General features: G+C 64.7%; 107 protein-coding genes and 1 pseudogene (2 of these 108 running past the window's edge). 61 read left to right on the forward strand and 47 right to left on the reverse strand.

All coding sequences use genetic code 11. From position 1 onward, the window contains the following. The 12 genes from AB3X98_RS23300 to AB3X98_RS23355 all read left to right on the forward strand — a co-directional run. A protein-coding gene (locus AB3X98_RS23300) for a response regulator transcription factor (protein WP_342946286.1) crosses the window boundary here: on the forward strand, positions 1-417 show its 3' portion. It extends 252 nt beyond the left edge of the window; only the last 417 of its 669 coding nucleotides appear in the window; the start codon falls outside the window, past its left edge; its stop codon occupies positions 415-417. A 188-nt stretch (positions 418-605) separates the two neighbouring features. Continuing rightward, complete coding sequence (gspG, locus tag AB3X98_RS23305; RefSeq protein ID WP_069267147.1) at positions 606-1,067, forward strand: type II secretion system major pseudopilin GspG; 462 nt, start codon at positions 606-608, stop codon at positions 1,065-1,067. A gap of 55 nt (positions 1,068-1,122) precedes the next feature. Beyond that, on the forward strand, positions 1,123-2,322 hold the full coding sequence (locus tag AB3X98_RS23310; RefSeq protein ID WP_069267146.1) for a type II secretion system F family protein: 1,200 nt from the start codon (positions 1,123-1,125) through the stop codon (positions 2,320-2,322). 138 nt (positions 2,323-2,460) lie between these two features. Then, complete coding sequence (locus AB3X98_RS23315; protein WP_368603696.1) at positions 2,461-4,065, forward strand: GspE/PulE family protein; 1,605 nt, start codon at positions 2,461-2,463, stop codon at positions 4,063-4,065. Continuing rightward, positions 4,046-4,936 carry a hypothetical protein gene (locus AB3X98_RS23320; protein ID WP_368603585.1) on the forward strand — a complete coding sequence of 297 codons (891 nt, stop codon included), beginning with the start codon at positions 4,046-4,048 and terminating at the stop codon, positions 4,934-4,936. Before AB3X98_RS23315 ends, AB3X98_RS23320 begins: the two co-directional genes overlap by 20 nt. Beyond that, a complete protein-coding gene (locus AB3X98_RS23325; RefSeq protein WP_368603584.1) occupies positions 4,933-5,463 on the forward strand; it encodes a hypothetical protein in 531 nt (176 codons plus the stop codon). Before AB3X98_RS23320 ends, AB3X98_RS23325 begins: the two co-directional genes overlap by 4 nt. Next, on the forward strand, positions 5,460-6,026 hold the full coding sequence (locus AB3X98_RS23330; RefSeq protein ID WP_069267142.1) for a hypothetical protein: 567 nt from the start codon (positions 5,460-5,462) through the stop codon (positions 6,024-6,026). The genes AB3X98_RS23325 and AB3X98_RS23330 overlap by 4 nt, the downstream gene beginning before the upstream one ends. Continuing rightward, complete coding sequence (locus tag AB3X98_RS23335) at positions 6,023-6,628, forward strand: hypothetical protein (protein ID WP_368603583.1); 606 nt, start codon at positions 6,023-6,025, stop codon at positions 6,626-6,628. Before AB3X98_RS23330 ends, AB3X98_RS23335 begins: the two co-directional genes overlap by 4 nt. Beyond that, entirely contained in the window at positions 6,629-8,872 is a 2,244-nt protein-coding gene (locus AB3X98_RS23340) for a secretin N-terminal domain-containing protein (protein WP_368603582.1), read from the forward strand. Between the two features lie 24 nt (positions 8,873-8,896). After that, positions 8,897-9,424: a type II secretion system protein gene (locus AB3X98_RS23345; protein WP_069267139.1), complete on the forward strand. Its 528-nt coding sequence runs from the start codon at positions 8,897-8,899 to the stop codon at positions 9,422-9,424. A 9-nt stretch (positions 9,425-9,433) separates the two neighbouring features. Beyond that, complete coding sequence (locus AB3X98_RS23350; protein WP_368603581.1) at positions 9,434-9,823, forward strand: type IV pilin protein; 390 nt, start codon at positions 9,434-9,436, stop codon at positions 9,821-9,823. A 119-nt stretch (positions 9,824-9,942) separates the two neighbouring features. Then, positions 9,943-10,458 carry a type II secretion system protein gene (locus AB3X98_RS23355; protein ID WP_368603695.1) on the forward strand — a complete coding sequence of 172 codons (516 nt, stop codon included), beginning with the start codon at positions 9,943-9,945 and terminating at the stop codon, positions 10,456-10,458. A 97-nt stretch (positions 10,459-10,555) separates the two neighbouring features. On the opposite strand, the gene AB3X98_RS23360 is transcribed toward AB3X98_RS23355, so the two are convergent. Next, positions 10,556-11,398: an alpha/beta fold hydrolase gene (locus AB3X98_RS23360; protein WP_368603580.1), complete on the reverse strand. Its 843-nt coding sequence runs from the start codon at positions 11,396-11,398 to the stop codon at positions 10,556-10,558. A gap of 79 nt (positions 11,399-11,477) precedes the next feature. On the opposite strand from AB3X98_RS23360, the gene AB3X98_RS23365 reads away from it, so the two are divergent. Next, positions 11,478-11,909, forward strand: a complete 432-nt coding sequence (locus tag AB3X98_RS23365) for a winged helix-turn-helix transcriptional regulator (RefSeq protein WP_368603579.1) — start codon at positions 11,478-11,480, stop codon at positions 11,907-11,909. Between the two features lie 19 nt (positions 11,910-11,928). Here the strand turns inward: AB3X98_RS23365 and AB3X98_RS23370 are convergent, their stop codons facing one another. Next, complete coding sequence (locus AB3X98_RS23370) at positions 11,929-12,795, reverse strand: LysR family transcriptional regulator (protein WP_368603578.1); 867 nt, start codon at positions 12,793-12,795, stop codon at positions 11,929-11,931. A gap of 116 nt (positions 12,796-12,911) precedes the next feature. Here AB3X98_RS23370 and AB3X98_RS23375 point away from each other — a divergent pair, with 116 nt between their 5' ends. Next, positions 12,912-13,523 carry an NIPSNAP family protein gene (locus tag AB3X98_RS23375; RefSeq protein WP_342946277.1) on the forward strand — a complete coding sequence of 204 codons (612 nt, stop codon included), beginning with the start codon at positions 12,912-12,914 and terminating at the stop codon, positions 13,521-13,523. 51 nt (positions 13,524-13,574) lie between these two features. Here AB3X98_RS23375 and AB3X98_RS23380 read toward each other — a convergent pair whose 3' ends face one another. The 3 genes from AB3X98_RS23380 to AB3X98_RS23390 form a co-directional block, all read right to left on the reverse strand. Next, a complete protein-coding gene (locus AB3X98_RS23380; RefSeq protein ID WP_368603577.1) occupies positions 13,575-14,852 on the reverse strand; it encodes an SUMF1/EgtB/PvdO family nonheme iron enzyme in 1,278 nt (425 codons plus the stop codon). Between the two features lie 134 nt (positions 14,853-14,986). Then, positions 14,987-15,643 carry a helix-turn-helix domain-containing protein gene (locus AB3X98_RS23385; protein ID WP_069267183.1) on the reverse strand — a complete coding sequence of 219 codons (657 nt, stop codon included), beginning with the start codon at positions 15,641-15,643 and terminating at the stop codon, positions 14,987-14,989. Positions 15,644-15,924: 281 nt separating this feature from the next. Next, a complete protein-coding gene (locus AB3X98_RS23390) occupies positions 15,925-16,386 on the reverse strand; it encodes a universal stress protein (RefSeq protein WP_069267133.1) in 462 nt (153 codons plus the stop codon). Positions 16,387-16,721: 335 nt separating this feature from the next. Between AB3X98_RS23390 and AB3X98_RS23395 the strand changes: the two genes are divergently transcribed. After that, complete coding sequence (locus AB3X98_RS23395; protein WP_368603694.1) at positions 16,722-18,284, forward strand: MFS transporter; 1,563 nt, start codon at positions 16,722-16,724, stop codon at positions 18,282-18,284. A gap of 137 nt (positions 18,285-18,421) precedes the next feature. Here AB3X98_RS23395 and AB3X98_RS23400 read toward each other — a convergent pair whose 3' ends face one another. Continuing rightward, a complete protein-coding gene (locus AB3X98_RS23400) occupies positions 18,422-19,012 on the reverse strand; it encodes an acyl-homoserine-lactone synthase (protein ID WP_069267131.1) in 591 nt (196 codons plus the stop codon). A gap of 177 nt (positions 19,013-19,189) precedes the next feature. Between AB3X98_RS23400 and AB3X98_RS23405 the strand changes: the two genes are divergently transcribed. Beyond that, on the forward strand, positions 19,190-19,495 hold the full coding sequence (locus AB3X98_RS23405) for an XRE family transcriptional regulator (protein ID WP_368603693.1): 306 nt from the start codon (positions 19,190-19,192) through the stop codon (positions 19,493-19,495). Here the strand turns inward: AB3X98_RS23405 and AB3X98_RS23410 are convergent. Continuing rightward, positions 19,479-20,183, reverse strand: coding sequence for a LuxR family transcriptional regulator (locus tag AB3X98_RS23410; RefSeq protein ID WP_028206371.1), 705 nt, complete (start codon positions 20,181-20,183; stop codon positions 19,479-19,481). The two genes, AB3X98_RS23405 and AB3X98_RS23410, sit on opposite strands and share 17 nt — an antisense overlap. A gap of 459 nt (positions 20,184-20,642) precedes the next feature. Then, positions 20,643-21,083: a DUF3005 domain-containing protein gene (locus AB3X98_RS23415; RefSeq protein WP_069267182.1), complete on the reverse strand. Its 441-nt coding sequence runs from the start codon at positions 21,081-21,083 to the stop codon at positions 20,643-20,645. Positions 21,084-21,408: 325 nt separating this feature from the next. On the opposite strand from AB3X98_RS23415, the gene AB3X98_RS23420 reads away from it, so the two are divergent. Both AB3X98_RS23420 and epsC read left to right on the forward strand, forming a co-directional pair. Beyond that, positions 21,409-21,642 (forward strand): hypothetical protein, encoded by a 234-nt coding sequence (locus tag AB3X98_RS23420; RefSeq protein ID WP_069267130.1) that lies wholly within the window; start codon positions 21,409-21,411, stop codon positions 21,640-21,642. Positions 21,643-21,767: 125 nt separating this feature from the next. Further along, the gene (gene epsC / locus AB3X98_RS23425) at positions 21,768-22,697 is read left to right on the forward strand and encodes a serine O-acetyltransferase EpsC (protein ID WP_254355650.1); all 930 of its coding nucleotides are present in this window, start codon (positions 21,768-21,770) and stop codon (positions 22,695-22,697) included. A gap of 47 nt (positions 22,698-22,744) precedes the next feature. Here the strand turns inward: epsC and folE are convergent, their stop codons facing one another. Together folE and AB3X98_RS23435 are read right to left on the reverse strand one after the other, a co-directional pair. Continuing rightward, positions 22,745-23,425 (reverse strand): GTP cyclohydrolase I FolE, encoded by a 681-nt coding sequence (gene folE, locus AB3X98_RS23430; protein WP_368603576.1) that lies wholly within the window; start codon positions 23,423-23,425, stop codon positions 22,745-22,747. Between the two features lie 90 nt (positions 23,426-23,515). Beyond that, positions 23,516-24,439 carry a LysR family transcriptional regulator gene (locus AB3X98_RS23435; protein WP_368603575.1) on the reverse strand — a complete coding sequence of 308 codons (924 nt, stop codon included), beginning with the start codon at positions 24,437-24,439 and terminating at the stop codon, positions 23,516-23,518. 312 nt (positions 24,440-24,751) lie between these two features. Between AB3X98_RS23435 and AB3X98_RS23440 the strand changes: the two genes are divergently transcribed. From AB3X98_RS23440 to pcaC, 5 genes are all read left to right on the forward strand, one after another. Beyond that, positions 24,752-25,459 carry a 3-oxoacid CoA-transferase subunit A gene (locus tag AB3X98_RS23440; protein ID WP_368603574.1) on the forward strand — a complete coding sequence of 236 codons (708 nt, stop codon included), beginning with the start codon at positions 24,752-24,754 and terminating at the stop codon, positions 25,457-25,459. A 17-nt stretch (positions 25,460-25,476) separates the two neighbouring features. Then, positions 25,477-26,136 (forward strand): 3-oxoacid CoA-transferase subunit B, encoded by a 660-nt coding sequence (locus tag AB3X98_RS23445; RefSeq protein WP_042260188.1) that lies wholly within the window; start codon positions 25,477-25,479, stop codon positions 26,134-26,136. A 129-nt stretch (positions 26,137-26,265) separates the two neighbouring features. Next, positions 26,266-27,618: a 3-carboxy-cis,cis-muconate cycloisomerase gene (locus tag AB3X98_RS23450; RefSeq protein WP_368603573.1), complete on the forward strand. Its 1,353-nt coding sequence runs from the start codon at positions 26,266-26,268 to the stop codon at positions 27,616-27,618. A 44-nt stretch (positions 27,619-27,662) separates the two neighbouring features. Next, positions 27,663-28,451: a 3-oxoadipate enol-lactonase gene (pcaD, locus tag AB3X98_RS23455; protein ID WP_368603572.1), complete on the forward strand. Its 789-nt coding sequence runs from the start codon at positions 27,663-27,665 to the stop codon at positions 28,449-28,451. Next, entirely contained in the window at positions 28,451-28,840 is a 390-nt protein-coding gene (pcaC, locus tag AB3X98_RS23460) for a 4-carboxymuconolactone decarboxylase (RefSeq protein ID WP_069267124.1), read from the forward strand. The genes pcaD and pcaC overlap by 1 nt, the downstream gene beginning before the upstream one ends. Positions 28,841-28,877: 37 nt before the next feature. Here the strand turns inward: pcaC and AB3X98_RS23465 are convergent, their stop codons facing one another. From AB3X98_RS23465 to AB3X98_RS23475, 3 genes are all read right to left on the reverse strand, one after another. Then, positions 28,878-29,945 carry an NAD(P)/FAD-dependent oxidoreductase gene (locus AB3X98_RS23465; protein ID WP_254315518.1) on the reverse strand — a complete coding sequence of 356 codons (1,068 nt, stop codon included), beginning with the start codon at positions 29,943-29,945 and terminating at the stop codon, positions 28,878-28,880. A 44-nt stretch (positions 29,946-29,989) separates the two neighbouring features. Then, positions 29,990-30,238, reverse strand: a complete 249-nt coding sequence (locus AB3X98_RS23470) for a hypothetical protein (RefSeq protein WP_069267122.1) — start codon at positions 30,236-30,238, stop codon at positions 29,990-29,992. A 226-nt stretch (positions 30,239-30,464) separates the two neighbouring features. Beyond that, entirely contained in the window at positions 30,465-31,793 is a 1,329-nt protein-coding gene (locus tag AB3X98_RS23475; protein ID WP_342946271.1) for an aspartate aminotransferase family protein, read from the reverse strand. Positions 31,794-31,964: 171 nt separating this feature from the next. On the opposite strand from AB3X98_RS23475, the gene AB3X98_RS23480 reads away from it, so the two are divergent. Continuing rightward, positions 31,965-33,368 (forward strand): PLP-dependent aminotransferase family protein, encoded by a 1,404-nt coding sequence (locus AB3X98_RS23480; RefSeq protein ID WP_368603571.1) that lies wholly within the window; start codon positions 31,965-31,967, stop codon positions 33,366-33,368. Between the two features lie 21 nt (positions 33,369-33,389). Here the strand turns inward: AB3X98_RS23480 and AB3X98_RS23485 are convergent, their stop codons facing one another. The 5 genes from AB3X98_RS23485 to AB3X98_RS23505 form a co-directional block, all read right to left on the reverse strand. Continuing rightward, positions 33,390-35,765: a DNA polymerase II gene (locus tag AB3X98_RS23485; protein WP_368603570.1), complete on the reverse strand. Its 2,376-nt coding sequence runs from the start codon at positions 35,763-35,765 to the stop codon at positions 33,390-33,392. Positions 35,766-35,837: 72 nt separating this feature from the next. Next, positions 35,838-36,455, reverse strand: a complete 618-nt coding sequence (locus AB3X98_RS23490) for a LysE family translocator (RefSeq protein WP_368603569.1) — start codon at positions 36,453-36,455, stop codon at positions 35,838-35,840. A gap of 199 nt (positions 36,456-36,654) precedes the next feature. Then, positions 36,655-38,109, reverse strand: a complete 1,455-nt coding sequence (locus tag AB3X98_RS23495; protein ID WP_368603568.1) for a DUF2252 domain-containing protein — start codon at positions 38,107-38,109, stop codon at positions 36,655-36,657. 57 nt (positions 38,110-38,166) lie between these two features. After that, the gene (locus AB3X98_RS23500; protein ID WP_368603567.1) at positions 38,167-39,900 is read right to left on the reverse strand and encodes a SulP family inorganic anion transporter; all 1,734 of its coding nucleotides are present in this window, start codon (positions 39,898-39,900) and stop codon (positions 38,167-38,169) included. Next, complete coding sequence (locus tag AB3X98_RS23505) at positions 39,897-40,697, reverse strand: TrkA family potassium uptake protein (protein ID WP_368603566.1); 801 nt, start codon at positions 40,695-40,697, stop codon at positions 39,897-39,899. Before AB3X98_RS23505 ends, AB3X98_RS23500 begins: the two co-directional genes overlap by 4 nt. 681 nt (positions 40,698-41,378) lie before the next feature. Between AB3X98_RS23505 and AB3X98_RS23510 the strand changes: the two genes are divergently transcribed. The 14 genes from AB3X98_RS23510 (at position 41,379) to AB3X98_RS23575 (ending at position 56,288) form a co-directional block, all read left to right on the forward strand. Next, the gene (locus tag AB3X98_RS23510; RefSeq protein WP_069267116.1) at positions 41,379-41,840 is read left to right on the forward strand and encodes a hypothetical protein; all 462 of its coding nucleotides are present in this window, start codon (positions 41,379-41,381) and stop codon (positions 41,838-41,840) included. A gap of 58 nt (positions 41,841-41,898) precedes the next feature. After that, complete coding sequence (locus tag AB3X98_RS23515; RefSeq protein WP_368603565.1) at positions 41,899-42,141, forward strand: hypothetical protein; 243 nt, start codon at positions 41,899-41,901, stop codon at positions 42,139-42,141. A 163-nt stretch (positions 42,142-42,304) separates the two neighbouring features. Then, entirely contained in the window at positions 42,305-43,378 is a 1,074-nt protein-coding gene (locus AB3X98_RS23520) for an efflux RND transporter periplasmic adaptor subunit (RefSeq protein ID WP_368603692.1), read from the forward strand. Beyond that, positions 43,375-46,452 (forward strand): efflux RND transporter permease subunit, encoded by a 3,078-nt coding sequence (locus AB3X98_RS23525; RefSeq protein WP_368603564.1) that lies wholly within the window; start codon positions 43,375-43,377, stop codon positions 46,450-46,452. The genes AB3X98_RS23520 and AB3X98_RS23525 overlap by 4 nt, the downstream gene beginning before the upstream one ends. Positions 46,453-46,533: 81 nt before the next feature. Continuing rightward, positions 46,534-47,061: a Na+/H+ antiporter subunit E gene (locus AB3X98_RS23530; protein WP_069267112.1), complete on the forward strand. Its 528-nt coding sequence runs from the start codon at positions 46,534-46,536 to the stop codon at positions 47,059-47,061. Next, positions 47,054-47,338: a monovalent cation/H+ antiporter complex subunit F gene (locus AB3X98_RS23535; protein WP_069267111.1), complete on the forward strand. Its 285-nt coding sequence runs from the start codon at positions 47,054-47,056 to the stop codon at positions 47,336-47,338. Before AB3X98_RS23530 ends, AB3X98_RS23535 begins: the two co-directional genes overlap by 8 nt. After that, on the forward strand, positions 47,335-47,628 hold the full coding sequence (gene mnhG, locus AB3X98_RS23540) for a monovalent cation/H(+) antiporter subunit G (protein WP_069267110.1): 294 nt from the start codon (positions 47,335-47,337) through the stop codon (positions 47,626-47,628). Before AB3X98_RS23535 ends, mnhG begins: the two co-directional genes overlap by 4 nt. Continuing rightward, positions 47,625-48,569 (forward strand): hydrogenase subunit MbhD domain-containing protein, encoded by a 945-nt coding sequence (locus AB3X98_RS23545; RefSeq protein ID WP_368603563.1) that lies wholly within the window; start codon positions 47,625-47,627, stop codon positions 48,567-48,569. The genes mnhG and AB3X98_RS23545 overlap by 4 nt, the downstream gene beginning before the upstream one ends. Beyond that, positions 48,566-48,916, forward strand: coding sequence for an NADH-quinone oxidoreductase subunit K (locus AB3X98_RS23550; protein ID WP_133184712.1), 351 nt, complete (start codon positions 48,566-48,568; stop codon positions 48,914-48,916). Before AB3X98_RS23545 ends, AB3X98_RS23550 begins: the two co-directional genes overlap by 4 nt. Continuing rightward, positions 48,913-50,427 carry a complex I subunit 5 family protein gene (locus AB3X98_RS23555; RefSeq protein WP_368603562.1) on the forward strand — a complete coding sequence of 505 codons (1,515 nt, stop codon included), beginning with the start codon at positions 48,913-48,915 and terminating at the stop codon, positions 50,425-50,427. Before AB3X98_RS23550 ends, AB3X98_RS23555 begins: the two co-directional genes overlap by 4 nt. Next, complete coding sequence (locus tag AB3X98_RS23560) at positions 50,424-52,064, forward strand: proton-conducting transporter membrane subunit (RefSeq protein WP_368603561.1); 1,641 nt, start codon at positions 50,424-50,426, stop codon at positions 52,062-52,064. The genes AB3X98_RS23555 and AB3X98_RS23560 overlap by 4 nt, the downstream gene beginning before the upstream one ends. A gap of 70 nt (positions 52,065-52,134) precedes the next feature. Continuing rightward, entirely contained in the window at positions 52,135-53,601 is a 1,467-nt protein-coding gene (locus AB3X98_RS23565; protein ID WP_368603560.1) for an efflux transporter outer membrane subunit, read from the forward strand. A gap of 119 nt (positions 53,602-53,720) precedes the next feature. Then, entirely contained in the window at positions 53,721-55,292 is a 1,572-nt protein-coding gene (locus AB3X98_RS23570; RefSeq protein ID WP_368603559.1) for an alpha/beta hydrolase, read from the forward strand. A 213-nt stretch (positions 55,293-55,505) separates the two neighbouring features. After that, positions 55,506-56,288, forward strand: a complete 783-nt coding sequence (locus tag AB3X98_RS23575; protein WP_368603691.1) for a hypothetical protein — start codon at positions 55,506-55,508, stop codon at positions 56,286-56,288. A 98-nt stretch (positions 56,289-56,386) separates the two neighbouring features. Here AB3X98_RS23575 and AB3X98_RS23580 read toward each other — a convergent pair whose 3' ends face one another. After that, positions 56,387-57,343: a cation diffusion facilitator family transporter gene (locus AB3X98_RS23580; RefSeq protein ID WP_342946258.1), complete on the reverse strand. Its 957-nt coding sequence runs from the start codon at positions 57,341-57,343 to the stop codon at positions 56,387-56,389. Positions 57,344-57,441: 98 nt separating this feature from the next. Next, positions 57,442-58,857, reverse strand: coding sequence for a basic amino acid/polyamine antiporter (locus tag AB3X98_RS23585; protein ID WP_069267102.1), 1,416 nt, complete (start codon positions 58,855-58,857; stop codon positions 57,442-57,444). Positions 58,858-59,150: 293 nt separating this feature from the next. On the opposite strand from AB3X98_RS23585, the gene AB3X98_RS23590 reads away from it, so the two are divergent. The 4 genes from AB3X98_RS23590 (at position 59,151) to AB3X98_RS23605 (ending at position 63,521) form a co-directional block, all read left to right on the forward strand. Then, the gene (locus tag AB3X98_RS23590) at positions 59,151-59,612 is read left to right on the forward strand and encodes a hypothetical protein (RefSeq protein ID WP_368603558.1); all 462 of its coding nucleotides are present in this window, start codon (positions 59,151-59,153) and stop codon (positions 59,610-59,612) included. 89 nt (positions 59,613-59,701) lie between these two features. Further along, positions 59,702-61,126: a basic amino acid/polyamine antiporter gene (locus AB3X98_RS23595; protein WP_368603557.1), complete on the forward strand. Its 1,425-nt coding sequence runs from the start codon at positions 59,702-59,704 to the stop codon at positions 61,124-61,126. A 21-nt stretch (positions 61,127-61,147) separates the two neighbouring features. Further along, positions 61,148-62,482, forward strand: coding sequence for an arginine deiminase (gene arcA / locus AB3X98_RS23600; protein WP_368603556.1), 1,335 nt, complete (start codon positions 61,148-61,150; stop codon positions 62,480-62,482). Between the two features lie 187 nt (positions 62,483-62,669). Next, a complete protein-coding gene (locus AB3X98_RS23605; protein WP_368603555.1) occupies positions 62,670-63,521 on the forward strand; it encodes a mechanosensitive ion channel family protein in 852 nt (283 codons plus the stop codon). 20 nt (positions 63,522-63,541) lie between these two features. Here AB3X98_RS23605 and AB3X98_RS23610 read toward each other — a convergent pair whose 3' ends face one another. After that, on the reverse strand, positions 63,542-64,312 hold the full coding sequence (locus tag AB3X98_RS23610) for an IclR family transcriptional regulator C-terminal domain-containing protein (RefSeq protein ID WP_368603554.1): 771 nt from the start codon (positions 64,310-64,312) through the stop codon (positions 63,542-63,544). Between the two features lie 97 nt (positions 64,313-64,409). After that, positions 64,410-65,717, reverse strand: a complete 1,308-nt coding sequence (gene shiA / locus AB3X98_RS23615) for a shikimate transporter (protein ID WP_069267097.1) — start codon at positions 65,715-65,717, stop codon at positions 64,410-64,412. A gap of 327 nt (positions 65,718-66,044) precedes the next feature. Between shiA and AB3X98_RS23620 the strand changes: the two genes are divergently transcribed. Next, the gene (locus AB3X98_RS23620; RefSeq protein WP_368603553.1) at positions 66,045-67,172 is read left to right on the forward strand and encodes a 4-hydroxyphenylpyruvate dioxygenase family protein; all 1,128 of its coding nucleotides are present in this window, start codon (positions 66,045-66,047) and stop codon (positions 67,170-67,172) included. A gap of 18 nt (positions 67,173-67,190) precedes the next feature. On the opposite strand, the gene AB3X98_RS23625 is transcribed toward AB3X98_RS23620, so the two are convergent. The 7 genes from AB3X98_RS23625 to AB3X98_RS23655 form a co-directional block, all read right to left on the reverse strand. Further along, the gene (locus AB3X98_RS23625; protein ID WP_368603552.1) at positions 67,191-67,355 is read right to left on the reverse strand and encodes a hypothetical protein; all 165 of its coding nucleotides are present in this window, start codon (positions 67,353-67,355) and stop codon (positions 67,191-67,193) included. Beyond that, entirely contained in the window at positions 67,352-68,101 is a 750-nt protein-coding gene (gene hutC, locus AB3X98_RS23630) for a histidine utilization repressor (RefSeq protein WP_368603551.1), read from the reverse strand. The genes AB3X98_RS23625 and hutC overlap by 4 nt, the downstream gene beginning before the upstream one ends. A 13-nt stretch (positions 68,102-68,114) precedes the next feature. Next, positions 68,115-69,728: a histidine ammonia-lyase gene (gene hutH / locus AB3X98_RS23635; protein WP_368603550.1), complete on the reverse strand. Its 1,614-nt coding sequence runs from the start codon at positions 69,726-69,728 to the stop codon at positions 68,115-68,117. A gap of 19 nt (positions 69,729-69,747) precedes the next feature. Continuing rightward, positions 69,748-70,539 carry an ABC transporter ATP-binding protein gene (locus tag AB3X98_RS23640; protein WP_069267093.1) on the reverse strand — a complete coding sequence of 264 codons (792 nt, stop codon included), beginning with the start codon at positions 70,537-70,539 and terminating at the stop codon, positions 69,748-69,750. Positions 70,540-70,564: 25 nt separating this feature from the next. Then, positions 70,565-71,311, reverse strand: a complete 747-nt coding sequence (locus tag AB3X98_RS23645; protein WP_342946249.1) for an ABC transporter permease subunit — start codon at positions 71,309-71,311, stop codon at positions 70,565-70,567. Between the two features lie 17 nt (positions 71,312-71,328). Next, positions 71,329-72,060: an ABC transporter permease gene (locus tag AB3X98_RS23650; protein WP_368610323.1), complete on the reverse strand. Its 732-nt coding sequence runs from the start codon at positions 72,058-72,060 to the stop codon at positions 71,329-71,331. A gap of 71 nt (positions 72,061-72,131) precedes the next feature. Further along, positions 72,132-72,983, reverse strand: coding sequence for a transporter substrate-binding domain-containing protein (locus tag AB3X98_RS23655; RefSeq protein WP_342946248.1), 852 nt, complete (start codon positions 72,981-72,983; stop codon positions 72,132-72,134). 251 nt (positions 72,984-73,234) lie between these two features. Here AB3X98_RS23655 and AB3X98_RS23660 point away from each other — a divergent pair, with 251 nt between their 5' ends. Beyond that, positions 73,235-73,360, forward strand: a complete 126-nt coding sequence (locus AB3X98_RS23660; protein WP_368603700.1) for a hypothetical protein — start codon at positions 73,235-73,237, stop codon at positions 73,358-73,360. A 14-nt stretch (positions 73,361-73,374) separates the two neighbouring features. Here the strand turns inward: AB3X98_RS23660 and AB3X98_RS23665 are convergent, their stop codons facing one another. Then, entirely contained in the window at positions 73,375-74,109 is a 735-nt protein-coding gene (locus AB3X98_RS23665; RefSeq protein WP_069267089.1) for a helix-turn-helix transcriptional regulator, read from the reverse strand. A 142-nt stretch (positions 74,110-74,251) separates the two neighbouring features. Here AB3X98_RS23665 and AB3X98_RS23670 point away from each other — a divergent pair, with 142 nt between their 5' ends. The 3 genes from AB3X98_RS23670 (at position 74,252) to AB3X98_RS23680 (ending at position 77,704) form a co-directional block, all read left to right on the forward strand. Further along, positions 74,252-75,682, forward strand: coding sequence for an MFS transporter (locus AB3X98_RS23670; RefSeq protein ID WP_368603548.1), 1,431 nt, complete (start codon positions 74,252-74,254; stop codon positions 75,680-75,682). Positions 75,683-75,799: 117 nt separating this feature from the next. Beyond that, a complete protein-coding gene (locus AB3X98_RS23675) occupies positions 75,800-76,204 on the forward strand; it encodes a DUF302 domain-containing protein (RefSeq protein ID WP_069267088.1) in 405 nt (134 codons plus the stop codon). A 174-nt stretch (positions 76,205-76,378) separates the two neighbouring features. Further along, positions 76,379-77,704, forward strand: coding sequence for a multidrug efflux MFS transporter (locus AB3X98_RS23680; RefSeq protein WP_368603547.1), 1,326 nt, complete (start codon positions 76,379-76,381; stop codon positions 77,702-77,704). 106 nt (positions 77,705-77,810) lie between these two features. On the opposite strand, the gene AB3X98_RS23685 is transcribed toward AB3X98_RS23680, so the two are convergent. Continuing rightward, positions 77,811-78,068, reverse strand: coding sequence for a hypothetical protein (locus AB3X98_RS23685; protein ID WP_368603546.1), 258 nt, complete (start codon positions 78,066-78,068; stop codon positions 77,811-77,813). 659 nt (positions 78,069-78,727) lie between these two features. On the opposite strand from AB3X98_RS23685, the gene AB3X98_RS23690 reads away from it, so the two are divergent. Continuing rightward, positions 78,728-80,158 carry a cytochrome-c peroxidase gene (locus tag AB3X98_RS23690; RefSeq protein ID WP_368603545.1) on the forward strand — a complete coding sequence of 477 codons (1,431 nt, stop codon included), beginning with the start codon at positions 78,728-78,730 and terminating at the stop codon, positions 80,156-80,158. Between the two features lie 93 nt (positions 80,159-80,251). Here AB3X98_RS23690 and AB3X98_RS23695 read toward each other — a convergent pair whose 3' ends face one another. From AB3X98_RS23695 to AB3X98_RS23730, 8 genes are all read right to left on the reverse strand, one after another. Continuing rightward, positions 80,252-80,590, reverse strand: a complete 339-nt coding sequence (locus tag AB3X98_RS23695; RefSeq protein ID WP_069267084.1) for a cupin domain-containing protein — start codon at positions 80,588-80,590, stop codon at positions 80,252-80,254. A gap of 9 nt (positions 80,591-80,599) precedes the next feature. Further along, on the reverse strand, positions 80,600-81,028 hold the full coding sequence (locus AB3X98_RS23700) for an OsmC family protein (RefSeq protein WP_042260258.1): 429 nt from the start codon (positions 81,026-81,028) through the stop codon (positions 80,600-80,602). A gap of 79 nt (positions 81,029-81,107) precedes the next feature. Continuing rightward, positions 81,108-81,905 carry a cytochrome c gene (locus AB3X98_RS23705; protein ID WP_368603544.1) on the reverse strand — a complete coding sequence of 266 codons (798 nt, stop codon included), beginning with the start codon at positions 81,903-81,905 and terminating at the stop codon, positions 81,108-81,110. Beyond that, on the reverse strand, positions 81,902-83,527 hold the full coding sequence (locus AB3X98_RS23710; protein ID WP_342946242.1) for a b(o/a)3-type cytochrome-c oxidase subunit 1: 1,626 nt from the start codon (positions 83,525-83,527) through the stop codon (positions 81,902-81,904). Before AB3X98_RS23710 ends, AB3X98_RS23705 begins: the two co-directional genes overlap by 4 nt. After that, complete coding sequence (locus AB3X98_RS23715) at positions 83,517-84,092, reverse strand: cytochrome C oxidase subunit II (protein ID WP_342946241.1); 576 nt, start codon at positions 84,090-84,092, stop codon at positions 83,517-83,519. The genes AB3X98_RS23710 and AB3X98_RS23715 overlap by 11 nt, the downstream gene beginning before the upstream one ends. 28 nt (positions 84,093-84,120) lie before the next feature. Next, on the reverse strand, positions 84,121-84,303 hold the full coding sequence (locus tag AB3X98_RS23720) for a hypothetical protein (RefSeq protein ID WP_028206326.1): 183 nt from the start codon (positions 84,301-84,303) through the stop codon (positions 84,121-84,123). Between the two features lie 7 nt (positions 84,304-84,310). After that, a complete protein-coding gene (locus tag AB3X98_RS23725) occupies positions 84,311-85,594 on the reverse strand; it encodes a cytochrome c (RefSeq protein WP_342946634.1) in 1,284 nt (427 codons plus the stop codon). A gap of 94 nt (positions 85,595-85,688) precedes the next feature. Further along, on the reverse strand, positions 85,689-86,294 hold the full coding sequence (locus AB3X98_RS23730; protein WP_133184702.1) for a c-type cytochrome: 606 nt from the start codon (positions 86,292-86,294) through the stop codon (positions 85,689-85,691). Positions 86,295-86,826: 532 nt separating this feature from the next. Between AB3X98_RS23730 and AB3X98_RS23735 the strand changes: the two genes are divergently transcribed. Beyond that, positions 86,827-87,567 (forward strand): FadR/GntR family transcriptional regulator, encoded by a 741-nt coding sequence (locus AB3X98_RS23735; RefSeq protein WP_368603543.1) that lies wholly within the window; start codon positions 86,827-86,829, stop codon positions 87,565-87,567. 78 nt (positions 87,568-87,645) lie between these two features. Here AB3X98_RS23735 and AB3X98_RS23740 read toward each other — a convergent pair whose 3' ends face one another. Continuing rightward, entirely contained in the window at positions 87,646-89,229 is a 1,584-nt protein-coding gene (locus AB3X98_RS23740; protein WP_368603542.1) for an aldehyde dehydrogenase (NADP(+)), read from the reverse strand. 278 nt (positions 89,230-89,507) lie between these two features. Here AB3X98_RS23740 and AB3X98_RS23745 point away from each other — a divergent pair, with 278 nt between their 5' ends. The 4 genes from AB3X98_RS23745 to kdgD all read left to right on the forward strand — a co-directional run bounded on the left by AB3X98_RS23745 (position 89,508) and on the right by kdgD (position 94,351). Further along, the gene (locus AB3X98_RS23745) at positions 89,508-90,839 is read left to right on the forward strand and encodes an MFS transporter (RefSeq protein ID WP_368603541.1); all 1,332 of its coding nucleotides are present in this window, start codon (positions 89,508-89,510) and stop codon (positions 90,837-90,839) included. A gap of 39 nt (positions 90,840-90,878) precedes the next feature. After that, positions 90,879-91,967 carry a lactonase family protein gene (locus AB3X98_RS23750; RefSeq protein WP_368603540.1) on the forward strand — a complete coding sequence of 363 codons (1,089 nt, stop codon included), beginning with the start codon at positions 90,879-90,881 and terminating at the stop codon, positions 91,965-91,967. A 65-nt stretch (positions 91,968-92,032) separates the two neighbouring features. After that, a complete protein-coding gene (gene gudD / locus AB3X98_RS23755) occupies positions 92,033-93,382 on the forward strand; it encodes a glucarate dehydratase (RefSeq protein ID WP_069267076.1) in 1,350 nt (449 codons plus the stop codon). Between the two features lie 51 nt (positions 93,383-93,433). Beyond that, a complete protein-coding gene (kdgD, locus tag AB3X98_RS23760) occupies positions 93,434-94,351 on the forward strand; it encodes a 5-dehydro-4-deoxyglucarate dehydratase (RefSeq protein WP_028206318.1) in 918 nt (305 codons plus the stop codon). Positions 94,352-94,454: 103 nt separating this feature from the next. On the opposite strand, the gene AB3X98_RS23765 is transcribed toward kdgD, so the two are convergent. Together AB3X98_RS23765 and AB3X98_RS23770 are read right to left on the reverse strand one after the other, a co-directional pair. Further along, positions 94,455-94,706 (reverse strand): H-NS family nucleoid-associated regulatory protein, encoded by a 252-nt coding sequence (locus tag AB3X98_RS23765; RefSeq protein WP_368603539.1) that lies wholly within the window; start codon positions 94,704-94,706, stop codon positions 94,455-94,457. A gap of 85 nt (positions 94,707-94,791) precedes the next feature. Further along, positions 94,792-95,496, reverse strand: coding sequence for a cytochrome b/b6 domain-containing protein (locus AB3X98_RS23770; protein ID WP_368603538.1), 705 nt, complete (start codon positions 95,494-95,496; stop codon positions 94,792-94,794). 174 nt (positions 95,497-95,670) lie between these two features. Here AB3X98_RS23770 and AB3X98_RS23775 point away from each other — a divergent pair, with 174 nt between their 5' ends. Then, on the forward strand, positions 95,671-96,270 hold the full coding sequence (locus AB3X98_RS23775; RefSeq protein WP_368603537.1) for a TMEM175 family protein: 600 nt from the start codon (positions 95,671-95,673) through the stop codon (positions 96,268-96,270). A gap of 54 nt (positions 96,271-96,324) precedes the next feature. Here AB3X98_RS23775 and AB3X98_RS23780 read toward each other — a convergent pair whose 3' ends face one another. Further along, positions 96,325-96,894 carry a DUF4142 domain-containing protein gene (locus AB3X98_RS23780; protein ID WP_342946234.1) on the reverse strand — a complete coding sequence of 190 codons (570 nt, stop codon included), beginning with the start codon at positions 96,892-96,894 and terminating at the stop codon, positions 96,325-96,327. 325 nt (positions 96,895-97,219) lie between these two features. Between AB3X98_RS23780 and AB3X98_RS23785 the strand changes: the two genes are divergently transcribed. Next, a complete protein-coding gene (locus tag AB3X98_RS23785) occupies positions 97,220-98,548 on the forward strand; it encodes an MFS transporter (protein ID WP_368603536.1) in 1,329 nt (442 codons plus the stop codon). A gap of 86 nt (positions 98,549-98,634) precedes the next feature. Here AB3X98_RS23785 and metE read toward each other — a convergent pair whose 3' ends face one another. Further along, positions 98,635-100,929, reverse strand: a complete 2,295-nt coding sequence (gene metE / locus AB3X98_RS23790; RefSeq protein WP_368603535.1) for a 5-methyltetrahydropteroyltriglutamate--homocysteine S-methyltransferase — start codon at positions 100,927-100,929, stop codon at positions 98,635-98,637. A 127-nt stretch (positions 100,930-101,056) separates the two neighbouring features. Here metE and AB3X98_RS23795 point away from each other — a divergent pair, with 127 nt between their 5' ends. The 3 genes and pseudogenes from AB3X98_RS23795 to AB3X98_RS23805 all read left to right on the forward strand — a co-directional run. Continuing rightward, a complete protein-coding gene (locus tag AB3X98_RS23795; protein ID WP_368603534.1) occupies positions 101,057-101,965 on the forward strand; it encodes a LysR family transcriptional regulator in 909 nt (302 codons plus the stop codon). 218 nt (positions 101,966-102,183) lie between these two features. Beyond that, positions 102,184-103,134 carry a choline ABC transporter substrate-binding protein gene (locus tag AB3X98_RS23800; protein WP_368603533.1) on the forward strand — a complete coding sequence of 317 codons (951 nt, stop codon included), beginning with the start codon at positions 102,184-102,186 and terminating at the stop codon, positions 103,132-103,134. Between the two features lie 174 nt (positions 103,135-103,308). Then, positions 103,309-104,880: pseudogene (locus AB3X98_RS23805) on the forward strand (APC family permease); the annotation flags it as partial. Between the two features lie 184 nt (positions 104,881-105,064). Here AB3X98_RS23805 and betA read toward each other — a convergent pair. The 3 genes from betA to betI are packed head-to-tail and all read right to left on the reverse strand — an operon-like array spanning position 105,065 to position 108,913. Then, positions 105,065-106,798, reverse strand: a complete 1,734-nt coding sequence (gene betA, locus AB3X98_RS23810; protein ID WP_368603532.1) for a choline dehydrogenase — start codon at positions 106,796-106,798, stop codon at positions 105,065-105,067. A gap of 11 nt (positions 106,799-106,809) precedes the next feature. Continuing rightward, positions 106,810-108,279 carry a betaine-aldehyde dehydrogenase gene (gene betB, locus AB3X98_RS23815; RefSeq protein ID WP_368603531.1) on the reverse strand — a complete coding sequence of 490 codons (1,470 nt, stop codon included), beginning with the start codon at positions 108,277-108,279 and terminating at the stop codon, positions 106,810-106,812. A gap of 19 nt (positions 108,280-108,298) precedes the next feature. After that, a complete protein-coding gene (gene betI / locus AB3X98_RS23820; protein ID WP_342946227.1) occupies positions 108,299-108,913 on the reverse strand; it encodes a transcriptional regulator BetI in 615 nt (204 codons plus the stop codon). 346 nt (positions 108,914-109,259) lie between these two features. Here betI and AB3X98_RS23825 point away from each other — a divergent pair, with 346 nt between their 5' ends. The 3 genes from AB3X98_RS23825 to AB3X98_RS23835 all read left to right on the forward strand — a co-directional run. Beyond that, positions 109,260-110,402, forward strand: coding sequence for a porin (locus AB3X98_RS23825; protein ID WP_368603530.1), 1,143 nt, complete (start codon positions 109,260-109,262; stop codon positions 110,400-110,402). A gap of 203 nt (positions 110,403-110,605) precedes the next feature. After that, entirely contained in the window at positions 110,606-111,991 is a 1,386-nt protein-coding gene (locus tag AB3X98_RS23830; protein ID WP_368603529.1) for an L-serine ammonia-lyase, read from the forward strand. 38 nt (positions 111,992-112,029) lie between these two features. Next, a protein-coding gene (locus AB3X98_RS23835; protein ID WP_042260300.1) for a sarcosine oxidase subunit beta family protein crosses the window boundary here: on the forward strand, positions 112,030-112,613 show its start. 661 nt of this gene lie beyond the right edge of the window; 584 of the gene's 1,245 nt are visible here — the first part of the coding sequence; it begins with the start codon at positions 112,030-112,032; its stop codon lies beyond the right edge, outside the window.

Here is a 112,613-nt window from a genome sequence, read left to right on the forward strand (position 1 = left end):
ACCGTTCACTGGAGCGAAGACCACGTGCGCGAGGCGTTCGCCGCGGGCGCCGACGGCTACGTGGTCAAGGACGCGTCGTTCGATCAACTGGTGCGGGAAATGCGCTTCGTGTTGCAGGGCAAGCGGGTGGCCGGCGCCAACCGGATCAGCGGGGGGGCGCACGGATCGCAGGAGGACTTCGCCCACAAGGCGCAGCTCTGGAACGCGTTGACGGGCCGCGAACGCACGGTGCTGCGGCTCGTGGTAGAAGGGCACACCAACCGCCAGGTGGGCGAGTGCCTGAGCCTCAGCCCCAAGACCATCGAAAAGCATCGCGCGAACCTGATGCGCAAGCTCGGCATCCGGAACCTGAACGGTCTCGTGCGCATTGCGATCGACATGGGCGTGCTGTCGTTGCCCGACGACGAGCATGTGTGAAATCCCTCCAGACGCGATCGTGCAACTGGAGGGTCTTTACCCATGTCTTTGGACGGCACTCCCTACTACTTGCCCGTATCGACCTGAACAAGAATGCATTGAACGGCTTCAGCGGCGCTGAAGCGGTGAGTCGATACAGGGGGGGAGCCGTGCACAGCGAATCGACCTCTATCCAACACGGTGTGCCGATGCCCGAGTCAAAGGCGCCGCGGCGTTGCGCCGGTCGTGCGGCACCGGCGCGCACGTATGCGCGCCGCGGCTTCACGCTGCTCGAACTGCTCGTCGTGATGGTCATCATCGGCTTGCTCGCCGGTCTCGTTGCGCCCCGATATTTCGAACAGGTCGGCAAGTCGAACGTCAAGATCGCACGTGCGCAGATCGTGTCGCTCGGCCAGGCGCTGGATCAATACCGGCTCGACGTCGGCGCTTATCCGACGACCGAAGAAGGCCTGGAGGCGCTCGTGGAGAAGCCGCAGAATGCCACGCGCTGGAGCGGGCCGTATCTGCAGAAGGCGGTGCCCGTGGATCCGTGGGATCGCCCGTATCAGTATCGTTCGCCTGGCGACCATGGCGACTACGACCTGTTTTCGCTCGGCAAGAACGGACGCGGTGACGGCACGGGCGAGAACGTCACGATCTCGTCGTGGTAGGGGCGCGCGGCGCGGTCGTCGCGCCGCCGGTGGGTTGTCTGCAAGGAGGTTCGACGTGAAGTACGTGCTGCGTGTCTTCGATACGAATGGCTCGGTCCAGACGCTTCGCATCGACAGCGAAACGCCCGCGGCAGCCACGGCACTCGCGCGTTCCCGCGGTCTGCGCGTCGTCTCGGTGCGCGCCGAGGGCGGCCGGCGGCAACGTGCGAACCGGCTGGGGCTTCCCGGAGGCCGGTTCAACGTCGAACTCTTTGCGCGCGAGCTAGCGGCGCTGCTCGATGCGGGCGTGGGCGTCGTCGACGCGTTGCGCACGCTCGGCGGCAACGAGCGCCGCGAGACGTCGGCGCAAGTGTATCGCGACCTCTTGCGTCAGCTCGAAGAGGGGCACTCGCTGTCCGCGGCGCTCGAGCACGCAAGCCATATCTTCCCGCTGGTTCTGGTTGCCTGCGTGAAGGCGAGCGAGCAGACCGGCGGCCTTGCCGACAGCCTTACGCGTTACTCGCGCAACAGCGCGACGCTCCACGAGCTGCGTGCGCGTGTGGTGTCCGCGGCGATCTACCCGACGGTCCTGCTGTTCGTCGGCGCGGCGGTCGTCCTCTTCCTGCTCGGTTTCGTGGTGCCGCGCTTCGCGAGCCTGCTCGAACACAGCGGGCGCGAGCTGCCGCTGCTGTCACGCATGCTGATGGCCTGGGGCGGGTTGGTGCACGCGCACGGGTCCGGGCTGTCCGTGAGCGTCGCGGTGCTGGCCGTGGCGACCGGCTTCGCCTTGCGCCGCCCGTTCGTGCGCAACTGGATCGCCGATCGCATGCTGGCGCTGCCCGGTATCGGGCAACACTTTCGCGTGTTTCGTCAGTCGCAGTTCTATCGCACGACGGCCATGCTCGTGGATGGCGGCATTCCCGCCGTGAAGGCCTTCGACCTCGCACAGGGCCTGGTTGGACGAGCGGACCAGACGGCGCTCGCGGGCGCGCTGCACCAGGTGCGCAACGGCGCGAAAGTTTCGGATGCGTTTCAGGAGGCGGGGCTCGCCAACGCGATCGCGTACCGCCTGTTGACGGTCGCCGAGAAGACCGGCGGTCTCGGGCCCGTGCTCGACCGCATCGCGGCGTTCCAGGAAGCGCAGGTATCGCGCACGATCGATCTGATTTCGCGCTTGATCGAGCCCGCGATGATGATCTTCATCGGCGTGGTGATAGGCGGGATCGTGGTGCTGATGTACATGCCGATCTTCGAAATTGCGTCGAGCATTCAGTAAACCGAATTGGGGAAGCACGTGGATACCGTCATCGCCCAGCCGGATGGCCCACAAGCCGAAGCGCGCGCCGATCTGCGCGGCGCACTGAGAGCGCTCGGCGAGCGGCATGGTTCCGGCATTCGCGCGCTCGAGGAGCTGATGGCGCAAACCGCGCTCAGCGCGGACGAACTGCGCGTGCAACTGGCCGCGCTGTTCCGCATGAAGTCGATCGGCATGCGTGAGCTGAATCAGCTCGAGCCGGATTTCGAAGTGATTTCGTTCGTCGAAGCGACGACTCGCCTCTGCGTGTGCTTCCGCGATCGCGACACCACTCACGGGCTGCTGTTCGCGATTGCCGATCCGCTCGATGCGCGCACGCGCGGCTGGGTCGAGCATCGGATGCGCTCGCAGCCGGGCGTCCCGTATAGCTGGGCGCTCGCGAGCGCGGGAGACATCAATGCGTATCTGACCGTGCGCGAAAAGGACGTGCGCGCGATGGATTCTCTCGCGTTCGACGATCCGATCCAGAAGACGGTCGATCCGGCCTCACTGGCGTTGACGCTGCAGGGCATCAGCAGCGACGACAGTCCTGTGGTCAGGCTGCTCAACTCGACGATCTACGACGCGCTCAAGATGATGGCGAGCGACATTCACCTCGAATGCCGCGCCAATGGGCTGATGATCAAGTGCCGCGTGGATGGCGTGCTCGCCGTGGTCGGCCGTGCCGAGGGACGCGACGTCGCGGACCAGGTGCTCTCGCGCGTGAAGGTGATCTCCGAGCTCGATATCGCCGAGCGCCGTGTGCCGCAGGACGGCCGTTTCAAGGCGCAGTACGCGGGGCGCGAAATCGACTTCCGCGTCTCGATCATGCCGAATCAGTTCGGCGAGGATGCGGTGCTGCGGATTCTCGACCGCTATCAGCTTTCGCAATCGGCGGGCGGTCTGACGCTCGAGGCACTCGGTTTTCAGGAGGCCGATACGCGCTTCATGCGCAAGCTCGCGTCGATGCCGTACGGCATGCTGCTCGTCACGGGTCCGACCGGCAGCGGCAAGACGACGACGCTCTACGCGATCCTCACGGAAATCAACAACGGCCTCGAGAAGATCGTGACGATCGAGGATCCGGTCGAATACCAGCTGGGCGAAATCCTGCAAATTCCGGTCAACGAGGCGAAAGGGCTCACGTTCGCCCGTGGGCTGCGCTCGATTCTTCGCCATGACCCGGACAAGATCATGGTCGGGGAAATCCGCGATCCGGAGACAGCGCAGATCGCCGTGCAGGCGGCACTGACCGGGCACCAGGTATTCACGACCGTCCACGCTAACAACGTGTTCGACGTGATCGGCCGTTTCACCAACATGGAGGTCGATCCCTACAGCTTCGTCTCCGCGCTCAATGGCGTGGTCGCGCAGCGCCTGTTGCGGCAATGCTGCCCGGACTGCGTGACCGAAGACAGGGTGGACACGGAAACGCTCATCCGCTCGGGCATCGACCCGGACGCTGCGGGCAGCTACCTCTTTCGCCGCGGCGCCGGCTGTGGCACATGCCGAGGCAGCGGCTATCGGGGACGGCGTGCGATCGCCGAGGCACTGCGCATGAACGACGAGTTGCGGCAACTACTGTCGGAGCGGGCACCGCTCGGTCAAATCAAGGCTGCGGCGATGCGCTACGGCATGCAGACACTGCGCGTCGCCGCGATCGATCTGGTGAAGCGCGGCGAAACGACTCTCGAGGAGATCAATCGTGTCACGATGGTCGAATAGTCCGGTTGCGATCGGAGTCGGCACACGCGAGATCGTCGTCGGGGTACGCGCGCCCGGACTTCTGCGGCCGCGCAAGCACCTGCCGCCTGCGGAACCGGCCAGCTTCACGATTCCCGATGACCGGTACGGCACAGAGGCGGGTTTGCTCGACGCGCTGCGCGCTGCGCTCGCCGCCACGCCCGGCGCGGATGCCGCCGATGCGGATGGTCAGGCGCCCCGCGCAACGAAGGCACCGACGCGCAATGCACACGTGGTACTGGACGACTTCTGGGGCATCCACGCGATATTGCGCGGCGACTTTCGCACGCTGCGGGCGCGCGAGCTCGAAGAGGTCGCGCTGGCCCATTTCACCGACACCTATGGGGTCGACGGCGCCACGCTGCTGGTGCGCTTCTGCGTGCAGCAGGGCGGACGTGCGCTGTTTGCGAGCGCCATGTCGCGCGCGCTTCATGACGGCATTCATGAGGCCGGCGCGTCCGGACATCTGCGAATTGCGCGCCTGAAACTGGGCCTGCCTGAAATGCTCAATTGCATCGACGTTGCAGCGGGCGGCGACGCACTGCTGATGTTCGTTGCGGACGAACTGATGCAGGCCGTGATGATCGAGCGGCGCGGCTGGGCCGCCTACGATGCGCAGCGCCTGTTTCCCGGCGATGCGGACAATGCGTCACGGCTTGCCGAACTGGCCGAGCAACTGTTCGAACGTTCGGCGACGCGAGCGGGCCTCAAACGAGAGGACTGCACGATCTATCTGTTCGGCAACGACACCGACCCGGCGCCGTTCGAAGCGCGTTTTGCGGCCGCGGTTCGGCCGGCACAGCCGGCGACGGACAACTCGCCCGCGCGCCGGCTCATGGAGTATGCGCAATGATCCAGGTCCTCGATATCGACTTCGGCAGACGGCGTGCGCGCACCGGGACGAGCGGCCTGATCCTGCTGTGTGTCGCCGTTCTGCTGCTGCTCGGATGCGGCGCGCGGCTTTGGCGTGCCTATGCCGAGAGCGATCGCGTGCAGGCGCAGCTCGACGCCGTGCGCCATCGAACGTTCGCGCAAAGGCACGCGGTGAAGCCGCCGCCTACGCTGGCTGCGAGGCTCGCGGAAAAGCAGAGCCTGTCGATACTGCGAGAACTGACCGTACCGTGGCAGGACCTCTTTTCGATCGTGGAAGATTATCCGGATCATGACGTCGCGCTGATCGGCATCGACCAGAACCCGGCGCAGAGCCAGATTCGTATCACCGCCGAAGCGAAGAATGTCGACGCGATGATTGCGTATCTGAAGTATCTGCAGACGAGCGTGTTGCTGCGCGAAGCGGTACTCAACGACCATCTGGTGGAGAACAACGTGTCGGGCAAGCCGGTTCGTTTCCAGATCACCGCCGTCTGGAGGAAGTCATGAATGCGGCTCCGTTGCGCGACCGGCTACTGACACTGCGATTCGAGCTGCGGCGTCTGTTCGGCCTGCCTGGATTGATCGGCATCCTGATGATTGGCGCGGCGGTACTCATGTGCGCCGAGATCGCCAGCGTGGAGGCCGATACGAAGGAGATGCAGGCACCGGCCCATGTCGTCGAGGCGGCCCAGACGCGTCATGCAATCGGCAAGCACGATGCGCAGGTCGATGCGGTCGCGCTCGAGGCGTTGCCCGAACTGTTTCCGCGCTTTTCGCAGAGTGCGGATGATATCGCGTCCATCTTCGAACAGGCGCGCGGCAGCAAACTGACACTCGGGTCTGCCGAGTATCAGGTGAGCACGGATGCGGGCGCGCGCTTCACACGCTATCAGGTGATGCTGCCCGTCAAGGATCAGTACAGCGCAATCCGGCATTTTCTCGCGTTGGTGCTCAACAACGTGCCGAATGCAGCGCTGCGGGAAATCCATGTCGAACGTCCCGCGGTGGACGGCAATATTCTCGATGCGCGGGTGCGCTTCGAACTGATTTACCGGAGCGCCCAGCCATGAAACCCGCTCTGCCCATGCGTGTGCTGTTGGTGTTTTGCGCAATCGCGGCCGCCGGGGCAGGGTATCGCGTGCTGGTCGCGGCGCGCCAGATGCCGGCGCAGGTCGTTGCGCTCGACAGCCAGCGTCGCATCGATATGCATGCGAGGCTGGATGCCAGGCGTCATACGCATGCCACCGAGGCGGCCGCGAAGGCAGCGGCGACTGCGACTGCGTCTGCGTCTGCGGCGTCGGCGTCGGCGTCGTCGGCGGCCCGTGCGAAGCTCGTCTCGTTGCGCGCGCCGCTTTCGCTCGAATCGGCCCACGATCCCTTCACGGCGTCATCGTGGCTTCCGCCGCCGCCCGTCGAAGTGCCGGCCGCGCCGGTGCGGCCCGCGCCGCCCACTGCGCCGCCCGTGCCTTTCGCCTACGTGGGGCAACTCGATGCCAAGGCGGCAAAGCCGCAAGTCTTTCTCAGCAACGCAGACCAGTTGCTGATCGTGTCGCCGGGCGACGTGATCGACAACCAGTACCGCGTCGAGTCCGTGTCGGAGTCGGACGTCGTGTTGACCTATCTGCCGCTGCACGAAAGACAGGTGGTCGCCATTCCACGAGAGGACAAGTAAATGAAAACCTCACGCACACGGGGTGCGGGCCGCGACTCAGGCAGCGGCCCAGCAAGACGCCTCTCGCCAGTCATCTGGCACCCTGTTCCTCGCCCGGACGCGATTCAGGTCGCGAGAAGACGCGCGCTTGCCATTGCGGTGTCCGTGCTCGCCTTTAGCGGCTGCATGCACGTGCCGAACGTGCATGACGATCCGACCGACGCCCAGGCGAAGGTCGACTATCTGAACCAGCGCAACGCCCAGGTCAACACGCTGCTCGACCAGGCCGATCAGTACCGCAAGAACTATCAGTACGACGAAGCGATCCGCAATCTCTTCCAGGCGTACGACATCGACCCGACCAATGAGCGTATCCGCAAGATCGGCCTGCAGATCGATCAGGACCGCAAGGACCTGGCCATCCTCCAGGAGGCCCAACGCATGATGAAGCGCGGCGCGTATGCGCAGGCGGCCGAGCGGGTGCACCGCGTGCTGGTGGAGAACCCGACCAACACCCTTGCGCAGCAGATGCAGACTGAACTCAACGCCAAACTCAGCCAGCAGCGCGCGGATCGCGATGACAAGCTTGCGGCTTCGTCGATCATGCAGAAGCCCGTGACGCTGCAGTTTCGCGACGCGAACGTGCGCATGGTGTTCGAAGCGTTGTCGCGCACCACGGGATTGAACGTGATCTTCGACCGTGACGTCCGCGCCGATCTGAAGACAACGATCTTCGTGACGAACGCGTCGGTGCAGGACACGGTCGACATGATTCTGATGCAGAACCAGCTCGACAAGAAGCAACTCAACGCGAACACGCTGTTCATTTATCCCGCCACGCCTGCCAAGCAGCTCGAATATCAGGAGCTCAAGGTGCGCACGTTCCAGCTGTCGAACGTCGACGCCAAGCAGATCCAGCAGTTGCTCAAGAGCATTCTGAAGGTCAAGGAAGTCGTGATCGACGAGCGTGCGAATACGGTAACGGTTCGCGGCACACCCGACACGATCAAGGTGGCCGAGGAAATGATCGCCGCGCAGGATTTGCCGGACCCCGAGGTGATGATGGAAGTCGAGGTGCTGGAAGTGTCGCACGAGCGCCTCACCGATCTGGGTATCGACTGGCCCAACTCGTTCACGATGTCGACGCCGAGCACCGCGACGACATGGGGCCTGCTGCATCATCTGACGATCAATGAACTGAATGTCAGCAGCCTCTCGGCCACGGCGAACTTCAAGCTCACCGATACCGACGCGAATCTCCTCGCGAGCCCGCGTATCAGGACGCGCAACAACGAGAAGGCGCGCATCATGATCGGCGATAAGGTGCCGGTGATTTCGAGTTCCAGCACGCCGAGCACGAGCGGCCCGTCCTATACGCAAATGATTCAGTACCTCGATGTCGGCATCAAGCTCGAGGTGCAGCCACGGGTTTATCGCGACGGCGACGTCGGCATGCAGCTGAATCTCGAAGTCAGCAACATCACGAATACGATTTCGAGCAGCAATTCGAACGGCCTGAATTCGCTCGCCTATCAGATCGGCACGCGCAGCGCCTCGACGAGTCTGCGCTTGCGCGATGGCGAAACGCAGATTCTCGGCGGCCTCATCTCGGACGAAGACCGCAGGAACGCCAACAAGGTGCCCGGTCTTGGCCAGTTGCCGGTGCTGGGGAGGCTCTTCTCCAACCACCAGGGCGACCACGTCAAGACGGAGATCGTGTTGCAGATCACACCGCACATCGTCCGGCCGCAGCTTGCCGCCGATGCGGATACGCAGGAGTTGTGGTCGGGCACCGATGTCAACGTGCACGCCGATCAGCTCCGGCTGGACCCCGTCGTGGCGAACGCGGCAACGTCCATGTCGCCTGCGGTGAAGCCGATGCCGGGCATGGTCGGCGGCGGTACGGTTGGAGGCGCGTCGTCGCGAGGCGGCGCCGAGGCGTACCCCGCGCTGCCGTCGCCTTCGAACGGCGCGTTCGGGCAAATGGCCCCGCCGCCGCGCACGACGCCGCCCCCCGAACCGTACGGCGGACGCTTCTCGCGAACACCCACGCCGCAAGCGGCTCCCGCGCCGCAGTCCGGCCAGGGCGCGGCGCCGGCATCGGCCGAACCAACGGCCGCGGAGCAGGCGGGTGGCGAAGCTGCGGCCGCCGCGGCGCCACCGCCCGCAGCGCCTGCGCCCCCCGCACCGCCGCCGATGCTGACGATGCCGCCTGGGACGATGCCGAGCGATAACCCGCTTCGCCCCGTCGAGGGTGGGTACTGAGCCGTGGCTACCGGAACGGCAACGATGCGCCTGCGCGCCGCACGCCAGTTCGAGCAGCGTGGATTTACGCTGATCGAACTGGTCGTCACGCTCGCGCTCGTCGGCATTCTCGCGCTAGCAATCATGCCGTTTTCGGAGCTGATGGTGCAGCGTCAGAAGGAGCAGCAGCTAAGCGACGCATTGCGCGAGATCCGTACCGCGCTCGACGCCTACAAGGAGGCGAGCGATACCGGTCTCATCGACAAGGACGCCGAAGCATCCGGCTATCCGCCGACGTTGAGCGTGCTCGTGACGGGTGTGAAAAACGCCAGGGATCCGAAAGGCGGGCTGCTGATGTTCCTGCGTCACGTGCCGCGCGATCCTTTCTTTAGCGGCGACCCGGACACGCTTGCCGAGGATACCTGGAGCGTGCGGTCTTATGGAGAGCCGCCGGATCAGGCAGCGGGCGGCGACCCGGGCATGAGCAGCGAACAGGCTGGCAAGGATGTGTTCGACGTGTCGTCGAAATCCGATCGCGTCGGCATTAACGGCGTCCCGTACAAACAATGGTGACGATGCATCATGAAACCCGCTCGCACTCGCAAGGCCCGTGGCTTCACGCTGATCGAGCTCGTCGTCGTGATGGCCATCATCGGCCTGCTTCTGACAATCGCGGTGCCGCGCTACATGCACAGCATCGAACGCGGCAAGGAGCAGGTCAGGCAGCAGAACGTCGCGGTGATGCGCAACGCGATCGATCAGTACTACGGAGACAACGGCCAGTATCCCGAGACACTCGACGAACTGGTGGCGAAGCATTACTTGCGCGCCGTTCCTGTCGATCCGGTCAATGGCGACGAAAAATGGGCGGTAATCGCTTCGCCGGACGAAAACAAGCCGGGCGTCTACGACGTGGCGCCGGCAAGTGCTCCTCAGGGAGCGCCACCGCGCGCAGAGGGGAGCGCAAAATGATCCGCGCGGCCTGCACGGCACGTGTCGCCTCGCGCGCGAGAGCGCGCGTGAGGCGACGCTCGCGGCCGCGTGCCGCGCGTGAGGGCGGGCTGGTGCTGCTGACGCTCCTGATTGCGCTGATGCTGATGTCGATTGCCTTGGCGGGGGCGCTCGACGTGTGGTCGCTGCAACGCCGCCGCGAGCAGGAGAAGCAGCTGCTGTTCGCCGGCAACCAGTACCGGCTCGCGATTCTGAGGTATTACCGCGTCGGCCGGGCTTATCCCGCATCGATCGACGAACTGCTCGACGACCGACGATTTCCCAAGCCCTTGCATCATCTGCGCTTTGCCTATCCGGATCCGGTCACGGGCAAGAACGACTGGGTGCCCATGCTGCAGGGCGATCGCTTCTACGGGGTCTTCAGCCGCTCAGACGAGGCCACGATCAAGCGCGCCGGATTTCCGCGGCAGTACGAGGATTTCGAGGGGGCGCAGACCTACGACGGCTGGAAGTTCCTGTTTCTGGCCCCCGGCCTGCGAACCACGCAGAGCAATGCCGGCGGCCTTGCCGCGCCCAGTAAATCGACCGGCTTTCCTGCGCTTTCTGGCTTCGATGGCGGCTTCCTGCCGGGGCAGCGGGTGCCCGGGTCAAGGTAAACCGATCTTGCTCGCCATCGTGTCGCGACGGCGCTCATCCCGATAACCGGGATCATGCCGAAGCGGTGTGCCCCTGGCGAAAACCAATGGCGACCGGCTAAAGCGAATCGATCCATGAAGCCACGGCGGCGTTCACGTCATCGGGGCGGTCCTGCATGATCCAGTGACCCGCATTGGACCATGCTTGCACTTTCGATTTTGGGTGCGAGAACCACGGCCGCATCCTGTCGGCCTGGACTGGGTCGATACACAGGTGATAGAAGGGGATCTGCAAGCCCGCGCAGAATCGCGCGCTCGCGTCTCCAATGCCTGTCTGATCGTCGCCAAAGAACAAAGGGGCGAAGGATTCGCGTATGACGTGCAGCGGCATGGCTTGCAGCCGGCTCGCGTGCCGACGCTTGTGAGCCGGATCGGTCGCGGGCCCGTAGACGTGCTCGAACAACGCGGCGACGACCGCGCGAGGATCGCCTGTGTTCAATTCACGCGCAGTTTTCTCGAAGACCTCAGCGGCCTCGCTTGAAAACCCGAGAGCCCCGTCGACGGAGACGACGGCGCTGACCAGATCGGGCCGGCGTGCCGCGAGACGGGCTGCGATCTGGCCGCCCATCGAATGTCCCACGACGATGAAGCTCTCGTTCGGGTAGCGCGTCGCAATCAGCGCCTCGATGTCGGCTACATAGTCCTTCGGCGAATACGCGCCGGATGGCGGGACCTCGGACGCGCCGTGTCCGCGCAGGTCGACGGCGACGACGTGATACCTGCTCGCGAAGACGGGTAATTGCGCACTCCAATCCTGCGAATCGCAGGTCCAGCCGTGCAAGAACATCACGTTCTTCCCAGTGCCGCGATCTGATACAGAAAGTCGTGCTATGGAGACGTCCGTTGGAGTGGCGAAATCGGCTACGTCGAGTAATGTTGAACTGCCTGGATCTGCTTCCATTCTGTATTCTCCGTGGTGATCGAGCGAAGCCATTCAGACTCAGGGCCCGAGGCAATTTGCGTGATACTCATGGTATACGTTGGAGATCTACGGTCAATTACGCACCACGAAGTGCGTAGATATACAGGAGGATATCTGCATGGCTTGCGAGGTTGACGCCGTATTCTTTGCGGACTGTGCCGCGCGTTCGTTTTTCGATCAGGTGGCCAACAAGTGGTCGGTGATGATTCTTACGCTGCTCACGGAGAAGCCGACACGGTTCAATGAAATCAAGCGGCGCCTGGAAGGCATCACACACAAGGCGCTCACGCAGGCCCTGAGGCGTCTCGAGCGCAATGGTCTGATTGCGCGCGAAGTGATCAATGCTTCGCCGGTGGCGGTCGAATATTCGATTACCGAATTGGGGCGCACGCTGCAAGTTCCGTTCGGCGCCGTATATGATTGGTCGATCAAGCATCTGGACGAAATCGAGCAGGCTCAGAATGCCTACGACAGAAGGGAAGGTCAGTGACGTCGATTCGGCAGGAGGTTCAGGAATCTGCAAAATGCGGTTCGCGGCTAACACATTCCACCAGAAACGCCATGACGGCCTTGACGGCCGGCGTGCGACGGAGGTCGGGATAGGTCACGAGCCAAAGCGGTGTTTCCGGCGGCGCTGCTTTTCCGCCGACCCTGACCAGTGCCGTGTCGCCATCGCCGATCATCGTCGGCAGGAGCGCGACGCCGACACCGCTTCGAGCCGCCGCCTGCTGGCCGATCACGTCGCCTGTTTCGAATACGATGGGCCGCCCGTCGAGATAGGCGCGCAGCCAGCGTTGATGACTCACATGGTCCAGTGATGCGTCATTGGCGATGAACTCCCATTGTGCCGCCGAGCGCGTGGCGTAATCATGGCTGGCATACAAGCCGAAGCGGATCGCCCCGATCCGCCGCGTGACCAGACTGGCCTCCCTGGGCTCGACCATCCGGATGGCAATGTCGGCGACACCGCGATCCAGTGGCGCGATGCCGGCGGCGCCTTCCATGACGATCTTCACCGTTGGGTTGGCTTCGCGGAACCCGCGCATGTGCAGTGCGATGCAATGGCTGCCGAGAGTGGGCGGCACGCTGATGCGTATCGTCCCGGACAACGAGGCGGAAGCACGCAACGCATAAGCCTCGATCGCCAGCGCGCCTTCGGCCATCGGCGCGGCCAGTGCGGCGATGGCCTTGCCGTCCTCGGTCAGGCGAACGCTGCGAGGCAACCGATATACCAGCTTCAACCCGAGTGCCGCTTCCAGCGACGCGACACGCCGGCCGATGGTCGCATGTTCGACCGACAGCGCGCCTGCGGCACCGGAAAGCGTCCCCACGCGCGCGAGCACGACAAAATAACGTAGATCCTGCCAGTCGAACATGGCGATTTTCCGACAGAGTGTGTGAGAAAAGAGGGAATTCTCTTCCGAATGGGACCAGTCTAATCTCGTCCGTCAAGGACGTCCGAAGGGGCGTTCATGGACTCAGGAGATTCGCTATGCATTACGAACTAACTACGCTGTCGTCCCACATTCTGAAGCTCCCCCAGGTGATCGCGAATGCGCAGACGTGGCTCGATCGTCCGGTTGCCATGGGGCGCAGGCTCGGGATCTGGACCTCGGAAAACGGCCGGCTCGGAAGCGTGCGCGTTCTGCGCGGCTTCGCCGATGCGGAAGAACTGGCGCGCGAACGCCACCGCGAGTTGCACCATCCCGATCCGTTCGGGGCCGCCAGCAGTGCCTGTACATTCGAGAGCGAGAGCTACGCCGGTTTTCCGTTTCTCCCGGCCGTTGAGCCGGGAGTCTTCGGCAAGTACTACGAGTTCCGCACCTATTGGCTCAAGCCAGGCGGACTGACGCCGACCATCGAGGCTTGGGAGGCGGCGATGCCCGAGCGCTCAAAACGGTCGCCGCTGACGCTCAACATGTACGCGCTCGATGGCGCGCCGCGCATCACGCATATCTGGCCCTGGAACAGCCTCGATGAGCGCATCGCGATTCGCGCAAAATCGTATGCCGACGGCATCTGGCCGCCGAAGGGCGGACCGGAGCAATTTTACGAAGCGACTTCCACGATCTGGATTCCAACTGTCGACTCGCCGCTTCGTTGACTGCGTCCGGTAGCTTGCCGATCGCGTTCTGCCGCGTGTTCGATTGGCGAATCAGTTGCGCACGCAACGAAAACCCGCATAAACATACTGATAACGCGGCTGAAACCAGTTGCGGAATGTCGGCCGCAACATGCACTGGGCCGTGCGCGGCGAGCCGCCTTTCATTGTGTAGTGCTGACCGTCGAAGAAGTTTGCCGAATACCCTTCATAGAACGGGAACGCCTTGAAGCCCGGCAGCGGACCGAAGAGCGTGGAGGTCCATTCCCAGCCATTGCCGTACAGGCCTTCCACGCCCCACGTGCTGGCGCTGTCCGGCGTGGTGTCGACGGCCACCGGGTTCCAGTCGCGGAAATCGAAGTTGTCGCTGCGACCGGGCAGCGCGCCGTGCGCCGCGCGCTGCCACTGTGCCTCGCTCGGCAGCGCCATGCCGCGCCAGCGCGCAAAGGCGCTGGCTTCGGCGTGGCTCACATACACGGGCCAGGCAAGCGGCAATGCGATGTCTTCGAACATCGTGCGCAGCGTCCAGCCTTCGGCGCCGCGCGACCAGAACACGGGGTGCGCCACGCGTGCGCTTTCCTTCCAGGCCCAGTCTTTGTCGTTCCAGAGTTCGCGCGTGTCGTAGCCGCCGTCCTCGATGAATTCGAGAAATGCGCCGTTCGTCACCATGTAGCGGTCGATCTCGAAGGCCGGCACGTCGACCTGCTGCTCGCCGAACTCGTTGTCCCAGCCGAACAGGCCGCGCTCGGCGGTCATGCCGAGTTCGGTGCGGCCCGCGGGCACCTGCACTGTTCCGGCCTTGACCGTACGGAGCGGGTCGGTGCGCGCGCCCGTAGCGGCGGGCGCCTGCTTTTGCTCGAACGGCAGTTGGTGGAGCATGTAGGCGAGCGTTTCGACGTGCATGAGTCGATGTTCGATTGCGACGTTCAGCAACTGGCCTGGCGTGTCGTGATTCGAGGCATCGGGCGGCAGGTCGAGCGTCGAGAGCTGCGCGTCGATGCGGTTGCGTGCATCGCGTCCGTAGGCCAGGACTTCGGCGAGGTCGGGCCAATCGGCGCGCACGTCGGTCGGCAGGCCGCCATCGACAGGATCGATGCCGAACGCGAACAGCTGGTCGAGGCGCGCATCGACGGAGGGCAGGTCGAATAGGCGCTTGTCGAAGAGGTTACGGTCAAATGCTTCCAGATGGCCGACATAGAAGACGATACGGTGCCGCTCCCGAATGGGCCGCTCGTATAGAAACTCGGGCTTGACGACGTTGAAGAGCGCGTCGCTGGCGCTGCGCGCCGCTTCGAGACGGGCTGCGAGCGTGGGGGATTGCGGGAGATGCATTTCGGCGATTCTCCTTGCGTGGGCGTAGTACGAAACTTTAACCCTGCGCAGGAGTTGTGCCAACGGCGTTGCCGCGCCAACGAGGGGCGGCGCGGGCGCCCCGGGCTGGCCAGTCGCCCGGGGTTTGCCGCGAATTACAGATGCCGCAGACCTTCGATATCGATGATACGGATCAGCTTGCCCTGTGCGTCGATCAGGCCGCGCTTTTGAAATCTCGACAGGGTGCGGCTCACGGTTTCGAGCGTCATGCCGAGATAGCTTCCCATGTCCTCGCGGGTCATGCGCAGGTTGAACTCCGCATGCGAATAGCCGCGCTGGCCGTTGCGTTCGGAAACGTCCAGCAGGAACGCGGCGACGCGTTCGTCGGCGGAGAGCGAGCCGAGCACCATCATTTGCGACGATTCGCGAATGAGCTGCTCGCTCATGAGGCGGTGCAGCCGGTCTTGCATGGCGCCGGTTTCGCGGCACAAATGCTTGAGGGCCGAGTAGGGGATGAGGCAGACCGAGCTGTCTTCGAGCGCCACGGCGCTGCAGGTGTGGAAGCCGGTGCTGATGCCGTCGAGGCCGAGCGGGTCGCCGGCCAGACGCAGGCCGGTGACCTGCTCGCGGCCGTCGCGGTGTGCCATGACCGTTTTGAGCGAGCCGGAGCGCGCGACATAGAGGGTGTCGAATGCGTCGCCGGCGCGATACAGGGCTTCGCCGCGCCGCACGCTGCGCGCGGAGCAGATCAAGGCTTCGAGCTTTGGCAGGTCGTCGAGCGTGAGGCCCTGGGGCATGCACAGGTGCCGCATGGCGCAAACCGAACAGCGCGTTGACGTGCGCGGCGCCGTTAGCGGCGCGCGATTGCTGCGGCGCACGGTGGTTTGAGAAGCGACGGTATGGTTCATCGTGGACAATGCTCATTTGATTTCTGTCCAGGCATTATCTACCGGGGTCGAATCTCAGATTAGTGGCAAAGCGACGCGCATTTAAGATGAATCGTTTTGAGGCTTGTCAGAAGCCGCTCGCGCGGCGTCTGACGGCGCGCAAGCGACTTTTCGATAACACGCAAAACCGCGTGCGCTCGACGCGACTACTCGCCGGCATTTCCGGCGGCCGAGGGGATGAGCAGGACAGGCAGCGTGGATTGCCGCACGCAGCGTTCGGCAACGCTGCCGAGGATGAGGCGCTGGAAGCCCCGGCGGCCGTGCGTGCCCATCACGATCAGGTCGGCGCCCGCGGTCTTCGCGGCGCTGAGCACGAGCGTCGGCACGTCGTCGAGCGAGGACGCTTCGCCCGTGACCATGGCGCCTTGCACGCCAAGCTCGCCCATCGCCTTGTCCATTTCTTCCGCGAGTTCGTTGCCCTGCGCAATCATCTGGTTGCGCAGGATCGACGGGTCGTAGCCGGGCGCGTCGAAATACATCGGCGTGTTCTCGATCACGTAGTACGGCTGCAGGGTCGCGCCCATCGCCTTCGCCAGGTCGAGCGCGGCTTCGAAGGCGCGGCGCGACGTGGCGCTGCCGTCGACGGCGACAAGGATGCGTTTGTACATAAGACCTCCTCTTTGAGTGGGATCGAGAATCGCGCGGCCTCGGGCGAAGCTGTGAGGAGGCGGGCGCGGCGTGTTGTGTCGTAACTGGCGAGAAGCTTAATGGATCGCAAGTAAAAACGCAGTCGGACTGTATGAAATGTGGAAGGTACTGGAAGGAAGATCAAGTGCCTTGCGTCGGAATACCGCAGCGCCGCCAGGTTTTCGTTTGCTATGCCGTTATGTTGCACGCGCACCGGCATCCCGCTATTGTTGCCTCTTTTTCGCTCCGCGCAGTCTCTTCCCCTCCCGTGAAACCTTCCTCCGCTAACCTGCCGTTTCGCGACGCGCTGCTGGCCATGCTCGGCATCGGCCTCGTCAACATGCTCGTCGCACTCGATCAAACCGTCGTCAGTACCGCTTTGCCCTCGATCGTCGCCGAACTGCACGGTTTCGAGTTCTACGCGTGGATCGCGAGCGCCTACCTGCTGGCCTCGGTCGTGACGGTGCCCGTGTTCGGCCGGCTCGGCGACTACTTTGGCCGCAAGCGCTTCGTGATCGCCGCGGTGATCGTATTTACGGTGGCCTCCGTGCTGTGCGGGCTCGCGACCGACATGCGTTTTCTGGCGGCGGCGCGTGCGCTGCAGGGCGTTGGAGGCGGGATGATGGTGGGCACGGCGTTCGCCTCGATTCCCGATCTCTTTCCCGACCCGCGCGCCCGGGTGCGCTGGCAGGTCGTGATGGCGGCCGCCTACGGCATCGGCACGGCAGCGGGGCCTTCACTGGGCGGCTGGCTCAGCGAGCACTTTGGCTGGCGCTCGACCTTCCTCGTCAATCTGCCGGTCGGCGCGCTTGCGCTCTATTTCATCTGGGCGCATCTGCCGCGCTATCAGCCGGCGCGTACCGGCGAGGTGCGCATCGACTGGACGGGCGCCGCGCTCGTCGCGCTGGTGCTGGGCGGTTTCCAGACCCTGATCGAGGCGGTGCCCAAAAGCGGCCTGACGCCCGGCAACGGCGCGCTCGCGCTGGCGGTCCTCGCCGGCGCGGCGGCGCTGCTGGCCTGCGAGCGCCGCGCGACGCACCCGATCATCCCGCTCGACCTGTTTCGCGACCCGCAGCTCGTCACCCTGTTTACGCTCTCGACGCTTTCGGGCTTCGTGATGTTCTCGCTGATCTTTTTCGCGCCGCTCCTGCTACAGGGCGGCTTCGGGCTGTCGCCCCAGGAGGCGGGCCTGCTCGCCACGCCGATCGCCGCCTGTATCGCGCTAGGCAGCCTGATCAACACGCGCATCGTGATCCGGCTGCGCAAGCCCACGACCATTCTCACGGCCGGCTTCAGCCTGCTGGTCGCGGCTTCCGCCGGTCTTGCCTTCGCGTCCCGCCACACGGCGCACCTCTGGCTCGAACTGGCGATGTCGGCGGTGGGCATCGGGCTCGGCTTCATCCTGAACAACCTGAATATCTTCGGCCAGGAGATCGCCGGGCGGGAGCGTTTCGGCATCACGACTGCCTTGTTGCAATCCACGCGCATGGTGGGCGGCATGCTCGGCACCAGCGTCGTCGCGACCATCGTCAACCATCGCTATGCGGCCGGGGTGGGGGACGCGCTGGCGGTGATCGGCGCGCCGCTGCAGCAGCGCTGGCAACCCAAGCTCGCCGATCCGCGCGTGCTGATCGACCCGTCGCTGCGCGAGGGTCTCGTCGCGCAGATGAAGGCGGCGGGGCTCGACGGCGCGGCGCTGATCGATGCGGTGCGCCACGTACTGGTAGATGCGATCCATCTGGGGATCGGCCTGACGGGCTGCGCGGCGCTCGCGGCGGCCCTGTGCGTGGGTCGGATTTCCCACATCCGCTTCAGCCGCAGCGCGTCGGCGGCGCAGAAAAGCGCGGAGGCGCGTGCCGACGAGGTCAAGGCCGATTAGGGCGCGCAGCGTTCGGGTGTAGGCCGTCGGCGCAGGTTTCGGTAATATTTGTCTGACAAAAACAACAGTATGCCTGGCTGAGCGAGAAAGGCCGCGGCGCCCAGCCAGCGCGTATTTGTCCCTGCGCGGCGTCGCCCTCAGGCGGCGTGGGCCATTGCCCCGAATAGCGCGTGGTGCGTTTGCTCGCTCATCGCGATCTCGAGCGCGACGGCGTTCTCCACGCCGATGCGCATCGGCGCGCCAAGCCGCGTCAGCTCGATGCCCGTGCGGCGCAGCAGGCGCTCCATCGGCGTCGTGGTCACCGTCACATAGCTGTTGATGCCCGCCCGGTCGGCGAACGAGACGACCGCGCGCATTGCGCTCATGGTCACGTCGGCGAAGCCGAACGCCTGGTCGTTGCCGGATTCGATGGCGAAGCGACTCAGTTCCCAGATGTTGCGCGACGTAGGCGCAGCTTTGCCCTGCAGCAGTTGCGGGAACGTGTCGCGCAGCATGTTGGGGCCTTCGGTGGGCATCAGGCGCCAGCAGCCGCGCACGTGGCCCGCGCCGTCCTGGATCAGCATGTAATGAGGCCCGAGCGCGTCGTAGCCGTCGATTTCCATCCCCGCGATGGTGGGAATGTCCCAGCCGAGGCGGTCGCGGAACACGCGCGCGCGCAGCCGGTACATCTCGTTGATGTCCTCGTTGTCGAAGTCCTGTCTCAGTCCGATCCGTATCGCAGCTTGCATGACAACTCTCCCGATTTGTGTGGAGGCGCGGCAGTACGGTTCGAAAGCTATGCGTTATGAATATAAAAAAACACCTATCTAGATAGGTAGGTGCGCAGATAGGGCCTCTTAAGGAGAATCACTTCCGCGGCAGTCACTCATCAGGCATATCTGACAGCGAGAGTCATCATGGAACTTATGGGCAATCAATGGCACTCGGGTGCGAATACCATGTCGTCCCCGGGGGATCTGTCCTCGGTCGTCGACCGCGTCCTGATCATTGCGTATCGGAAGAAGAAGAAAGAGAGCCAGCGCCGCTTCTGGGCGCGCTTCGGCGTGACGCAGTCGCGCGGCAGCCGGTTCGAGTCGGGCGCGGAGATTCCGCCGCCGGTGTCGATCCTGCTGGGGCTGTATTTCAACAAGACGATTTCGGACGGCGACCTTGGCCGTGCCGAGCGCGTGCTGCGCGGCGAAGCACCGATGGTGCTTAGCCCGGGTCAATAAGACCCATCTGGGTTGCAATCACGGCTGCCGCTCGCCGTGAGTTCACGCCGAACTTCCCGCGAATGTTCTTCATGTGGAAGTTCACGACGGCCTCAGAGCAATTCAGGATGTGAGAAATTTCCCAAGTGGACTTGCCTAGCGCAGTCCACTTGAGGCATTCCTTTTCCCGTGGCGTGAGCTTGGGAATCAGCGACTGGACATGGTCGTTCAGATGCCGCTGGCTCGTGTCCAGCACGAGGTCGCGCAGCAGGACGAGATTCGGCAAGGCGCGGTTCACGTCGTCCCAGAATTTGTCCGTGGGATTCGCGTCGTTGACGAAGCAGAGCATGCCGATTTCCTGGCGCGGGCCATGGATCGGCAGGGTGATGCCTGCGCGCAGCCCGTACGAGCGGGCCTCCTCGTACATCGATTGTTGCTGTTCGGTCGCGAACAGCTCCGGCGACCAGATGAGCGGCGCCGAGCGCGTGGTGCAGTGCGACACGGTCGGGTCGAAGTAGGCCATCCCGTGGTCGTTGTACGTCTGCCGCCAGGCGGCCGAGTAGTTCGTGCGGATGAACGCATCCTCGAGCCTCATGCCCGGGCGCGGCAAGATAGCCAGCATGAGCTGGCTGAATCCCCACGAGCTGGCGAGCTTCGCCACCGCGTCGAACCACGCTGCCTCTTCGGGCGCGTCGAGTACGGGCGACATCTGCTCAATAAAATGTAGAGGCACGTTCAACACTCTCCATCAGCGCTGGGCGAGATCGCGGGGCAAGCCCTCAGACACTCGCTCCTCGCTTCTTATGATGTAAGAATTTATCACTAAATTCCTATCCGATCCCACCTCGTCTGCAATCCTCCCGCTTTGCGGGGGTCATTTCTGTCAGATTTCGGTGACATCGGAGAGAATTCTGCGTCTCCTGAACAAGCGCGGGCCTGCACGAAAAACGTGCATTGCGGAGCCGAAATAAAGCCGGACGCCATTTCGAGGCAAAAGCGCGCAGCGCGCCGGGATAATGCCCGCGATTTATCGGCTTTCATTATTTTTCAGGCTTTTCATTGCGAGTTTTAACTGCACTCGACTGGATACTGTCTGTATCCGCCATTGCTGCGATTTCGCCTGGATAATCGCAAACGATTCGCCGCATGGTGAGCGGCGAACCGTTGTTCAGGGCTTGCGCTGCAACTCGATCACGCGGGTCGGCCGCAGGTGGTTCAGCGCGAAGTGCAGCCGTCCAGGGCTGCGGCGCACGCCCTCTTCGCGCGCGGCGTTGCGCTGCCACTCGGCGTCTTCGGGCTCTTCGGGTGCGCTCATGCCGAGGTCGACGACCTCGTAGCCGGACTCCAGCGCGATAGGCAGCCGGTGCACGCCCTTGCGGCTGTCGAAACCCGCCAGCCCGTCATCCGCTTCGGCCACGCTGTTGACGAGCGTCGCATTGCTGGTCGTCACTTCGTCGGGGCCGATGCAGCCTTCGCCCGCCAGGCGTGCCGCCTCGCGGTTCTTGCCGTCCGTGTCGACCGAACTGTCGTGTGTGCGGTCGTTATGGAGTTCGGCGCTGCGCGGCCGCGACGGCGACGCGCTCACATCTCCCGCATTCGGTTTCTGCATGTCGTCGGGACGATTCATGATGCTTCCTCCTTGGAAGATCTGGGTGCCTGCGTTCAGCAGGCCATTCCGCAAGCGCCGTTCCGCTGCAGCGCCGCGCCCTTGAATCGGGGTGAAAAGCAAGCCGGTTCGCCAGGAGAACGCCTCCAGCGATGTTGCATTTTTTTCGTTGGTTTGGGCTTTTTCCCAGGAGTATGATCCTCTTTCAACGAGTTGGCGCGCTTTCGATTAATGGGCCGGGCGAGGGCCCATGCTGTGGCTTTGCCGCACGATCCTGAATGCACGCGCCAAATAAAATGGACGAGGCAGTCAGGGGCGGGTGACACACATGCACTTCGACGCTGCATTTACGCATCGTGGCTATTTGCTGAATTGCGCACCGGCGCGTGCCGGTGACGGCACGTATCAGCCGTATGTGGTGATTTCGCGCTCGAGCGACGGCGAACTCGTTGCCAACCGATTTTTCCCTGCCGAATTGCGCTTTTCCGATGAAGGGGCCGCCATCGCTCATGCGCGCGACTGGGCCGTGCGCTGGATCGACGCGAGCACGGTCACGCTGTGATGGCGCGCGCCTCGCGTGCGTGGATCGGCGCCGAGGGCGCTTCGGCGAACTCCGGCAAAACGCGGTAATCTCTGGGGTCGATACACTCACTCCTGCGCAGACTCTGCGTCTGCTGCCGCATCACCATGTCCAAAGCTGCTTCCCCCGACTGGGGTCTCGAACAGATCGTCGCCGATCTGCGTGCGTCGCGTGAAGAGCGGCACCGCACGCGCCATCCGCTCGGCATCCGCGAACTGCCGTCACGCGATGCGGTCGTCAACATCGTGGCGGGCCTGCGCGCCGCGCTCTTTCCCACGCATTACGGCGCGCCCGATCTGACCGACGAGAGCATCGATTACTACGTCGGCCATACACTCGACAGCACGTTGCGGCTGCTTGCCGAGCAGATTCGCCGCGCGCTGCGCTTCCTGCCGGAGAGCTCGCAGGCGAGCGACGACGAACTGCGAGCGCGTGCATTCGACGTGGCGCGCGAGTTCGGCCGGCAACTGCCCGATATTCGCGCGCTGCTCGTGAGCGACATTCAGGCGGCGTTCACGGGCGACCCGGCCGCGCAGCACATCACCGAGATCCTGCTGTGCTATCCGGGCGTGTGGGCCATGACGCATCATCGGCTCGCGCATGCGCTGCACCGCCTCGGCGTGCCGCTGCTCGCGCGCTTCATCAACGAGATCGCGCATTCGGCAACGGGCATCGACATTCACCCGGGCGCACAGATCGGTTCGAGCTTCTTCATTGACCACGGCACGGGCGTCGTCATCGGCGAGACGGCGATCATCGGCGAGCGCGTGCGCGTGTATCAGGCCGTGACGCTCGGTGCGAAGAGTTTCGCGGCCGACCTCGACGGTACGCTCGTGAAGGGCAATGCGCGCCATCCGATCGTCGAGGACGACGTGGTGATCTACGCCGGCGCGACGATTCTCGGCCGCGTGACGATCGGGCGCGGCTCGGTAATTGGCGGGAACGTGTGGCTCACGCATAGCGTGCCGCCGGGCAGCAGCGTGCGCCAGGGCAAGATTCGCGAGATCGAGCGAGGCGACGAAGGTCCGCTCAAGTAAGGAGGGGAACGGGACACGCGGTCCCGTTCTTTAACTGTGCGTTGCGATCAGGTATTCGAGACGCTCATTGCGCTCGGATTGCCGACGATCGCGAGAAACTCGCGGCGCGTGGAAGGATCGGTGCGGAACGTGCCGAGCATGCGCGACGTCACCATCGCCACACCCGCCTTGTGCACCCCGCGCGTGGACATGCATTGATGCGCCGCTTCGAGTATCACGCCCACCCCCTTGGGCTGCAGGATTTCATTGAGCGTGTCGGCAATCTGCGCGGTCATCTTCTCCTGGATCTGCAGGCGCTTCGCGAATGCGTCGACGAGACGCGCGAGCTTCGAGATGCCCACCACGCGATGCTCGGGCAAATACGCCACGTGCGCGCGCCCGATGATCGGCACCATATGATGCTCACAATAGCTCTCGAAGCGGATGTCCTTCAACACGATCATTTCGTCGTAGCCATCCACCTCCGAGAAGGTGCGCGACAGGATTTCGCGCGGATCGACCGCATAGCCCGCGAAGAATTCCTCATAGGCGCGCACGACGCGGCCCGGCGTATCGAGCAGCCCTTCGCGAGCGGGGTCGTCCCCGGCCCAGCGCAACAGCACGCGCACGGCGTCCTCGGCTTCGGCGCGTGACGGACGCGCGACGGTCGCGCTCGCTGTGTTCTTGCGTTGCTTCGCGCTTTGCTTCGCGAGTTGCTTCGATTTCCCGGCCTTTTTTTCTTCGCTCATGCATGGGCTCCTGTCATGTGGGAGTACGCCGCTTTGGCGTGCACCACGAGCGCCCATTGTTTCATGTTTTGCCGTGCTTGGCGCGAGGGGTCATTTGGGCCATTCGTCCATGGCGTCGTTGAACAGTTCCGCCACGATGCTGCGCAGCCATTCGCCACGCGGCGCATTGTGATACTTGCGATGCCAGTGCTGCTTGAGATCGAAACGCGGCAACTGCAGCGGCGGCTCGACGAGCGTGATCGATGCATGCTCGGACACGTAGGCGAAGCCGATTGCATGCGGCACGGTGGCGATGAGATCGGAGCGCGTGAGAATGAACGGCAGGCTCATGAAGTGAGGCGTTTCGAGCACGGCGCGTCGGCGCATGCGCCTTTTCTCGAGATACTGCTCCAGCACTTCCTGGCTGCGTCCTTCGGCGCGCACGACGGCATGGCCCATCGCGAGAAACTGCTCGATCGTCATGGTCTTGCCCGCGAGCGGATGCCCGCTGCGCATCATGCAGATGAAGCGGTGCGTGAAGAGGCGCTGCTGAAAGAAGTTGTTGCCGCCGAGGTCGGGGAAATAGCCGACCGCGAGATCGATGTCGCCCGATTCGAGACCGCGCTCGACCTGGTTGGGCGGCAGCGACACCGAACGCAGGTTCGCGTTGGGCGCGCGCTCGGAGAATACCTGCAGGAGGCGCGGCAGAAACACGATCTCGCCGACGTCGGAGAGCGCAATGGAGAATGTGTGCGTGCTCGTGACGGGATCGAAGTCCTGCGCCTGCAGCATGCCTTTCTCGATGTGCACCAGCGCGTCGCGTGCGGCGGGAATGAGGGCGAGCGCGCGCGGTGTGGGCTCCATGCCGCGCGAGGTGCGCACGAAGAGCGGATCGCCGAAGAACTCGCGCAGCTTGCCGAGCGCCGTGCTCACGCGCGGCTGGCTCACGCCGAGCCGCTCGGCGGCGCGGCTCACGTTGCGCGTTTCCTCCATGGCCACGAGAAAGGGGATGAGATTCAGATCGAGGTCTTGCATGAAGGCGGGCGCGGCGGCGCTGACTATGTCGAAATCGGATAAAGACTAGACGATGAATCACAATTCCGGATACTGGGGTATGTGCCCACGGGCGCGCGTGGCCTGAAGGGCGGGCAGTGCGTGCGGTCGGGCGCGCATCGGCGTCGACATGAAGTAGATTGCCTGTGTGGGTAGACCCGCCTTGACAAGCGCTTGAATCCACTCCGATAATGCGCTGGACGTTCGCTAAACGAATCAGTGTTCGTATATAGAACTTTTTCGCGATCGAGTGACGTGGACCTTCCGCGATGCGCATCGCTTTCAGGAACAGGCATGATCAACAAGATTTTCGACTCGCTTCAAGCCGCCGTGGCCGATGTGCATGACGGCGCCACGGTGATGATCGGCGGCTTCGGCACGGCCGGTATGCCCGCCGAACTGATCGACGCGCTCATCGAGCAGGGCGCGCGCGACCTCACCATCGTCAACAACAACGCAGGCAACGGCGACATCGGCCTGGCCGCGCTGCTCAAGGCGAAGCGTGTGCGCAAGATCATCTGCTCGTTCCCGCGCCAGACCGACTCGTATGTGTTCGACGCGCTCTATCGCGCCGGTGAAATCGAACTCGAACTCGTGCCGCAAGGCAATCTGGCCGAGCGCATCCGCGCCGCCGGCGCCGGCATTGGCGGCTTCTTCACGCCCACGGGCTACGGCACGAAGCTGGCCGAAGGCAAGGAAACGCGCCTGATCGACGGTCGTCACTATGTGCTCGAAGCGCCGCTGCACGCCGACTTCGCGCTCATCAAGGCGTACAAGGGCGATCGCTGGGGCAACCTCGTCTATCGCAAGACGGCGCGCAACTTCGGCCCGATCATGGCAAGCGCGGCGAAGGTCGCTGTCGCGCAGGTTTCGGAGGTCGTCGAACTCGGTCAGCTCGATCCGGAAAACATCGTAACGCCCGGCATTTTCGTGCAACGCGTCGTGGCAGTGCCGCAAGCGGCGCATCAAGCGCACGCCGACCAAAGCGGCCAGGCAGCCTGAAGGAACGGAGAGAGGCAATGAAACGACTGAATCGCGACGAAATGGCCAAGCGCGTGGCCGCGGACATTCCCGAAGGCGCGTATGTGAATCTCGGCATCGGCGTTCCGACGCTGGTGGCCAACCACCTCGATCCGAGCAAGGAAATTTTCCTGCACAGCGAGAACGGCCTGCTTGGCATGGGCCCGGCGCCCGCGCCCGGCGAGGAAGACGACGAACTCATCAACGCGGGCAAGCAGCACGTCACGCTGCTCACCGGCGGCGCGTTCTTCCACCACGCCGACTCGTTCGCGATGATGCGCGGCGGCCACCTCGACTACTGCGTGCTCGGCGCGTTCCAGGTGTCGGTGAACGGCGACCTCGCGAACTGGCACACCGGCGCGCCCGACGCGATTCCGGCCGTGGGCGGCGCGATGGACCTCGCACTCGGCGCCAAGCAGGTGTTCGTGATGATGGAACTGCTCACCAAGCAGGGCGAAAGCAAGCTCGTGAGCGAATGCTCGTACCCGGTCACGGGCGTGGGCTGCGTGGGCCGCATCTATACCGACCTCGCCGCGTTCGATGTCACGCCCGAAGGCCTCGCGGTACGCGAGATCTATTCGGACATCGATTTCGACGCGCTGCAGAAGCTCGCCGGCGTGCCGCTGATCGACGCGACGCAAAACCGTCGCGCAGCGTAAACTGTCTGTAGACGTGCGCATCGTTCGCACGTGAGTGGCGCGGCAACCCTCGGCATTCGTCGACGGTTGCCGCGCCCGCTTCGTTCCGGCTGTATCGGAACGCCTGCTTTTTTCCGCGCGCCACACTCCATGATTGAACGCCTCACGAGCCTGATCTGCGGGACCGAACCGATGAACGCGGTCTGGTCTCCCGATGCCACGCTGCAACGCATGCTGGACGTCGAAGCGGCGCTCGCGCGCGCCTCGGCGGCGCATGGCGTAATTCCGCACTCGGCCGTGGCCGCGATCGTCGCGGCCTGCGCGGCGGATCAGCTCGACGCCCCGGCGCTCGCGCGCGACGCCGCGCTGGGCGGCAACCTGGCGATCCCGCTCGTCAAGCAGCTCACGGCGCGCGTGAAGGCCGCCGACCCCGAAGCCGCCAAGTACGTGCACTGGGGCGCCACGAGCCAGGACATCATCGACACGGCAACGGTGCTGCAGTTGCGCGATGCGCTCGCGTTGATCGAGCGCGGCATCGACGCGCTCTGCGCGACGCTGGCGGACCTCGCGCGCACGCATCGCGCGACGCCCGCGGTCGGGCGCACGTGGCTGCAGCAGGCGCTGCCCATCACGCTCGGATTGAAGTTCGCGCAATGGCTCGACGCGGTGCTGCGCCATCGCGAACGCCTCGTCGTGCTGCGCGAGCGCGCGCTCGTGCTGCAGTTCGGCGGCGCGGCCGGCACGCTCGCGAGCCTGCGCGACGCCGCCCCGGCGGTGAGCGCTGCGCTCGCGCAAGAACTCGTTCTCGCGCTGCCTGCGTTGCCGTGGCACACGCAGCGCGACCGCATTGCCGAAGCCGCATCGTTCTTCGGCATGCTCATCGGCACGCTCGGCAAGATCGCGCGCGACATCTCCTTGCAGATGCAGACCGAAGTCGGCGAACTGGGTGAACCGGCGGCGGCAGGCAAGGGCGGTTCCTCGACCATGCCGCACAAGCGCAATCCCGTGGGTTGCGCAGCTGTCCTGACGGCTGCCGCACGCGCGCCGGGCCTCGTCGCGACGGTGTTCGCCGGCATGGTTCAGGAACACGAGCGCGCGCTCGGCGGCTGGCAAGCCGAGTGGGATGCGCTACCCGATCTCGCGCGCCTCGCCGGCGGCGCGCTCGCGCAGATCGAACAGATCACGGCCGGACTCGAAGTGCGGCCCGAACGGCTCGCGGCGAATCTCGACATCACGCACGGACTCATTCTCGGCGAGGCCGTGATGCTCGCGCTTGGCGACCGGATCGGGCGCCTGGACGCGCATCATCTCGTTGAGCACGCATCGAAATCCGCGGTGCAAAGCGGCCGTACGCTGTACGAAGTCCTCGCGGCGGATCCCGCCGTCACGAGGCACCTGGACGAAGCGCGCCTCGAGGCGCTGCTCGATCCGGCCAACTACGTGGGCCAGGCCCACGCATTCGTCGACGCGGTGCTCGCGTCGTATGAAGCGAAAGCAAAGTAACGCACGCCCCATTGATTACAGAAGACACACGAGGAGTAACACGCATGCCTTACGCAGCCGTCAACGACACGCATTTGTTCTACCGCATCGACGGTGCGGAGAACCATTCGGCGCCATGGGTGGTTCTGTCGAATTCGCTCGGTAGCGACGTGTCGATGTGGACGCCGCAGATCGTCGAGTTCACGAAGCATTTCCGCGTGCTGCGCTACGACACGCGCGGCCACGGCCACTCGGCGGCGCCGCTGGGCCCGTACACCATCGAGCAACTGACCGGCGACGTGATCGGCCTGATGGACCAGCTCGGCATCGAACGCGCGCATTTCGCGGGCGTTTCGATGGGCGGCCTGACCGGCGTCGGCCTCGGCGCGCGTTACGCCAACCGCATCGATCGCCTCGTGCTGTGCAATACGGCCGCAAAGATCGGCTCGCCGGAGGTGTGGGTGCCGCGTGCGGCGAAGGCTCGCAGCGAAGGCATGCTCGCGCTCGCCGACGCGGTGCTCCCGCGCTGGTACACGCCCGAATTCATCGCCAACAATGCACTCGTGATGTCGCAGGTTCGCGACGTGTTCGTGCATACGGACAAGGACGGCTATGCTTCGAACTGCGAAGCGATCAACGCCGCCGATCTGCGCGGCGAGGCGCCGTCGATCAAGGCGCGCACGCTCGTGATCTCGGGTACGCACGATCTGGCCGCGACGCCCGCCCAAGGACGCGAGCTGGCCGAATCGGTGCCGGGCGCGCGCTATGTCGAGCTGAACGCCGCGCACATATCGAACGTCGAGCTGGCGGACGAGTACAACAAGATCGTGGTCGATTTCCTGCTGGGGGCGTGATGAACGACGAAGACCGCTACGAAGCCGGCATGAAGGTGCGCCGCGCGGTGCTGGGCGACGCGCACGTCGATCGCTCGCTCGCCAACCGCACCGAAGTGACCGAGGAATTCCAGAACTTCATTTCGCGCTACGCGTGGGGCGAGATCTGGACGCGCGATGGCTTGCCACGCCACACGCGCAGCCTGCTGACGATCGCGATGATGGTCGCGCTCAACCGCAGCGAAGAACTCGCGCTGCATCTGCGCGCCGCGCGCAACAACGGCGTCACGCGCGACGAGATCAAGGAAGTGCTGCTGCAGACAGCGATTTACTGCGGCGTGCCGGCGGCGAACTCGGCGTTCCATCTCGCCGACCGCATCTTCCGCGAGCAGGACGCCGAGCAGGGCTGATCGTGTGGTAACAACGCGCGGGGCATGCGCCCCGCGTTCAGTCGAATACCGGCGACTCCACACCGAGCACCTTGTGCAGGCGTGTGCTGGTCGTCGTGTACTGCAGATGGATTTTCTTCTCGGGAAACACGTGATGCGCCGCGCCGAACGCAGCGAGCGCGGCTTCGTGAAAGCCGGAGAGAATCAGCTTCTTCTTGCCCGGATAAGTATTGATATCGCCGACGGCAAAGATGCCCGGCACGCTCGTCTCGAAGCGCGCCGTATCCACGGGCAACTGCTTGCGTTCGATCTCGAGGCCCCATTGCGCGATCGGCCCGAGTTGCGGCGACAGGCCGTAGAAAACGAGCAAGTAGTCGAGATCCAGTGAGCGCGTGACGCCGTCGCCGCCCGTCACCTTGATGCGTTTGAGCTTGCCGCCTTCGTCGTCGAAGCCGGTCAGCTGGCCGACGATGGACTGCATGCGCCATTCCTCGCATAGCGCGTGCATCTTCGCGACGGTTGCCGGCGCGGCGCGATAGCCCTCGCGCCGGTGCAGCAGAATCACGCTCTGCGCGACGTCCACGAGCTGCAGCGCCCAGTCGAGCGCCGAATCCCCGCCGCCACACACCACGACGTCCTTGTCGCGAAAGGGTTCGACATCGCGCACGCGGTAGAACAGCTGCGTGTCGCGGTAGCGCTCGATGCCGCTCAGCTTGAGCGTGCGCGGCTGAAACGAGCCCACGCCCGCCGCGATGAACACCGTCTTCGCCAGAAACTGCGTGCCCTTGCTCGTCTGCACGAAAAAGCGGCCGTCGGCGCGCGGCTCGACGATTTGCACTTCCTGGCCGAGATGGAACGTCGCGCCAAAAGGCTCGATTTGCTGCATCAGCGCATCGACGAGCTGTTGGCCGGTGCACATCAGCACCGCCGGAATGTCGTAGATCGGCTTGTCGGGGTATAGCTCGGCACACTGGCCGCCCACCACCGGCAGCGAGTCGACCACGTGCGCGTGGATTTCCATCAGGCCCAGTTCGAATACCTGGAAAAGTCCCACCGGCCCGGCGCCGATGATGAGCGCATCGGTTTCGATAAGCTGCGGCGGGAAGCGATCGTTGCGCTCGTTCATCGGCGAGCTCTCCTTGCAAGAGGCAGGGACAATGATCAAGAGTCCTATTCTTCCGGCTGCACGTCGGCTACGTAACGACGCAGGCAGGCGAGCAGCGCGGCTTCCTCGGCGCGGCTCGCTGCGTCGCTGGCCGAACCCGCGTCGCGCTCTTCGCCGAACATGGCCGCGGGCGCGGGGATCGTGTCGACCACGCGGCCGTCACGGAACACACGGATTTGATGGGTCGCTTCCATATACTCGGCGATCCAGTGGACGCCCTCGATATGCGTGCCGATGCGGACTGGCATCTTCATGAGATTCCCTCCTGGCCAGCGCACGTCGGTCGATGCGCGCTCGCCGCAATCGCGTTTCTTATGGCGGATAGGGCAACGATACGCCGATGGCGCGCGCTGTGCTTGAACCGGGTCCTCGCGCGCCGACGGCCGGAAAAAGAAAGGGCGGCCCGAGCCCGGGCCGCCCTTGCGGCGGATTACCAAATGAAAGCAGGCGCGCGTAAGCCGTTAGCTCGCGCCTCGCGCGTTACTGCACCGTGGCGAGCACGTCGCGCACCGTGCCGAACAGGCGTGCGATTTCCTCTTCGGTCACGATGAGCGGCGGCGAGAACGCCAGGATGTCGCCCGTGAAGCGGATCAGCACGCCCGCCTCGAAGCACTTCACGAAAACCTCGTAAGCGCGCGCGCCAGGTGCGCCGTCGCGCGAGTCCAGTTCGACGCCGGCAACGAGGCCAAGATTGCGCACGTCTTTCACGTGCTTCTCGCCGCGCAGCGCATGCGCGGCGGCCTCGAACTTCGGCGCGAGCGCGTCGGCGCGCTCGAACAGGCCCTCGCGGCGATACAGATCCTGCGTCGCGATCGCGGCGGCGGCGGCGAGCGGGTGCGCCGAATAGGTGTAGCCGTGGAACAGCTCGATTGCGCCCTGCGCGCCGCTATTCACGATCGTGTCGTGAACCGCGCGGCTCGCGGCCACGCCGCCCATCGGCACGGCGGCGTTGTTGATCGCCTTGGCCATGGTGATGATGTCCGGCGTCACGCCGAAATACTCGCTGGCCGTGGCCTTGCCGAGGCGCCCGAAGCCCGTGATGACTTCGTCGAAAATCAGCAGGATGCCGTGCTTCGTGCAAATCTCGCGCAGACGCTGCAGATAGCCTTGCGGCGGAATCAGCACGCCGGTCGAGCCTGCCACCGGTTCGACGATCACGGCGGCGATGGTCGAGGCGTCGTGCAGCGCGACGATGCGCTCGAGGTCTTCCGCGAGATGGGCGCCCCAAGCCGGCTGGCCCTTCGAGAACGCGTTGTGCTCGAGATTGTGCGTGTGCGGCAGGTGATCGACGGCGGGCAGCAACTGGCCCGAAAACGCCTTGCGATTCGGCCCGATGCCGCCCACTGAAATGCCGCCGAAGCCCACGCCGTGATAGCCGCGCTCACGGCCGATCAGCTTGGTGCGCTGGCCTTCGCCGCGTGCGCGATGGTAGGCGAGCGCGATCTTCAGTGCGGTGTCGACCGACTCGGAGCCGGAGTTCGTGAAGAACACACGGTCGAGGCCGGCCGGCATGATTTCGGCGATCTTCTGGGCCGCTTCGAACGCGAGCGGGTGGCCCATCTGGAACGTGGGGGCGAAGTCGAGCGTAGCGGCCTGCTGGGCGATGGCCGCGACGATTTCCTCGCGCGCATGGCCCGCGTTCACACACCAGAGGCCCGCGCTGCCGTCCAGCACTTCGCGGCCGTCGGTCGTGCGGTAGTACATGCCCTTGGCCGATTCGAGCAGGCGCGGCGCGGCCTTGAACTGGCGATTGGCGGTGAAGGGCATCCAGAACGACGAGAGATCGTCGATGACGGGGCGCGAAGTCATGCGTGCTTCTCCTCAGGTAGGTTTGGCTCAACTGTAGCGCCGAGGCTTGAACGACGGCATAGACAGTCTCTATACTGATCTGCAAACCGTGCTGGACAATTCTCGCCAACTGTATTGGTCGGCACCGGGAATCGTACGGGTTTTCCCTCGCACTATACGCTTGCTTTCCCGATGATCGAACTCGAACTTGAGCGCGGCCGCGGCGTCACGACGACGCTTGTCGAGCAGCTCGTGCAGGGCTTCGCGCGCGCGATCGAAGCGCAAACGCTGCGCGCCGGGGCGCTCCTGCCCTCGGTGCGTCAGCTCGCGCAATCGCACGAACTATCGACCTATACAGTGACCGAGGCGTACAACCGTCTCGTTTCGATGGGCTTCGTCGTCGCGCGGCGCGGCTCGGGCTACCGCGTGGCGCCCCGCAGCGAGTCGGCGCGGGCGAGCGCGGCGGGCTGGCAGCCGCCCACGCTGACGGCGACCTGGCTGCTCTCCGACGTGTTCGCCGATCATTCGGTGCCGATCAAGGCGGGCTGCGGCTGGGTGCCGGGCGAGTGGATCAACGAAAGCGGCCTGCAGCACGCCTTGCGCGCCATGAGCCGGGTGCCGGCCGTGCGTCTTGGCGACTACGGGCACCCGTACGGTTACGCGCCGCTGCGCGAGCGCATCGCGGCGCAGCTCGATCGTCAGGGGCTGCCTGTCGAGGTGTCGAACGTCCTGCTCACGCAGGGCGCGACGCAGGGGCTCGACCTTGTCGTGCGTACGCTGCTGCGGCCCGGCGACACGGTGCTCGTGGAAGACCCCGGCTACTGCAATCTGCTGCAGATTCTCAAGCTCGCGGGGCTCACGGTGCATGGCGTGCCGCGTACGCCGGCAGGGCTCGACATCGAGGCGCTGGAGCGCCAGGTGGCGGCGCACCAGCCGAAGGCGATCTTCGTGAACACGACGCTGCAGAATCCCACCGGCGCGACATATGCGATGTCGAACGCCTTCCGCTTGCTGCAGATCGCCGAGCGCCAGCGCATGTGGGTCGTCGAGGACGATGTGAGCCGCGAGCTTGCGCCGCCAGGCGCGCCGTTGCTCGCGGCGATGGAAGGCTTGCAGCGCGTGCTGTACGTGAGCGGCTTTTCGAAGACGGTCACGCCTTCGCTGCGTTGCGGCTATGTGGTCGCGGAGCGCGATGTGCTGCGCGAACTGGCGCGCGCGAAGATGGCGGTGGGGCTCACCTCGTCGGCGACCATCGAGCGCATGGTCGACAAGGTCTTGCTCGAAGGACGCCACGCGCGCCACGTCGAACTCGTGAACGAACGCCTGAAGGCCGCGCATGCCTGCGTGGAGGAGCGGCTCGACGCGCTGGGGCTCGAGATATTCCACCGGCCGCGCGCGGGCTTGTTCGTGTGGGCGCGCCTTGCCATCGAACCCGAACGGGCCGGCGCGATCGCGACGGCCGCGCTGCGCGACGGCATCTGGCTCGCGCCTGGCTCGTATTTCAGGCCCGACGACGAACCGAGCGCGTGGTTTCGTTTCAACGCGCCATATTCGACGGACGATGCGCTGTGGCGGTTCATTGAGCGCGCGCGCTAAGGCGTGCGCGACGGCCCACGCTTAAAACAGACTCTGCTGCCCCGACATCAACGTATCGAAATCCTCGCGCAGGAAAGGCAGAATCGCGTCCGCAACCGGCTGTAGCTGGCGGCTCACATAGAACGCGTAATCGAGCGGCGAACTTAGCGTTTCGAGCGGCTCGGGGCCGGCCGTAGTCATCACGTAGCTGATCCAGCCGCCGTTCTGATACTGGAGCGGACGGCCTTTCGCGCGATTGAACTCGTCCGCGACGCGGGCCGCCCGCACGTGCGGCGGCACGTTGCGCTGGTACTCGACGAGCGGCCGCCGCAGGCGCTTGCGGTAGACGAGCTGGTCGTCGAGTTCGCCGTTGAGCGTGCGCCGCACATAGTCGCGGATGTAATCCACGTACGGCTCGCGCTGGAAAATGCGCCGGTACAGTTCGCGCTGGAATTCCTGCGCGAGCGGCGTCCAGTCGGTGCGCACGGTTTCGAGGCCCTTGAACACGACTTCTTCGCCGCCGTTCCTCGCGAGTGTGAGGCCGGCGTAGCGCTTCTTGCTGCCTTCTTCCGCGCCGCGCACCGTGGGCATGAGAAAGCGCGAATAGTGGCGCTCGAACTGCAGCTCCAGAGCGCTTTGGAGACCGAAGCGTTCCTGCAGTTCGGCCTTCCACCAGGCGTTGACGTGCTCGACGAGCTGCTTGCCGGTGCGCGTGGCGTCGGCTTCGCTGTGCGCGTGCTTGAGCCAGACGAAGGTCGAGTCGGTGTCGCCGTAGATCACGTCGTAGCCTTGCGCCTCGATCAGCTGACGGGTTCTGCGCATGATCTCGTGCCCGCGCATCGTGATCGAAGAGGCGAGGCGTGGGTCGAAAAAGCGGCAACCGGTCGATCCGAGCACGCCGTAAAACGCGTTCATGATGATCTTGAGCGCCTGCGAAAGCGGGGCGTTGTGCTGCCGCTTCGCATGTTCGCGGCCCTCCCACACCTGGCGCACGATTTCGGGCAGACAGTGCTTCTCGCGCGAGAAGCGCGCGCCGAGAAAGCCGGGCACGGACGCTTCGTCGCTGGGATCGTTCAGACCTTCGATGAGCCCGACGGGATCGATCAGGAAGGTGCGGATGATCGAGGGGTAGAGGCTCTTGTAATCGAGCACGAGCACCGAATCGTAGATGCCGGGGCGCGAGTCCATGACGAAGCCGCCGGGGCTGTTTTCGCCCACCACGTCGCCGAGATTGGGCGCGACGTAGCCGAGCCGATGCATTTTCGGCAGATACAGATGCGTGAACGCGGCGACCGAACCGCCGCTTCGATCCACCGGGAGCCCTGTGACGGACGCGCGTTCGAGCAGAAACGCCATCAGCTCGGTTTTCTCGAAGACGCGCGTGACCAACTCGCAGTCCTTGAGGTTGTAGATGGCCAGCGCGGGTTTGTCTTCGTCGAAACGGCGCTGGATCTCGTCCATGCGCTGATACGGATTGTCGATCGACTTGCCCTCGCCGAGCAGCGCCTGCGAGACGTATTCGAGGCTGAACGACGGGAAGCTCCAGGTGGCCGAGCGCAGCGCCTCGATGCCGTCGATGATGAGGCGCCCCGCGGCGCCCGCGAAGAAGTGATTCTCGCGCATGCCGTGTTCGCGCCACTCCATGACTTCGCCGCCGCGCCCAAGACGCAGCGGCACGCCGGTTTGCTGGGCGTGCGCGTGCAACACGCGCAGATCGAACTGCACGAGATTCCAGCCGATGATCGCGTCGGGATCGTGCTGCGCCATCCATGCGTTGAGGCGTTCGAGCATCTGCGCGCGGCTTTCGCAGTATTCGAAGTCGAAGTCGATCGGGCTCGCATCGCCATTTGCGGGGCCGAGCATATAGACCTGGCGCTGTCCGCAGCCTTCGAGCGCGATCGAATAAAGCTCGCCCTGGGCGCTCGTTTCGATGTCGAGCGACACCAGTTTCAACTGCGGGCGATAGCCGTTGGCGGGTTTCATCTCGCCTTCGAGCAGAACGCCGCTTTCTTGCGGGCTGCCCGCATCGCCGCGAAGCAGCACGGGCGCCGTGATGAAGCGCTCCATCATGTAGCGCTCCGGCGGCTGGATATCGGCTTCGTAGACGTCGACGCCCGCTTTGGCGAGGCGCTTTGCGTGCCCGGCCAGGGCGCGATATTGCGGGGAATAGAGCCCAAGCACCGGGCGGCGCTGGAAGTCGCACAAATTGAGCGGGCGTAGCTCGGCGCGTGCGTCGCCCTTCAGCGCGGCGCGGGCCGCCGCTTCCTGAGCGGCCGGCACGAATGCGACAGAGGGCTGGGGACGCAGGCGCAGCTGGCGCGGCCCTGCATCGGTCGCGAGCCAGAAGTCGACCTCGGTGTGCTCTCCCGTATCGCGCCAATGGCGGGTGAGAATAAAACCCGCTTCAAACTCAGACAAAGTGTGACTCCGCCGCCCATGTTTCCCGCTTGCGATTGTAGCGTTTGAACGGGTGAAGGGCGGCGGGTCGTCTTAATGTTGAAGCAAATGCGCAAACATCGGATACAGCGAGACGAGCAGCGAAAGCGCCATGAAGACATTGAAGGCGCGCAGTCGTCGCGGATTCGACAGAAAACGCCGCATGCTGGTGCCGAACGCGGCCCAGATGCAGATGCAGGGCAGACCAATCACATAGAACAGGAAGGCCATCGCCATCGTATTGGTGCCGAAGTTCGTGGAAAGGCGGATCGTGGTGGCGGCCGTGAGCACCATCATCCACGCCTTGGGATTGACCCACTGGAACGCGATGGCTTCGTGAAAGCGCATGGGACGGTGTTCGCCGCTCTTCACCTTGATGTCGCCCGAGGTGCCGATTTTCCACGCCAGATACAGCAGGTACGCAATGCTCGCGACCTCCAGCACGGTATAGAGCGACGGGACGTGCCTGAAGACCTGACCAAGCCCGAAGCCCACCGAGAGCATGAGCACGACCACGCCCGCGCTGATGCCGAGAATGTGCGGCAGCGTGCGACGAAAACCGAAGTTGACGCCGGAAGCGAGCAACATGGTGTTATTGGGGCCGGGCGTGATGGTCGTGACCACGACGAAAAGCATGCCGGCGGGCAGCGCACTGAGCATTTCGGGCAGCATGATGCGAGGGGCTCCGGAAAGAGAAGACAGATTCGACGGAACCCAGTTTATCGACAGTTCGCGGTACAGTACCGGTACAGTTGTGGAGACGCTCAACGGTACGGATTGGGGGCATGAAGGGTCGAGTGGCGTCTACGGACCCGGCGCGCAGGGCATGAGCGGCGCGCGTCACCGCTCCGGACTGAACGGCGCTCGAATCCTACTGACGAATGACCTGAATGCGTCCCGCCTTGACTGCCGCTTTCAAAACCGCCCAGTCCCGCTCATTTTGTTCTGCGTAGGCGAGCGAGAATCGCACGATGGCTTCGTCGAATACCGCTGACTTGCCCGCATATCCGCTGAGCAACGCGGGATCGCCTGCCTTTGCCATCGAATGGGCCAACGCGTGGGCGCAGGAAACCGCATACTCGCCGAGATCTTCGACGTCGAAGGTCGTGAAGTCGAAGGCGCCCTTCATGTCGCGCAATTGCCTCACGTAGAAGTCGTTGCCGGTGTGGCGCATCTTCGACCATCCGAGGAAGATGTCACTGGCGGACTGCAGCAGACGCTGCCCGTTGACCACACGTTGACCATGGTTGGGGTAGCGGCTCGGCGGCAGATAGCCCTCCAGCACGGAAGTGCGCGCCTCTTTGAGTTGAAGGAAAAGCGGGCAATCGCCGTCGGCCATGAAAAGCGCCTCATAGCAACGCGTTCCGACCGAGCCGATGCCCACCACACGAATGGCGACATCCACCAGTTCATATCGGTCGAAGAGTGCGCGCCTGTCGTCGGGAAGCGTCAGCCGGTAGTCGGCGAAGAAGCGCCGTACCATCGCGTTGTACTGCTTGCTGTCACTCGCGCTCTCCAGCGGTACGTGATACACGAGCGGCGGGACATCCTTGATCCGCAGCTTGCCGTTGATCACCTCGGTTGCATGAGTCAGCACGGTACGCGACGACTGTTGTCTTGCCTTTTCGATGACGGCCAGTTCCTTGTTCCTTTCTTCGACGGAATCGGCAATGGCCAGCATGCTCGCCGCCTTGAACTGGCAGTACCAGACGTCGAGCGTGTCCATGCGGCTGAAGTCGGCGAGCCGTTGGCGGAAGGTTGCGCACAACCGGCGCACGATGCGTTGCTGGTCACGCAAGGTAAATCCGCGCTCGCGCGCAGCGATCACGAACGATGTCGCGAGTCTGCGTACGTCCCAGTCGAATGGTCCAGGCAGCGTCTCGTCGAAGTCGTTGGGGCCGAACAGAACGCGCCGCTCGGGGCTCGCGAACAGACCGAAGTTGGCCAGGTGCGCATCGCCACCCAGTTGCACGATCACGTTGGAATGCGGCAGCGTCGACAGATCGTGCGCCATGAGCGGCGCCGCACCGCGATAGAACGCGAACGGACTCGCGACCATCCGTCCATAACGGATGGGTATCAGTTCGACTACCCGCCCCACGTTGGAAGCGTCGAGGAGTGCGATGGGATCGCGATCTGCAGTCCGGCATTCGGCGAGCTTCTCGCGCGGCACTTCCTTGCGAGCCGTCTTGCCCCGTCTGACGCGATCGGCCAGCGAGCCACGCCCCGCAAAGAGTGTGGATGGGTCTTCCTGCACCGTCGGCGTAGCCGGGTCAGCGAGAACTGCGCCGGGGGCGGCGCGCTTTGTGTTAGCGGGATCGGGCACGCAGCACTCCTATTTTCGATTCAAGGCCGGCTCGGACCTGTGTCATTTCAGGTCGCTTCATTGCGGCTTGGCGTCTTGAGAAGTTGAGGACGTAGACGGCGAAATGTCACGTAGCGCCTCGATTGCGGCATCGACGGTTGCAAAGACCTCGCGATGTACGCCACTCACACGCAGTGCCTTGTACCGCTCGATTTCGTGTCGGACGCCCGAGGGGAGGGCGACCGCGGCTATGCCCACACCGTGCTTGTCGAGTTCGCCGCCTAGCTGGATCAAGGTCTTGCCTGCCGTGTAGTCGATGTTGCTGATCTCCGATGCGTCGATCACCACCCAGCGCAGCCCCGGACTCGCTTCGTTGACAAGCTTGAGCACCTCTTCCGTGAATCGGCCGGTGTTCGCATAGAACAGGTCTGCTTCGAAACGGTAGACGACGATCCCAGGTGCGGCGAGCAGATCGGGCTCGACATGTCGCGCGATCCAGCTGTCGCCGGGGCCTCGCGTCAGCACCCGGGTCCGCAGGCGGTAGCTGTGGCGTGCATGCGCGATCAGGGAAAGCACGACGGCAGCAAGAATGCCGTGCATCACGTCGACGAACACGACGACGCCCGCAGTCAGCAACGCCACGACGAGCTCGTCCTTCTGCATGCGATACAGTTCGATCATGCCTTTCACGTCGATCAGCTTTACGCCGATCATGAAGACGATGGCCGACAACACGGCGGCAGGGAGCAGACTCAGCGGTCTCGTGAGAAATAGCAGCACCAGCAACACGATGGCGGCAGTCGTGAGATGGGCGACCTGGGTGCGTCCGCCCGCGTCGTCGAGCATCTCGGTCTTGGTCGGGCTGCCGTTCACGACGAATGTTCCCGTGAAAGCCGCCGCCGCGTTGGCGGCCGCGAGCCCGATGATATCGGCGTTGTCGTCGCCCCTTTCGTTATAGCGATTGGCGTACGCGCGTGCCGTTGCTGCGCTCTGGGCAATGATGACGATGAAGCATGAGGCGGCGGTGATCAGTACCTGGTTGATCTCGCCCATATGCAACGGTGGGAGGAACAATGACGGGAGTCCCCCCGGTACTTCGCCCGTCACCGCGATGCCATGTCCGGCAAAATTGAACACGCCGCTTGCCACGATGGAGCCGATCACGGCGATCAGCGCACCCGGTGCGCGCGGCACGAAGCGCTTGCAGCCGATGATCACCACGAGCACGGCGATCGAGAGCATCGTGGTCGGAAGATTGGCCTGGGCCACGCGTTGCAACGCGGACGCGATCTGCATCAACGGCCCATGCCCTTGCCTGGCGAGTCCGATCAGGCCGGCAAGCTCGCCTCCTGCGACCTGGATGCCGACGCCGGTCAGGAAGCCGATCAACGCGCTGCGGGAAAGAAAGTCGGCCAGAAAACCCAGACGAAAAGCACGCGCGATCACCAGCATTGCGGCGACCGTCAAGGCGACTGTACTCGTGAGAGCGACATAGTCCTTGCTGCCGAGTGCGGCGACGGCCGTCAAGGTACCCGCGAGAATGGCGGCAGTGGCCGAGTCGGCGGCGACGACCAGTTGTCGCGACGCACCAAATACTGCGAACGCCACGAGCGGCAGCAGGATCGTATAGAGGCCCGTTACGGTGGGGGTGCCGGCAATTTTCGTGTATCCCATCACTTCGGGAATGCCGAGCGCCGCCAGCGTGATCCCGGCGATGATGTCGTGCGGCAGTTGCGCGGCATTGAAGGGCAGCAGTCCCTGCAGGAAAGGCAGGTGAGGGAGGCGGTGCGGTGCAGGAGCGGCGGGCTTCATCGTGCGGCCTCCGCTGCAGTCGTAGTCCGGGTGACCAGTGCTTTGGCGATGATGTCGTCGGCGATGACGACGTTGGTCGCGCCAGCGTTCTCCAGCAGCCCTTTTCGCAAGGGGTTTTCGCCCGGTACGGCAATGGCGAGCGACGGGTTGAGCGTATGGGCCAGCAGGGTGATTGCCAGATTGTTATTGCTGTCGGGTGTCGTGACGAACATGGCTTTCGCGCTGTCGAGTCGCGCACGCTTGAGCACTTCGTCGAAGGCGTCCGGCGAGCCGAGTACGACCAGATGCCCGCAATCCGTTGCCCGGTTGGCCTGATCCTGATCGCCCACGAGTACGAGCACGGTGTTTCCCTCCCCATGCAGGTAGTCCGCAACCCGCTCTCCGAGAGAATGGAATCCAACCACCACGACATGATTGGCGAGTTGCTCGAGCTTGCGTTCCATGATTCTGTTCTCCCGATAAGCCATCACGTCATCGCCCGAAAGCATGCCTGTGAGTCTCGAAACTGCGAACCCGCCGATCAGCAGTGTCGCGACCATGGCCAGAAGCATGAAGCCCTTTTGAGGCGGACTGAATTCGCTGAAGGCGCCGAGTGTCGTAATGAGATTGACTCCGTTCCAAAGAGCCGTAAACAGTTTGTCGGGGAAAGCGTTGATGGACTGATCGAGGGCGACCAGCCCGATGGTGGCGCCGCCCAGCAGCATGACGAGAAGGCCGATGGTGTGATGCGCGCGACGGCGCCATTCTCGAATACGGATGACCCCAAGACGAGGTTCATCGACACGGAAGATCCACATGGTTACCTCGGATTGTTGGTCTGATCGAGACAACAGCGAACCTGATGCCAAGGGATACGCTCTCCCTTTTTGTGCCCGTAGTCAATAGTAAATAATCAGGAGCCCAATATATTGAACGGCTGAGCGACGACGCAATGCGGCAACGTGTTTCAGACGATAAAACAGATCGGAGGAAAGAGAAAACTTTATAGCCGCTAACGCATCTCGTGGTAGTTAGCCGATCAAGAACCAGGCGACGCGTCGCAATCGCGATCGAACCCGGCTTGTCATTGCCGTCGACGCATTGTGCTGGATCTCGACCAGCGCACCTGTCTATACCTGAGGCATCAGTCGCTCCGCTTGCGCGACGAAAATGAGGGCGCAATCGGCGTATTGCCGTTTCCAGAACTGCACCAGGCGTGGATTTGTTCAGCACCGGTAAGAGACATAAGCCGAAGCAGATGGATAAAAAATGCGCGCCACATTGAATCGCTGAACCATTTTCGAACGAATGGCACGTTGAATACATCTGTGCGGATCGTATTCCATAATGTTCGTCAGGTATTCGGAGGGATGGACGGCAAAAGACAATGCTCCGCGTACGTATTGGCTGAATGTTCGCTAATGACTGTGCGTGGAATCGTTAGCAAACAGGCCGAATAGATTAGCGAATCCGCAATGCGCCGCATTAGGGGAAATGTCATGCGTTTTCTCGCTGCAACACTTCTTGGCTCTGTAGTCGCCTCGTTCGCGCTTTCCGGTTGCGAGGCGCCAACTTCGGGCTCTGTCTTCTCGCCGGCCCAGGCGCAGCAGGTGATGGTGGTCGAACTCGGTACGGTCGAATCCGTGCGGCCCGTCACGATCCAGCCTGGTCCAACGGGCATTGGCGCAATAACCGGCGGCGCGCTTGGCGGCATCGCGGCTGGCAGCAACATCGGGCGCGGCACGGGTGCCGTAGCGGCGGGCATCGGCGGCGCCGTGCTGGGCGGCGCGGCGGGCAATGCCGTCGAGCAGCGCGTCACGCAGCGGCAAGCCCTTGAAATCGTCGTGCGTCTGGATTCGGGGCAACTGATGTCGATTGTCCAGGATGCGGATCAGCAGTTCGTTCCGGGTGACCGCGTGCGTGTGCTGCTCGGCAACAACTCGGTGCGCGTGACGCGATGAAGTGAACGCAGGTGTCGTTGACCTCTCGATAAAACGAAGTGTCGAACCGAGGAAACCGATGGCCGATACCGGGCAGAAAATGAGTCGCGTGCAGTTGACCGCGAGGGTAGTCGGCGGCGTGGTGGGCGCGGCCATCGTCGTGGCGTCGGCTGACATTTCGCTGTTTCATTTCCTCATTCTTCGCGGCGTGAAGCAGGCCGCGTTCATCAACACCATCGTGACGTTCGCCAACGTCATTCCGATCGTGGTGTTCATCGTCAGTCTGGAACGTCGCCCGGTGTCGTCGAGTTCTAGCGCTTGAATCGTCGTTGTTTTCGGATGAATACACCGGCACGCCCGGCGGGGCCGCAACAGGGCGCGAAGCCATTTCACGGTGGACACGGGCAACCTGTCCAGGGATCCAGAGGAATACGCCAGTGTTTGCGAATCATGCTGCAGGTCGAATGGTGTCGCGGCCTTTGGCCGTGACGCTGTGTGCGCTGTGCCTAACGGCGGCGGGCGGACTCCTGGCGGGCTGCCGTAAGGGCGAAGAGGCGCAGGTGACGGAAGTGCGCCCGGTACGCGTCGTCAGGATAGAAAAGCAGGAGGCCGGAGCGACCATCGCCTTGACCGGAAGATTGCAGGCGCAGGCCGAGATCAATCAATCGTTCCGTATCGACGGAAGAATGACGTCCCGCAACGTCGATGTCGGGGACCGTGTCAAGGCGGGCCAGGTACTGGCGCGGCTTGACCGGATGAACGAGGAAAGCAGCCTGCAGTCCGCTCGGGCACAGTTGGCCGCCGCGCAGGCACAAGCCCTGGAAGCGCGCACGATGTTCACCCGCATGCGCGATCTGCTTGCGGAGCATGCCGTGTCGCGTGCTTCGTTCGAGCAGTCGGAAGCGATGGCAAAGATCACCCAGTCGCAAGTCGATTCGGCGCAGTCGTTGGTCAACATCGCGCAGAACCGGCTGAGCTATACCGACCTCGTTTCCGACGTAGCCGGCGTGGTGACGGCGCGCGGAGCGGAGCCGGGCGAGGTGGTTCCGGCTGGCCGCATGATCGTGCAGATCGCTCGCGAGGGCGCGGTGGATGCCGTATTCGATGTACCCGCCGCGATCAAGGACGTCGCGCCGGCCAGTCCCGACATCGTCATCGCGCTTGCCAGCAACCCCGATGTCACCGCCGTTGGTAAGGTGCGCGAAGTATCGCCCCGCGCCGATCCGGTGACCGGAACCTTTGCGGTCCGGGTTCAAGTCCTCAATCCGCCGGCAGCCATGCGCCTTGGCAGTACGGTCATTGGCCACATGACGCTTCCGCGCGCGGCGGCCATCGAAATTCCTTCGAGCGCCCTGATCCAGCCAGGAGGGAAGCCGGCGGTCTGGGTGGTCGATACGAAGACAGGGACGGTATCGGCGCGTGAGGTCGAGCTTCAGGCATATGGCGAGGACCGCGTTGAGGTGTCGCAAGGTCTCAACACGGGCGACGTGGTCGTGACTGCCGGCGTGCAGGCATTGCGGCCGGGACAGAAAATTAACTGGACCGAGGCAGCCAGGTGATTGGCCCGAATCTATCCGAGTGGGCGCTTTCGAAGCGCCCCCTGGTCGTGTTCCTCATGATCGCTGCGCTGGTCGCGGGAACCCTGTCATTCTTGGGGTTGGGGCGCGCCGAAGATCCGGTCTTTACATTCCGCACCATGGTGGTGGCCGCTGCGTGGCCGGGGGCCACTGTCGACGACACGCTCTCGCAGGTGACCGAGCGGCTCGAACGCACGTTGCAGGAGACCCGTCACCTGGATCGCATACGCAGCTATACGACAGCGGGTCAGACGACAATCTTCGTCGATCTTCTGCAGTCCACGCCACCCTCCGAAGTCCAGGACGTCTGGTATCAGGTTCGCAAAAACGTGGACGATATGCGACAAACGCTCCCGGCGGGAACGCTCGGGCCGTTCTTCAACGACGACTTCGGCGACACCTACGGCATCATCTACGGCTTCACCGCCGACGGCTACAACATGCGCGAGTTGCGCGATCGCGTCGAGGCGATTCGCTCGCGCCTGCTGCTGGTGCCGGACGTCTCGAAGATCGAGGTCCTGGGCGCTCAGGACGAACAGATTTACATCGAATTCTCGACCACCCGTCTGGCGGGCTTGCGTCTGGACTACCCGACCATCGTCGCCGCATTGAGAGCGCAAAATCTCATCAGGCCGACCGGCGTCCTGCAAACCGGGCAGGAGCGGGTGTTCTTCAGGGTGACGGGCGCCTTCGATTCCGAACGCGACATCGAGAATGTCAACCTCGTGCTGGGAGGGCGCATCGTTCGCCTCGGCGACATCGCCACCGTGAGACGCGGTTTCGCCGACCCTCCACAGCCAATGTTCCGCGTCAACGGCAGGCCGGCCATCGGCCTCGCGATCGCCATGCGCGATTCGGGCGACATACTGGCGCTCGGTCGCAACCTGAAGGCCGAGATGGCCGACGCCACCGCGAACCTGCCCGCTGGCATCGAGCCGTTCCTGGTCGCCAATCAGTCAGATACCGTCGACGTGGCGATCAACGACTTCATGGCGTCGCTCTGGCAGGCGATCATCATCATCCTGGTGTGCAGCTTCGTGAGTCTGGGCATACGGCCGGGGACGGTAGTGGCATTGTCTATCCCGCTGACGCTGGCGATTGTCTTCGGGATCATGGACGTCGTGCACATCGACCTGCACCGGGTCTCGCTGGGCGCGCTGATCATCGCGCTGACCCTGCTGGTCGACGACGCCATGACCACCGTCGACGCCATGATCAACCGCCTCGCCGCCGGCGACAGCAAGGATCAGGCCGCGACGTTCGCGTACCGTACGCTGGCCGCGCCAATGCTGATCGGCACGCTCGTGTCGATTTCCAGTTTCGTGCCGATTGGCTTCGCAAAGAGTTCGGCCGGCGAATATACGTTTTCTATTTTTGCGGTAGTCGCCATCGCGCTGCTCGCGTCGTGGTTCGGTGCGGTGATTTTCTCGCCGCTCGTCGGTGTGGCAATCCTGAAAGCGCCCAAGGCCGAAAAGGAGCCGCGCAAGCCCGGCAAGATGCTCATGGCCTATGACCGCTTCCTGCGCGGCGCGCTGCGGCTCAGGTGGTTGACGATTGCCGTCACGCTCGCGGCGTTCGTGGTGTCGATCTTCCTCGTCCGGTTCGTGCCGCGGCAGTTCTTTCCCGCCTCGGACCGGCCGGAGTTGACGGTGGATCTGACCTTGCGCCAGAACGCGTCCATCCACGCGACCGCGGACCAGGTCGCGCGACTCGAAGCCATTCTGAAAAGCGATCCCGATGTCGATCACTTCAGCAGCTATGTGGGCCGCGGCGCAGTGCGCTTTATTCTTACCCTCAATGTTCAGCTGCCCAATCCGTTTTTCGCACAGGTCATCGTGGTCGCGAAAAGTCTCGAGGCGCGCGACCGGCTGCAATTGAAACTGGAGAAGACGCTGAGCGAGCAGTTCCCCGGTATCGTCGCCCGCGTGTCGCCGCTGGAACTGGGACCGCCGGTGGGGTGGCCGCTGCAGTATCGCGTCTCGGGGCCCGACCCGGCGCAGGTGCGCAGGGCCGCACTCGATCTGGCCGGTATCGTGGGTTCCGACGAGCGAACACGCCACATCAATTTCGACTGGATGGAGCCGGCCCGGCAGATCCGCATCCACATCAACCAGGATGAAGCGCGTCAGCTCGGCGTGAGTTCCGCCGCGCTGGCCGCCATCATGAACACCGTCATTACCGGCACGCCACTCACGCAGATACGCGACGACATCTACCTCGTCAACGTCGTGGCGCGCGCGCAGGAAGAGCAGCCGCTGACGGTGCAGTCACTGAGTACGCTGCAGGTGCCCACGCCGAGCGGGCGCATGGTTCCACTCAGTCAGTTCGCGACGTTCACGGAGGAACAGGAGTCGCCGCTGATATGGCGGCGAAACCGTGTGCCGACGCTCACGGTGCGCGCCGACGTGATGCATGGCGAGCTGCCCGACGAAGTCGTCGCAACGCTCGCGCCGAAAATCGATGCGTTCAACGCGAAGCTGCCCAAGGGTTACCACGTCGCGACTGGCGGCATCTTCGAGGAAAGCGCGACTTCGCAAGCCTCGGTATTTGCCGTGGTCCCGGTGATGATCGTGCTGATGCTGACGAGCATGATGCTGCTGCTGGTGAGCTTCAGGCGCCTGGCCATGGTGGTCTCGGTGATGCCATTGGGCCTGATCGGCGTGGTGCTCGCACTGCTGGTGTTCAACCGGCCGCTTGGTTTCGTCGCCATTCTGGGCATTCTTGCGTTGATCGGCATGATCGCCAAGAACGGCCTGATCCTGATCGTGCAGATCGAGACTTTTCGACACGAGGGCATGGGCGTACTCGAGGCCGTTGTCGCTTCGGGCACTTCGCGCATCCGGCCAATGATGTTGACCTCGATCTCGACCGTGCTTGGCCTGATCCCGATCGCGCCTACGGTGTTCTGGGGCGCCATGGCCTTCGCGATCATGGGCGGCTTGCTGGTGGCGACGCTGCTGACCCTGGTGTTCCTGCCGGCGCTGTACATGGTGGTGTTTGGCAAGGAAGACCGGCCGCCGTCGCAGTCGTCGGGGATAGCGAGCGGGGCGACGTGAGCCGCCGGGGCCTGACGCCATCCGGCAGACGCCCGCCGTTTGCGCGCTCGCTGGTTTTTCGATAGAGGAGGCGTATCTTCCATGAGCTCACCAACGCTTCGTGCTTTCCTGCTCGACTGGCGTTCGCACTGGCGCGTCGCGCTGACACGCGCGGTTTGCTTTCTCGCGCTATGGATCATCCTGATGCCGAGCGTCAAGCCGGCCGATCTCGTCTGCGGCCTGATCGCGACGCTCGTCGCGACGCAGATGAGCCTGCGGCTCCTGCCTCCCGTCGCGGGAAGGGTACGGCTCGGCGCCTTACTCGTCTTCGTTCCGCATTTCCTCTTGCAGTCCCTGCTCGCGGGCATCGACGTGGCGCGCCGCGCGTTGGACCCGCGCCTGCCTTTGCGGCCCGGTATCGTGGTCTATCGTGTCGGTTTTCCGCCGGGAACGGCGCGCAATGGATTCGCCATCATCACGAGCCTCTTGCCGGGGTCGCTGCCGGTAGATGAGACCGCGGACGGGCTCGTTTACCACTGCCTCGACACCTCGAAGCGGGTCGACGAACAACTGGCGGACGAAGAACGGCGCCTCGCGGGCGCGCTGGTCAGCGGTGAACGTCATGGCTGACGTGCTCATCGCCGTTTGCGCGCTGGTGCTGCTGATGGTGGCCGTGGGCCTGCTGTCGGTGCTGCGCGGGCCCACGCGCGCCGACCGCATGATGGCCGCGCAACTGTTCGGCACGGGAGGGATCGCGGCGTTGCTGCTGGTCGGCACGGCAAGCGGCGTCGAGGCTGTCGTGGATGTGGCGTTGACGCTCGCCGTGCTTGCGGCGTTCGCGTCGGTCGCCTTCGTCAAGGCCGATCGTCAGGCAGAAGGCGATATCGCGAAAGAGGACCGGAAATGAAAGCCGCAGCCGATATTTTCACGATCATTGCCATGCTGGCCGGCATTGTCTTTTTCGTGGCCGGCACAGTCGGGCTGTTGCGGTTCCCGGACACGTACACGCGGCTGCACGCGTTGACCAAGGCCGACAATCTAGGCCTGGGCATGGTGGTGCTGGGGCTGTTGCCGCAGACGGGTCACATCGTGATCGCCCTCAAGCTGATCGTGGTCTGGCTGCTGGTGATGCTGACGTCGTCCGATGTGTCGCAGCTCATCGCGCGCGCCGCGCGCCGGCAGGAGGAGCGTGCATGATCGCCGCGATCTCCGTCGGTATCGGCATCCTGTTGCTGGCGCTTGCGCTCTGGACGGTCGTCGTGCGCGATACGTTCGCCGCGGTCGCCGGATTCATTCCTTACGGCCTGCTGCTCACGCTGGCCTGGCTAGTGCTTCGTGCTGTCGACGTCGCGTTGACCGAAGCGGCCATCGGTGCGGGCCTGACCGGCGCGCTGCTGATCCGCGCGGCGTCGCGGCTCGAGATCACTGAAGCGGCGGCCCAGGCAGAAACGCCGGGCCTCGCGATGCGTGTCGCGGCAGGCGTGGCCGCCACGGCGGTCGCCGTCGTGATTGCCGTGAGCCTGTTGAGCTTGCCGGACCCCGCGCCGACCCTGGCGCCCGAGGTGGCGCGACACATTCAGGCCACTGGCGTCGGCAACCCGATCACGGCCGTCCTGCTGTCATTCCGCGCGATCGACACGCTGCTGGAAGCCATCGTGTTGCTGTTCGGCGTGGTCGGCGTCTGGTCGCTGGCGCCGGACCGCTGCTGGGGCGGCAGGCCGGGACTGGCGCAGGGGGTGAGTCCCAACGACATTCTGGTGTATCTCGCGCGTGTATTGCCGCCGATCGGCGTCGTGATCGGCATCTACATTTTCTGGGTCGGCGCCGATCATCCGGGTGGCAAGTTCCAGGGCGCCACGGTGATTGCCGCCATGTGGCTGCTCGTCATGATGTCCGGTTTGCGCGATGCGCCGCCGGTCAGCCGGCGCTGGCTGCGCGCCGTCCTTATCGTCGGGCCGGCGGTGTTCATCGCGCTTGGCCTGCTCGGCGCCGTCGTGGCGGGAGCGTTTCTCGCGTACCCCGATGGCTGGGCGAAGCTGTGGATCATCATCATTGAAGCCGCGCTGCTGCCTTCGCTTGCCGTGACCCTGGTCCTCCTGCTCGTCGGTCCACCGCAGCGGCCGGAGGTGAGCCCATGAACGTCTCGCAGTTGTTCGGCTTGACCGCCGCTGCCCTCGTGGGTCTCGGCCTCTATGGCCTGATCGTCAACCCGCAGCCCTTGCGCAAGGTGCTGGCCTTCAACCTCACGGGCAATGGCGTCTTTCTGGCCTGTGCCGTGATCGCGCATCGGGGAGCTGGCGCCGGCATGTCCGGCGACCCGGTGCCGCAGGCGCTATTGATCACGGCGATTGTCGTGTCGTTCGCCGCTTCCGCGCTCGCAGTCGGACTCATGCTGCGCAGGTTCGCGGAAACGGGCTCGAATTCTCTGTCGGCGGACGGTGATGCGGCGTCGGGCGGTGCCCGCGCCAATACGGAGGCGAGGTGACGACGCTGGCGCTCACGGGGCAATCGACGCCGGGCGGGCTGCTGCTGACGCTCGTCGTGTTGTTGCCTTTTGCCGGGATGCTGGCGGGGTTGGCGCTCGGCGGACGCCACGCGCAACGCGTGGCCTGGGTGACGATCGCCTTCGGTTTCGGCCTCGTGCTGGAGATTGCGGCGAGGCTGCTGGTCTCGGGCGACGCATTGCGCTATCTGCTGGGCGGCTGGGCGCCGCCGCTGGGCGTCATGCTCCGCGCCGACGGCCTCTCGGTGTGCATGATGCTGGTGGTTGCCGTGGTGGTGGGGGCGGTGGCGATTTACGCCAATGGCGACTTCGGCACACCGTCCGGCACGAACGAGGCACGCGCGCCGCTGGCGTTCTGGCTGTTGCTGCTGGCGGTATGGGGAGCGCTCAATCTGGTGTTTGTGAGCGCAGACATTTTCACGCTCTACGTCGCGCTCGAACTGCTGACTTTTGCGGGCGTTCCACTCGTGTCCCTCGATGGCCGCGCCGAAACATTGCAGGCAGCGTTGCGTTATCTGTTGTACGCGCTGATCGGCTCGATGCTTTATTTGCTGGGGGTTTTTCTGCTCTATGGCGCCTATGGCACGCTGGACATTGCGCTGCTTGCCGCGAGGATCGGGGCGCAGCCGCTAGCCTGGGCCGCGTTGGGCTTGATGACGGCCGGCATGCTCGCCAAAACCGCGCTGTTCCCGCTGCATCTGTGGTTGCCGCCTGCGCACGCGGGCGCACCGGCCGCCGCGAGCGCGCTGCTGTCGGCATTGGTCATCAAGGGATCGTGGTTCGTGGTGGTGCGGTTGTGGGTCGACGTCTTCGCCGGCATCGCAAGCGGGTCCTGCTCGCAACTCCTCGCAGGCCTCGGGGCGCTCGCGATCCTCTTCGGCAATGTGGTGGCGCTGCGCCAGGTGCGGCTGAAGCTCTTGATCGCTTACTCGACGGTCGCCCAGATCGGCTATCTGTTCCTGCTGTTTCCGCTTGCCGTGCAGCACGAAAGTGCTCGGGCCGTCACGGGTGGCCTGTTGCAGGCCGTATCGCACGCGAGCGCAAAAGCGGCCATGTTCCTCGCGGCCGGTCTGATCTATAGCACGCTGGGGCATGACCGTCTGGCCGACCTGCGCGGCGCGGGGCGCGCCCTGCCCATGACGCTGACCGCTTTCGCGCTGGCCGGCGCGACGTTGATCGGCTTGCCGCCTTCCGGCGGCTTTCTCGCCAAATGGCTGCTGATGTCGGCGGCGCTGGCGACCGGGCAATGGTGGTGGGCGCTGGTCATGCTGGTCGGCGGCCTGCTCACGAGCGTCTACGTTTTCATGGTGGTGGTGCGCGCGATGGAGCCCGCTGCGCCCGGCTGGTCGCCGCAAAAGCAGGTGCCTCGTTACCAGCAGCTCGCCGTGCTTGGCCTCGCAACGTGTTCGTTCCTGCTTGGCCTCGCCGTGCTGCTGCCGGTCGACGTGGCCCAGATTGGCCGCACGGTGATGCCGCCAGCGGGGCTGCCATGAACGTCTCCCAGGCTCTGCTCGTCGCAGCCGTCGGGTTGCCATTGCTGATGCTGCTGCTCTGTGCGTCGGCGCCGGTTCGCAGGCGCCTGCCTTCATGGTTCGCTGTCGCTGCGCTGCCCGCGCTGGCCGCGGCCGTCGGCGTCCATCAGAGCGAAACCCTGATGCTCGGCCACAGCCGGTTCGCCCTCAGTTTTGCGCTCGATACGCCAGGCGCGGTGTTGCTCGGCACGGCGGCGCTGTTGTGGCTCTTCGCCGGAATCTATGCCGCACGATATGTACGCGGTCGCGAAGATATCGATGGGTTCGTCGTCTGCTGGCTCATGGCCTTGACCGGCAGCGTGGGCGTGTTCCTGACGGCCGACCTGATTGGCTTCTATCTGATGCTGGCGGTGTTGAGTGTCGGCGCCAGCGGGCTGGTGCTCCAGGGCGACGGGCCCGAAGCCCGATACGCGGGCGCGCTTTATCTTGGCGTTGCATTACTGGCCGAGGCTTTCGTGCTGGGAGGATTGGTCCTGCTCGCACAGGCCACGCCTGGTGGCAGCCTGCTGATTCGCGATGCGGCTGCAGCCTTGCCGGGCTCGCCCTGGCGCAACGCCACGCTGCTATTGCTCCTGGTTGGCCTTGGCATGAAGGCCGGGATGGTGCCGCTGCATGTCTGGATGCCGCACGCCTATCGCGCGGCGCCTGTTCCGGCGGCGGCGGTGCTCAGCGGCGCGGTGGTCAAGGCCAGCGTGATCGCATTGGTTCGTTTTCTGCCATTCACTTTCAACGACGCATGGCCGCACTTTGGCATCCCTTTCGCGGCGCTGGGCATGGTCGGCGCGTTCTACGGCGTGGCGATCGGTATCACTCAGGCCCAGCCGAAAGTCGTGCTTGCGTACTCGAGCGTCAGCCAGATGGGCTTCCTGATGGCCGTGATCGGCATGGGGCTCGCCGCAGGCGACCCCGCTACCGTCGTGGCAGCCGCTTACTATGCCGCGCACCATCTGCTCGTCAAAGGCACTTTGTTTGTGGCCGTGGGCGTGGTCGCGTTGACGGGTGCCGGATCGTTGCGACGAGTGCTGCTGCCCACGGCGGTCATCGCGCTTGGACTGGGCGGATTGCCGTTGACGGGCGGCGCACTGGCCAAGTACGCGGCCAAGGACCTGCTGGGCGGCGATCTGGCCGGGTCGTTGGCTGCGGCGTCTTCAGCCGCGACCACGTTGCTGATGCTTCATTTCGTGCGCTGTCTGGGTGCAGTGGCCGCGACCGATTCCAACGCGCGCGCGCCGGGGCCGTTCAGGGGGGCATGGCTGGCAATGGTCGTGGTCTCGCTCGCCGTTCCGTGGGTGTTGTATCTGCGTATCCCGGCAGGCTCGCTACCCGAGGCCCTGGCGCCCGCGGCGCTGTGGTCGGCACTCTGGCCGGTACTCGTTGGCGCGGCGCTCGCGATTGGCTGGAATCGATGGGGCAAGACGGTGCCGTCCGTGCCTGTGGGAGATATCTCTGGCTTCCTGCGCGGACTGCAACGCGGCAGCACGGGGGCCGCACGAATTGCTGTGTGTACGGATGCGTTCGTACGCGGATGGGCCGTGTCCTGTCTGACGCTGTTGCTCGCGGCGCTGCTGCTCGGCGGCCTGCTCGCGGTGGCGGCATGATGTGTGTGGCGCAACCGACCGCACCGCCTGCGCATACGGGACGCGGTCGCAGCAGAACCTGGAGTACGTCATGAGAACGCTGACGCGTGCTGCGATATTTGCCGCCGCTACCAGTTACCTGGCCGGCTGCATTAGCGTGGGGCCCGATTACAGTCGCCCCGAGGTGGCGGTGCCCGCAACGTGGCGGGTCGATTTGCCCGCGGCTGAAGAAGTCGTGGACACGGCGTGGTGGGAGCAATTCGACGATCCGGTGTTGAACGACCTGATTCAAACCGCACTGCAGGGCAATCTGGACGTGCGTATCGCAGCGGCGCGTATCGACCAGTTCATCGGCTTGTTGCGCGCTGCGCGCTCGCAGGGTCTCCCGCAGATCGGCTATGGCGCCAACGTGAGCCGCAACCGGACCAGCGAGGTCGGGATGCCACCGCTGTCCCCCTTGCTCGATCCCGTATTCAATCTTTATCAGGGCATGCTATCCGCTTCCTGGCAAATCGACCTGTTCGGCCGGGTAAGACGCCTGACCGAAGCCGCGCAGGCGCAGGTCTATGCCAGCGAACAGGCCCAGCGGGGCGTCGTGCTTTCGCTGGTGACAGGCGTGGCGACCAGCTACATCACGCTGCGCGGGCTCGACCGGCAACTCGAAGTCGCACGGGCCACGGCGAGTAACTTCGGCGAAACATTACGCATATTCGAGTTGCGCTATCGCGACGGCCTGGTTTCCCAGACGGAGCTGTCCCAGGTGCGCTCGCAGTACAAGCTGGCTCAATCCGCGATACCGGCCATCAAACAGCAGATCGCCATCGTGGAAAACGGCATTTCTATTCTGCTGGGACGTAATCCCGGGCCCATTGCGCGAGGCAAGTCGGTGAGCGAGCTGGTGCTTCCTGTCATTCCGGCGGATCTGCCTTCGACATTGCTCGAGCGGCGGCCCGATATTTTGCAGGCCGAACAGAATCTGGTCGCGGCCAATGCGAATGTCGGCGCCACGCGTGCGCTTTACTATCCCACTATCTCGCTGACGGGGGCGCTGGGTTCGGTCAGTACCGCGTTCGGCGACTTCCTTTCCGGGCCCGCCTCGCTCTGGTCGGTCGCGGCAGGACTCACCGGGCCGATCTTCACGTCGGGTGCGATTGGTGGCCAGGTGCAGTCAGCCGAGGCACAAAAGCGCCAGGCCGAACTGGTCTACAGGCAGACGGTGCTGGGCGCGTTCAACGACACCAATAATGCGCTCGTCAGCTCACAAATGACCATCGAGCAGACCGCGCTTCAGCAGCAGCGCGTCGATGCTTTGCGCGAATATGCGAGGTTCTCGCGGCTCAAGTTCGAAGACGGGTTGATCGGCTATCTCGAAGTGCTGATATCCGAAAACGACCTGTTCTCCGCCGAGCTTGCGCTCGCCAACTTGCAGGCCTCGCGCTATAACCAGGTGATCAGCGTGTATCAGGCCATGGGTGGCGGCTGGGTGGATATCGCCGATTCGCATACGCCCGTGTCCCTGAGCGCCGACCGAAAGGGCAATGCCTCACAGGGCAGGTGACAGAGGCCTTAAAGACATAGGGCCAGGCTGCGCATCACGAAGCATCCGGTCGAATTGATACGCAGCAGAAGAAGGTCAAGGTCACTCTGTGTTTTGAAGTTGCTTCCAAGAGAAAACCCATGCTACGCACGTCGCTGAAGGTAATAAAAATATGCGTGTCGATCCTGGTCGTGCTCGCGTTACTCGCATTGGGTTTGCGGGCATGGTCTTCGCTGCGCGGCCCGCAACTATCGGTCTGGCACACCTACGTGCCGCGGGAGATGACCGTCGAAGCAATAGACGCCGGCGACTGGAGTGCGTACATGCGGGAGGAGTCGCGGCTTTTCGAGGATGTGCGCGTCAACGTCGTCGAAAAGATCGACCCATCCGAGCGTGTCCCGTCGAACCGATACTACGAAGGCTCACCGATCTATCCGGAGCACTTCGCTCAGGACTGGAACCGCTCGTACATACTGGAACCTCCCGGACCGCCGGTTGGAGCGGTCGTGCTGCTGCACGGCATGACGGACTCGCCCTACAGTTTGCGGCACATCGCGCGCAACTATCGTGACCGGGGCTTTGTCGCGATCGCCATCCGTTTGCCTGGACACGGTACCGTGCCTGCGGGACTGACCAATGTCACATGGCAAGAATGGGCCGCAGCAACGCGACTCGCGGTTCGCGAAGCGCGCCGGCGCGTGGGCCCGGACAAGCCGCTGGAACTGATAGGCTTCTCGAACGGCGGCGCGCTTGCCCTGCAATATGCAATGGACGCCATCGAGAACCCCGCGCTCACGCGTCCCACCCGGCTCGTGCTCATTTCGCCGATGATCGGAGTCACGCGTTACGCGCGGTTTGCGGGCCTCGTGGGACTACCCGCGATGTTGCCCGCGTTCGCGCGGGCCGCCTGGCTTGGCATCGTGCCGGAATTCAACCCCTTCAAATTCAACTCGTTCCCGGTGAACGCAGCGCGTCAGTCCTGGTTGCTTACCCGCGCGATCCAGGAGCAGATGGCGAGGCTCGAGCGTGAGAATCGGTTGAATTCGCTCCCTCCCGTGCTGACGTTCCAGTCGGTGACCGATTTCACGGTCAGCACCCCTGCTGTCATGTCGTCGTTGTATGACAAGCTTCCCGCAAACGGCAGCGAAATCGTGTTGTTCGATGTGAACCGCAGCGTGAGTTTCAGAACCTTCCTGCGCGTCGCGTCCTATTCGGCGCTCACACGGCTGCTGCGCATCGGGCCGCAGAACTATCGCACCACGGTCATTGCCAACGCCTCCCAGGATTCGGCTCATACGGTCGAACGCAGTGTCGATGCCGGCAGTGTGGCAACTCACGTTCGCCCTTTGGAAATTGACTATCCTCCGGATATTTTTTCCTTATCGCATGTCGCGATTCCATTTCCCGTGACGGACGCACTCTACGGCATCGAGCCGAGCGACGACGAGAACTTCAATGTCAACCTTGGTACGCTCGCGCCGCGCGGAGAACGCGGCACGTTGATTCTGACGCTCGACTCGATGTTCCGGATTGCATCGAATCCGTTCTTCCCGTATCTCCTGCAACGCGTCGACGAGGGCATCGGCAAGATGCCTCCGCCAATTGTCGATTCACCGAGGCGCACTCATGAGACCGCTGCCGGGAAGCCGGAGGATCCCGCAGAAGCGTTGAGGGAACTGGAGCAGGCCGGAGATGATTACGTCGAGCCGTAAGCCGACGCCTGCAACAGCAACTCGACTGGAAGAATCGACAGCATCCAGACACCGGGTCGGCCGACCTTGTTACTGAGCCCGGTTTGTCCGATGATACGGGCAGGGTGCGCAAGCTCGCATGGGGCCGCCGTGGCCACCGGCTGGTCAGACGTACTCGTGGAGCACCGGCACCTGTTGAGTGTTGCGTCATACCCGGAGACGAGCACCGTGAACATGACCCGATTGCTGCTCGGCAGCATCATGCTCTTCGTGGTGGGTACGGTGTTGCAGCTGGTATGGCCGCTGGCGCAGGCGGCGTCGTATCACCACTTCGCCGACCAACGCGCGCTGGGTTTGATACCGCATGCCGCGGACGTGCTGTCGAATCTCGTCATCCTGGCGGCAGGGATCGCCTGCCTCAGTTGGGCGAAGCGCAATGCGTCGCGGCAGCCGCCAAAATTCCCCGGCATGGTAGTCGCCGGATTCGGGCTCGTGCTGACCGCAATCGGGTCGGCCTACTATCACTGGGCACCTTCCGACGCGACGCTCGTCTGGGATCGCCTGCCGATGACGATCGTCTTCGCCGGCATACTGGCGATGGTCTGGACGTCGAACACCGGGCAGCGCGTAGGCTGGGTGCCGTTGCTAATCCTGGTTGCGGTATCGCTAGGCACGATCGAGTACTGGCTCGCACTCAACAGCCTGTGGCCGTACGCGATCCTGCAGTTCGGCGGGCTCATGTTCATCGTCGGCTTGACGCTTACGCGCAAGGTGGACAGCGTATTCGGCTGGACGATGGTGATCGTTTTCTACGGGCTGGCCAAGATCTTTGAGAGCCTTGACTGGCAGGTGTGGGAGCTCACTCGCCATGTGATCGCGGGGCATGCGCTGAAGCACGTATCGAGCGGCCTGGCCGGTGCCGCCCTGATTCTGGTGGCGAACGCGGCACCGCGCTTTGCAGTCGGCCCGGTTCCACCGCAGCCGGGAGCGATCGACCGTTCCCAGTCGCCGCGCTGACGTGTTCGGATGACAAAGTTTCCGATGGCCGCCAGGATGGAGCCGGACACGCCGCTGGAATACTCGCCTTCTTCGAGCGCGCTCAGGTGAGGCGCGCGTTATCCAGGCTGGCGTCCGTCTTCCCAGCGCGGGTCCGCGGTAATCTGCACAATGAGCCGGCTTTCCAGCGGATTCGCGCTGAGCGTTTCCCAGATGCGTTCGCGCAATTCGTCCTGCGAGGCGAGATCGCTTAGCGTGGACGTTGCGCCGACGAGCACGCTGACTTCGACAAAATTACGCCGGCCCGCCTGGATGACGTGTGTGTGATGGCGCAGAATGCCAAGTTCGCGTTCGAGCTTCGAAAGCGCCATCTCGATCTCCGAACGCGGATTGTTCTCTTCGGGGCTCATGTGCAGCAATTCAGCAAAGCTCGTGCTCACGATCTTCACTGGCGCAAAGAAAAAAATCAGTGAGAGGCCCGCGGTCATTGCACTGTCGACATAGCGCGCCCATAGATAGTGAAAGCTTTCGGGCAATATCGAATACACGAAAAAGCCGAGCAGTGTGGCTGCGCTGAACGAGAATTTCATGATCCATTTCCAGCCGTCGGTTTTGAGCAGCTTGGAATTGATCTGCGCGGCCGCGCGCTTTTTATAGACCACCATGGCAAAGCTGATCACGCAACTCGCGGCGCTGATCAGCATGACGCCTTGCGCATTCACCACGTGGCCGCCCGAACGTATCCCCTCGATCCCGTTCACGAAGCCATATACGCAAACGAGCAGCATCATGAGCCCGTTTATGCCGTTCACGAGCGGCTCGAGGAACCAATACCCGTATTCGAAGCGAGTCGTCGCGGGCCGGCTCACCACGGTGGCCACGAGCAATCCAAGCGCGGAACTCGCGAGATTGAGCAGATAGAAAATGGCGGTGAGCAGCAGCGTATCGGATTGCACGAAGAAGCCATAGCCGACGTTGGCCGCGAAACCGAGGCACACGACGTAAATGGAAACCTTCATCGTGCGCTGCTCGACCGCTGCGAGCCGCGCCTTGCGGAGCGCGTAGCTGATAGGCATGGTTCCTCGCTGTCGAACTTTGGAACGTTTGGATGGCAGCGGTGAGGCGAAACGCAGTCACGAGGCCGATGGATGCGGGCAGGCGCCGTGGCGCGCGGCTAACGCCACGCCGGGGTGCTCAGCCCGACGATCGCGGCGAGTCCGCCGCCCATCACCACGAGAAACGCGCACCACTCGGGCCGCGAAAATAGCGCCTCGCCACGCTCGCGACGCGCCCACATGTACAGCAGGCTGCCGGGTCCATAGAGCAGTGCGGACATGACGAGCAGTTCCAGCCCGCAAGCGTAAAGCAGGAACAGTGTATAAATCGTGGCGATGCCCGCTGTGGCATAGCGCAGTGTGCGCGTTCGCGCGCTCATGGCCGCTTGCGGCAGTGCGCGGATGGCCTTGAGCCCGAAGGTCGCCACGAAGAAGTAGGGGATGAGTGCCATCGCGCTCGTGAGGCGCAGCATGAGCGAGAAGGCGTCGGTGGACCAGTAGGTGCTGATGACGAAGGCCTGTACCACGCCGCTCGTGAGCCAGATCGCGGCGGTGGGAAGCTGCCGGGCGTTGCGGCGCGCGAAGATGGCTGGCATGGCGTCCGCTTTCGCGCTCGCATACAGCACTTCCGCACAGATCAGCGACCACGCGAGGTAGGCGCCGAGAACGGAGACGATCAGTGCGCCGCCGATGAACACGACGCCAGGCGAGCCGATCACGGCGCCAAGCACCGACGCCATCGAAGGTTGCCGCATGACGGCGATATCCACGCGCGGGAGATGCGCATAGGGCAGCAGCGTCACGAGCACGAGCAGCAACAGCACGAAGGCGAAGCCGAGTACCGTTGCCGCGCCCACGTCCGAGCGCTTCTTCGCGTAGCGCGAATAGACGCTTGCGCCTTCGATGCCGAGAAACACGAATACCGTCACGAGCATGGTCCCTTTGACCTGCGGGGCGAGCCCTCGAGCGCTTTCCGCGAGATTGTCCGTGAACGGCTCCGCACTCGCATAGACGCTCAAAATGCCGATAAAAACGAAAATGGGCAGGATCTTGACGACAGTAAGAATCGCATTGATGAGCGTGGCCTGCTGAATGCCGCGCAACAGCATCCAGTGAAATGCCCATATGCCGACGGACGAAACGGCAATGGCAATCGGTGTATTGCCGTTTCCAAACGCCGGCACGAATGCGCCGAGCGTGGATTTGATCAGCACCCAATAAGAGACATTGCCGAAGCAACCGGCCATCCAGTAGCCGAACGCGGAGAGAAAGCCGGCGTAGCCGCCGAAGCCGTCACGTGCATAAGCAAAGATGCCGGAGTCGAGGTCGGGCCGGATTTCGGCGAGAAGCTGGAAGACGCGGGCCAGCATATACATGCCGCCTCCCGCAATGCACCATGAGATGACGGCGGCCATTGGGCCCGCTTCGAGCGCGAAGTTGCGCGGCAGCGAATAGATGCCGGCGCCGACCATGGAGCCCACGACCATGGCCGTCAGGACCGGCAGCGACAATTTCTGGTCATCCGTCGATTTCATGTTCGAGCCTTTTTCTGATCTTTGACCGGTCGTAATGCAAGCGCGGGAAATCGCGGATAAAAAATGCGCGCCACATTGAATCGATGAACTATTCTCGAACGAATGTCACGTTGAATACATCATGTGCGAATCGTATTCCATAATGTTCGTCAGGTGTCCGGAGGATGGAAAGCAAAAGGAGAATGACCGGGAACGTATTGGTTGAATGTTCGCTAATGACCCTATGTGTAATCGTTAGCAAACAGGTCGAATGAATTAGCGAATCCGCAATGCGCCGCATTAGGGGAAATCTCATGCGATATCTCGCAGCAACACTTCTTGGCTCCGCAGTTGCTTCGCTCGCGCTTTCCGGCTGTGAGGCGCCGACTTCTGGCTCTGTCTTCACGCCAGCCCAGGCGCAGCAGGTGTTCGTGGTCGAACTCGGTGCGGTCGAATCGGTTCGGCCCGTCACGATCCAGCCGGGCCCAACGGGCATCGGCGCGATCACCGGCGGCGCGCTTGGCGGCATCGCGGCAGGCAGCAACATCGGGCGCGGCACCGGCGCTGTTGCAGCGGGCATCGGCGGCGCCGTGCTGGGCGGCGCGGCGGGCAATGCCGTGGAGCAGCGCGTCACGCAGCGGCAAGGCCTTGAAATCGTCGTGCGTCTGGATTCGGGACAACTGATGTCGGTGGTCCAGGACGCGGATCAGCAATTCGTCCCCGGTGATCGTGTGCGTGTGCTGATGGGCAACAACTCGGTGCGCGTGACGCGGTGACCCTGCAGGCGCCCGAAGCCTGAACGGCGGCGCAGCGGTGCGCCGGCCGCCCGATAAAGCGCAGTTCCAAACAAAAAGCGAGGAAACCGATGGCCGATACCGAGCAGAAGATGAGTCGCGTGCAGTTGACCGCGATGGTAGTCGGGGGCATGGTGGGCGCCGGGATTTTTTCTCTGCCGCGGACCTTCGCCAATGCAACGGGGCCGGTCGGCGCGGCGATTGCGTGGCTCGTGGCGGGCGTGGGCATGTATACGCTCGCACGCGTGTTTCAGGCGCTCGCGGAGCGCAAGCCGAAACTCGACGCCGGTGTGTTCGTCTATGCGAAAGAGGGCTTTGGCGATTACCCCGGCTTCCTCTCGGCGTTCGGTTACTGGATCGGCAGTTGCATCGGCAACGTTTCGTACTGGGTGCTGATCAAGTCCACGCTGGGCGCGTTCTTCCCGATTTTCGGCGACGGCAACACGGTCACGGCCATCGTCGTCGCGTCGATCGGCATCTGGCTGTTTCACTTCCTCATTCTGCGCGGCGTGAAGCAGGCCGCATTCATCAACACTGTCGTGACATTCGCCAAGGTCATTCCGATCGTGGTGTTCATCGTCATCCTCCTGTTCGTCTTCAAGTACGGGACCTTCCACCTGAATATCCAGTCCGCCGCGCAAGAGGGCGGCCTCATCCAGCAGATTCGCGCGACGATGTTCGTCACCGTGTTCGTGTTCATCGGCATCGAAGGGGCGAGCGTGTATTCGCGCTATGCGAAGGAGCGCACGGACGTGGGTCGTGCAACGATCTTCGGCTTCGCCGGCGTGACCACGCTCATGGTGCTCGTTTCCATGCTGCCTTTCGCCGTGCTGCCGCGCGCGGACGTGGCTGGCATGCGCCAGCCCTCCATGGCGGCCGTGCTCGAAAGCGTGGTCGGTCCGTGGGGCGGGATTTTCGTGAGCATCGGCCTGATCGTTTCCGTGCTCGGTGCGTATCTGGCGTGGTCGCTGATCTGCGCGGAGGTGATGTTCGCGGCGGCGCGCAATCAGGACATGCCGGCCGTGTTCGCGCGCGAAAACGCCAACAACGTGCCGGCCAATGCGCTCTGGATCACCAATATCGTCGTGCAGCTGCTGGTCGCGAGCACGTATTTCTCACGCGATGCGTTCTCGCTGATGCTCAACCTCACGAGTTCGATGTCGCTGATTCCGTATCTGTTCGTCGCCGCCTATGGGTTCATGGTCTCGAACCGCGGCGAGAGCTACGAGGTGCGGCCCGAGGAGCGCAGGCGCGATCTCGCGCTGGCCACGGTCGCCGTGATCTACACGTTGTTCATGATCCTGGCCGGCGGTCTCAAGTTCATCCTGCTATCGGCGATTCTTTACGCGCCTGGCACGGTGCTGTATTTCCTCGCGCGGCGCGAGCGCAAGCTGAAGGTTTTCCAGCGTACGAGCGACTGGGTCATTTTCATCGTGGCGGCCGTAGCGGCCATCGTAGGCGTCGTTGCGCTGGCCACGGGCACCATGGCGGTCTAACGAGAACGAGCGGAGATCGATATGTCCAAGGCGAAGGGCGGTGGCAAGAGTGAAAGGGGCGAAAAGGTAGAAAAGGCGGAGAAAGCCGCGAAGGGCGGCAAGGGCAAGGCGAAGGAAGGGAGCGCGCTTGGCGTGTACTCGGAGGTCGGGCAACTGCGCAAGGTGATGGTGTGTGCGCCCGGCATGGCGCACTCGCGTCTCACGCCGAGCAATTGCGACGAGCTGCTGTTCGACGACGTGCTGTGGGTCGACAACGCGAAGCGCGACCATTTCGACTTCGTCACGAAGATGCGCGACCGCGGCGTCGAGGTCGTGGAAATGCACAACCTGCTCGCCGAAACCGTTGCCGTGCCAGAAGGCAAGAAGTGGATTCTCGACAACCAGATCGTGCCGAACCAGGTCGGGCTGGGGTTCATCGACGAACTGCGCAGCTATCTGGAAGAGCTCGAGGATCGCAAGCTGGCCGAGACCTTGCTCGGCGGCCTTTCGATCCACGATTTCCCCGAATCGCATGGCGGCGCGGCGCTCAAGGTCGTGCGCGAAGCGGCCGGGTCCACCGAATATCTGCTGCCGCCGCTGCCGAACACGATCTACACGCGCGACACCACTTGCTGGATTTACGGCGGCGTGACGCTCAATCCGCTGTACTGGCCCGCGCGGCACGAGGAAACGATTCTAGCCGCGGCGATTTACCAGTTTCATCCGGATTTCGCGGGCAAGGTCAATGTGTGGTGGGGCGACCCCACGCAGGACCACGGCATGGCGACGCTCGAAGGCGGCGATGTCATGCCCATCGGCAACAAGACCGTGCTGATCGGCATGAGCGAGCGCACCTCGCGCCAGGCGATCAGCCAGCTCGCCGCCACACTCTTCAAGAAGGGCGCCGCCGAGCAGGTGATCGTGGCGGCGATGCCGAAAATTCGCGCGGCCATGCACCTCGATACGGTCTTCACCTTTGCCGATCGCGACTGCGTGCTGATCGCGCCGGATTTCCTCGCACGCACGCGCACCTTCACGTACCGGCCCAGCGATCAACCGGCGGGTGTGGAGCTGCGTCAGGAGAAAAAGTCCTTTGTCGAGGTGGTGAGCGCGGCGCTCGGCATCAAGAAAATGCGTGTGGTGGAAGCGGGCGGCAACGACTACCAGCGTGAACGCACACAATGGGACAGCGGCGCGAACCTCGTTTGCACCTCGCCCGGCGTGGTCTTCGCTTACGACCGCAACACCTATACGAACACGCTGCTGCGCAAGGCCGGCATCGAGGTCGTGACGATCGTGGGCGCGGAACTGGGGCGCGGGCGCGGCGGCGGCCATTGCATGACGTGCCCGATCATTCGCGACGCAGTGGACTTCTAGCGTCGCAGGGCGAGGAGATCGTTGCGGGCGCAAGCAGCGGCGGCATCTCCGCGCCGCAATGGTGCCGGATCGATGGGGCGTGGAAGTCGAGACTTTCAAAGCTTACGGGCATGCGGACTGCTGCGCAGTCCTGTGGGGTGCGCCATGCGCGCATCTCGCCCCCATCGCAACCATCTGATCCCCGATCATGGACGATTTCCTCAACCGCCTTTTCCATCTGCAACCCTCGCTGCTCGCCACGATGACACACGACGTGATGAATGTGATCGTCGCCGTGCTGATACTGGTGGTTGGGTGGTGGGTTTCCAATCGCGTGGCGCACGTATTCGCGAGCATGCTCGCGCACTCGCACGCCGATCCCACGCTCGCACCGATGCTCGCAGGTATGGCGGCATGGACCGTGCGCGTCATTGCGCTCGTTGCCGCGCTCAGCGAGGTGGGCATCGCCACGGCTAGCGTGCTCGCCGCGCTGGGCGCCGCCGGTCTCGCCATTGGCCTCGCATTGCAAGGCACGCTGCAAAACATCGCTGCCGGCATCATGCTGCTGATGCTGCGCCCGTTTCGCGCGGGCGACGTGATCGAAGGCAGCGGCGCCGCGGCGGGCATCGTGTGCGAAGTGGGCCTGTTCACGACGCGCATCGAGCGCGGCGACGGCAACGTCGTCTTCGTGCCGAACAGCCAGATCTGGAGCAATCCCGTCATCAACTACAGCAGCGGCGGCACGCAGCGTATCGACGTCACGGTCGATCTCGCGCGGCGCGACCAGGTGGACGCCGCCATCGGCAAGCTCAAGGAGATGGTTTCCGCCGAACCGCGCGTGCAGAACGGCACGACGCTCGCGCCGACGGTCGCCGTGGACAGCTACCCGTCCAGCGGCGGCGCGCGCTTGCTGGTGCGCGCCTGGGTGCGCAACGCCGACGCGCAATACGCCGTCGACGACATCCGCGGACATGCGCGCGAAACACTCGCCACAGCGGGACTCGCCGTGACCGGCAACGCGCGCATGGCGGCCGACCATGCGGCGCTCACGCGCTCGTGAGCCGTTGCTCATACGTAGCGTTAAAGCACGTTGAGCATGGCGAGCGCGCTTTCCTGCAGATGCGGCAGAACGCGCTGAAGGGCGGCCTCGGGACTTTCCTCGCCCATCGGCATGTTGGTGCTGAGCGCGGCGACGACTTCGCCGCTGCGATTCCTGAGCGGCACGGCAATGCCGCGCACGCCCACCTGCAACTGCTGCTCGATGAGCGCGTAGCCGTCCACGCGTGCGCGCTCGATTTTCTCGCGCAGGCGCGCGCCGCTCGTGATCGTATGCGGCGTGAAGGGCGACAGCTCGACCGTATCGAGCCACGCTGAAACTGCGCTTTGATCGGCCTCGTGCGCGAGCAGCACCACGCCCGGCGAGATGAGCGGCGCGGGCACGCGCGCGCCGAGTACGAAGCCAGTCGTCATGACGCGCGACACGCCATTGCGCGCGATCACGACGAGGTCCCAGCCGTCGAGCACGCTCACATAGGCCGACTCGTTGAGCGTCGCGCTCAGCTGCTGCAGATAGGGCTGCACGGTGCGCGGCAGACGCGCCGAATCGAAGTAAGACCAGCCTACCCGCAGCACGCGCGGCGTAAGGCCGTACAGCCGGCCGTCCGTGTACACATAGCCCAGCGATTCGAGCGTGAGCAGATAGCGGCGCGCGGCGGTGCGCGAGAGGCCGGTGCGCTCGGCCGCCTGGGTGGGCGTCATGCGCGCGTGCTCGCTGTCGAAGGCTTCGAGAATCGCGAGGCCTTTTTCGAGCCCGGCGATCCAGTCGCGCCGGTCCAGTGGCGGTTTTTTCATCGGCGCGCAAGGCCCTGTGCTGCACGGTGGCCAAAACAATGGAAAAAGCCGCAAGCGCGAAACGCCTGCGGCTTGCGTGCGAACGATCGGCTCTTGCTCACTCCGGCTTCATGCGCGCCGCCACGATCAGCGAGATCAGGCAGCCAATCGCGAGGTACGCGGCAACGAGGTGCCACGAACCGCCGCCGAAGCCCACCAGCGCCACGGCGATGAACGGTGTGAAGCCGCCGCCCACCACGCTCGCGAACTGGTAGCCCACGCCCGCGCCGCTGTAGCGGTACTCCGCGCCGAACAGCTCGGTGAAGAGCGGCTGCTGCACGCTCACGACCATGTCGTGGGCGATGTTCGCGAGCATCACGGAGAAGATCACGATCCAGATCGTGGCCCGCGCTTCGAGCGCGAGGAAGAACGGCACGGCGCTCAGGAGACCGATGAACGCGCCGATCAGATAGATGCGGCGCAGCCCGAGGCGATCGGCGAGCCACGCGAAGCAGGGGATCGTCACGCAGGAGAGCGCGCCGACGAACAGGCCGATGCCGAGAAAGAGATCGCGCGACATGCCGAGGTTGGTGGTCGAATAGCTCAGCGCGAAGGCGGTCACGATATACATCGTGAAGAGTTCGGCAAGGCGCAGCGCGATGATGTACAGGAAGGCCTTCGGGTGACGCGTGAGCGCTTCGAGCACCGGCATCTTGAGCTTGCGATGACCGTGCTCGACTTTCTCGACGAACTCGCGCGACTCGTCCATGCTCGAGCGCACCCACAGGCCGACGAGCACCAGCACCACGCTGAAGAGGAACGGCAGACGCCAGCCCCACGAACGGAACGCCGCGTCGCCGAGCAGGTGGCTCAGGAGCGCCACGAGGCCGGTGGCGAGCACGAGGCCCACGCCGTAGCCCACCTGCACGCCGCTGCTATAGAACGCCTTCTTGCCGCGCGGCGCGCTCTCCACGGCCATCAGCGCCGCGCCGCCCCATTCGCCGCCCACGGCGAAGCCTTGCAGCGCGCGCATCGTGACGAGCAGCACGGGCGCCCACCAGCCGATGGTCGCAAAGGTCGGCAAGAGACCGATGGCCACGGTGGAAAGGCCCATCATCATGACGGTCAGAACGAGCATGCGTTTGCGGCCGAGCCGGTCGCCGAAGTGGCCGAACACGACGCCGCCGAGCGGCCTGAAGAGGAAGCCCACGCCGAAGGTCGCGAACGCGGCGAGCGTGCCCATGGTCCTGCCGACCTGCGGGAAGAAAGCCACGTTGAACACCAGCGCGGCGACGATGCCGTAGAGCAGGAAGTCGTACCAGTCGACGACCGCGCCGACGAAGCTGCCGAGCGCCGCCTTGCGGGCCTGGCTGCGCGACGGGGCGAAAGGGGCGGCGTCGCCGGTGGTGTCGAGGCTTGGGGTCATCAGTTGTCTCCAGACTGTTGCGCATGTGCCATGCTGCTGCAGTATTCAGGATGCGCGCTAAACGTGAGACGCAGCATAGGGCGGCCCTCGCGGTCCGACAATGCGTGGTGGCGCTGTTTTGCGCGATTATCGCCCAAGCGCGTGCGATTATCGAACGCTTTGCGGGTTTGCACCGAGATGGCGCGTGGACCGACCGCGCACGGCGGTCTTCGTCAAAATGAACGAAATGGTTAAAATCGGCCTGCCTCATATGCCAGATTCGCGGCCTCGAAGTCGCGACGGGGCGGCGAGGTGTCCGTTTCAGCGCTTGCGTCAGGAGCCCACTGCATGTCCAGCCCCTCTAATCCTCCGCCGCAGGCGGACAATCCGCTCGGCATGGCGGGACTCGAGTTCGTCGAGTTCGCCGCGCCCGAACCCGCCGATCTCGGCCGCCGTTTCGAGCAGTTCGGCTTCAAGGCGATCGCACGCCACGTGAGCAAGGCGGTCACGCTCTACCGCCAGGGCGAGATGAATTTCCTGCTGAACGCCGAGCCCGACTCGTTCGCCGCGCGTTACGCGCAGGAGTACGGCATGGGCGTCTGCGCGATCGGCGTGCGCGTCGACAATGCCAGGCGCGCCTTCGAGCACGCCATCTCGCTCGGCGCGTGGGCGTTCGAAGGCGAGCGTCTCGGTCCCGCGGAGCTGCACATTCCCGCGATCCAGGGTATCGGCGACTCGCACCTCTATTTCATCGACCGCTGGCGCGGCCGCGGCGGCCAGCGCGGCGGCGTGGGCGACATTTCGATCTTCGACATCGACTTCCGGCCCATCGACGTCGCCACGGCGCATACCGATCTCGATCACGGCGGCACCGGCCTCACGCGCGTCGACCATCTCACGCAAACGGTGGGGGCGGGGCGCATTGCCGAATGGCTCGACTTCTATCGCGACCTGCTGCATTTCCGCGAGATCCACGAAATCAACGCGAACTGGCACGTGTCAGAGGAGTCCCGCGTGATGGTGTCGCCCGATGGCGAACTGCGCATTCCTGTTTATGAGGAAGGCACGCGGCGCACGCAGCTATTGCACGACTATCTGCCCGAGCATCCCGGCGAAGGCGTGCAGCACATCGCGCTGGCGAGCAACGACATCCTCGCGAGCGTCGATGCGCTCAAGGCCAATGGCGTGGAGTTCGTCGAACCGCCGCCCGCTTACTACGACACCGTGGATGCGCGTTTGCCAGGCCACGGCGTGGATCTGGAAGCGCTGCGCAAGCGCCATGTGCTGATCGATGGCGAGATTGGCGAAGACGGCGTGCCGCGGCTCTTTTTCCAGACCTTTGCCAAACGCCATCCCGGCGAGATCTTTTTCGAAGTCGTGCAGCGCAGCGGCCACCACGGTTTCGGCGAGGGCAATCTCGACGTGCTCGCGCGGGCGCGCGAGGCGGGTGCGAAGCTGGGCCAGGCGCCCGGCTAAGTCCCACCGTGCACGACGTCAGCGTTCCATGCGTGACTTCGCGGCTGCGCCCGTTGTCCTGCGCGTGCGCGCGGTAGCGAGCGCGGCGGCGCGCGGCGAGACCATCGTGCGGCAGCGATGGCGAATTTCCTTGCTGAACTCGGTGCACGCCTGGGTCATCAGGTCCGTGGCACCCCGTGTCATGTCGAGACTTTGCCGACCAGATGAAAACGCGACGAGGGATGCCAAAGCTCGACGGCGGTCGCCACGGCACTGCCGACCCACGTACGCCGCCACATCAGCAGGCAGGGCTCGCCAATATTCATCGCAAGATGGCGTCGTATATCCGCATCCGGTTTTTGCGCGTAGATCCGGAACTCCGCCCGTTGAACCGGCGCGAGCCGCATCATGTAGTGGTTCGGTGTTTCCCGTGTGAAGTCCTGTTCGAGATAACCCGGAAACACATGGGGGTTCACGTAGCGGTCCTCGTACAGAATCGCTTCGTCTTCCTCGTAGTGGACGATACGCGAATGGAACACGGAACCGCAGCCGAGCTCGAGCGCGGCCATCGCCTGATCGTTCGAGCTCGCGCCCAGCGTCAGCACCCGCGCGCTGTGCCGGTGACCGCGCGCGGCGATTTCGTCGGCGATGTTGCGAACCTCGAGGACGGTCGATTCGACGTCGCGCGAGGCGACGAACGTTCCCGCGCCCTGAACGCGTCTGAGCACATGCTCGGCCGACAGTTCGCGCAGCGCGCGCGATACGGTCATTCGCGCGACGCCGAATTCCTTGACGAGCTCTGTCTCCGACGGAATGGCCTCACCGGGCTTCCAGGTCCCGTCCGTGATTCGATCGACCACGTAGCGCTTGATCTGCTCATACGCTGGAGCGACCTTATGCGCTGTCGCGGACTGCGTCGAGTTGTCGATCAGCGAAGATGGCGCGTTCATACCTGACCTCGCTTCAGACGCCGACCGTGCCGGGAACCGCGCGGCTCGCCGGGGCCGCCGTACTGCGCGCGCTTGGCGGCATGTCCAGCGCCGGTTCCCGCGAGACGGTCCTGGCGTCGTCTCGTGCCGTGCCGGGAAGTGGCGGAGGGGCGCCGTCGGCAACGAGGCGAAACGCGAAAGTCATGTCGTCGGAAAGCGGGCGGTCGTCGCGATAGGTCGGCAGCGTGGCGCGCACGCTGGCGTAGATCGCGTCCGTATAGGGCGCGCGCGCCGCGTCGAGCGGCTGCAGATCGTAGGCTTGTGCCGCGGCGAGCAGTTCGATGCCGAGGATGCGGTTGCTGTTCTCGATGACCGCGAGCGCCTTTAGCGCGGCCGGCGTCGCATGGCACAAATGGTCTTCCTGCAGCCCCGATGTCACGCCGCCGTCGAGACTCGCGGGAGCGGCTTCACGGCGGTTCTGCGCGACGAGCGATGCGGCCGTGTACTGCGCAATCATGAAGCCCGAACGCGTGCCGCATGCGTGCGCGAGGAAGGCCGGCAGGCCGCTCACGAGCGGGTTGACCAGACGGTCGAGGCGGCGTTCGGCCATCGCCGCGACCTGCGCAATCGCGGTTGCGAGGCTGTCCATGGCGAGTGCGATCGAGGCGCCGACCGCATGCGCCTGCGAGTACACCCGGGGCGACTCCGGCGTGCCCGCAACGATCGGATTGTCCGTCACCGAGGCAAGCTCGCGGTTCACGACTTCGGCCGTTGCCGCGAACGTGTCTCGCGCGGCGCCGTGCACGTGCGGTATCGTGCGGACGCTGAGCGGGTCCTGGGTGCGCCGCCCGAGCGAAATTTCGAGCAGCGCGCTACCGGCGAGCGCCGCGCGCAGACGCTCGCCCACGTGGGCGAGGCCCGGCGACACACGAAATGCAAGTGAACGGGTGTCGAACGCCGCGATCTGCCCGCCCAGATTCTCGAAGCTCATTGCGGCGACGACGTCCGCCCAGTCGAGCAAGCGCTCCGCGCGGTGAAGCGCGAGCGCAGCGAGCCCGGTCACGCACGGCGTGCCGTTCACGAGGCTCAATCCCTCCTTCGCTTGGAGCGACAGGGGCTGCAAGCCGAGCCGCTGCAGGGCCTGAGCGCCGCTCACGCGCTCGCCGTTCCAGCGCACGTGTCCCGCGCCCACGCAAACGAGCGCGATGTGCGCCATATGGCTCAGATAGCCGACGGAACCGAACGCGGGCACCTCCGGCAGGCAATTCGCCTCCAGCAGCGTGGCGAGACGCTCGACGACTTCGAGGCGCACACCCGAGTGTCCATGCGCGAAGTTATTGATGGCCGCAGCCATGATCGCGCGCGTCTCGTCTGCCCCTAGCGGCTCGCCCACGCCCACTGCGTGGCTCATGAGGATGTTGTGCGACAGGTCGTGCTGTTCGTCTTGCGAGACGATCACATCGCACAGCGCGCCCACGCCCGTGTTCACGCCATACGCGCGGATGCTGCGCGCGACGATCTGTTCGACGAGCACACGGGCGCTGCGAATGTTCGCCTGCGCATCGGCGCCGAGGATCAGCGGCTCGCCTGCGGCGACGCTAGCGATCGCGCGCCAGTCGAGTGGATTCTGGGTACGGGTGATGGCCATGGGAGTGCGTGGTGCGGGTTTAGTGAGCGTTGCGATCCTGGTGGCTCGACACGAACTGGCGGAAGCGGTCCGACTTCAGTTCGCCGAATACCTCGTCCGGCGTGCCGTCCGAATCCACCTGGCCCTGGTGCAGGAACATCACGCGATTCGAAACGTGGCGTGCGAAGCCCATCTCGTGCGTGACGACGAGCATCGTGCGGCCTTCGTCGGCGAGCGTGCGCATCACGCGCAGCACTTCGCCGACCAGCTCGGGGTCGAGCGCCGAGGTGGGCTCGTCGAACAGCATCACCTTCGGATGCATCGCGAGCGCGCGTGCAATCGCCACGCGCTGCTGCTGGCCGCCCGACAGGTGTGCGGGGTAGTGGCCGCGCTTGTCGGCAAGGCCGACCTTGGCGAGCAGCGCCTCGGCTTCTTCGACCGCCTCGGCGCGGCTGCGCTTGAGCACGCGCATGGGGCCTTCGATCAGGTTCTCCAGCACGGTCATGTGCGACCACAAGTTGAAGTTCTGAAACACCATGCCGAGTTGCGAGCGCACACGGTCGACCTGACGGCGGTCGCCCGGTTGCAGCTTGCCGTCGCTGCGGCGCTTCATCTTGAGTTCCTCGCCCGCGAGCGCGACCGAGCCGTCGTCCGGCGTCTCCAGCAGATTCAGGCAGCGCAGGAACGTGCTCTTGCCCGAACCGCTCGCGCCGAGAATCGAAATGACGTCGCCCTCGTGCGCGTCGAGCGAAATGCCCTTGAGCACGTGATGGTCACCGAACGACTTGTGGATGTTGCGCACCGACAGCGCAATGGGTGCTGACGTATTCATCAATCTCTCCAGGTAGGGCGGCGGGTCACGACGCGGCACGCGTGGCTTCGAGCGGCGCGGCGGGTTTGCGCGGGGCGGGCGGCGCCGCGCGCAGGTGGCGCGACAGCCGTTGCTCGACGAAGCCGATCACGCGCACGACCACGAAGTTCAGGAACAGGTAGATCAGCGCGGCGCACGTGAATACCTCGGTGGTGCGATAGGTCTGCTGAATGATCTGCTGCGCGACCCCCGTCACTTCCCAAACGGTGACAAGGCTAGCCAGCGCCGTCGACTTGACGAGCAGCACGGCTTCGGTCGAATACGCGGGCAGGCACTGACGCAGCGCGATCGGGCCGATCACGCGGCGCAGCAGGGCGAAGCCGGAAAGGCCGATCGAGTAGCCGGCTTCGATCTGCCCGACGGGCACCGCCATGAGGCCGCCGCGGATGATCTCGGCCGTGTATCCCGCCGTGCACAACGCGAGCGAGAGGACCGCGCAGACATAGGGTTCGCGCAACACGGGCCACAGAAAGCTTTCGCGAATCACGCCGAACTGCCCAAGGCCGTAATAGACGAGGAACATCTGGATCAGCAACGGCGAGCCGCGAAACACGAGAATGTAGGCGCGCGCAAAACGGTTCGGCAGCCAGTGCGGCGAGACGCGCATCGTGACGATCACGAGCGAGAGCAAGCCGCCCAGCACGAGCGACGCGAAGAAAAGGCCGAGCGTCGTCGGCACGGCGCCGATGAGCTGGCGCATCGTGTCGAGCAGGAACGCGAAATCGATATGCATGAGTGTGCGCTCCCCGATCAGTTGCGCGCGAAGTTGCGCTTGAACGAGCGGCCGACGACCGCTTCGGCGCGACCGAAGACACGGTTCGACACACCCGTCATGGCGAGATAGAGCAGACCGCCGACGACGAAGAAGAGGAAGTATTGGTGCGTCGAGCCCGCGGCGATCTGGCTCGCCCGCAGCAACTCGGCGAGCCCGGTGACCGAAATCAGCGCGGAGTCCTTGAGGCTCAGTTGCCAGACGTTGCCGATGCCGGGCAGCGCGTAGCGCAGCACCTGCGGGATCAGAATCCGGCGAAACAGCGTGAGCGTCGGCATGCCTATCGCGCGAGCGGCTTCGAGTTCGCCGCGTGCAACGGCGAGCACGGCAGAGCGATAGACCTCGGCCTGATAAGCGCCCGAAATCATGCCGACCGCGAACGCGCCGACGGCGAAGGGCGGCACGCCGACGAATCCGTCGGCGCCGAACCACTGGCCGACGGTGGTGACCAGGGAAGAGCCGCCGAAGTAGAACAGATAGATGACGAGCAATTCGGGCACGCCGCGAAAGACGGTCGTGTAGAAGTCGCCGAAAACGCGCAGCACGCGCAAGCGCGAGAGTTTTGCCGCGGCAATGAGCGCACCGAACACGGCGCCGATTGCCAATGCGGCGAGCGTGAGCACGACGGTCATCAACGCGCCGAGGAGCAGAACGCTACCCCAGCCGTCCGGACCGAGGCCGAGTGTGTTGAATATCGATAACAGAGACATGGCAGGGATCCAGGCGGGTCGGGAAGCGAAGGCGCGCGTCAGGCGCGGCGCGCGCCGCCAGGGTGCGATGCTTACGGCGTCACGTCGGTCTTGAACCACTTCAGTGCGAGCTTCTTCACGGTGCCGTCGGCGAGTGCCGCCGTGATCGCGCTGTCGAACTTCGCCTTCAGGTCGGCGTCCTGTTTGCGGAACGCGAGACCTTCGCCCGGTCCCCAGATCGGACCGGCAATCATCGTGCCGGCGATCACCACGGGCGACTTGTCGGCGTTGGCGGTGTAGTAGGTCACGTCGTCGAACGTGGCGTCGATGCGGCCGTTCGTGAGATCGAGATCACGTTCGGGCGCGGTCTTGTACACGCGCACCGACGCGACGTCCTTGAAGTTGGCGTTGATGAAGCCGGTGTACACCGTGCCCGACTGGATGCCGATCGTCTTGCCCTTCAGCGCCTTGCGCATCGACTCGATGGCGGGCGCGTTGCTGCGCGAGTCGGCGTCGAGCTTCAGAGGCGTCGTGTTCGGGCCGCCCTTGGGCAGGATCTTCGGATCGGAGACGGCGAAGGTGGCCGGGGTGGCCGCATAGGGCTTCGAGAATGCAATGATTTTCTCGCGATCCGGCGTGATCGAGATCGCATCCATCAGGACATCGAACTTGCCCGCCTGCAGGCCCGGAATCATGCCGTCCCAGTCCTGGGCGACGAGCTTGCACTGGATTTGTGCGCGCGCGCACAGGTTTTCGACGAGTTCGGGTTCGAAGCCGCCAAGCTTGCCGCCCGGCAAGGTCAGGTTCCAGGGCGCATAGCTGCCGTCGAGCGCGATCGTCACGCTTTTCCATTCCTTCGCGCCGGCACTGCCGCTTCCAAGCAGCGTGACGCCGAGTGCTGCGCCAATCAGCGCTTTTGCCAGCCGGGTGTACTTCGCCTGCATGACCATGCTCCTTTGTCGGTTGGTACCGTGGACCCGTGGGGACGTTCATTCGTTCGTGCGACTTGCATAGACAAGCATGGAGAGAAAAGAATTTGAGCGCAAGAGAATTTCATAAATCCCGACTCATGGAAAACCCTGTGAACGGGCGTGGACTTTCGATGAATTCGCGCTTGCGGCAAGTCGAGTCGTCGTTGCGACATGGGCTGTTGCGGTCATTGGAATACCTCCTTAATTGTCTAGTCATTTCAAAAGTGAGACTTGCCCGGGAGTTCGGCGGCTGCGTGGTGCACAACCCCGGCTACGACTTCAACGACCAGGTGCTGCCGCTCGGCGCGGCGTGCTGGGTGCGGCTCGCGCAGCGGTTTCTCGTCGCGTGACGAGGCGCAAGTCGTTAGTCATTCGAATCATCGGCGTGGGCGGCCAGCAGGTCGGGCGTCAGGCCCAGCCGCTCGCGTAGATCGGCCCAGCCGCGCGGCGTGATCTGCACCGCGCGCGACGCACGCGTACGCCGCATCCAGCCGCGTTCGCACAGCAGCGTGAGAAAGGCCACGCCGAGCGGCCCGGCCAGATGATGCTGGCGCTCGGTCCAGTCGAGGCATTGGCGCGCAATGCCGTGACGCCCCGGCTTGAGCGCGGCGACGTCGAGCCCGAGTTCGCCGAACCATGTCTGCCCCGCGGGCGTCACCGCGAAGCGTTTGTCCGCTTGCGCCGTGATGAGCCCCGCATCGGTGAGGCGCTCTGTGATCGCCACGCCGACCTGGCCCGCGAGATGGTCGTAGCAGCAGCGCGCGAAGCGCAGGTCCCGCGCTTCGCGACCAAGCGGCTTGCGGCGCACCGGCGCGCGCGCGCCGACCGCCGCGAGGTTTTCGAGCAAGGTGGCGACCTGGGCGTCCGCGAGCCGGTAGTAGCGGTGGCGGCCTTCCTTTTCCACGGCCAGCAGCCCGCCGTCGAGCAGCTTCGCCAGATGGCTGCTCGCCGTTTGCGCGGTCACGCCGGCCGCGTAAGCCAGTTCGCCGGCGGGCAGCGCGCGGCCATCGGCGAGCGCCATCAGCATCGCGGCGCGCGCGGGGTCGGCGATCAGGAAGGCCGTGGCCGACACCCTCGGGTGCGTGTTCGTGCCATTCATGCGTTTCTCCAAAGCATACGCATAGCGTAACGCGCGAGCAGGATCGCATGTTTCGATACGCATCGAAGCATCGCCACTGCCGCGCGTCCGATACTGGGCTCGTGACCGGCGCCCAACGCGCGTCGGCGTAGCGGGAGAGCCTATGCAAATGCAGGAGACGCACCGGACTCAAGAGACGTACAGCCGGGAACAGCAACGCCGGGTGCTCTGGGCCACGAGCATCAGTTATGTCGTGGTGATCCTCGACACCTCGATCGTCAATGTCGCGCTCGAGCGCATCGGTGCGAGCCTTGCGGGCGGCGTGGCCGGCCTGCAATGGGTCGTGAACGCCTATACGCTCGCGTTCGCGAGCCTGCTGCTTTCGGGCGGGACGCTCGGCGACCGGCTCGGCGCGCGCCAGGTCTACATGGCCGGGCTCGCGGTCTTCACGGCGGCTTCGGCGTGGTGCGGCGCCGCGCCGAGCCTCGCGCTGCTCACGCTCGGACGCGTGCTGCAGGGCATGGGGGCGGCACTGCTCGTGCCTGCATCGATGGCGCTCATCAACGGCGCATGCACCAACGCGCGCGAGCGTGCCGCCGCCTTCGGGGTGTGGGCCGGGCTGGGCGGCGTCGCGATGGCGGCGGGTCCGTTGCTGGGCGGCGTGCTGATCGGGTTCGTCGGCTGGCGCAGCATCTTTCTGCTCAACGTGCCGGTGTGCCTCGCGGGCATCGTCATGGCCGCGCGCGTGGCGCCGCAGCCGCGTCCGGGCGCGCCGCGCCGGCTCGATCTCGCGGGCCAGGCCGCGGCCATCGCGGCACTGGCGCTGCTCAATGCCGCCATCATCGAGGCGCCTGCGCACGGCTGGCGTGCCCCGGTCGTTGCGGGCGGTCTCGTGCTGGCGTGCGGAGCGGCGATCGCCTTCGTCGTGCTCGAAAAGCACCGCGCGCAGCCGATGCTGCCGCTCGGCTTCTTCCGCGAGAGCGTGTTCAGCGCGGCCGTGCTGCTTTCGATGATTTCGGCGTTCACGTTTTACGGTCTGCTATTCGGACTCAGTTTGTATCTCCAGCAGGAGCGCGGCTATGCGCCGTTGCACGCGGGCCTCGCCTTCCTGCCGCTCACCGTGGTGGTGCCGCTCGGCAGTCTGCTGTCGCGGCGCGCCGTGGCGTGGCTCGGACCGCGCGCGCTCGTCGCGCTCGCCTGCCTGCTCGCGGCGGCGGGCTATCTCGGCGCGGCGGTTTGCGGGACGACGGCGCGCTACGACTTGCTGGCCTTGCCGCTGCCGGCCATCGGTTTCGCCGCGAGCCTGATCACGCCCGCGGCCACGGCGGCGCTCATGGCGACGGTCGATCAGGGCCGCGCGGGCATCGCCGCTGGCGTACTCAACGCGGCCCGGCAGACCGGTGCGGCGCTCGGCGTGGCCGTGGCGGGCGCCATGATCGCGGGGCGCGCGTCGATCGGCGCGGGCATGCGCGAGAATCTGCTGATCGCCGCCGTGCTTTCGGCAGGCGCGGCGTGGGTGTGGTGGCGTGCGTGGTCGCACCAGGCGGCGCACGGCGCCCGGTCGCATGGCGCGAAGAAGGCGCGTGGCGGGTAGCCTTGCGCCTGACGCCTCACCCGCGCGCCCTGGATCATCCGCTGCGGATTCTGGGATAAAGTGCCGTTGCATGCATCGCGCATTCGCGCGGACCGTGCGCCATAGGAGGAGTTTGTCATGGCCGAATACGGGCAACATCCCTCATCCGTGCTGGCGCTCAAGAGCGTCCACGACTTCGACACGACGATCGCGCGCCTGAAGACCGCGCTGGCCAAGGCGGGTGCGGATATCTTCGCCGACGTCGACCAGCGCGAAGCCGCCGAGACCGCCGGGCTCAGCCTGCGCCGCACGCGCCTCATCCTGTTCGGCAATCCGAAGGCGGGTACGCCCGTCATGGCGGCCAACCCGCACGCGGCGGTGGAGTTGCCGCTGCGCATGGTGATCTGGGAAGACAACGAGGGGCACACGCGGCTCGACTATCGCGACGTCTCGCAGACGCTCGGCCCGCTCTACGGCATCGACGCCGAAGTGCTCGTGCCGCTGCAGCGCGTGGTGGGGCTGCTGCAGACCGCCGTGCAATAAGCGGCAAACGAACTGCGCGCCTCACGCCAGTCCCTTGGGCCGGCGCCTGCGCCCCCATCTTCGGCAGGCGCTTAAAAAATTGACAGCCGCGGCGCGCTTCGCTTAACGTAGGTGCCTTGCGACTTCGCCCGGCAAGCGGGCGAACGCGTAGCCCGCCGCTGCCTCGATCCGCCGATGACCTCCCGCGCAGAAGACCCCGACGATCCGCCACGCGATCGCGCCGGGGCGTCCGACTCGACTTCCGCTTCCCCACCGACGGCATCGCCTGCCGCCACGCAGCGACTACCCCAAAACACGCACGATGCCGATGTCGAGCAACACTGGCGGCGCAATCTCGCTGTCTGCGTGGTGGGCTCGTTCACGACGCTCGTCGCCATGACGCTGATGCTGCCGTTCCTGCCGCTCTACGTGGAGGAACTGGGCGTGCACGGCCACGCGGCGATCGTGCAGTGGTCGGGCATCGCGTACAGCGCGACGTTCTTCACGGCCGCGCTCGTCGCTCCCCTGTGGGGACGCCTCGGCGACCGCTACGGCCGCAAGCCCATGCTGGTGCGCGCGAGCCTCGGCATGGCGGTCACGATGTCGCTCATCGGCATGTCGCGCAATATCTGGCAGCTCGTGGCGCTGCGTTTGCTCGCGGGTTTCGCCGGCGGCTATTCGTCGGGTTCGACCATCCTCGTCGCCACGCAAACGCCGCGTCACCGTTCGGCGTGGGCGCTCGGCGTGCTGTCGTCGGGCGTCATGGCCGGCAATCTGATCGGGCCGCTCGTGGGCGGCACGCTGCCGCCGCTCATCGGCCTGCGCGCCACGTTCTGGGTGGCCGGCGCAACGATCTTCGCGGCCTTCATCGCGACCTGCGTGTTCGTGAAGGAAGCGCCGCGCCCCGCGCGCGTAGCGCATGCGGCGCAGAAGGGCGGCTGGTCGGCGCTGCCCGACAAGCGCCCGATCGTCGCCATGCTCGTGACCGGCATGCTGCTGATGCTCGCCAACATGTCGATCGAACCCATCATCACCGTGTATGTGGCGACGCTGGTGCACGACCCTGCGCGCGTGACGTTCGTCGCGGGCCTCGCGATGTCGGCGGCGGCGCTCGGCAGCATCGTCGCGGCTTCACGACTCGGGCGCGTGGCGGACCGTGTGGGGCACGCGAAAGTGATCGTCGCGGCCTTGGCGGCCTCGGCATTGCTGCTCGTGCCGCAGGCGTTCGTCACGGCGGGCTGGCAACTCGTCGTGCTGCGCTTTCTCATGGGCGTGTCGCTCGCGGCGCTGCTGCCGTGCATCGCGACCGTCATTCGCCACAACGCGCCGGACCATGCCGCGGGCAGCGTGCTCGGCTATTCGGTGTCGGCGCAATTCGCGGGGCAGGTGCTCGGGCCGCTGATCGGCGGCTTCGTCGGCGGGCATCTGGGCATGCGTGCCGTGTTCCTCGGCACGAGCCTGCTGATGCTGGCGGGCGCGCTGTTTACGTGGCGCGCGGTGGGTTTCGCCCGGCGCGCGTAACGCGGCGGCGATGCCGCGCGCAGGCATTCGAAGTGTGAGAGGCGAGGGCGGCGGATCTTGCGCGCCGCCGCCTCGGGTTCATCGGCGCTCGTTCAGTGGGCGCGCTTCAGTGACCAAAAAACACGTCGCAGTCGGGACGCGGCCAGCACATCTTGCCCGTGCGATGGCCCGAAGCGCTATGCGTATCGGGCGTGCCGCCATACGACATGTCGGTGCTGGCCTGAGCCGAAGCATCGGCGTCGTCGGTCATCGTCTGATGCGCGCGTTCCTGCGAAACGGGTTCGTCCTTCGCGCGCGCCGTGCCGGGCGCAGCGGCCGCCACGGCCGCCACGCATGTGGCGATCAATGCCAGGCGTAATGTCATATCAACCTCCTTTCTCGAGTTCGTGAGTGCGCCTTCGCGGCAATGACGACGTCACTGCGGGATAACGGCGGAATGAATCCGCGGCGAAGGTGCGCGCGAGCGAGAGGCAAAGCCTGAAGCCGCACACTCATCTGGAAAGTCGGGATGCCTGCGCGCAGCGCACGGCTGCCGAACGTCTTAGCTCACTGCTCACGAAAGAAGCGCGCCCACGCATTCGGGGGCGGCACAGCGCGGCGCGGCGCAAGAAGAAGGGGCGCGCGGGCGCAGAGAACATCCGCACTGTGCTTTCAGTTATAGCTCGCGCCGCACGGAGTGCAATCGGCTCAATCCCGGCCCCGCGCGCGGAGCGAATCCAGGGCCGAATCCAGAACCCCGCACACACCGCCCCTCCGGCGATTCTTTCGGTTCTGAAAATAACTGAAAGTATTCGGAAATTAAACGGTCGCCGTGTAGTCATCTTGCGATGCTGTAATGCGCTCGCTCTGATGTGAGAGGCGCATTGGCGCCCGTTCGCAGGATGGATGGGCGCCGCCTGTACGGCGCGGCACCAGGGCGCACTGATGCGCGCCGCGTCTGAGGACTCTACGCTGGGCACGCAGTTGAACTCCGCGGCGTTCGGCTTTTCCTTTTCGTGGTATTTCGCAAAGCTAGATCGAATCATGTCCGAGCTTTCCACTTCGCCGACACCGTCTTCACCCAAACCGCGCAGCGCGGCGAGCCCCACGCGGGTCGTCCTGCGCGCCGCTGCCGTGATCGCGGTCGGCGCATTGGGTTTCTGCGCCTACGCCGTGGCGTTTCCGGCCAACGTGCCCGAAGCCGTGGGCGAGGTCGTCGAGAACCTGACGGGCGCGAATCCGCACCCGGTCGTGCTGCAGCGCCCGCCAGTCGCACCGCTTTCGGCGATGGCGCAGCTCGGCAAGCAGCTCTTTTTCGATCCGGCGCTCTCGGGCTCCGGTCAGCAGTCCTGTGCTTCGTGCCATAGCCCCGATCGTTCCTACGGTCCTCCCAATGGGCACGACGTGCAGATGGGCGGCCTCGCGATGAACCAGCAGGGTTATCGCCCGCCGCCTTCGCTCATGTATCTGTACCGCCAACCGAACTTCAGCATCGGTCCGGACCAGGGTGAAGCCGATGACGCGCCGACGGTCGTCCAGCAGGCAAGCGCCGCCGCCGACGTCGTGAAGTCGCAGAAGGTGGCGGGCGGCGCATCGACCTCCGTGGAGATGGTGCCGCAGGGCGGCCTGTTCTGGGACGGCCGCGCCGACACGCTGCAGCAGCAGGCGTATGGCCCGCTGCTCAATCCTGTGGAAATGGCGGACACGAGCATCGAACAGGTGGCGACGAAGCTCGAGAAGGCGCCGTATGCGAAGCACTTCACGGAACTGTTCGGCGACCGGATCTTCAGCGACCCGAAGCTGGCCGTGGCGGAGGCGATGTTCGCAATCTCGCGCTACCAGGTCGAAGATCAGTCGTTCCACCCGTATAACAGCAAATACGATCGCTGGCTCGAAGGCCACGCGCGCCTCTCGCAAGCGGAGCTGCGCGGCCTTCGTCTCTTCAACGACCCGAACAAGGCGAACTGCGCGGGCTGCCACCTCTCGAAGCCCGGCAAGGACGGCCTGCCGCCCATGTTCACGGACTACCAGTACGAGGCGCTGGGTGTGCCGCGCAACAACAAGCTCGCGCAGAACAAGGACCCGCACTTCTTCGATCTCGGCGTGTGCGGCCCGTTCCGCTCGGACTTCAAGGACCAGACGCAGTACTGCGGCATGTTCCTCACGCCGACGCTGCGCAATTCGGCCACGCGCACGGTGTTTTTCCATAACGGCGTGTACCACAACCTCGACGACGTGATGGCGTTCTACAACGATCGCAATACGGACCCGGGCAAGTTCTATCCGCACGGCCCCGACGGCAAGATCGACAAGTACGACGATATTCCGCCGCAGTTCCGGAAGAACGTGGACGTGACCGATGCGCCGTTCGACCGCAAGTTCGGCGACAAGCCCGCGATGACGCCAGGCGACATTCAGGACATCATCGCGTTCCTCAAGACGCTCAACGACGATCCGGTGCCATCGAAGCAATGAGCGGGGCGGGGCAACCCGTCCTCGCAAAGTAAAAGGAGCGTGTCCGGCATTCGCCAGGACACGCTCCTTTTTTTAACTATGCGCCACCAGCCCTTACTTGTCCCCATGGGCAAGATGAATCGTGACGATCACGGAGGCGTCGTCGAGCGCTTCCAGCGCATGCGTTTCGCCGCCGCCGAGCAAGAGCATGTCGCCGGCGTGCATGGTGCGCGGGTCGCCGTTCACGAAGAAGCGAATCACGCCTTCCACGCACTGCACCGTGATCTCGCCGGGCACGCTGTGCTCGGGCAGGCGCTTGCCTGCGGGCAGCACGATGCGCATGACTTCGAGTTGCTGCGCGCGGATCAGGGTGGTCGACTTCGCATTCTTGAGCGCGCCGCCTAGCGGTCGCACGTCGAAGACCTCACCCGGCGCGGCATGGGGGATGGCCATGACAGCCTCTCAAACGAGCTTCGCGTTGAGCGTGATCTTCGCGTTGTTGGCGAAGAGCTTCGACACCGGGCAGTTCTCCTTGGCGCCCTTCGAAAGCTCGTCGAACTTCGCTTGATCGATGCCGGGAATCTTTGCCGTCATGTCGAGCTGGCAGCTCGTGATGGCGAAGCCTTCGCCCACCTTGTCGAGCGTAACGGTCGATTTCGTCTCGATGCTCTCGGCCGTGAAGCCCGCCTGGGTGAGAAAGAGCGAGAACGCCATGGTGAAGCAGCCCGCGTGCGCCGCGCCGATCAGCTCCTCGGGATTGGTGCCGGGACCGCCTTCGAAGCGCGAGGCGAAGCCGTAAGGCGCTTCCTTGAGCACGCCGGTTTGCGTCGAGATCGTGCCCTGTCCGTCCTTGATGCCGCCGTGCCATTTTGCCGATGCCGTCTTTTGCATGATGTCGCTCCGCGAGGTTGGGTGAAGGACGTGCAGGGCGCGCAATTTGCGTACCGCCGCAAGTCCTGCAGGGTTGGGTTCAGGGTTGCTTCGGCTGCCATTCGCCCGCGTACCAGGCGGCGGCCGCGTCGATTTCCTCGGGCGTCATGTTGCGCGCGATGTTGCGCATCTGTTCGGAGATGTCGTTATGGCGCGTACCGTTCGCGAACGCGAGCAACTGCGCCTTCGTGTATGCGGCCGGGAGGCCGTCGAGCCACGGGCTGCCGATCTTGCTGTCCACGCCGCCATGGCAGGACGCGCATGCGGGAATATTGCGCAGTGGCGCGCCGTGCGCCACGATGGCGGGCGCGCCGCCATGCAGGTGCGCGATCGGCTGCAGCGAGGCGTAGTAGGCGGCGAGGTCGCGCATGTCCTGGTCGGACAGATCGCGAGCCATGGGCGACATCACCGCGTTCTGGCGGGCGCCCGTCTGGAAGTCGTGCAGCTCCTTGAAGACCACGATGGCGAACTGGCCCGCCAGATTCGGCGAATTGGCCATGCTGATGCCGCGCGGGCCATGGCACATCGTGCAGCGCAGGGCGAGCGTCGCGCCGCGGCCAACCGAGAGCGTCGTCGCGCCATCGAGCATGTGCGGCGTGAGTTCGACCTGGCTCAGCTGGTAGCCCGGCGGCACCGCCGATCCGACCGGGTGCCAGTCGCGCGGCACGCCGGCCGCGCTGCAGATCGCCGTCCAGATGCCCTGAAAATACGGGTCGCTCTTGGCAGAAGGCAGCCAGATGAAGCCGATCAGCACGGAGACGACGAACACGACGATCGCCGTGCCCACGCCCGCGCGAAACCACACATTGCGAAACGAGAACAGGCGTTCGTCGCTCATCGCTGTGCTCCAATCGGGATCGCGGGCACGGCCGATTCGGGCGTTGCCAGCAGTTGCGCGATCGGGTAGCCATAGTTGGTGATCGTGAGGGCGACCATCAGCACGACCCACAGCCCGAAGCTATTGAGCGCCACCGGCAGCGTGGCCGACTCGTGCACCGGCTTGCTGAAGCGATATTCCTCGGGCGCGGCGGCCTCGCTGCGATGGCCCTGCAGCAGCACGAGGAAGAACAGCACCGCCGAGGTCACGAGGATCAGGCCGCCAATGGCCGAGAGCACCACGAGCGCGCCCTGGCCCGCGAGCGCCGGGTCGCTGTAGTCGTAATAGGCCATGCGCCGCGGCATGCCCATGAGGCCGACCAGGTGCCACGGGAAGGTCGTCACGATCATGCCGATGAACCACAGCCACAGCTGCCAGCGCATGAGGCGCCAGTTGTTGAGCGCGCGGCCCGTGATCTGCGGCCACAGGTCGTAGGCGATGGCGAAATACATGATGACGATCGCGCCGCCATAGATCAGGTGAAAGTGGCCCGTGATCCACTGCGTGTTGTGTACGGGCTGGTCGAGCTGGTAGCTCATGTTGATGAGGCCGCCCGCGCCGCCAAAGCCGAGCATGACGAACGAGAACGCCACGGCCAGCATTTGCGGGTTCTGCCACGGCAGCTTCGCGATCCAGCCGAACGGCCCCTTGCCGCCGCGCAGCCGCCCGGCGATTTCGACCGACGCGCAGATCGTGAACACGGTGAGAAGCGTGGGCACCGAGACGAGCGCCGTGAACACCGACTGCACGAACTTGAAGCCCGAGCCCACCTGCGGATCGGTGAACAGGTGGTGAATCCCGATCGGCATGGCCACCACGAGAAACAGGATGAACGAGATGCGCGCCATCACATCGCTGTAGAGCCGGCCGCCGATCGCGCGCGGGACGATCGTGTAGTAGGCGATATAGGCGGGCACGAGCCAGAAGTAGACGATGGCGTGCAGGGTCCAGGAGAAGAACACGCGCGCGAGGCCCGCGTCGATCGTATTGCGCCAGCCGAAGGCCACCGGCAGGATCTGGAACAGCACTTCGATGGCTGCGCCCACCGCGGTCCAGCCCCACAGATACGCGCCCGCCGTGGTCGCGAACATGGCGAGCGGCAGCGGTTTGCCGGGATTCTCGCGTTTCCATTTCGCGGTGTTGATGCCCATCAGCGCGACCCAGACCCACGAACCCACCACGACGAGCACGACGCCCAGGTAATAGAACACGTTGCCGATCATCGGCGGGTAGAACGTGTAGAGCACGGAGGCGAGGCCAAGCGCCACGGGCACCGAGGCCGTGACGGCGCCGAGCGCGAGCAGGATGAAGCCAAGCCAGGCCCACTTCACGCCCACGAGCGGGCGCTTGAGCGCCAGTTCGCTGACCGCGTAGCCGAAGCCCATCGCGATGAGCGTGGGAAACACATAACCCATCACGGTGCCGTGCTCCGTGACGGAGCGGTAGTACAGCTCGGGGTCGTTGAGCCACGGATGCAGCGGGCTGCGCACGAACATCTGCCACGCGCCGAGCAGCAGCGCCACGCCGAAGACGATGAACGCGAGCCAGAAGTGGGCGAGTACGAGTCGCTTGTTATTTAACACAGCTGAGTCTCCGCGCGGAATTGCCTGCCTGATTCGCCATCTGCATGAAGGCATCGCGGTCGATGACCTTCACGTGGGCCCACATGCCCTGGTGGCCCGTGCCGCAGTATTCGTGGCACGGCATGAGGTGGTCAGAGGGTTTGTCGAAAGTCGTGCGGAACGTCGAGATGTAGCCCGGCTCGACCATCGAGTTCAGGTTGGTATCCGTGACGAGGAAGCCGTGCACGACATCGGCGCTCGTCGCGCGGAACGTAATGGGCGTGTTCGCCGGGACGAGAATGCACTGCGGCGTGAACGAATATTGCTGCGCGAGAATGCGCACCGTCACGGAGCCGTCGGTTTCCACGGCGCTGCCGAGGTTCGATTCGACGAATTCGCCGGACACGTGCAGCGTTTGCGGATTGACGAGCTCCACGCGCGAGGGCGGCATCATGGCCCAGTGCAGGCCCGTGAATACCACCATGGCCACGAGCAGGCAGACGAACGCCACCATGAGCGTCGCCCAGCGGCGCTCGACGCGCGCGGCGACTTCGGCACTGGCATGGTTATCGAGCGGATTCGACATGAGGCCGGCCTTTTCTTGTCTGTCTGATCTATTGGATGACGCCGCGCGGCAGGAACACGACGAAGTAAAAGATGAACCAGAGCGCGGCGACGATCGCCGTGGCGATGCCCGCTACCGCGAGCGCGCCGCCCGGGCCGCTGGCTACGATCTCGTCGACCTGTTCGTGTTGCGGGCGCTCGCCCGGTTGTTCGGGTACGGGAGTTTCGATCATCGCAGCCTCAGAAAAGCGGCGCGGAACGCAGCGCGTTCACTTCGTGTTCGGAAACCGGCGTGCCGTGATTGCCCCACGCCGTGCGGATATAGGTGACCACGGCCGCCACTTCTTCATCGGAGAGCGACTGCGCGAACGGCGGCATGCCGTAGGGCATCGGGTTCTTGCGCGTGCCCGGCGCGTAGCCGCCGTTGAGCACCATGCGGATGGGGTTCACGGCCGAGTTCATCTGGATCGACTGGTTGTCGGCGAGCGGCGGGAAATGCGGCGGCTTGCCCTGGCCTTCGGTGGCGTGGCAGACCGCGCACTGCGACTCGTAGATCTTCCTGCCGAGCGGCACGAGGCGCTGGGCTTCCTCCGTCACGAACGTGCTCTTGGGCGACTTGTCGACTTCGTTGTTGCGGCCCGGCAACGACTTCAAATACACGGCCACGGCGCGCACGTCGTCTTCGGTGAGGTACTGGAAGCTGTCGTAGACCACTTCGGCCATCGGGCCGTACACGGCGCCGCGCTTCGACACGCCCGCGTGCAGCAGATCGACGATGTCCTCGATGCTCCAGTCGCCAAGCCCCGCCTCCTTGTTCGAGGTGAGCGAAGGCGCGTACCAGTTCTGCACCGGAATCAGACCGCCCTCGAATGCCTTCGAGGGCGAGTTGCCGCCCAGCGCGTTGATGGCCGTATGGCACATCGTGCAGTGGCCGAGACCTTCCACGAGATAGGCGCCGCGATTCCATTCGGCAGACTGGGTCGGGTCGGGCTTGAACTCGCCCTGGCGGAAGAACAGCGTGCGCCAGCCGAGCAGCAGCGCGCGCTTGTTATACGGGAAGCGCAGGTCGTGCGGGCGGTTTTCCTTGTGCACGGGCTGCGTGGAAAGCAGGTACGCGAATATCGCGTCCGAGTCCGCGCGCGTGACCTTGGTGTACGACGCGAACGGCATGGCCGGATAGAGCAGCGTGCCGTCGCGCGACTTGCCCTCGTGCAGCATGCGGTAGAACTCGTCGGCGGTCCACGAGCCGATGCCGAAGGTCTTGTCCGACGAGATGTTCGGCGTGTAGAGCGTGCCGAACGGCGTTTCCATCGGGCGCCCGCCGCCGAACATCTGCTCGGAAGGCACCGTGTGGCACGCAATGCAGTCGCCGGCGCGCGCGAGGTATTCGCCGCGCGCGATCAGTTCGGCGTTGCTCGGGACCGGCTTCGCGTTGGCCGTCGCTGCCGCTGCGGCGGCTCTCGCCGCGTCCGCTGCGTTCGCGCTGGGCGCGGCCGTTTGCGCGAGCGCGACCGCGGCGCCCATGCAGAGCGTGGCGGCCGCGAGCGAGAGGCGCGTCGCGAGTGGCCTGGGCGATGACGGGAGAAGGGATCGAAGTCTGCGCACGTCGAGGCCCCGGCTAGTTATGGACGCTACCGCACGCGAGCGGCAGCGGCGAGGCCGCCGCCGGCGTCGTATCGGCGGGCGCGGGTTGCGACGAGAGCCAGGCCGCGATCGCGGTGATGTCGCGGTCGGCGAGACGGGTGGCGATGTCGTGCATGCAGTCGGGCGCGGCAGCCCGGCGCGTACCGTAGCGGAACGCGCCGAGCTGCGCGCTGATGTAGTTCGCATGCAGGCCCACGAGGCCCGGAATGGCCGGCTGCATGCCAGTGAGCGAGGCGCCGTGGCAGCCTGCGCAGGCGGGCACATTGCGCTTGCTGTCGCCGTTCATGACGAGCGTTTTACCGAGGGCGAGCGTGGCCGCGTCGACCGTGGGTTTGGCGGGCGGCGGATAGGGCGGGTGCTGCTGCGAGAAGAATTCCGCGATCTGCTTGAGGTAGGCGTCGGGCAGATATGCCAGCAGATAGTTCATGGGCGGGTAGCTGCGGCCGCCGTCGCGGAAGGCGACGAGCTGGTTGAACAGATACCCCGCTGGCTTGCCCGCGAGACGCGGGAAGTAGTCGTTGTCGGTGCCTTCGCCGTGTGCGCCGTGACAGGCCGCGCAACCCATCACGCGGGCTTGCATCGTGTCAGGCGCGGGCTCGGCGGGCGGCGCCGCGAGGAGCGGCGCCCACGGCAGCGCGAGCGCAAGGATGATCAGGACGATGCGGGTTCTCAATGATTCCCTCGTTGCGGATGGTAACGACACAAACGCGTTGCGATTCGATATCAGTTGAGGCGTCGTCCGTGGGGGATTTTCATTGTGCAAGACGGCCGGGCGCGCACCTTTTCGAGGAGATTATCGGAGAACGCCGACTTGTGCAGCCAGGATGTGCAAATAAATCTGCCGGATTATTGCATCGGCATATGTTTGCTAACACAACGACAGGCGCGTCTTGCTACAGATTATCGTGGCGCGAATTGCATCGGAATGCGAAATAAAATGAGGATCGTTTGAGGAGCGATCTCGTGTGGTCTTCGGGCCTGCGCGGGTGGAGTCCATTGTGTGGTCGTAGGATGTCCTCAGTCGCATATATGCGCGCTTTTCCAGCGGTTGTCCGACAACGTATAATGGAATGACATGACTGACGCACGCATATCGAGCCAAGGAGATCCACATGGCGGAGTCGCTTGCCACGCCCATCGCCGCGCGTAGCCGCAATCTCGCCGAGCAGGTCGTCGACTTCATCAGCGAGCAGATCGCCACGCGCGCACTCAAGCCCGGCGACAAATTGCCCACCGAAAGCAACCTCATGACGCAACTGGGCGTGAGCCGCACGGTGGTGCGCGAGGCGATCTCGCGTCTGCAGGCCATGTCGGTGATCGAAACGCGTCACGGCATTGGCAGCTTCGTGCTGGAGCCGCGCCGCGAGCCGCTCGATCTCGACGTCGTCCCGGCCAGCACGCTGGACGACGTGCTTTCCGTGCTCGAGTTGCGCATCAGTCTCGAAACGGAGGCCGCGGGCCTTGCCGCCCAACGAGCGAACGAGCGCGACCTGGCCGGCATGCGCGACGCGCTCGACACGCTCGACGTCGTCATCCGCACGGGCGGCGACAGCTCGGGCGCCGACCTCGAATTCCACATCTCGGTGGCGCGCGCCACGGGCAACCGCTATTTCGTCGACATCCTCACGCAGATGGGCGCGGCGCTGATCCCGCGCCGTCGCGTCGATTCGGCCGGCATCGCGCATCGCGATCCGCAGGCTTACGCCGAGCTGGTGAACCGCGAGCACGAGAGCATTTTCGACGCCATCGCCCGTCACGATCCCGAAGGCGCACGCGCGGCCATGCGCATGCATCTGTCGAGCAGCCGCGAGCGGCTGCGCCGCGCGGCGGCGGAGTCGGGTGAAAAGGCATAGCGCGTAGCGTGCATGGAAAAGCAGCGGCCGTTGGCCGCTGTTTTCATTGGCGATGCGCGTAGGTGATACCGAGCTAAGTCAGCCTCGCACCATCTCGCCATTCTTGCGCCGCCAGAGGTCGAGCGGATTGGCGTCCATCAGCGCCTGCGGCAGCAACTCGGCCGGGAAGTCCTGATAGCACACGGGCCGCAGGAAACGCTCCATCGCGCTCGTGCCCACCGAGGTCGCGCGGCTGTCGGACGTGGCCGGGAACGGGCCGCCGTGCACCATCGCATGCGTGACTTCCACGCCGGTCGGGAAGCCGTTCACGAGCAGGCGGCCGGCCTTGCGTTCGAGGATCGGCACGAGACGCATCGCGGCGGGCAGGTCGGTGCGGTCCATCTGGATCGTCGCGGTGAGCTGGCCCGCGAAGTGTTCGGCCACGGCGAGCAGTTCGGCTTCGTCCTTGCAGCGCACGAGCGTCGAGGCCGGCCCGAACACTTCGTCTTCGAGGGCGGGTTGCGCAAGGAAGGTTTGCGCGTCGGTCACGAAGAGGGCGGCGAACGCCTGGGTCGGGCCGCTCGCGCTCTGGCCTTGCGCGAGGGCGCTCACGCCCTGGGTTTCGGCGAGGCGCCGCGCGCCTTCTTCATACGCCGCATGGATGCCCGCCGTGAGCATGGTCTGCGCAGGCTTGATGCCCAGCGCCTGCGCCGCGGCCTGCGCGAACTGGTCAAGAGCCGGGCCCTCGATGCCGATTGCCAGACCCGGATTCGTGCAGAACTGGCCCGCGCCGAGCACGAGCGAATCGACGAAGCCCTGCGCGATGGCCGCGCCGCGCGCCGCGAGTGCCTCGGGCAGCAGGAACACGGGATTGATGCTGCTCATTTCCGCGTAGACGGGAATGGGCTCGGGCCGGTTCGCGGCGATGCGCATGAGCGCCGTGCCGCCCGCGCGCGAGCCGGTGAAGCCCACGGCCTTGACGGCCGGATGAGCGACGAGCGCCTCGCCCACGGTGCGCCCCGCGCCGACGATGAGCGAGAACACGCCCTCGGGCAGCCCCATCTCCTGGACGGCCTGCTGGATCACGCGGCCCACCATCTCCGAGGTGCCGAGGTGCGCGCCGTGCGCCTTGACGATGACCGGGCAGCCCGCCGCCAGCGCCGCGGCCGTGTCGCCGCCCGCCACCGAGAACGCGAGCGGGAAGTTGCTCGCGCCGAACACGGCGACCGGGCCGAGCGCGATCTTCTGCAGACGCAGGTCGGCGCGCGGCAGCGGCTTGCGCTCGGGCAGGGCGGCGTCGAGCGTGGGCGTGAGCCACAGGCCCTGGCGCACTTCCTGGGCGAACAGCTTGAGTTGGCCGACGGTGCGGCCGCGCTCGCCTTCGAGGCGCGCCTTGGGCAGGCCGGTTTCCGCGTGGGCGCGTTCGGTGAGCGCGTCGCCGAGCGCGGCGATGCCGTCGGCGATACGTTCGAGGAACGCCGCGCGCACGGCAAGGGGCAGCGTGCGGTACGCGTCGAACGTCTCTGCGGCGAGCTGGCAGGCGGCGTCGACGTCGGCGGCCGTGCCGCTGCCGAAGGCCGGCGCGGGGATCGCTTCGCCCGTGGCGGGATTGAAAGCCGCGAGCGGCTTTTCCGAGCCGCGCACGGCGCGGCCTCCAATGAGCATGTCGCCAGTGATTTGCATGGTGTCTCCGAGTCTCATTGCAGTGAGTTAAGTCATCGTACAACTATCATACGCCAGATCGTCGCCGCCGCACACCCGAGGCAGGCGCCGTCGCCGGTCGGGAGGCGCTACGGCGCGCAACCTCAAGCTTTGTCGGTTATGATCCCCGTTCCATGGCAGGGTAAACACGGCATTGGCTCCGTCGGCGGCCAAGCCTAGAATGTCGTCAGACAACGTACCACAAAGCATTCAAACCGCGATCCAATCCGCGCGCCGCCCGCGCCAAGGAGACAACCCCGATGTCCGCCCCCGCCAACCGTTATGAGGACCTGCTGGAGTCAGCCAGCGCCAAGGTCCTGAGGCACGTGCTCCCGCTCTTCCTCATCATGTTCATCGCGAACTATATCGACCGTGTGAACGTCGGTTTCGCCGGCGCGCACATGAAAGCCGATATCGGTCTTTCGGCGGCGGCGTATGGGTTCGGCGCGGGGCTATTCTTCGTGGGCTACGCGATCTTCGAGGTGCCGTCCAACATCCTCATGCAAAAGTATGGCGCACGCGCATGGCTTACGCGCATCATGGGTACGTGGGGCGTCGTGGCCGCCGCCATGGCGTTCGTGCACAACGACACCTCGTTCTACGTGCTGCGCTTTCTGCTGGGCGTTGCCGAAGCGGGTTTCTTTCCCGGCGTGATCTATTACTTTGCGCAGTGGCTGCCGCAGAAAGAACGCGGCAAGGCGGCGGCCGTGTTTCTCGCGGGGTCGGCGTTCGCCTCGGTGCTCTCGGGTCCGATCACGGGCGCGTTGCTGTCGGTGCGCGGCCTCGGTCTCGCGGGCTGGCAGTGGATGTTCCTGATCGAAGGCGGCTTTTCCATCGTGCTGTGCGGCGTGAGCTGGGTGTTCCTGAAGTCGCGCATTCGCGATGCCCACTGGCTCACGAACGACGAACAGGGCGCGCTCGAAACGTACATGGTTCGCGAGCAGGCCGAGCGCGAAGCCGCCACGGGCGCGCACGTGCCGGTCCTGCGTCTCCTGAAGGACCCGCAGATCGTGCTGTTCTGCCTCCTCTACTTCGCGATCCAGCTCACGATCTACGCGGCCACGTTCTGGCTGCCCACGATCATCCGCAAGATGGGTGATCTCAGCGATTTCCAGGTAGGTCTCTACAACGCCATTCCGTGGATGATCGCCATCGTCGCGATGTACTGCTTCGCACTGCTCTCGGCCAGGTACCGCTTCCAGCAGGCGTGGCTCGCCGTTGCACTGGTGATCGCGGCCTGCGGCCTGTTCGCTTCGACGTCGTCGGACCCGGTGTTCTCGTTCGTGGCGATCTGCTTCTCGGCCATCGGCTTCAAGGCGGCTTCGTCGCTGTTCTGGCCGATGCCGCAAGGCTATCTCGACACCCGCGTGGCCGCCGGCGTGATCGCGCTCATCAATTCGCTCGGCAACCTGGGCGGGTTCTTCGCGCCGGCTACCTTCGGCTATCTTCAACAGCATACGGGCTCGATTACGGGCGGCCTCTACGGCCTCGGCGTGACCTCGCTGATTGCCGCCGCCGCCGCGTTCCTCGCCCGCAACAAGCCGTCGCGCCGCGCCTTTGCCGACGATTCGGTTCGCAGCGGCGCGCACTGAGCCCGCTCGCACTCCTCAATCGAGAAGGAAACCCACACCATGAACCAGCCGAACCCCGAACGCTTCTTCGTCTACGTCGCGAATTCGAAAGACGGCGACATTGGCGTGTTTCATCTCGATGCGCGCAATGGCGCGCTCGCGCCGCAAGTTCGCGTGGCCGCGCAGGACAACGTGATGCCGATGGCGCTCTCGCCCGATCGCCGCCGCCTTTACGCGGCCACGCGCGGCGCGGACAAGCGCATCAACGACTACGCCATCGACGCGCAAAACGGCAGTCTCGCGCCGCGCGTGCAGACGCCGATCGAATCGAGCCTCGCGTATCTGTGTGCCGAGCCGCAGGGGCGTTTCCTGCTGGGCGCTTCGTACGGCGAGCATCGCGTGAGCCTGTATGGCGCGAACGAGCTCGAGAGCGGCAATGGCGCACCGCTGCAGGTGATCGACGATATCGAGCACGCGCACGCCGTGATCGTTTCCGCCGACGGGCGCTTCGCCTATGCGTCGTCGCTCGGCAGCGACCGCGTGTTTGCTTTCGCGCTGGAAGACGCGGGGCGCCTCGTCGAAATCGGTGCAGTCGATCTCGGTACGGGCTTCGGTCCGCGGCATCTGCGCTTTTCGCCCAACGGCGACGTGCTGTACGTGCTGAGCGAATTCCGCGCGACGGTGGCGGCTTTCGCGCGCGACGCCGCCACGGGCAAGCTCGCGGCGCTGCACGTTTCGCCGCGCGCGCCGGTGCTCGCGCATCTGAACGACGGCTTTGCGCGCCCGAGCCCTACGGACCCCGTGCAGCCCGACCCCGCCGTGCTCGCGAAGCTCGTGTGGGCCGCCGATATCCACGTTTCGCCCGATGGGCGCTTCGTCTACGTGTCCGAGCGCACGACGAGCCAGATTCTCGCGCTGCGCGTGGCTCAAGACGGCGCGCTCGAATACGTCGGCGCGACCGCAACGGAAACACAGCCGCGTGGTTTTCGCATCGACCCGACGGGCCGGTTTCTCGTGGCGTGCGGAGAAAAATCGCAACACGTGTCGGTCTACGCGATCGATGCGGCGAGCGGCGCGCTCGCAGCCGTCTCGCGCGGCGAGGGCGGCAACGGCGCGAACTGGGTGGAGATCGTCGCCGCCCACGCTTGACCGCTTCAATCCAGGGTTTCGATTGTCAGGGCGCAGCGCGCCGCACTTTTACAGGTAATCCGTTCATGTCTACACAAACCGTTCAACCGAACGCCACGCCCGTTGTGACCGAGTTGCGCGTCGTGCCCGTGGCGGGCCGCGACAGCATGCTCCTGAATCTCTCCGGCGCGCACGGTCCGTTCTTCACGCGCAACGTCGTGCTGCTGCGCGACAGCGCGGGCAACACCGGCATCGGCGAAGTGCCGGGCGGCGAGGCGATCCGCAAGACGCTCGAAGATGCGCGCGCGTTCGTGGTCGGCCAATCCATCGGCAATATGCAGTCGGTGCTCAACACCGTGCGCAAGCAGTTCGCCGATCGCGACTCGGGCGGCCGCGGCCTGCAGACGTTCGACCTGCGTACCACGATTCACGCGGTCACGGCGCTCGAAGCCGCGCTGCTCGACCTGCTCGGCCAGCATCTGAACGTGCCCGTTGCCGCGCTGCTTGGCGAGGGGCAGCAGCGCAGCGAAGTGGAGATGCTCGGCTACCTGTTCTTCATTGGCGATCGCAACAAGACCGATCTGGCCTACGCGAGCGGCGCCGATGGCCGCGACGACTGGGAGCGCCTGCGCACCGAAGAGGCGATGACGCCGGATGCCGTCGTGCGCCTGGCCGAAGCCGCGCAAGCGCGCTACGGCTTCAACGATTTCAAGCTCAAGGGCGGCGTGCTGGCGGGCGACGCGGAAATGGAAGCGGTCACGGCGCTGGCCGAACGCTTTCCGGAAGCGCGCGTGACGCTCGACCCGAACGGCGCGTGGTCGCTCGCAGAAGCCATCCGCCTGTGCCGCGACAAGCACGACGTGCTCGCCTACGCGGAAGACCCGTGCGGCGCGGAGAACGGCTACTCGGGCCGCGAAGTGATGGCGGAATTCCGCCGCGCCACCGGCCTGCCCACGGCCACCAACATGATCGCGACCGACTGGCGCCAGATGGGCCACGCTATCCAGCTGCAATCGGTGGATATCCCGCTCGCCGACCCGCACTTCTGGACCATGCAGGGCTCCGTGCGCGTAGCGCAGATGTGCAACGACTGGGGCCTCACGTGGGGCTCGCACTCGAACAACCACTTCGACATTTCGCTCGCGATGTTCACGCATGCAGCCGCCGCGGCGCCCGGCAAGATCACGGCGATCGACACGCACTGGATCTGGCAGGACGGCCAGCGCCTCACGCGCGAGCCGCTGCAGATCGTGGGCGGCAAGGTGCAGGTGCCGCAAAAGCCCGGCCTTGGCATCGAGATCGACATGGACGAGCTGGAAAAGGCCCACGCGCTCTACCAGGAGCACGGCCTCGGCGCGCGCGACGACGCGATCGCCATGCAATACCTCATTCCCAACTGGAAATTCGACAACAAGCGTCCGTGCCTCGTGCGCTGAACGCCGTCTTCGACTGAACACCTTTACTGACTTCGCAACAGGATCAAGACCATGACCACGCCGCAAGAACTCAAGCAAATCGTCTCCGAAGGCCTGCTTTCGTTCCCCGTGACCGACTTCGACGCGCAGGGCAACTTCCGCGCGAGCACCTACGCCGAGCGCCTCGAATGGCTGGCCCCGTACGGCGCGAGCGCGCTGTTCGCAGCGGGCGGCACGGGCGAATTCTTCTCGCTCACGAAGAGCGAATACTCGCAGGTCATCAAGACGGCCACCGAAACCTGCAAGGGCAAGGTGCCGATTCTCGCGGGCGCGGGCGGCGCCACGCGCGTGGCCATCGAATACGCGCAGGAAGCCGAGCGCAACGGCGCGCAGGGCATTCTGCTGATGCCGCACTACCTCACGGAAGCGTCGCAGGAAGGCATTGCCGCGCACGTGGAGCAGGTCTGCAAGGCCGTGCCGAAGATGGGCGTGATCGTCTACAACCGCGCCAATTCGAAGCTCAACGCCGACATGCTCGAGCAGCTCGCCGACCGCTGCGAAAACCTCATCGGCTTCAAGGACGGCGTGGGCGAGATCGAGGCGATGGTGACGATCCGCCGCCGTCTGGGCGACCGCTTCTCGTACCTGGGCGGCCTGCCCACGGCCGAAGTCTACGCAGCGGCGTACAAGGCGCTGGGCGTGCCCGTGTATTCGTCGGCGGTGTTCAACTTCATTCCGAAGACGGCCATGCAGTTCTACCGCGCGATTGCCGCCGACGATCACGCGACGGTGGGCAAGCTCATCGACGAATTCTTCCTGCCGTACCTCGCCATTCGCAATCGCCGCGCGGGCTACGCGGTGAGCATCGTGAAGGCGGGCGCGAAGCTCGTGGGCCGCGACGCGGGCCCGGTGCGCGCGCCGCTCACCGATCTCACGCAAGAGGAAGTGGCGCAGCTCGACGTGCTGATCAAGAAGCTCGGCGCGCAGTAACGCGTTCGGTGTTCACGCCATGCTCGCGCCAGCCGGCGCGGGGCATGGCTGCTTGCGACAGGGGCCTTGCTGCCCTGTTTGCTCGTTGAGGGCGTGGCGCCGGTCAGGCGTTGTCGCCGAACAGGTCCAGATTGGCGCGCTCGCGCTTTTTGCCTTCGTTGCCTTCGGCCTTGCGCGTGCGGCGCGCGGTCTTTTCGCGGCGCGGCTTGCCGAACACCTCGTCGGGCGTGAAGCCGAATTCGGCGATTGCCTCGCGCACATTGGCCAGCGCCTCGTGCGCCGCTTCGGCGCGCGCGGCTTCGATGCGCTCGTCGAGTTCGCGCTTCTGGGCGAGCAATTCGAGGTAGGTAGCCATCGATGATTCTTGTCGAGTGAAAACGAGCCGCTGATTTTACGCGTTGTGCGGGCTTCGCGTGCGCTTTACACCGCAATTTCCGGCATCAAAGATACTCGGCGAGCAGCGCCACCACGACGCCCGACAGCCCCATCAGCAACGCCGCGAGCCACAGCGACCCGCGCGCTGGCGCGCGCACCGAGGCGGGCAGGCGCTTTTTCCCGCTCACCATCGGGCCGACCAGATTGTGGCCTTTCACGAGGGCATAGACGGCAATCGCGCACACGTGCAGCACGATCGCGGCCGCGAGCAGGTCCCAGCCCCACGCGTGCAGGCCGGCTATCGCATTGGCGATTTTCGCGGGCACGATTTCGCTGAGCGGGCCTTCGTCGGCGATGTCGTTGTTGTCGTAGAGACCGGTGAGCGTTTCGACCAGCAGCAGCGCGAGCAGCAGCAGAACCATCCAGCCGCCGGCCGCGTTGTGACCGACCTGGACGTCGGGCTCGCGCCGCAACAGCTGGCGCAGATGCTCGATCGCCTTGCGCGGCGAGGCGACGAAGCGCGAGAAGCGCGCGGTCTCGCTGCCGAAGCACCCCCACAGGATGCGAAACAGCACGAGCGCGAGCAGCGTCTCGCCGAGGCGCACGTGCATCTGCATCCAGTTCATGCGCTGCGTGATGTAAGCGGCCGCCACGAGCACTACGGTCAGCCAGTGGAAGAGGCGCGTGGGCAGGTCCCAAACGGGCACGCGGCGCTCGGGCCGCTCAGGGTGCTCGGGACGGTGGCGGGTTACGGAGGTCGTGGAGTTCATGATTCGAGGCGAGCGGCCGGGCGTGGCGCTCGAGGCCATCATAGGCCAGGAACGCGCGCGCCATGTACGGCGCAATATACGCACCTGCGATCCCTCAGCGCCTACGTGGCGTCGTGCGGCGACTTCGGCGATACTTGCCGCTCGCCTTACATCTCTTGCAATTTGATTCCGCAGATGGAAAAGAACCGACTCGAAGCCTTCAGCGATGGCGTGCTCGCCATCATCATCACGATCATGGTGCTGGAACTCAAGGTGCCGCATGGCAATGATCTCGCTGCGCTCGCGCCGCTGTGGCCGGTTTATCTGAGCTACGTGTTGAGCTTCATCTACGTGGGGATCTACTGGAACAACCATCACCACATGCTGCAGGTGGCGCGCCGCGTGAACGGCTCGGTGCTCTGGGCCAACCTGCATCTGCTGTTCTGGCTTTCGCTGCTGCCGTTCACCACGGGCTGGATGGGCGAGAACGAGTTCGGGCGCTGGCCGACCGCGCTCTACGGCGTCAACCTGCTGCTCTGCGCGCTGGCTTACGTCGTGCTGCAATTCACGCTGGTGCGCTACCACGGCATGCAGAGCCCGCTTGCCGTTGCGCTGGGCAATGACGTGAAGGGCAAGATTTCGCCGGTGCTGTATCTGGCGGGGTTTGCGCTCGCGGCGTTCGACTATCCGCGCATTGGCGCGATCTTCTACTTCATCGTGGCGCTGCTCTGGCTCGTGCCCGACCGGCGTATGGAACGGCTCGCCCTCGCTGCCGGCGAAAAGAAGGAAGAGTAAACAGCAGTGGGGCCGGCGCGCGCGCGGCCGGCCCCTTGGAACATCACATCGTCATCAGCCTGCCAGGTGCTTGCGCTTGGCGAGTTCCTGAGCCTTGGCATAGTCGGCCTGGATCACGGGCAGACCTTCCGTGGCAGCCTTCTTCAGGCCCGCGTCGCGGCCCGAGGCGATCTCCGCCTGGAATGCCGAGAGCGTCTTCTGCTGGCCGGCCAGCGCGACCTGCTCGATATACGTCTTGTCGAAGTCCGCGCCGCGCAGGTTATTGATGCTGCTGATCACGGCCGCATCCGGGTCGTTGCGCGGCACGTCCACGCCGCGCGGGCTCGCCGCACGCATCGAGTCGGACAGCTTCGTATAGTCGGCCACCAGTTTTTCCGCGAAAGCCTTCACTTCGCGATCGGTCGAGCGCGAATCGGCAATGCGTGCGGCATCGCGCTGCGTGGCGACGGTTTGCGTGCCGTCCGCGATGAAGGCTTTGTCGGCTTCGTGCAGCTTGCCGGGTGCGGCCGAAGTCGAGGCAGAAGCCGCGGTGGGCGCGGGGGTCTGCGCATGGGCGCTCAGCGTCACGGCGCAAAGGCTGGCGGCCGAAGCCGCGATGAGCGAGGCAAGCGAGAGGCGAGTCATGTGAACTCCTTTCTGCGTAGTTGGTATCGATTGCACGCGCAGGGCCGTGTCATGCGGCTTTTCGTGCGGCTCTGCGCGGGACCGTTGTGGCGAGGCGCCTTGCTGCTCAACGGTCTGGGGAATTCTATGAAGTCGTTCGCCGTTCAGGTGAAACGATTGCTTCGCTTGTGTAACGGTTGGTAAGAGAGCATGCGACAGAGATAACGATCAGCGTATTCACACCGACGTCATGCGTTTATGCCAATACGGCGTTTTCCATTCGCGCCAACCGGCGCACAATGTCCCTCGCACGCAAAAAAACGTAGGCCAACGAGGAGGAGACAGGATGGACGACGAGCTGGTTGCAACCGCATCCACCACACAATCGACTGCCGCAGCCACCACCGCCGCGAATTTTCGCTGGCGCGTGCTGATCTGGCTGCTGTTCGGCGGCATCATCAACTACCTCGATCGCGCGAATCTCGCGATCGCCGCGCCCGGCATGATTCACGACCTGGGCCTCACGCGCACGCAAGTCGGCTTGCTGGGCACGGTGTTCGCGTGGACCTACGCCGTGATGCAGTTGCCGGCGGGCTGGATCATCGACCGCTTCGGTGCGAAGCGTGCCTATGCAGTGGGCATGATCTGGTGGAGCGTGGCGACGTGGCTCACCGGCGTCGTTGGGTCGATCTCGGGCCTCATCGTCATGCGCGTGCTGCTCGCCGTGGGCGAGGCGCCGTGCTGGCCGACCTCCGCCAAGATCACGGCCGCGTGGTTTCCCGCCAAGGAGCGCGGCTTCGCCACCGGCATCTGGGATTCATCGTCGAAGTGGGGCCCCGCGCTCGCGCCCGCCGTGCTGGTAGCGTTGATGATCGCCTTCGGATGGCGCTCGCTCTTTCACGTGACGGGCGCCATCGGCATCGTCTTCGCCGTGCTGTTCCTGTTTCTCTATCGCAACCCCGCGCAAAGCAAGCGGCTCACGCGCGAGGAATTCGCCTATATCGAAGCGGGCGGCGGCGGCCACGAGCGCTCGCTCACCACGGCGCCCATTCGCTGGCGCGCGCTGTTCGCCTCGCGCAGCGTGTGGGGCATGATCTTCGGCTACTTCTGCGCGATCTGGCTGTGGAATATATTCCTCGTGTTCCTGCCGCTCTATCTGCTCGATCGCTTTCATATTTCGTTCGCACAACTGGGTATCTACGCGAGCATTCCGTGGTTCGGCGGCGCGGCGGGCGAGATCGTCGCGGGCTGGATCGCGAAGAAACTCGTGGATCGCCGCATAGCTTCGCCCATGGTCGCCAAGCGCATGCTGATCGTGGTGGGTGCAATCGGTGCGGGCGTGTGCGCGGCGGCGCTGCCATTGGCGAGCACGATAGGCGCGAGCGTCGCGCTGATGACGTTGGGGCTGGCGTTCATCGCCGCCACCATTGGCAACGCGTGGGCGCTCGCGGCCGACATCGCCCCGTCGTCGATGGTCGCTTCCGTGAGTTCGATCCAGAATTTCGGCGGCTATTTCGGCGGGGCGTTCTCGCCGGTCGTGGCGGGCTTTATCGTCGACCGCACCGGATCGTATTCGCTGGCGTTCATCATGGGCGGCGCGATTGCGGGCTGCGCGGCGCTGTTCTACTGGTTCATGGCGCGCAGCACGGTGGGCCAGCCGGCGGACGCGGCTTGAGGAGACGAACATGAACGCCTGTGAACGCTTTCCCTGGCGCGCGCATCGAGCCGAATCCCCGCCATGGCTCGGGGCGCTTCAGCGCCTTATTGCACCTGGCTGCGCAGCGCCTTGGCGGCAGCGACCATGTTGGTCAGCGCCGGAATGACCTCGGCCCACTGTCGTGTCTTCAGACCGCAATCCGGGTTGACCCACAGGCGTTCTGCCGGAATGCGCCCGGCGGCCTTCTGCATCAGTTGCACGATGTGCGCTTCGGTCGGGATGTTCGGAGAGTGAATGTCGTACACGCCCGGCCCGATTTCGTTCGGATACCTGAAGTCGTCGAACGCGTCGAGCAGCTCCATGTCCGAGCGCGAGGTCTCGATCGTGATGACGTCCGCGTCCATATCGGCGATCGATGCAATGATGTCGTTGAACTCCGAATAGCACATGTGCGTATGGATCTGCGTTTCGTCTTCCACGCCGTTCGCCGTGATGCGGAACGATTCCACGGCCCAGCGCAGATACTCGCCCCACTGCGCGCGGCGTAGCGGCAGACCTTCGCGCAGCGCGGCCTCGTCGATCTGGATCACGCCCACGCCAGCCTTTTCCAGGTCGAGCACTTCTTCGCGAATGGCGAGCGCGAGCTGGTAGCACGAGACCGAACGCGGCTGGTCGTCACGCACGAAGGACCAGTTGAGGATCGTCACCGGGCCCGTGAGCATGCCCTTCATGGGCTTGTTCGTGAGCGACTGCGCGTAGGTGATCCACTCCACCGTCATCGCCTTCGGGCGGCTGATGTCGCCGAACAGAACAGGCGGTTTCACGCAGCGCGAGCCGTACGACTGCACCCAGCCGAACTGGCTGAACGCGTAGCCGTCGAGCTGCTCGCCGAAATATTCGACCATGTCGTTGCGCTCGGCTTCGCCGTGCACGAGCACATCGAGACCCAGTTGCTCCTGCTCTCGCACGCTGCGCTCGATTTCGGCGCGCATGGCGGCCTGGTAGCCCGCGTCGTCGAGCGCGCCGCTCTTGAACTGGCTGCGCGCCTGGCGGATTTCCGCCGTTTGCGGGAACGAGCCGATCGTGGTGGTCGGGAAGGCGGGCAGCTTCAGGCGTGCGGCCTGCTTCGCGGCGCGCTCGGCATAGGCGTGCTGACGATTGCCGAGCTGCGCATCGATGCGGGCGATCGCGGCCTTCACGGCGGGGTTGTTCACGCGCGGCGACTCGCGGCGCGCCTGAACGGCGGCGGCGTTTGCCGCGAGTTCGGCTGCGACCTTGTCGCGGCCGGCATTGAGCGCCGTGGCGAGCACCTTCACTTCGTCGAGCTTTTGCAGCGCAAACGCGAGCCACGAACGGATTTCGACGTCGAGCTTTTCTTCGCTCGCGAGATCCACCGGCACGTGCAGCAGCGAGCACGACGGCGCGATCCAGAGGCGCTCGCCCAGTTGCTTCGCGAGCGGCTCGAGCCATTCGAGCGTGGCGTTCAGATCCGTCTTCCAGATGTTGCGGCCGTTGATCGCGCCCACCGAGAGCACGCTCTGTGCAGGCAGCTTTTGCGCGGCCAGCGCGACTTCTTCGCGGGCGTTGATCGCGTCGATATGCAGACCGTCGACGGGCAGCGAGCACGCGAGGTCGAGATTGTCCTGCAGCTGGCCGAAGTAGGTGGCCAGCAGCAGCTTGACGCTGCGCAGCTCGAAGCCTTCATACGCCGTCGCAAACGCGGCGCGCCAGGCCGGATCGAGTTCGGTCGCGAGAATCGGCTCGTCGATCTGCACCCATTCGACGTCCATCACGCGGAAGTAGTCGAGCAGTGCGCGATAGACCGGCATAAGGCGCGGCAGCAGCGCCAGCTTGTCCGAGTCGTCCTTGGCCTTGCCGAGCCACAGGTAAGTGAGCGGCCCGATGATCACGGGCTTGGCCTTCACGCCCAGTTCGCGGGCTTCGCGCAGTTGCTCGGAAAGACGCGAAGTGTCGAGGTTGAACTGCGTATCGGCCGTGAATTCGGGGACGATGTAGTGATAGTTCGTGTCGAACCACTTCGTCATTTCGCCGGCCGCGACGCCGCCGCAGCACGCGGCATGGTCCTCGGCGCCCGCCGCCGAGCGGCCACGCGCCACGCGGAAGTAGTTGTCGAGCTTGTCGCCGTGGAAGCCCTGCACGCGCTCGGGCAGGTTGCCGAGCGTGAAGCTCATGTCGAGCACCTGGTCGTAGAACGCGAAGTCACCGGCCGGCACGAAGTCGAGACCCTTCTGGTTTTCCCAGTGGCGCTTGCGCAGTTGCGCGCCGAGCGCCTTCAGTTCGTCGCGCGAGGATTCGCCTTTCCAGTAGCGTTCCAGACCGGATTTGAGTTCGCGTTTCGCGCCGATGCGCGGAAAGCCGAGATTGTGCGTGGTGACCATGTGCGGTGCCGTCCGAAATGAAAGTGCTGAAAACGATCCAGAGTGGCAGCGATGATAGACGTATCCGATGATGAAGAAAAATGGCATTATTTCATCCATCCATTAGTTTTTTTCATCTGGTCGCCTGATGCTCGAACGCGTTCACCTTGTCATCGTCCGCGAAGTCGCCCGCCAGGGCTCACTGACCGCAGCGGCGGAATCGCTTTTCCTCACGCAGTCGGCACTGAGCCATACGGTCAAGAAGATCGAGCAGCAGCTCGGCACGCAAATCTGGGACCGCGAGGGGCGCAGCCTGCGGCTGACGCAGGCCGGGCAATATCTGCTCTCGCTAGCCGAGCGGCTCCTGCCCCAGTTCGAACTCGCGGAAGAGCGCATGAAGCAGTACGCCGCGGGCGAGCGCGGCACGTTGCGTATCGGCATGGAATGCGCCCCGTGCTATCAGTGGCTGCTCAAGGTGGTCTCGCCGTATCTGGCGCGCTGGCCCGACGTCGACGTGGACGTGAAGCAGCGTTTTCAGTTTGGCGGCATCGGTGCGTTGATCGGCTACGACATCGACGTGCTGGTCACGCCCGATCCGCTCAACCGGCCCGGACTGCGTTTCGATCCGGTGTTCGACTACGAGCAGGTGCTGGTGGTCGCGGAAGACCATCGGCTCGCGAACGTGCGCTACGTGAAGCCCGAGCAGCTAGTCGACGAAACGCTCATCACGTACCCCGTGGATACCGACCGGCTCGATATCTACAACCAGTTTTTGCGGCCCGCGAACATCACGCCACGCCGTCACAAGACGATCGAAACGACCGACATCATGCTGCAGATGGTCGCGAGCCATCGCGGCGTGGCCGCGTTGCCGCGCTGGCTCGCGGAGGAATACGCAGACCGTATGCCGCTCGCGATCGTGAAGCTCGGCAAGCAGGGCATCGCGAAGCAGATCTTTCTCGGCACGCGCGAAGGCGACGCCGTGGTCGACTACCTGAAATCGTTCGTCGAATTCGCACGCGACCCGGTCTGGCAACAGCCCCGTGTGCGAGGCTGATGGGTCACGTTTTGAAATTGAAAGGAACGTCGTACAAGTTCGTATATTGATCGTTCAATTAACTTAAAGTCGCTGTTCATCGGTACTCGCTGGAATCGCTTGTCGCTTCTGCGCAATTGCTCGTCGCAATTGCTACGTTAGTCGGCTTTTTGCCGGACAACCATGTGTCATGAGCCTTCATGACCCTGCGACGCAGTTCGATTCCTGAGGAGATGACGATGTGCCGATTCCCCCTGCTTAAGACAGGCGCGCTCGCGTGCGCCGCCATTCTCTGCACCAGCGCCTACGCGGCCGATCCCGCCGCGTGCAAGGACGTTCGCTTCGCCGACGTGGGCTGGACCGATATCGCGGCGACCACGGGCGTGGCGTCGACGATCCTCGGCGCGCTCGGCTATGCGCCGACCAAGACGATCGCCTCGGTGCCGATCACGTTCGCAGGGCTCAAGAGCAAGCAGATCGACGTGTTCCTCGGCTACTGGTCGCCGACCATGGACCCGATCATCGAGCCCTTCACGAAGTCGGGTTCGATCAAGGTGCTCTCGACGCCCAATCTCACGGGCGCGAAATACACGCTCGCCGTTCCCGATTACGTCTACCAAGGCGGCCTCAAATCGTTTCAGGACATCGCGAAGTACGCGGACAAACTGCAAGGACGCATCTACGGCATCGAACCCGGCAACGACGGCAACGCGCTGATCCAGAAGATGATCGGCGCGAACCAGTACGGCCTCGGCAAATTCAAGCTCGTCGAATCGAGCGAGGCGGGGATGCTCGTGCAGGTGAACCGCGCCGTGCGCGAGAAGCAATGGATCGTGTTCCTCGGCTGGGAGCCGCATCCCATGAACGTGCAGATGAAGATCGACTATCTCTCGGGCGGCGACGCGGTGTTCGGGCCTGACTACGGCGCGGCGCGCGTGCTGACCGCGGAACCGCCCGACTATGCCGCGCGCTGCCCGAACGTGGCGAAGTTCGTCTCCAACCTGCAGTTCACGACTGCCATCGAGAACCATTTGATGGTGCCGATCGCCAACAAGGAGGACCCCAACAAGGCCGCCGCCGACTGGCTGCGCAGCAATCCGCAGGTGCTCGACAACTGGCTCGCCGGCGTGACCACGCTCGACGGCAAGCCGGGCCTGCCTGCCGTGCGCGCCTCGCTGGGCGTGCACTGACGTGCCGTTGTCCGCGGCGAAAGCCGCGGACAACCCTGCGGTACATCCCTATTTGCGCGGCAATTTTGGTTGATTAGCGTTCAAAAGAGGAGGAGGCAGATGGAGCAAGCAGGAATCGGTACGCATGGCGCAGAGGAGAGCGCCGCACGAGGCGGTCATGGCCATGCGCTGCAGCGCGGCCTCACATGGAAAGATGCGTTCTGGGTGACGAGCGGCGTGCCCGCGGGCGTGCTGTTCACGATTGGCGGCGTTTGCGCGACCATCGGCCAGCCGGCCTGGGCCATCTGGATCGCATCGATCACGATGGGCCTCGTGCAAAGCGCCACTTACGCCGAGATTTCAGGGCTCTTTCCGCACAAGTCGGGCGGTGCTTCGGTGTACGGAGCAATTGGCTGGGTCCGCTACAGCAAGATGATCGCGCCGGTTTCCGTGTGGTGCAACTGGCTGGCGTGGTCGCCCATGCTGGCGCTGGGCTGCGGACTTGCCGCCAACTACGCGCTCGCCACGCTGTTCGCGCCCGAAGCGGCCATCCTGCAGTGGCACTGGACGATCGCCAACCTGGACTTCATCAAGCCGGGTCTCACGCTGCGCATCAACGCGACGTTCCTGATCGCCGCGGCGTTCCTGCTCATCACGTTCCGGCTTCAGCACAGCGGCGCTTCGAAGGCGGCGAAAACGCAGAAGATTCTCGGCATCGCATCGCTCACGCCGCTTTTGATCGTCGGGCTCGTGCCCTTCGTCACGGGCGATGTTCCCGCCAAGCATCTGTTTCCGCTGCTGCCGCTCGGCCACGACGCGCACGGCAATCTCACCGCGGCGGTGTTCGGCACGTGGAACGGGCAGGGCGTGGTCATGGCGCTGGGCGCGATGTTCATGGCGGGATGGGCATCGTACGGCTTCGAAACGGCGGTGTGCTACACGCGCGAGTTTCGCGACCCGCGGCGCGATACGGCGCGGGCGATCTTCTGGTCGGGCGCGCTTTGCCTCGTGGTGATGACGCTCGTTCCGCTCGCGTTTCAGGGCTCGCTTGGTACGGCGATGATGCTCGATCCGCGCATCGGCGACGGCACCGGTGTGGGCACCGCGATGGCCGCGATGGTGGGCGGCGGCGCCTGGGTGGGCAACGCCGTGGTGGTGATGCTGATGCTTTCCATCTTGCTGATCGTGATGACGTCGATGATGGGTTCGTCGCGCACGCTCTATCAGGCTTCGGTGGACGGCTGGCTGCCGCGCTACCTCTCGCGCGTGAACGAGCACGGCGCGCCGACGGCGGCGATGTGGACCGATCTCGGTTTCAATCTCATCCTGCTCGCGATGTCGGACTATATGACGGTGCTTTCGATCTCGAACGTCTGCTACATGTTGTTCGTGTTCCTGAACCTTCAGTCCGGCTGGATTCATCGGATGGACCGTAGCGCCTGGCCGCGGCCGTTTCGTTGCCCGACGTGGCTCCTCGCGCTCGGTGCGCTGTGCGGCTATGCGAATCTCGTGTTCGTGGGCGCGGGCGCCAATCTGCAAGGCGAGGGGACGCTGCGCGATGGCCTCATTGCCATGCTGCTGATCGTGCCGGTGTTTGCTTTCCGGCATTACTGGCAAGATCGCGGGCGGTTTCCGGCGGGCAGTGCGCTCGATATGGAAGTGAGCGTGCCGGTGCGCAGCCGGTGGTTGAGTCTTGCGCCTTATGGCGCGCTCGTTGCGGCGGCGCTGACGATTGCCGTTTCGCATTGGCTGGCCGCGTCGGTCTGAGTTGACTTCAGTGTTGGCGGCATCGTGCGGGCGGGGTGCTCGCGTGGTGCCGCGTTTTTTTTGGCTCTTCCTGTTGTTGTGCCTTTTACTGGACTGATCGCGGCTGGATATTCGATGAACCCGAAGAAAAAGCCAGAGTCGCTGCGCAACTCCTTGCGCGACGACTCTGGCCCATTAGCGTTGCTTAAAGCGTCACGCTATGTGCGCGTACTTTCTTCTTGCGCGACGCGCCATCCGCCGCGGAGAAATCCGGGCCCCGTGCCGGCGTCCCATTCGCCACAAAATACGGCGCATGCGAACGCGCAAGCGCTTCGCGCCCGCGTATGCGATCCGCGATCTTCTCCGCGATCATGATGGTCGGCGCATTGAGGTTGCCGGTGGTGATGCGCGGCATGATCGACGCGTCCACGACACGCAGGCCGTCGAGTCCATGGACGCGGCCTTCGCCGTCCACCACCGCCATGTCGTCGTAGCCCATCGCACACGAACACGAGGGGTGATACGCGGTTTCCGCGCGGTCGCGCACGAAAGCATCGATCTCGGCGTCGGTCTTGAGCGCCGCGCCGGGATTCAACTCGCGTCCGCGAAACCGGTCGAGCGCGGGCTGCGCAATGATTTCGCGCGTGATGCGAATTGCGTCGCGGAACTCGCGCCAGTCGAGCGCTTCGGCCATGTAGTTGAAGAAGATCGACGGATGCTGGCGCGGATCGCGCGAGCGCAGCTTCACTCGCCCGCGGCTCGGCGAGCGCATCGAGCCCACGTGCGCCTGGAAGCCGTGCATCTTGATCGCATTGCTGCCGTTGTAGTTGATCGCGACGGGCAGGAAGTGATACTGAAGGTTCGGCCACGGATCGTCGTCGCGCGTGCGAATGAAGCCACCCGCCTCGAAATGATTGCTCGCGCCAATGCCGGTGCCGCGCAGCATCCATTCAAGGCCAATCGCCGGTTGATTGCGCATGAGGAGCGCAGGGTAGAGCGAGACGGGCTCCTTGCACTCGTACTGCATGTACATTTCCAGGTGGTCCTGAAGATTCTGCCCGACGCCCGGCAGATCGAGCACAATGGGAATGTCGAGTTCCCGCAGCCATGCACCGGGACCGACGCCCGAGCGCTGCAGGATCTGCGGCGAGGCGATCGCACCCGCACACAGCAGCACTTCGCGGCGCGCGTAGCGGGTCACACGCGCGGGCCCGTCGAGAAAGACGACGCCACATGCCCGCTTGCCGCTGAACAGAATGCGGTCCGTCACCGCGTGCGTGACGATGTCGATGTTGGGCCGATGCTTTGCCTGATCCAGATAGCCGCGCGCGGTGCTCGCGCGCCGGCCTTTGGCGGTCACGGTGCGGTCCATCGGCCCGAAGCCTTCCTGGCGGTAGCCGTTGAGGTCGTCGGTGCGCGCATAGCCCGCCTGCACGCCCGCCTCGATCATCGCCTCGAAGAGCGGGTTCACGCCCGGCTTGCTCGTCGTCACGTGCACGGGACCTTCGCCGCCGTGATAGTCGTTCGCGCCGACGTCGCGCGTTTCGGCTTTGCGGAAATAGGGCAGGCAGTCCAGATAGCTCCAGTTCTCGAGCCCCTTGCGCTCGGCCCAGCCGTCGTAGTCGAGCGCATTGCCGCGGATATAGCACATGCCGTTGATGAGCGACGACCCGCCCAGCCCCTTGCCGCGTCCGCATTCCATGCGCCGGTTGTTCATGTGCGGCTCGGGATCGGTCTCGTAGGCCCAGTTGTAGCGGCGGCCTTGCAACGGGTAGGCGAGCGCCGCGGGCATCTGCGTGCGGAAATCGAAGCGGTAGTCGGGGCCGCCCGCTTCGAGCAGCAGCACCGTCGCGTCGCGGTCCTCGGTGAGGCGCGCGGCAAGGACGTTGCCCGCCGATCCCGCGCCGATGATGATGTAGTCGTACTCTTGCGCTGCCATGCAGAACTCCCTCAGAAAACGGGCTGATACGGTCCCAGTTCCACCTGGACGGATTTGAGGCGCGTGTAGTGCTCGAGCGTGGTGATGCCGTTCTCGCGGCCCACGCCCGACTGCTTGTAGCCGCCCACGGGCATTTCGGCGGGGGACTCGCCCCAGGTATTGATCCAGCAGATGCCGGCTTCGAGCCGATGAATCACGCGGTGCGCGCGAGAGAGGCTTTCGGTCACGACACCGGCGGCCAGGCCGTAAAGCGATTCGTTGGCGCGTGCGATCACTTCGACTTCGTTGGCGAAGGCAAGAATGCTCATCACCGGCCCGAAGATTTCCTCCTGCACGATGCGCATGTCGTCGCGGCAACCGGAGAACACGGTGGGCTGCACGTACTGGCCGCGCGCGAAGTCGCCCTGCGTGAGGCGCGCGCCGCCCGCGAGCAGCCGCGCGCCTTCGCGCTTGCCGCTCTCGATATAGCCGAGCACCTTGTCGAGCTGCGCGGCGCTCGCGAGCGGCCCGAAGTTGGTGGCCGGATCGGCGGGATTGCCCACGCGGATGCGCTGCACGCGTTCGAGCACGAGAGCCTCGAAGGCGGCAATGACCGATTGATGGACGAACACGCGCGTGGCGTTGGTGCATACCTGGCCCGCGCTGAAGAAGTTGGCGGTCACGGCGATATCGGCGGCGCGCTCGAGGTCGGCGTCTTCGAAGACGATGAGCGGCGACTTGCCGCCCAGTTCCATCGTGACTTCCTTGAGCGTGGAGCCGCCCGCGGCCGCCATGACCTTCTTGCCCGTTTCGACGCCGCCCGTAAACGAAATCTTCTCGATGCCGGGATGCACGCTCAGCATGGCGCCCACACGGCCGTCGCCGTGGACCACGTTGAACACGCCGGGCGGCACGCCCGCCTCGATATAGATCTCGGCGAGCTTCGAGGCCGAAAGCGGCGTGATCTCGCTCGGCTTGAAGATCATGGCGTTGCCGGCTGCGAGCGCGGGCGCCGATTTCCAGCACGCGATCTGCAGCGGATAGTTCCATGCACCAATGCCCGCCGTGACCCCCAGCGGCTCGCGCCGCGTGTAGACGAACGCGCTTTCGCGCAGCGGGATTTGCTGGCCTTCGAGCGCGGGCGCGAGGCCCGCGTAGTACTCGATCACGTCGGCACCGGTGACGATGTCCACGCTGCGCGTTTCGGCGATCGGCTTGCCCGTGTCGCTGGTTTCGAGCGCCGCGAGTTCGTCGTTGCGCTCACGCAGCAAGTCGACCGCGCGCCGCATCACGCGCGAGCGCTGCATGGCCGTCATGGCGGCCCAGATGCGTTGGCCGTTACGGGCCGACTGCACGGCGCGGTCGATATCGGCGGCGCTTGCGTGCTGGACCGTGGCGAGCCTGGCGCAGGTGGCGGGATCGTAGGTGTCGAACGTTTCGCCGCTGGTGGCGTCGGTATAGGTGCCGTCGATGAAGAGGCGTTGCAGGGGAAAGAGGGACATCGATTGGCTCCGGGCCGGGTTATCTGGTCGACTTGCCCGAGCGCGGCTTGGCGCGCGCTTCGAGCAGCAGGTCGATGTAGTCGTTGGCCACGCGCAGCGCGGCCTTCGTGTCGAACGGTTCGCCCGTGAGCGCGCCGCGCAGCCAGAGGCCGTCGATCAACGCAGCGAGTCCGCTTGCGGCGCGCCGGGCCGCGGCCCCTGGCAACACCTTTTCGAACTCCGCGCAGAGGTTCGAATGGAGCCGTCGCGTGTTGACGCGCTGCAGCCGGCGCAGCGCGGGCTGATGCATGCTCTCGGCCCAGAACGCGAGCCACGTCTTCATGACGGGTGCGTTCACCTGCGATACGTCGAAATTAGCCGCGACGATGGCGCGCAAACGCGCACGCGGTTCGTCTTTCGCGGCGAGGCGACGCCGCACCGTGGCCTCCCAGAGGTCATGTAGCACGTGGCGCATGGTGGCTTCGAGCAGGCCGTCCTTGCCGCCGAAATAGTGACTGACGATGCCAGTCGAAATCTTCGCGTGCTGCGCGACGGTGGCGAGCGTGGTGCCGGAGAGACCCGACTGGTCGATCGATTGCAAGGTGGCGTCGATGAGTTGCGCGCGGCGCACGTCGCGCATTCCGATCTTGGGCATGGTGATTCCGGGCGATTCGGGGAGGTTTCCACTCTAGGTATTTTTTATTGAATGTTCAATCAATAAAAACGTAGAAATGGCGGGATCGGCGGATTTTACAAAGTCCGCGTCGGATTACCGATGATCGCGTCGCCGGAACCCTTCGCGAGGCCCGCCAGATAACGGATCGCGCCTGTTTTACAGGGGTTTTTATGCCGCTGGCGTGTCGCGTTAGCGCCAGCGCGTGTCGTGTCTGCGCAAGTCGGGCGAGATTTGGACTTGTACGTTTTGATCCACCGCGCAAGGCGCCATGCGTTGCCGGCGCGGCCCGACAACCTGTATCGCCAGACCAGAGAGACCCGACACCATGAGAAAACTGAATGCGGTGGCACTGAGCGGCATCGCGGTGGCATTGAGCGCCGTCTCGACAGAAAGCCATGCCCAAAGCAGCGTCACCCTGTACGGGATCATCGACGCTGGCGTGACCTACGTGAGCAATGCGGGCGGCTCGCATCAAGTGAAATTCGACGATGGCATTGCGCAGGCGAACCGCTGGGGTCTCAAGGGCACCGAGGATCTCGGCGGCGGGTTGAAGGCCGTGTTCCAGCTGGAGAGCGGCTTTCACCTCGGCAACGGACAGATCGCCAACGGCGGCTCGCTTTTCGGTCGCCTCGCTTATGTCGGACTCCAGAACGATTGGGGCACGCTCACGTTCGGCAATCAGGCCGATATGACGCAGGAGTTCGTCTACCTCTACAACGTCACGGCATGGGCGAGCGGCTACGCAATCAACCAGGGCGACTTCGACCGCATGAACGGCGACCATCTGCCGAACGCCGTGAAGTTCATGTCGAACACGTTCGGCGGATTCCAGTTCGGCGGCATGTACTCGTTCAGTAACACGCCAGGCGACTTTCACACCGGCAGCGCCTGGAGCGTGGGCGCGCAGTACCAGAACGGCCCGTTCGCGATGGGCACCGCGTACACGCAGTTGAACAATCCATCGGGCATCTACGCGTTCGACCCGTACAACATGATTGGCGTGCGCACGTTCTTCGGCAGGCCGACCGTCAGCGTCGATCCGGCCACGGGCGCGGTGAGTTCGCTCTATTCGGAGACGCCGTTCCCCGTGGACAAGCAGGCCACCTTCGGCGCGGGCGCGAGCTACGCCATCGGCGACGTCACGCTCATGGGCGCTTTCACGTACACGCAGATCAAGGCGTTCGGCGAGAGCGAGCACATGCAGGTGGGCGAGGGCGGCGCGAACTGGCAGGTGACGCCCGCGTTCAGCGTGGCGGGCGGCTACCAGTACTCCCACTTCGACGGCCACCACTGGAACCAGCTTTCGGCGGGGATGCATTACCTGCTTTCGAAGCGCACGGACGTGTACATCTCAGGCGACTGGCCCAAGGCCTCGCAGGGTGTGGACGCGGTGATCGGCTATAGCTTCACGCCGTCTTCCACCACCACCCAGGCCGATGTGCGCATTGGCTTGCGTCATCAGTTCTGAGCGGACATGCGGGTGCTTTTCCACCGCAAAACATCGGGAAAACCCGCGGTAAAACCCTCGCGAATCGTCCGCCGGAGTCGCCCGCAGCCCCGGCTGGCGAGGCCGTCCAACGGCGATGGCGTTTTTGTTCTATCGGCTGCCACGGCCTCTTTGGTCTACTTGCACTCAAGCTCATCCATGCGCTCAGCGCGAAGGGAAGTCAGATGAACGTCAGCGTTTTCGACCTGTTCAAGATCGGGATCGGTCCGTCCAGCTCGCATACGGTCGGCCCGATGGTTGCCGCGTGCCGCTTCGCGTCCCACATCGAGGACGCCAATCTGCTCGCCTTTGTGCGTCGCGTCAAGGTCGAGCTGTACGGCTCGCTCGGCGCGACGGGCAAGGGCCACGGCACTGACAAGGCGGTGCTGCTCGGCCTCGAAGGCAACTTGCCCGACTCGATCGACCCTGACCAGATCGAGCCGCGCCTCGCCGCCATGCGCCGCGAGAAGATGCTCGTGCTGCTCGGCAAGCAGACCATCCGCTTCGACGAGAAGGAGTGCGTTGGCTTCTTTCGCAAGACGATGGGCGGCGCGAACACACTGCATCCGAACGGCATGCGTTTTCAGGCCTTCGACGAAAACGGGCAGCTGCTCGTCGAAAAAGAGTACTACTCGGTGGGCGGCGGCTTTGTCGTGAACCGCGACGGCGACCGCGTGAACGGCGTGCGCAGCGGACGCGAGGTGCCGTATCCGTTCCGCACCGGCGACGACCTGCTGCGCGTGTGCAACGAGAGCGGCCGGTCGATCGCCGACGTCACCTTTGCGAACGAATGCGCGGCACGTTCGCCGGAGGACGTGCGCGAAGGGCTGCTCGTGATCTGGCGCGCAATGGCCGCCTGCGTGGAGCGCGGCTGCAAGATGCATGGCGAGCTGCCCGGCCCGATGCAGGTGAAGCGCCGCGCCGCCGATCTCTCGGTGCATCTGCGTTCGCGCTCCGAGGAGTCGCTGCGCGATCCGCTGTCGATGCTCGACTGGGTCAATCTCTACGCCATGGCCGTGAACGAAGAGAACGCGGCGGGCGGCCGCGTCGTCACGGCGCCCACCAACGGTGCGGCGGGGGTGATTCCCGCTGTGCTGCACTACTACGTGAAGTTCGTGGCGGGCGCAAACGAAGACGGCATCGCCAACTTCCTGCTCACGGCCGCGGCCATCGGCATCATCTACAAGGAAACGGCGTCGATCTCGGGCGCCGAAGTGGGCTGCCAGGGCGAAGTGGGCGTGGCGTGCTCGATGGCCGCCGCGGCGCTCGCTGCCGTCATGGGCGGCACGCCGCGCCAGGTGGAGAACGCCGCCGAAATCGGCATGGAGCACAACCTCGGCATGACCTGCGACCCCGTGGGCGGCCTCGTGCAGATTCCCTGCATCGAGCGCAACGCCATGGGCGCGATCAAGGCGATCAATGCCGCGCGCATGGCGCTCAAGGGCAACGGCGAGCATTACGTCACGCTCGACAACGTCATCAAGACGATGCGCGAAACGGGTGCCGACATGAAGACGAAATACAAGGAGACGTCGCGCGGTGGTCTCGCCGTGAACGTCATCGAGTGCTAACTGAAGCTAATGGTAACGCGCAACAAGGGGTCTGCGAGATGAGCCGCTATTCGATATTCAGTCTGTTCCGCAACGGGTTGTCGTATCACGAGAACTGGGAGCGGCAGTGGAGAAGCCCGGAGCCGAAGAAGGAGTACGACGTGGTGATCGTCGGCGGCGGCGGGCATGGTCTCGCAACGGCCTATTACCTCGCGAAAGAGCACGGCGTGAAGAACGTCGCGATTCTGGAGAAGGGCTGGATCGGCGGCGGCAACACGGCGCGCAACACGACCATTGTGCGCTCGAACTATCTGTGGGACGAGTCGGCCGCGCTCTATGAGAAAGCGATGAAGCTCTGGGAAGGGCTCTCGCAGGACCTCAACTACAACGTGATGTTCAGCCAGCGCGGCGTGATGAATCTCGCGCATACGCTGCAGGACGTGCGCGATACCGAGCGCCGCGTGAATGCGAACCGCCTGAACGGCGTGGACGCGGAATTCCTCACGCCGGAGCAGATCAAGGAAATCGAGCCGACCATCAACCTGAACAGCCGCTACCCCGTGCTGGGCGCCTCGATCCAGCGCCGCGCGGGCGTGGCGCGCCACGACGCCGTGGCGTGGGGCTTCGCGCGCGGCGCTGACCA

The organism is Paraburkholderia sp. BR14312 (assembly GCF_040948675.1).
Classification (GTDB): domain Bacteria; phylum Pseudomonadota; class Gammaproteobacteria; order Burkholderiales; family Burkholderiaceae; genus Paraburkholderia; species Paraburkholderia nodosa_A.

Excerpts from the sequence above, each read along its gene's own strand:
- gspG (WP_069267147.1), top strand. The coding sequence starts at position 606 with ATGCCCGAGTCAAAGGCGCCGCGGCGTTGCGCCGGTCGTGCGGCACCG.
- AB3X98_RS23315 (WP_368603696.1), top strand. The coding sequence starts at position 2,461 with ATGGCGCAAACCGCGCTCAGCGCGGACGAACTGCGCGTGCAACTGGCC.
- AB3X98_RS23325 (WP_368603584.1), top strand. The coding sequence starts at position 4,933 with ATGATCCAGGTCCTCGATATCGACTTCGGCAGACGGCGTGCGCGCACC.
- AB3X98_RS23330 (WP_069267142.1), top strand. The coding sequence starts at position 5,460 with ATGAATGCGGCTCCGTTGCGCGACCGGCTACTGACACTGCGATTCGAG.
- AB3X98_RS23335 (WP_368603583.1), top strand. The coding sequence starts at position 6,023 with ATGAAACCCGCTCTGCCCATGCGTGTGCTGTTGGTGTTTTGCGCAATC.
- AB3X98_RS23340 (WP_368603582.1), top strand. The coding sequence starts at position 6,629 with ATGAAAACCTCACGCACACGGGGTGCGGGCCGCGACTCAGGCAGCGGC.
- AB3X98_RS23345 (WP_069267139.1), top strand. The coding sequence starts at position 8,897 with ATGCGCCTGCGCGCCGCACGCCAGTTCGAGCAGCGTGGATTTACGCTG.
- AB3X98_RS23350 (WP_368603581.1), top strand. The coding sequence starts at position 9,434 with ATGAAACCCGCTCGCACTCGCAAGGCCCGTGGCTTCACGCTGATCGAG.
- AB3X98_RS23355 (WP_368603695.1), top strand. The coding sequence starts at position 9,943 with ATGCTGATGTCGATTGCCTTGGCGGGGGCGCTCGACGTGTGGTCGCTG.
- AB3X98_RS23360 (WP_368603580.1), bottom strand. The coding sequence starts at position 11,398 with ATGGAAGCAGATCCAGGCAGTTCAACATTACTCGACGTAGCCGATTTC.
- AB3X98_RS23370 (WP_368603578.1), bottom strand. The coding sequence starts at position 12,795 with ATGTTCGACTGGCAGGATCTACGTTATTTTGTCGTGCTCGCGCGCGTG.
- AB3X98_RS23375 (WP_342946277.1), top strand. The coding sequence starts at position 12,912 with ATGCATTACGAACTAACTACGCTGTCGTCCCACATTCTGAAGCTCCCC.
- AB3X98_RS23380 (WP_368603577.1), bottom strand. The coding sequence starts at position 14,852 with ATGCATCTCCCGCAATCCCCCACGCTCGCAGCCCGTCTCGAAGCGGCG.
- AB3X98_RS23385 (WP_069267183.1), bottom strand. The coding sequence starts at position 15,643 with ATGCGGCACCTGTGCATGCCCCAGGGCCTCACGCTCGACGACCTGCCA.
- AB3X98_RS23390 (WP_069267133.1), bottom strand. The coding sequence starts at position 16,386 with ATGTACAAACGCATCCTTGTCGCCGTCGACGGCAGCGCCACGTCGCGC.
- AB3X98_RS23395 (WP_368603694.1), top strand. The coding sequence starts at position 16,722 with ATGCTCGGCATCGGCCTCGTCAACATGCTCGTCGCACTCGATCAAACC.
- AB3X98_RS23400 (WP_069267131.1), bottom strand. The coding sequence starts at position 19,012 with ATGCAAGCTGCGATACGGATCGGACTGAGACAGGACTTCGACAACGAG.
- AB3X98_RS23405 (WP_368603693.1), top strand. The coding sequence starts at position 19,190 with ATGGGCAATCAATGGCACTCGGGTGCGAATACCATGTCGTCCCCGGGG.
- AB3X98_RS23410 (WP_028206371.1), bottom strand. The coding sequence starts at position 20,183 with ATGTCGCCCGTACTCGACGCGCCCGAAGAGGCAGCGTGGTTCGACGCG.
- AB3X98_RS23415 (WP_069267182.1), bottom strand. The coding sequence starts at position 21,083 with ATGCAGAAACCGAATGCGGGAGATGTGAGCGCGTCGCCGTCGCGGCCG.
- AB3X98_RS23420 (WP_069267130.1), top strand. The coding sequence starts at position 21,409 with ATGCACTTCGACGCTGCATTTACGCATCGTGGCTATTTGCTGAATTGC.
- epsC (WP_254355650.1), top strand. The coding sequence starts at position 21,768 with ATGTCCAAAGCTGCTTCCCCCGACTGGGGTCTCGAACAGATCGTCGCC.
- folE (WP_368603576.1), bottom strand. The coding sequence starts at position 23,425 with ATGAGCGAAGAAAAAAAGGCCGGGAAATCGAAGCAACTCGCGAAGCAA.
- AB3X98_RS23435 (WP_368603575.1), bottom strand. The coding sequence starts at position 24,439 with ATGCAAGACCTCGATCTGAATCTCATCCCCTTTCTCGTGGCCATGGAG.
- AB3X98_RS23440 (WP_368603574.1), top strand. The coding sequence starts at position 24,752 with ATGATCAACAAGATTTTCGACTCGCTTCAAGCCGCCGTGGCCGATGTG.
- AB3X98_RS23445 (WP_042260188.1), top strand. The coding sequence starts at position 25,477 with ATGAAACGACTGAATCGCGACGAAATGGCCAAGCGCGTGGCCGCGGAC.
- AB3X98_RS23450 (WP_368603573.1), top strand. The coding sequence starts at position 26,266 with ATGATTGAACGCCTCACGAGCCTGATCTGCGGGACCGAACCGATGAAC.
- pcaD (WP_368603572.1), top strand. The coding sequence starts at position 27,663 with ATGCCTTACGCAGCCGTCAACGACACGCATTTGTTCTACCGCATCGAC.
- pcaC (WP_069267124.1), top strand. The coding sequence starts at position 28,451 with ATGAACGACGAAGACCGCTACGAAGCCGGCATGAAGGTGCGCCGCGCG.
- AB3X98_RS23465 (WP_254315518.1), bottom strand. The coding sequence starts at position 29,945 with ATGAACGAGCGCAACGATCGCTTCCCGCCGCAGCTTATCGAAACCGAT.
- AB3X98_RS23470 (WP_069267122.1), bottom strand. The coding sequence starts at position 30,238 with ATGAAGATGCCAGTCCGCATCGGCACGCATATCGAGGGCGTCCACTGG.
- AB3X98_RS23475 (WP_342946271.1), bottom strand. The coding sequence starts at position 31,793 with ATGACTTCGCGCCCCGTCATCGACGATCTCTCGTCGTTCTGGATGCCC.
- AB3X98_RS23480 (WP_368603571.1), top strand. The coding sequence starts at position 31,965 with ATGATCGAACTCGAACTTGAGCGCGGCCGCGGCGTCACGACGACGCTT.
- AB3X98_RS23490 (WP_368603569.1), bottom strand. The coding sequence starts at position 36,455 with ATGCTGCCCGAAATGCTCAGTGCGCTGCCCGCCGGCATGCTTTTCGTC.
- AB3X98_RS23500 (WP_368603567.1), bottom strand. The coding sequence starts at position 39,900 with ATGAAGCCCGCCGCTCCTGCACCGCACCGCCTCCCTCACCTGCCTTTC.
- AB3X98_RS23505 (WP_368603566.1), bottom strand. The coding sequence starts at position 40,697 with ATGTGGATCTTCCGTGTCGATGAACCTCGTCTTGGGGTCATCCGTATT.
- AB3X98_RS23510 (WP_069267116.1), top strand. The coding sequence starts at position 41,379 with ATGCGTTTTCTCGCTGCAACACTTCTTGGCTCTGTAGTCGCCTCGTTC.
- AB3X98_RS23515 (WP_368603565.1), top strand. The coding sequence starts at position 41,899 with ATGGCCGATACCGGGCAGAAAATGAGTCGCGTGCAGTTGACCGCGAGG.
- AB3X98_RS23530 (WP_069267112.1), top strand. The coding sequence starts at position 46,534 with ATGAGCTCACCAACGCTTCGTGCTTTCCTGCTCGACTGGCGTTCGCAC.
- AB3X98_RS23535 (WP_069267111.1), top strand. The coding sequence starts at position 47,054 with ATGGCTGACGTGCTCATCGCCGTTTGCGCGCTGGTGCTGCTGATGGTG.
- mnhG (WP_069267110.1), top strand. The coding sequence starts at position 47,335 with ATGAAAGCCGCAGCCGATATTTTCACGATCATTGCCATGCTGGCCGGC.
- AB3X98_RS23545 (WP_368603563.1), top strand. The coding sequence starts at position 47,625 with ATGATCGCCGCGATCTCCGTCGGTATCGGCATCCTGTTGCTGGCGCTT.
- AB3X98_RS23550 (WP_133184712.1), top strand. The coding sequence starts at position 48,566 with ATGAACGTCTCGCAGTTGTTCGGCTTGACCGCCGCTGCCCTCGTGGGT.
- AB3X98_RS23560 (WP_368603561.1), top strand. The coding sequence starts at position 50,424 with ATGAACGTCTCCCAGGCTCTGCTCGTCGCAGCCGTCGGGTTGCCATTG.
- AB3X98_RS23565 (WP_368603560.1), top strand. The coding sequence starts at position 52,135 with ATGAGAACGCTGACGCGTGCTGCGATATTTGCCGCCGCTACCAGTTAC.
- AB3X98_RS23570 (WP_368603559.1), top strand. The coding sequence starts at position 53,721 with ATGCTACGCACGTCGCTGAAGGTAATAAAAATATGCGTGTCGATCCTG.
- AB3X98_RS23575 (WP_368603691.1), top strand. The coding sequence starts at position 55,506 with ATGACCCGATTGCTGCTCGGCAGCATCATGCTCTTCGTGGTGGGTACG.
- AB3X98_RS23580 (WP_342946258.1), bottom strand. The coding sequence starts at position 57,343 with ATGCCTATCAGCTACGCGCTCCGCAAGGCGCGGCTCGCAGCGGTCGAG.
- AB3X98_RS23585 (WP_069267102.1), bottom strand. The coding sequence starts at position 58,857 with ATGAAATCGACGGATGACCAGAAATTGTCGCTGCCGGTCCTGACGGCC.
- AB3X98_RS23590 (WP_368603558.1), top strand. The coding sequence starts at position 59,151 with ATGCGATATCTCGCAGCAACACTTCTTGGCTCCGCAGTTGCTTCGCTC.
- AB3X98_RS23595 (WP_368603557.1), top strand. The coding sequence starts at position 59,702 with ATGGCCGATACCGAGCAGAAGATGAGTCGCGTGCAGTTGACCGCGATG.
- arcA (WP_368603556.1), top strand. The coding sequence starts at position 61,148 with ATGTCCAAGGCGAAGGGCGGTGGCAAGAGTGAAAGGGGCGAAAAGGTA.
- AB3X98_RS23605 (WP_368603555.1), top strand. The coding sequence starts at position 62,670 with ATGGACGATTTCCTCAACCGCCTTTTCCATCTGCAACCCTCGCTGCTC.
- AB3X98_RS23610 (WP_368603554.1), bottom strand. The coding sequence starts at position 64,312 with ATGAAAAAACCGCCACTGGACCGGCGCGACTGGATCGCCGGGCTCGAA.
- shiA (WP_069267097.1), bottom strand. The coding sequence starts at position 65,717 with ATGACCCCAAGCCTCGACACCACCGGCGACGCCGCCCCTTTCGCCCCG.
- AB3X98_RS23620 (WP_368603553.1), top strand. The coding sequence starts at position 66,045 with ATGTCCAGCCCCTCTAATCCTCCGCCGCAGGCGGACAATCCGCTCGGC.
- AB3X98_RS23625 (WP_368603552.1), bottom strand. The coding sequence starts at position 67,355 with ATGACACGGGGTGCCACGGACCTGATGACCCAGGCGTGCACCGAGTTC.
- hutC (WP_368603551.1), bottom strand. The coding sequence starts at position 68,101 with ATGAACGCGCCATCTTCGCTGATCGACAACTCGACGCAGTCCGCGACA.
- hutH (WP_368603550.1), bottom strand. The coding sequence starts at position 69,728 with ATGGCCATCACCCGTACCCAGAATCCACTCGACTGGCGCGCGATCGCT.
- AB3X98_RS23640 (WP_069267093.1), bottom strand. The coding sequence starts at position 70,539 with ATGAATACGTCAGCACCCATTGCGCTGTCGGTGCGCAACATCCACAAG.
- AB3X98_RS23645 (WP_342946249.1), bottom strand. The coding sequence starts at position 71,311 with ATGCATATCGATTTCGCGTTCCTGCTCGACACGATGCGCCAGCTCATC.
- AB3X98_RS23650 (WP_368610323.1), bottom strand. The coding sequence starts at position 72,060 with ATGTCTCTGTTATCGATATTCAACACACTCGGCCTCGGTCCGGACGGC.
- AB3X98_RS23655 (WP_342946248.1), bottom strand. The coding sequence starts at position 72,983 with ATGCAGGCGAAGTACACCCGGCTGGCAAAAGCGCTGATTGGCGCAGCA.
- AB3X98_RS23665 (WP_069267089.1), bottom strand. The coding sequence starts at position 74,109 with ATGAATGGCACGAACACGCACCCGAGGGTGTCGGCCACGGCCTTCCTG.
- AB3X98_RS23670 (WP_368603548.1), top strand. The coding sequence starts at position 74,252 with ATGCAAATGCAGGAGACGCACCGGACTCAAGAGACGTACAGCCGGGAA.
- AB3X98_RS23675 (WP_069267088.1), top strand. The coding sequence starts at position 75,800 with ATGGCCGAATACGGGCAACATCCCTCATCCGTGCTGGCGCTCAAGAGC.
- AB3X98_RS23680 (WP_368603547.1), top strand. The coding sequence starts at position 76,379 with ATGACCTCCCGCGCAGAAGACCCCGACGATCCGCCACGCGATCGCGCC.
- AB3X98_RS23685 (WP_368603546.1), bottom strand. The coding sequence starts at position 78,068 with ATGACATTACGCCTGGCATTGATCGCCACATGCGTGGCGGCCGTGGCG.
- AB3X98_RS23690 (WP_368603545.1), top strand. The coding sequence starts at position 78,728 with ATGTCCGAGCTTTCCACTTCGCCGACACCGTCTTCACCCAAACCGCGC.
- AB3X98_RS23695 (WP_069267084.1), bottom strand. The coding sequence starts at position 80,590 with ATGGCCATCCCCCATGCCGCGCCGGGTGAGGTCTTCGACGTGCGACCG.
- AB3X98_RS23700 (WP_042260258.1), bottom strand. The coding sequence starts at position 81,028 with ATGCAAAAGACGGCATCGGCAAAATGGCACGGCGGCATCAAGGACGGA.
- AB3X98_RS23705 (WP_368603544.1), bottom strand. The coding sequence starts at position 81,905 with ATGAGCGACGAACGCCTGTTCTCGTTTCGCAATGTGTGGTTTCGCGCG.
- AB3X98_RS23715 (WP_342946241.1), bottom strand. The coding sequence starts at position 84,092 with ATGTCGAATCCGCTCGATAACCATGCCAGTGCCGAAGTCGCCGCGCGC.
- AB3X98_RS23720 (WP_028206326.1), bottom strand. The coding sequence starts at position 84,303 with ATGATCGAAACTCCCGTACCCGAACAACCGGGCGAGCGCCCGCAACAC.
- AB3X98_RS23725 (WP_342946634.1), bottom strand. The coding sequence starts at position 85,594 with ATGGGCGCCGCGGTCGCGCTCGCGCAAACGGCCGCGCCCAGCGCGAAC.
- AB3X98_RS23730 (WP_133184702.1), bottom strand. The coding sequence starts at position 86,294 with ATGCAAGCCCGCGTGATGGGTTGCGCGGCCTGTCACGGCGCACACGGC.
- AB3X98_RS23735 (WP_368603543.1), top strand. The coding sequence starts at position 86,827 with ATGGCGGAGTCGCTTGCCACGCCCATCGCCGCGCGTAGCCGCAATCTC.
- AB3X98_RS23740 (WP_368603542.1), bottom strand. The coding sequence starts at position 89,229 with ATGCAAATCACTGGCGACATGCTCATTGGAGGCCGCGCCGTGCGCGGC.
- AB3X98_RS23745 (WP_368603541.1), top strand. The coding sequence starts at position 89,508 with ATGTCCGCCCCCGCCAACCGTTATGAGGACCTGCTGGAGTCAGCCAGC.
- AB3X98_RS23750 (WP_368603540.1), top strand. The coding sequence starts at position 90,879 with ATGAACCAGCCGAACCCCGAACGCTTCTTCGTCTACGTCGCGAATTCG.
- gudD (WP_069267076.1), top strand. The coding sequence starts at position 92,033 with ATGTCTACACAAACCGTTCAACCGAACGCCACGCCCGTTGTGACCGAG.
- kdgD (WP_028206318.1), top strand. The coding sequence starts at position 93,434 with ATGACCACGCCGCAAGAACTCAAGCAAATCGTCTCCGAAGGCCTGCTT.
- AB3X98_RS23765 (WP_368603539.1), bottom strand. The coding sequence starts at position 94,706 with ATGGCTACCTACCTCGAATTGCTCGCCCAGAAGCGCGAACTCGACGAG.
- AB3X98_RS23770 (WP_368603538.1), bottom strand. The coding sequence starts at position 95,496 with ATGAACTCCACGACCTCCGTAACCCGCCACCGTCCCGAGCACCCTGAG.
- AB3X98_RS23775 (WP_368603537.1), top strand. The coding sequence starts at position 95,671 with ATGGAAAAGAACCGACTCGAAGCCTTCAGCGATGGCGTGCTCGCCATC.
- AB3X98_RS23780 (WP_342946234.1), bottom strand. The coding sequence starts at position 96,894 with ATGACTCGCCTCTCGCTTGCCTCGCTCATCGCGGCTTCGGCCGCCAGC.
- AB3X98_RS23785 (WP_368603536.1), top strand. The coding sequence starts at position 97,220 with ATGGACGACGAGCTGGTTGCAACCGCATCCACCACACAATCGACTGCC.
- metE (WP_368603535.1), bottom strand. The coding sequence starts at position 100,929 with ATGGTCACCACGCACAATCTCGGCTTTCCGCGCATCGGCGCGAAACGC.
- AB3X98_RS23795 (WP_368603534.1), top strand. The coding sequence starts at position 101,057 with ATGCTCGAACGCGTTCACCTTGTCATCGTCCGCGAAGTCGCCCGCCAG.
- AB3X98_RS23800 (WP_368603533.1), top strand. The coding sequence starts at position 102,184 with ATGTGCCGATTCCCCCTGCTTAAGACAGGCGCGCTCGCGTGCGCCGCC.
- betA (WP_368603532.1), bottom strand. The coding sequence starts at position 106,798 with ATGGCAGCGCAAGAGTACGACTACATCATCATCGGCGCGGGATCGGCG.
- betB (WP_368603531.1), bottom strand. The coding sequence starts at position 108,279 with ATGTCCCTCTTTCCCCTGCAACGCCTCTTCATCGACGGCACCTATACC.
- betI (WP_342946227.1), bottom strand. The coding sequence starts at position 108,913 with ATGCCCAAGATCGGAATGCGCGACGTGCGCCGCGCGCAACTCATCGAC.
- AB3X98_RS23825 (WP_368603530.1), top strand. The coding sequence starts at position 109,260 with ATGAGAAAACTGAATGCGGTGGCACTGAGCGGCATCGCGGTGGCATTG.
- AB3X98_RS23830 (WP_368603529.1), top strand. The coding sequence starts at position 110,606 with ATGAACGTCAGCGTTTTCGACCTGTTCAAGATCGGGATCGGTCCGTCC.